This is a genomic window from Enterobacter cloacae complex sp. P6RS (assembly GCF_014982245.1).
GTDB lineage: Bacteria > Pseudomonadota > Gammaproteobacteria > Enterobacterales > Enterobacteriaceae > Enterobacter > Enterobacter bugandensis.
The window spans coordinates 115,344-229,164 of the sequence record NZ_JADCLB010000017.1 but is presented as its reverse complement, the minus strand read 5'-3'; the positions used below and the strand labels follow the sequence as shown (position 1 = coordinate 229,164).

The following is a 113,821-nucleotide window of genomic DNA, read 5'->3' as shown; positions in this document are numbered from 1 at the left end:
ACCGCTTTTAAAATCCAGTTGTTGACCGGCGAACTGCCGATCCAGATCCTGCCGTCCGCCCTGCAGCGCTCGCAGACCGGCCAGGTCTCTTTGCCATCCGTCAGCACAACGATCCTCTGACGGTTTTCCCACCAGGCACCGAGGAGCTGAAGCGGTAGCGGCGGTGCGGTTGGTGTCGCCTCTTCAGGCCGATCGTTTTCCGGCGGCTTTTCTGCTGCGTCTTGCGCCCTGCTATGTGGCGTTGAAAAGAGATCGATGCGCGTTGCGTGAGCCGTCTCCGGCTTTGCTGGCGCGGGGCGCGGGCGTGAGACCGGCTGCGCCTCAAGCGGCGCTTGCGATATCTCGTCATCGGCAAACTGGCTCCAGAAAACAGCACCGGCGGTCAGCACCAGCGCCAGCTGTAAATAGCGCGGCAGTTTCATGGCGACTCCTTCAACAGGCGAAGCTGCACGGTGGCGCTGAGCTGGCTTTCCGATGGCCCGGCGCGCCGCAGGCTTAGCTGCTCAATGCGTAACGGCAAAGTGCGGCTTAGCGTTTCCAGGGCGTCCATCAGCGGCAGATATTCACCGCGCAGCGGAATATCCAGCCGTAGCGCGGTTTTGCCGTCGTCGTTTTCCAGCTGATAGCGGCTGGCGTCGACCTTCATCCCTCGGCTCCTGAACTGCTCAAAAATGAGCCTGACCTGCTGATATTCTCCGAGGCTGATGCGGCTTTGCAGTTCCGGCTGCTGTTTATCCAGCGGCAGCGCGGTTTGTAGCTGCGCCTGGATCCGGGCAAGGTTCTCCTGCAAATGGATGGTGTGCGGCCGCACGCCGCCAAGCCATAACAGCAGCAGTCCTGCGGGCAGCCCGGCGAGCACGAGCGGAACCGTTCCGATGCGCCCGGCAAATAACGCCGCCTGCCAGCGCAGCACGGCGGGTTTATTCTGAAGCCGCATGGTGCGCCTCCGTCGTCACCTTGACGTCGAGTACCGCGTTAATCGGCCAGGCAGGATCGCCCTGCGCCGACTGGCGATGGTTCTCAAGCACCACATGCGCCGGCAACTGCTGTAGCCGCTCGCTAAAGGCGAGCAGGGCGTCAAGATTGCCTGCATTCACCGTAAGCCGCGCATCGCCTTTACTGGCAATGACGTCAATGCTCAGGAGCGCAATATCAGGCGTCAGTACGCTGCCGATGTTGTCCAGCAGCTTGATGGCCGGCGGGACGGCCTGCAGTTGCTGAGCCTGGCGCAACCGGCGCTGCTCCGCTTCACGCAGCTGGCGCAGCACCTGCTGCCGTTGGGCGAGCTGCTGCTGTACCTGCGATGTCTCCAGCTCAAGGCGCTGGTGCTCAAACAGGCCATACATCACGGCACCGGTGAGCGGTAAACAGAGGAGTCCGGTTAACAGCAGGGTGCGTGCGGCCCACGGGGAACTACGCGTAAACAGCGGCGTCATGAGGACTCTCCTGTAGCGCGACTTCCTGGTGATGCTCACCGTCGGTATGAATGACGTAGCCAGGACAGTCCTGCATTCCGCTTAGCCGGGCGATAACCCGCAGCTGGGCATCTATCTCCTGCTGTGGCAGGGTGAGTGTCCAGACGTCGCGCCAGCTGTGGTGCTGACGGCTGGCAATCCGGCTATGGTGGGGGCTCATCGCCACAAACAGGCCGTTTTCCGGCAGTGCGGCGGCGAAGTGGCTAAACAGCTTTTGAAACGGCGTGACAACACCGCGAAAACGCAGCCGCTCCCGACGCGCCAGCGCGACAAGCAGGTGCCAGCAAGGTTGCTTCAGGCACGCGGCCAGCGCTGACTGCTGCCAGTTAAGGGTCTCGAAGCGCACCTGCCAGTCGACGGGCGGACTCGCGCGAAGAACCGCCTGCTGTCGGGCGAGCTGGAGCAGTTCCTGCGGTGTGGTCACGCCGTCATGCCAGGGCTGAATTAAAAACGTCAGATCGTCGGTATCGAGGTGAAACTCCACCGCGTCACGCCACGGTAAGACGGAAGGGCGCAGGCGCAGCAGCGTTTCGAGCGCGGCTTCAAGAGACTCATCTGGCCGGCGTTCATGGGTGGCGAGAACCACGTTGTTGCGGCGCAACCGCACGGCATGAGGCCAGATGTCGCACTGCCAGGTGTTAGTGAGTGATAACACGGTTTACCTCCTCCCAGGTGGTTTTGCCTTCGACAACGGCGCGCAGCGCGATGGTCGAGAGCGGAACAAAACCGTCATTCAGCGCCACTTCCTTTAGCTTGCGCCGGGGCGATCGCGCCAGCATTGCCTCTTTCATCGCATCGCTGAAATGCAGCACTTCCGCCAGCGCCAGCCTGCCGCGAAAACCGCTGTCGCGGCAGGTATCGCAGCCTCGCCCTCGACGCCAGCGGGGCGTGAGCTGCTGCAGCGGTCCGGATTGCCACGCCGCGAGAAGGTCATCTGTGGGTGTGGTGTCATCAATACAGTCCGGGCAAATCTGGCGCACCAGCCGTTGCGCCACGACGCCGTTAAGGGCGGTGATCAGGCTGGCGGGCTCCACCTGCATATATAAAAAACGTTCCAGTACGCTAAAGACGTCATTGGCGTGAACCGAGGAGAGCACCACGTGGCCGGTGAGCGCCGCCTGCACGGCAATGCCAGCGGTTTCACCGTCGCGGATCTCACCCACCAGGATGATGTCCGGGTCGTGACGCAAAATGGCGCGCAGGCCGCGGGCGAAGGTGAGCCCTTTTTTATCGTTGACCGGAATTTGCAGCACGCTGTTGAGCTGGTACTCCACGGGATCTTCAATGGTGATAATTTTGCATTCACCACTGTTGAGTTCGCTGAGTGCTGAATAGAGGGTGGTGGATTTCCCGCTCCCCGTTGGCCCGGTGACGAGCACCATACCGTGGGGCAGATGGGTTAACTGGCGAATCGCGCCCAGCGTGTGTTCATCAAAGCCGAGCGTCTCCAGGCGCAGGTTTTGATCGTGAGATTTATCCAGCACGCGCAGTACGGCATCCTCGCCATAGACGCCCGGCATGATGGACACGCGAAAATCGACGGGACGCTGGAGAATCAATGCCTTAAAGCGCCCGTCCTGAGGCGTGCGTCGTTCGGAAATGTCCATGCAGCTTAATACCTTGAGACGGGAGATCACCTGCTCCGCCTGCTGAAGTCCGGCGCAGTGGCGAATGCTGTGCAGGACGCCATCAATGCGGTACTTCACCATCAACCCATCCGCGACGGCGCAAAGATGAATATCGCTGGCGCGGCTCTGCAGGGCATCAAACAGCGTGGCGTTAACCAGCTTAATGACGGCGTGGGGTTCACTGGCGATGGCTGCTGGGGTGATCTCCAGCCACCGGGCCTCTTTATTCTCTTCACTCTGCTGCTGCTCCAGCTGATCGAGCGTGCGCTGCTGTTTTGCCAGTTCATCAAGGCGGGCATTAAGCTGAGAGAGCGGGGCGAGCGCGGGGAGCGCATTCACGTTATAGGCCCACTGGCGCAGCGCCAGTGAAAACGGATCGCCCAGCGCAACGTGGAGCTGACCGTTAACGCGCAGCGGCAATGCTCGCTGGCTGAGCGATTCGGTCAGCGGCACGGCTTCGAAATCCTCTTCGCTGTCGGCGAGCTGTGTGGGTGAGAGCGGCGTGAGCCCCAGGGAGCCGGCGGCTTCTTCTAACGCGCCGGGGAAACTGTCCAGCAGTTCCGCCAGCGCCTGACAGCGCTGCTCGTCTGGCAGGTCGAAAAGGGGTTCTACAGACGGTGAGTGAGACATTATTGCAATCCTCCTGCCAGTTCAAAAATGGGCATGTACAGTAAAAACACGACGAGCCCAACGATGCCGCCAACGACCATCATCAGAATCGGTTCAAAAATTTTGCTAAAGGTTTCAATCGCGCGTTCCAGCGATTCATCATAAAAAGCGGCGATCCGCTCGCACATGGCAGGCAGTTCGCCGCTGCGCTCGCCGACCTGCAGCAGACGGCTGGCGACAGGAGTGGTCATCTGCTGGGCTTCCAGCATGCGGGAGAGCGACTCGCCGGCGGCGACGTCGCGGATAACCTGTTCAACCTGCTGACGATGCGTGGCGGGCAGGATCTCCCGGCTCAGCTTTAACGCATCCGGCGCGGGAAGGCCGCCCTGTAACAGCAGGCCCAGCGTGCGGTAAAAACGTACCAGCACAGAAAGCTGATGCTGCTGGCGTAAGGCGGGAATGCGCAGCAACAAACCGAGCGCGCGCTGGCGCAGGCGCGGGCTACGCACCGCCATCACGACGCCTGCAACCGCTGCCGCGCAACCGGCCAGCAGCAGCGAGCCATGAGTTTGCGTCAGGCGTCCCCACCAGAGGATAAGCTGTGCGCTGGCGGACGGGTTCTTCATCCCGTCAAACACCACGGAAAAACGCGGAATAATAAAGCCGAGCAGAAAGAACAGAATTATCCCGCCGGCGGCAATGACAATCGTCGGATAGAGCAGGGTTGATTTAATCCGCTTGCGCAGAATTTCCATTCTTGATTCGTAAAACTGAAAACGCTTTAGCGCTTCGGGTAAGTGTCCGGTTTGCTCAGAAGAGGCAACGGTGTTAATCAGCAGAGGCGGAAACAGTGCTGGTAGCGCCATCATCGCCTGGGAGAGTTGCGCTCCTTCGTAGAGCTTTTTAACCAGCGTATCCAGAACCAGCGAGGTGCCACCGTCGCGGCTGCTTTCGCGCAGCGCTTCGACGGCCTCGACCACGACCAGCCCGGCTTCCAGCAGAGCGATAAGCTCCTGCAAGAACAGATTCAGTGGAAAGCGTTTCTCCTTGCGGGCGGGGCGTTCCTGTACCTGCAAAACGATGCCGCCGCCGGCAATAATGCGGGCGCTGGCATCATCAGGCGACGCGGCAAGTACGGTCTGATTGACGCGTTTCCCCCCCTGGAGGATGGTGACGGTATATGGTTTCATTTTGGCGACAGTGTATGGCTCTGCCTTTTAAGGCGGGCATAATGCGGAGCCACTTTTCTTATGTATTGTTGACGAAGCGCGCGGCGCTGGGGGGTATTTGCCGTTCCGGCGTTATACGCCCCCACCGCGTCCCAGGTATAACCAAAGCGCTGGATTTGACCTGCCAGGATCCAGGCGCCGGTCATGACACTTTGGCAAGGGTCGGTTAGCAGATCTTTTTGACTAATACGAAATTTACGCAGCGCATCGAAGTGAATGCTATTGATCTGCATCAGACCGACATCCATTGAGCCATCACGATTTTTGTTGATGGCCCGGGTATTACCGTTGGATTCCACTATCGCTATCGCCTGTAATAGCTCTGGCTCAATGCCGTAACGCTCTCCCGCCAGCTGCCAGCAATCGGCACGGCAGGAAAATACGCTGAAGATAAACAGCGAATATAAGGGCAGGCGCAGCATATTCAGAACCCGTAAGTGACAGGCTTACCGTCTTTACCGCCGGAGGTAATTTCGACTTCATTAATGGCGTCTTTTGTCCGGGCGGGGTTATGCCACTGGTACGGATTGCCCCACGGGTCTAACGGCACATGCTGGCTAAGATAAGGGCCATTCCAGTTTTGCGCGTTGGAAGGCTTTTCAGTCAGCGCTTTCAGACCTTGTGTTTCACTTGGATAACTGCCGGTGTCGAGGCGATATTGCCCTAGAGCCTCAGCAAGCGAGCGCATCTGGCGCATGGCGGTTTTCTCCTTAGCCGAGTCGACATTTGAGAAGACTTTTGGCCCGACAAATCCTGCCAGCAGCGCAATAATCATCAGCACGACCAGCAGTTCAAGCAGGGTGAAACCACCCTGTTTTCGCATCACGTTTGTTGCATATTTCATTGAGAGCGTCCCTAGTTGGATAATAGTTGTGATTAATTCCTGAATTTTCCCTGATAAAAGAGTGGGAACACAGGTATGCCATCTTTTTTAATTGGTGAAGATGGGAAAATTAAATAAAGAAGCGTCTTACAGGATGCGAGAATTCTCCCGTGCTGTCGTTGAAGTATTTATTATAAATGCGAGAGATATTTCTTATTTAACTCGGAGGGTTTCCTGATTCACCACTCTATTATCCCCAACGATCTCGGCGCTAAAAAAAAAGACAATTTACGAGGTAATCCACAGGACTATCATCACAAAGCAATAAGGAACTTTGATGAAAAAACTTACATTATCTCTGTTAATTGGTAGCGCATTAATGGCGCAGTCGGCTTTCGCGGCGCAGGCACCGCGAGCGGTCACCTATCTGACCTCCTGGGGCGTTCCGGTCGAGTCCGCTGAGGATATGAAAGAGGTGAAAGCGGATACGTTCCTGCTTTCATTTGGTGGCTGGGATGCAAGCGGTAAGCTGTCCAGTTCCGATAATATTGTTGCAGTACCACAATATGATCCCTGGTACATTAATGCGCCAGCCTATGTCGTGTGGAGTCAGCTGAAGCTGGCGCACCCGGAGAAAAAAATGATGCTGGCGCTCGGCGGCGAGACGTACTCCGCGATGTGGTCTTATCTGAATAACGCGCAAACGCGAGAAACGCTGGCGCAGAATCTGGTGAATCTGCTGAATACCAACTTCCCGGTATATAAAAAGAACCTGAAGCCGGAAGAGATGGTTGGCGAATGCCTGAGTGCCGACTGGCAAGGCAAATGTAACATGGCGAACTACCAGAAGGCGGGTACCGTTCAGCTTGACGGCATCGATTTTGACTTTGAAAAGCCCGATCGCGTCACGCCAGAGGAAAATGCAAACCTGCTGGATCTGGCTGAACGGGTTCGTAGCAAGCTCAATGCGTCCGGCAGCAAAAAGCTGCTGAGCCTGACCACCTATCACGTTGGTGCTGACCCGGAGAACTGCACCAACAGCGCGGTAACCGAGAATTGTTCCTTCGTTGAGGCGGCGCGCTCTTCACACCATGGCGAAGTTCTGCCGCTGTTGACGCAGGGGAAAAACGTTTTCGATTTCTTCAACGTCATGGCCTATGACGCCGGCCCACGCTTTAAGTATGACGTGGCGATGGCTAACTACGCCCGGGCGGTGGGAGATAAGAGCAAAATCGTTCTCGGTCAGACCATCAACTCCCAGTGGGGGCCAGAAGGTCGCTTTGTTGAAAACCGACAGAACAACGTAAACCGTGCGGGCTGGCAGGCGGAAAACGGCTATGGTGGGTTCTTTATCTGGACGTTGGGTTCAAACGATCAGCAGCTGTCCATCCCGCAGCAGGTTGACTATTTCAATGAAATGAAAGAGCGCGCGGACCTGATGTCGCCTGAACGCCCGCAGGACACCGTCGCGCCAACTGCGCCAGCAGGACTGAAGGTGCTGAACAATGGCTTGACTATCACCCTTGCCTGGCAGCCCTCCACCGATGACCGTGGCGTAGTGGGATATGACATCTACCGTAATGACATCAAAGTCGGGTCTTCAACGGACACCCAGTGGACCGATAATGCAGTAGAAGCCGGCGGTGTGGTGTACCACTACAGCGTGAAAGCACGTGATGCAGCGAACAATATCTCTGAAAGCAGCAACGTGGTTAAGGTAGAAACCGTACAGGTCGAAGAGGGACGTCCTGACGCGCCAGGCGGCCTGGCACTGGTTTCTTCGACGGAAAACAGCCTGACGGTGAAATGGAATGCGGTAGACAACGCGGTGAAATACCATGTACTACGCGATGGGGCGGAGTTACTCACCGTAAGCGGAACGCAGATCTTCGACAGCGGCCTGCGCGCGGGAACAACCTACAGCTACCAGGTGATCGCCGAAAATGCCAAAGGTCATCAGTCTCTCGCCAGTACACCGCTTAAAGCCACGACGAAAGAGGGGTCTGTGACGCCTGAGCCGGAAGGCGAGTGGAAAGTCGGTACGCGCTATAAGACTGGAGAAATTGTCACGTATAACGGCACACAGTATCGCTGCGTGCAGGGGCACACGTCTCAGTCCGACTGGGCGCCGACTGCGGCTGCGACGCTTTGGCAGCCTGTTCCTTAATCTTTCGCGGCCCTCGCAAGGGGGCCATTTTCAGGCGTAAGCACGCCTTATTTATTACTTTTTGTTAACTTGTTGTTATCATTTATAGTGCAAAAAATTAACAATGGCACTATTGTAGTGCAATATTTGCACTGTTTTTGTGCGTTTCATGTTCTTTTTCGGCCTTTATCGTCTCAGGATGCCGCTTGCATCTGTAACAATACGTTGCTGTAACCCCTTCATTTACTACCGCTTTTTTAAATCTCTTTTGAACCATTAAAAAATTGGTTCGTTTATTGCTTAATCATTAGCACGATAAGTAGCACGCCATATCAATAACTTATCGTTCATAAAAAGAAAATAACGATGATAGTGAGCGAACCAATATGGAAAAACCGTCACGGTTTCTGGCCAATTCCAGCACCGCGCTTGAGCAACTGCGCGGGCTAATCAGCCAGCATGAGTCAACACCAGGCACTCCGCTGCCCACGGAACGTGAGCTGTCGGAAACACTCGGCGTAGGACGACGCGAAGTGCGTCGCGCGCTGGACGTGCTGGAAGAAGAAGGGCGGATCTGGCGTAAACAGGGCAAAGGCACCTTTATTGGTCCGGCTGCCCCTGTTGAACCGCTGGCCCTTCAGGGATTGGTTCAGCAGACCAATCTGCTGGAAGTGATGGAAGCTCGTATACAGATCGAACCCGGCTTAGCCCGGCTTGCGGCACTGCGTGCCACCAGGGAAAACCTCGCGCTCATGCAGCGCATGCTGGAACGCATCGACAAGGTCAGCCCGGATGACCGCGATCTCAATGAACTCTGGGATAGCGCCTTTCACCGCGCCATTGCCGAGGCGGCGGGCAATCGCCTGATGCTCGGCCTGTTTGACGCCATTGACGCCGTGCGGCGCGAACCCGGCTGGCAGCATCTGCGTGAATTAGCCCGCACGCCCGAACGTGTCGACAGCTATAACGACCACCATCACAAGATCATGTCCGCGATTATCCATCGCCAGCCTAATGAAGCAGCGGCCGCCATGCGCGAACACCTGCTTAGCCTGCAAAACGCCCTGATTCAGGCGATCCACCTTGAGGACGATTTCACGCTATGACGACGATCCCGTTTAAGGACTCCACGCCTGTACTCCGGCTGAATAATCTCAACGTTAAGTTTTCCGGCTCGCCGGTCAGCGTCCTGGACGGCATTTCCCTGACGGTCAAAGCGGGCGAAACGCTGGCGCTGGTGGGGGAGTCCGGCTGCGGGAAAAGTATCACCTCACTGGCGCTAATGGGTTTACTGCCCGCCAGCGCGCAGATTGTCAGCGGCGAGATGCAGTTTCGCCGCCACGACCTGCGCAAGCTCTCGCCGCGGGAGTATGCCGACCTGCGCGGCAGCGAGCTGGCGATGATTTTCCAGGAACCGATGACCTCGCTCAATCCGGCCTTCACGTTAGGCGATCAGCTCAGTGAAGCGGTCATGCGTCACCAGAACGTTACTCGCCCGGAGGCGATGAAGGTCGCGCTGCAGATCCTTGAGAAGGTGCAGATCCCGGCGGCGGAGATGCGCCTCAAGGCGTATCCGCACCAGCTTTCCGGCGGCATGCGCCAGCGCGTGATGATTGCCATGGCGCTGATCAACCACCCTAAACTGCTGATTGCCGATGAACCGACCACCGCGCTCGACGTCACCATCCAGGCGCAAATCCTGACCCTGCTGAACACCCTAAAAGAGGAAACCGGCACGGCGGTGCTGATGATCACCCACGATTTAGGCGTGGTGGCTGAAGTGGCCCAGCAGGTGGCGGTGATGTATGCCGGACAGGTGGTAGAGCAGGGAAGCGTTGAGGCAATATTCGCTGACCCGCAGCACCCGTACACCATCGGCCTGATGGGCTCGATCCCTTCGCTGGGCGCACGCAAAGGCCAGCTCTCTACCATTCCCGGAACGGTCCCGCTCCCGGAATCCATGCCGCAAGGCTGCCGTTTCGCGACGCGCTGCCCGTTTGCGCAGTCGCGCTGTCATGATGAAAAACCGCAGCTCACCACGCTCGGCGCGGGCCATCAGGTCGCCTGCTTCCGCGTGCCGCTCGAACACCACATTGCCCTGGGAGAGACCGCATGACCACGCCCATACTAGAGGCTCGGGACCTCAGCAAGCTTTTCCCCGGTCCGAAAAAACTCTTTTCCCCGGCCCGGTTTGTCACGGCGGTCGATCGCGTTTCGCTTGCCGTGATGCCGGGCGAAACGCTGGCGATTGTCGGCGAGTCCGGTTCCGGGAAATCCACCCTTGGCCGACTGCTGCTGCGTCTGCTGGCCGCCAGCGAAGGACGCGTGTTTTATCAGGGGGAGGAGATTACCCACGCCACAGGTGCCCGTCTGAACCAGCTCCGGCGCGAGCTGCAGATTATTTTTCAGGATCCTTTTGCCTCGCTGAACCCGCGCATGACGGTGGAGCAGATCGTCGGTGAGCCGCTGTGGCTGCACCAGAACATGAAGAAAGCGGATCGTCAGTACCGCGTCGCGGAGCTGCTCAAGACCGTTGGCCTGCCTGCCGCCTGGGCCGGGCGCTATCCGCACGAGTTTTCCGGCGGGCAGCGCCAGCGTATTGGCATTGCGCGCGCGCTGGCTTCGGGGCCAAAGCTGCTGCTGGGCGACGAGCCGGTTTCCGCGCTGGATGTGTCGGTGCAGGCGCAGGTGGTTAATCTGCTGGAGAGCCTGAAGCACCAGCTGGGGCTGACGATGGTGATCGTCGCCCACGGTCTGGCGGTGATCCGCCACATGAGCGACCGCGTGGCGGTGATGTACCTTGGGCAGATCGTTGAGCTTGCCACCGTCGACGAGATCTTTGACGCACCGCTGCACCCTTACACCCAGGCGCTGATCGCCTCGGCGCCGCAGATGCAGCCGGGTGTTGAGCGCGACGCGCCGCTGCTGCAGGGGGATCTGCCGAACCCGGCGAACCCGCCGTCGGGCTGTCGCTTCCACACCCGCTGCCCGTACGTCACTGACGAATGCCGCCAGGTCGAGCCGATTAATCAGGTGTTCGACGGCGGGCGTCAGGTTGCCTGCCACCGCTGGCAGGAAATTAACCGCGATCGCAGCGTTATCCAGATCGCACCGCCATCCGCAGCCTTTCTGCGCCGCCGCGCGCTGTTTGAACACGCGGCCACTCACTCCTCCCTTCCTTCAAGGAACTCATGATAATGACAATGCGTAATTCTCTTTTGACCGTACTGGGAAGTGTTATGTTGCTTGGCGCGGCGCTGCCCGCCCATTCTGAAAGCGTGCTGCGAATCGGCTTGGGAGCAGACCCGGACATGCTCGACCCGCACCTGGCGCGCACCTACTATGGCCGCTTCGTGTTTGCCTCCCTGTGCGACAGGCTGGTGGACGTCGACGAGCATCTGAAGGTCGTGCCAGGTCTCGCGAAATCGTGGGCCTGGAGCGCCGACGGCAAAACGCTGACCATGGATCTGCGCGAAGGCGTGACTTTCCATGACGGAGAGAAATTCGATGCTGCCGCCGCGAAATACAACCTCGACCGCGCCCTGACCCTCAAAGGCTCCCTGCGGAAAAGCGAGATCTCCTCCGTGGAATCGGTAGAGGTCACCGGCCCGATGCAGATAGCGCTGCACCTGAAAACGCCGGACGCCGCGCTGCTGATGCAGCTTACCGACCGCGCGGGCGCGATGATGGCGCCCGAGGCTGCGAAAAAGCCTGACTTTGCCGCCCATCCGGTCTGTTCCGGCCCGTACAAGTTCGACAGCCGCGTGTCGCAGGACCGCATCGTTCTGACCCGCTTCGACAACTACTGGAACAAAGGCGCCTACCACTTCGACAAAATTATCTATCTGCCGATCCCGGATGCCTCCGTGCGTCTGGCGAACCTGCGCGCGGGAGATCTGGATCTGACCGAAGGCATCGCCGCCAGCGACGTCAAAACCGTCGAAGCCGACAGCAAGCTGGCGCTGGCGAAGGTCACCGGCCTGGGCTATCAGGGGATCACCTTCAATATTAACAACGGCAAGGTCCCGGCGAACGATCCGTTCAAAGATGCCCGCGTGCGCGAGGCGTTTTCTCAGGCCATCGACCGTGAAGCGTTAAACCAGGTGGTTTTCGAAGGCCTCTACACTCCGGCAAACCAGGCGTTTTCGACGGTGAGCCCGTATCACGTGAATCTGCCGGTTCCGCCGCGCGACGTTGATAAAGCCAAAGCGCTGCTCAAAGCGGCAGGCGTCACCGCGCCGCTGACCGTCAACCTGCTGGTGCCGAACAACCCAACCTCGCAGCAGGTGGGACAGGTATTGCAGGCGATGGTCGCCGAGGCCGGCTTCACGCTGAACCTGCAGATGACCGAATTTGCCACGCTGCTGGATCGCCAGCAGAGCGGTGATTATCAGCTGAGCTTCTCCGGCTGGTCGGGTCGCCCGGATCCGGACGGCAGCATCTACGGCTTTATCCACAGCAACGGCACGCTTAACGACGGCCGTTACAGCAACGCGCAGGTCGATGAGTGGCTGACGCAGGCGCGCCAGAGCACCGACCAGGCCGCACGCCAGCCGCTGTATGACAAGGTGGTGAAGCAGCTGCAAACCGACATGCCGATTGCCTACCTCTACTTCGAGCCGCGCATTTTTGGCCTGAACAAGCGCGTGCAGGGCTTTAAGCCTTACCCGGACGGCATCGTGCGTCTGGCGGGTTTGACGCTGGCGAAATAAACGTCCTGAGGAGAACCCATGCTGGAACTGATTTGCAAACGTCTGCTGCTGGCCGTCCCGACGCTATTGCTGGTAAGCATGATGGTGTTCGGGCTGCAAAAGCTGCTGCCCGGCGACCCACTGATTGCGATGGCCGGTGAGGAACGCGATCCGGCGGTGATCGCCCAGCTGCGCGCGGAGCTGAACCTGGATGCGCCGATCCCGGTTCAGTATTTCCACTGGCTGACGCGGGCGCTGCAGGGCGATCTTGGCGTCTCCTTGCGCACGCACGAGCCGGTGACAGAGCTTATCGCCAGCAAGCTACCGGTTACGCTGGAGCTGTCGCTGCTGGCGATGATTATTGCGCTGGTGTTTGGCATCAGCATGGGGATCCTTGCGGCGGTGAATAAAAACAGCTGGGTCGATCACGGGGCGAACTTCGTGGCGATCTCGGGGATCTCTATTCCCCACTTCTGGCTGGGGATCCTGCTGATTCTGGTCTTCTCGGTGAACCTGCAGTGGCTGCCCGCGTCCGGCTACGTGCCGTTCAGTGAAGATCCGCTTCAGAACCTGCGCACGCTGCTGCTGCCCGCGTCCGTGCTAGGAACCGGGCTGGCGGCGACGCTGATGCGCCATACCCGCGCCTCGATGATTGCGGTGCTGAAAGCGGATTATATCCGTACCGCACGCGCCAAGGGGCTGCTGCCGAAGGCGGTCATTCTAAAGCACGCGTTTCGCAACGCGCTGGTACCGGTGATCACCCTCACCACGCTGCTGTTCGGCGAGCTGCTGGGCGGCGCGGTGCTGACCGAGCAGGTGTTCACCATTCCGGGCTTCGGCAAGATGATCGTCGACTCGGTGTTCAACCGTGACTACGCGGTGGTGCAGGGCGTGGTGCTGATCGTGGCGATCGGCTTCCTGCTGCTCAACCTGCTGGCCGACGTGCTTTATGTCCTTATCAACCCGAAAATGCGAGGTTAACGATGGCGGAACTGACGACGCAAACCGTAGCCCCCGCGCTGCCGCGCGCGCAGAACCGGGTGCTGAAGAAATTCCTCGCCAATAAAAGCGCGGTGCTTGGCGCGCTTGTGGTGGGTTTCTTTGTGCTGGTGGCGCTGCTGGCGCCGTGGATCGCCCCGTTTGACCCGGTTAAAGCCAACTTCCTCGCGGTGCGCAAAGCGCCGTCAGCGATGTACTGGTTCGGCACCGACGAGCTGGGGCGCGACATTTTGTCCCGCATTATCTGGGGAGCGCGAACCTCGCTGATGGCGGGCTGTATGTCGGTGGTTATCGCGGTGGTCATCGGCGTGCCGCTGGGGCTGGTGGCGGGCTACTTCCAGAAGATGTGGGACGGCGTCATCTCGCGCTTTATCGAGGCGCTGCTGGCCTGTCCGTTCCTGATCATGGCGATCGCGCTGGGGGCATTTTTAGGCCCGAGCCTGACCAACGCGATGATCGCCATCGGTCTTTCGGCGATGCCGATCTTCGCCCGCCTGACGCGCGGGCAGGTGATCGCCATTCGCAACGAAGAGTACATCGACGGCGCGCGGGCGATTGGCCTGCCGGATCGCTGGATCATCATTAAATACGTTCTGCCAAACGTGATGTCGCCGATCCTGGTTCAGGCCACGCTGGCCATTGCCTCGGCGATTATTGCCGAAGCCAGCCTGTCGTTTTTAGGGCTGGGGCAGCAGCCGCCCAATCCGTCCTGGGGGTCCATGCTCAATACCGCGAAAGGTTTCCTTGAGCAGGCGCCGTGGATGTCCGTTTTCCCCGGCGTGGCGATTTTCCTTGCCGTGCAGGGCTTTAATTTACTTGGCGACGGGCTGCGCGATGCGCTCGATCCGCGCCACGACTAAGGAGTCATGATGACCAAAGCGCTTGATTTTACATCCGGTTACGCTTCACGCCGCCCGCCGATGATGGGCCACAACGCCGTTGCCACTTCGCAGCCGCTGGCGGCGCAGGCGGGAATGAAAATGCTGCAGCTGGGTGGTAATGCCGTCGATGCGGCCATTGCCACCGCCATGGCGCTGACCGTTGTCGAGCCGACCGGCAACGGCATCGGCAGCGATGCCTTTGCCATCGTCTGGGACGGAGAAAAACTTCACGGCCTGAACGCGTCCGGGCGCTCGCCGGCCAGCTGGCATGCGGATCTGTTTGCCGGTAAAACCGCAGTGCCGGAAATCGGCTGGGACGCGGTGACGGTGCCGGGTGCGGTGTCGGGCTGGGTGGCCCTGGCGGAACGCTTCGGCACGCTACCGCTGACCACCCTGGCGCAGCCTGCGATTGACTACGCGCGCAACGGCTTCCCGGTCTCACCGCTGATTGGTCATCTCTGGCAGCGCGGCTATAACAAGCTGAAAGATCAGCCGGGCTTTAGCGCCTGCTTTGCGCCGGAAGGCCGCGCCCCGCGCGTGGGGGAGATCTTCCGTAACCCGGCGCAGGCTCATTCGCTGGAGCTGATTGCCAAAACCAACGGTGAAGCCTTTTACCGCGGCGAGCTGGCGCAGAAAATTGCCGCCTTCGCCCAGGAGCACGGCGCGCACCTGTCAGCGGAAGATCTGGCAAACCATCGCGTGGACTGGGTTGACCTGCTGTCGCGCGACTTCGCGGGCGGCTCGGTACAGGAGCTGCCGCCCAACGGGCAGGGGATCGCCACGCTGATTGCACTCGGTATTCTGGAGCAGTGCGGCATTGAGAAACATCATCCGGACTCCGTGCAGTCTCTGCACTTATCCATTGAAGCCATGAAGCTGGCGCTGGCGGATCTCGACCGCTACGTGGCGGATGAAGAACATATGGAGTTCGCAGCAAAAGAGCTGCTGAGCGACCATTATCTGAAGTCGCGTGCGGCGCTTATCGATCGCGATAACGCCTCTGACTTTGTGTACGGTTCACCGAGGCAGAGCGGCACGGTCTACATCAGCACCGCGGACGCCAGCGGGATGATGGTTTCGTTTATCCAGTCCAACTTTATGGGCTTCGGTTCAGGCATTGTGGTGCCGGATACCGGAATCAGCCTGCAAAACCGCGGCTGCGGCTTTGTGCTCGATCCCAAACACCCGAACGCGCTGGCGGGCAGCAAGCGTCCTTTCCACACCATCATTCCGGGCTTTGCGATGGACGGCAACGGCCAGCCGCTGATGTCCTTCGGCGTGATGGGCGGCCCGATGCAGGCGCAGGGGCACATGCAGATGGCGCTGCGCATCATGCTGCACGGGCAAAACCCGCAGGCGGCCATCGACGCGCCGCGCTGGCGCGTGGTGCAGGGCAGGGAGGTGATTGTTGAATCGACGTTCGATCGCAACACCATTGCCTCGCTGCGCGAGCGCGGGCATCAGATCGTGGTGGAAGATCCGCTCCAGGATTACAACTTCGGCGGTGCGCAGGTGATCTATCGTATGCCGGAAGGGCACTACGTGGCCGCGACGGAAAGCCGAAAGGACGGGCAGGCGTTAGTGAGTTAAAAGAAGCAAGCAACATTGGTAGGCCGGGTAAGGCGTAGCCGCCACCCGGCATTTTTTCACCCGATGCTAAACGGATCCGCATCCTGCCACGCCGGGAACTTCTCGCGATACTCCTTCAGCGCCGTTAACGATAATTCAGCATCAATGCGCGTCGCCTGATGCGGTTCGGCGGTGGCAATAATCTCGCCCTGCGGGTTCACCACCCGGCTGTCGCCGCGGTAGTGGTGGCCGTTGCCGTCCGTCCCCACGCGGTTACAGCCCACCACGTACGCCTGGTTCTCAATCGCGCGAGCCACCAGCAGCGCCTGCCAGTGCAGCGAGCGCGGCGCGGGCCAGTTGGCGACGTACAGCGCCAGGTCGTAATCGTTGCGGTTGCGCGACCACACCGGGAAGCGCAGGTCGTAGCAGACCAGCGGCAGGATGCGCCAGCCGCGCCACTCGAACACCACGCGCTCGTTACCGGCTTCATAATGATGATGTTCATCGGCCATGCGGAACAGGTGGCGTTTATCGTAAAAATGCACCTTCCCTTCCGGCTCAACCAGCAGGAAGCGGTTCACCGGGCCGCGTTCCGTCTGCAGTGCGGCGCTCCCGGCGATCAGCGCGTTGGTTTGCTGCGCTTTGGCATGCATCCAGGCGACCACCTCTTCCTGGGGCATCGACTGTTTCGCCGCTTCCATCGCAAAGCCGGTGGTAAACATCTCCGGCAGGACAATCACATCTCGCCCGGTAATCTCTTCCAGTTGACGATCAAAGTGGCGCAGGTTGGCAGGGCCATCCATCCACACTAAAGGCTGCTGCAAAATCGAAATCTTCAAACCAGGCACGATACAGACTCCTCAAACGACCCCTTTTTGACACTGTAGCACGTCATTACGAGAAAATGTGGCAATAAAAAACCCCGCACCGGGCGGGGTTTGTCAGAGCGAAGCGGGTTATGCCGCTTCAGGTTTGCGATGCTTCTCCGGCAGCTTTACCGGCTGCGTCGCCAGCTCTTCCGGTTCGAAATCATCCACGTTAATACTGCGCAGACGGCTTTCTTCGGCTTTCACCAGCAGCGCAGCTTCGTCGTTATTGATAATGCCACCGGCCAGCGCCTGTTTCGCCAGTTCGTCCAGACGGGTAAACGGCAGGTTTTTACCCAGCTGTTTGCAGATTTTCTGGTGAATCGGGTCGGCGGCCATCACGTCCAGCAGCGCCTCTTCCAGCAGGCCCACCGGGTTATGCGGCGTTGGCGCCAGATACTGACCGCGGCCAATGCGGGAGCGGGTTGCGCTCGGAACCTGCAGGATCTTCGCCACCTTGTGGTCCAGCTTGTCGGACGGCGCCAGGTGATGACGACCGGTCGGGAAGATCACCACGCGCAGAGCGCCAGCCACGAAGCGGTTCGGGAAGTTCGCCAGCAGGTCGTCAATCGCCTGTTCCGCCTGATACATCGCATCCTGCACGCCCCAGTGCACCAGCGGCAGATCCGCTTCCTGACGGCCTTCGTCGTCGTAGCGTTTCAGCACCGCAGAGGCCAGGAAGATCTGGCTCAGCACGTCGCCCAGACGGGCGGAGATACGCTCGCGACGCTTCAGGCTACCGCCCAGCACCGCCATGGAAACGTCGGACAGCAGAGCCAGGTTGGCGCTCAGACGGTTCAGATGCTGGTAGTAACGTTTGGTCGCATCGCCGGTTGGCGTCGCACTGGTCAGGCCGCGCGTCAGGCCCAGCCAGAAGCTCCGCACCTTGTTGCTGCCCACGTGACCGATATGTTTGAACAGCAGCTTGTCGAAGGCGTCCACGTCGTTATTCTGCGCAGCGGCCATCTCTTCCAGCACGTACGGATGGCAGCGAATCGCACCCTGGCCGAAGATCATCATGCTGCGGGTCAGGATGTTGGCCCCTTCCACGGTGATGGCAATCGGTGCGCCCTGATAGCCGCGCGCCAGGAAGTTGCCTTCGCCGAGCATAATGCCTTTACCGCCCGCGATATCCATCGCGTCAATGATCGACTGCTGCGCGCGGTGGGTACAGTGGTACTTCACAATCGCGGACAGCACGGCCGGTTTTTCGCCCAGCATGATGCCGTAGGTAATCAGGGATGCAGCGGCGTCCATTACGTAAGCGTTGCCCGCGATGCGCGCCAGCGGCTCTTCGATACCTTCCATCTTGCCGATGGAGATTTTGAACTGACGGCGAATGTGGGCATAAGCGCCAATTCCCATCGCGACGGACTTCAGGCCGCCGGTTGAGTTCGACGGCAGGGTAATACCGCGACCCACCGACAGACATTCCACCAGCATTCGCCAGCCCTGACCGGCCATTTTCGGGCCGCCGATGATGTAGTCAATCGGCACGAAGATATCCTGGCCGCGGGTCGGGCCGTTCTGGAACGGCACGTTCAGCGGGAAGTGACGACGGCCAATTTCCACACCCGGCGTCGAGGTTGGGATCAGCGCACAGGTAATGCCCAGATCTTCTTCACCGCCCAGCAGTTTTTCCGGGTCGGAGAGCTTAAAGGCCAGGCCGAGCACGGTGGCGATAGGCGCCAGGGTGATATAGCGTTTGTTCCAGGTCAGGCGCATGCCCAGCACCTGCTGGCCCTGCCACTCTCCCATACAGACCACGCCGGTATCCGGGATTGCGCCTGCATCGGAGCCTGCTTCCGGGCTGGTCAGCGCGAAGCACGGGATTTCCTGACCGCGCGCCAGTCGCGGCAGATAGTGATCTTTCTGCTCTTCCGTACCATAGTGCTGCAGCAGTTCGCCCGGGCCTAAGGAGTTCGGTACGCCGACGGTAATCGCCAGGATCCCGGAGACGCCTGCCAGCTTTTGCAGCACACGAGCCTGCGCGTAAGCGGAGAACTCAAGACCGCCGTACTCTTTCTTGATGATCATCGCGAAGAAGCGATGCTCTTTCAGGTACGCCCACAGCTCCGGCGGCAGGTCGGCCATTTCGTGGGTAATAGCAAAGTCGTTCGCCATGCGGCACGCTTCTTCCACCGGGCCGTCAATAAAGGCCTGTTCTTCGGCGGTCAGGCGCGGCTGCGGATAGTTGTGCAGCTTTTTCCAGTCCGGGTTGCCCTGGAACAGATCGCCTTCCCACCAGGTGGTGCCCGCATCAATCGCTTCTTTCTCGGTGCGCGACATCGGCGGCATCACTTTGCGGAAGCCTTTAAATACCGGCGCGGAGATCATCGACTTACGCATCGGGGCCAGGTTAAACGGCAGCAGAATGATGGCAAGAGGGACCAAAATCCAGATATTCCAGAGACCTGCGACGCCAAGCGCAGCCGTCCAGGCCAGAAGAATCAGGCTGCTCAGGAATAAACTGACGCGGTGATAGAACAACACACCGAGCAGTACAACGGTTGCGAGAATGCTCAAAATCATCATAAAGAAAAGCTCCCTTGCTTGTAGGAGGTCTGACCACTTGTGATGATATGGTTGTAGTTGATGTGAATTCCTTTAGCAATGTGTTTACAAAATAATTACAACCTGGTTCACATTGTTCGCGTTTTCGCCGGCACAAAAAATCAAAACGCCGGACGATTCGCATGGCTTTAGCTTCTCGCTTTTCCCGCTATCCGGTACACTCCACTGTGTTATTTCATCAATACTGAAGGATTATCCTCATGTACCAGGATCTTATTCGTAACGAACTGAACGAAGCGGCGGAAACGCTGGCGAACTTTCTGAAAGATGATGCCAATATTCACGCTATTCAGCGCGCGGCGGTCCTGCTGGCCGACAGTTTTAAGGCCGGTGGCAAAGTGCTCTCCTGCGGTAACGGCGGTTCCCACTGTGACGCCATGCACTTCGCCGAAGAGCTGACCGGACGCTATCGCGAAAACCGTCCGGGCTACCCGGCGATTGCGATTTCCGACGTGAGCCACATCTCCTGCGTAGGCAACGACTTCGGTTACGACCACATCTTTTCCCGCTACGTTGAGGCAGTAGGCCGTGAAGGCGACGTGCTGCTGGGTATCTCTACCTCCGGTAACTCCGCGAACGTGATCAAAGCGATCGCCGCCGCGCGTGAAAAAGGGATGAAGGTCATCACCCTGACCGGGAAAGATGGCGGTAAGATGGACGGTACGGCGGATATCGAAATTCGCGTTCCGCACTTCGGCTATGCAGATCGCGTTCAGGAGATTCACATCAAAGTGATCCACATCCTGATCCAGCTGATCGAAAAAGAGATGGTTAAGTAAGACTTCGCTGGGGGGCGCCGGTGCCCCCCGCTGTTGTGGAGGTGATGTATGTGCGAACTGCTCGGGATGAGCGCCAATGTGCCAACCGATATCTGCTTTAGCTTCACCGGGCTGGTTCAGCGCGGTGGGGGAACCGGGCCGCATAAAGACGGCTGGGGCATCACCTTCTATGAAGGCAAAGGGTGTCGCACGTTCAAAGATCCACAGCCCAGCTTTAACTCACCGATTGCCAAACTGGTGCAGGACTATCCCATTAAATCCTGTTCGGTGATCGCGCATATTCGCCAGGCAAACCGCGGCGAAGTTGCCCTGGAAAATACCCATCCCTTTACCCGCGAGCTGTGGGGCCGTAACTGGACCTACGCGCACAACGGGCAGCTTACGGGCTATAAATCTCTGGAAACGGGCAACTTCCGTCCGGTGGGCGAAACGGACAGCGAGAAGGCCTTCTGCTGGCTGCTGCATAAGCTGACGGAACGTTATCCGCGCACGCCCGGCAATATGGCCGCCGTATTCAAATACATCGCGACGCTGGCAGCCGAATTGCGTGAAAAAGGCGTGTTTAACATGCTGTTGTCTGACGGGCGCTACGTGATGGCGTTCTGCTCGACGAATCTCTTCTGGATCACGCGCCGTGCGCCGTTTGGCGTTGCTACGCTGCTCGATCAGGATGTGGAGATAGATTTTCAGAAAGAGACCACACCGAACGATGTGGTCACAGTCATTGCAACGCAGCCGCTGACGGGCAACGAAACCTGGCAAAAGATTATGCCAGGCGAGTGGGTGCTATTTTGTCTCGGGGACCGTGTAATTTGACGCCAGCTGCGGGTGGACGACTTCGTGGCTCAGCGGTTTGCTGACCACGTAACGGCCATCGACGATAGAGACTACCGGCGGCTTGTGGGTCTGCTCAAAGTAGTCATAACCCGGCTTCAGCTGTTTCCAGAAATCGGCGTAGTAAGAGTACTTATGGCGCGCCATATTGGCATCGGTCATGCGGAACGGATAGATGCTGACCTGAACGTTAGGCTGCCCAAAGACCAGTGCGCCGGTTACGAACTGGAAAATCTCATCAATGCCGGAGTCGGTCATCGCGTAGCAGCCGACAGACACGCAGGCACCGTGGATCATCAGGTATTTCCCTTCATAACCGTGAGCACGGTCATAGGCGTTCGGGAAACCGATGTTGATCGCTTTATAGAAGCGGCTATCCGGCTTTAGCTGGTTACGCTGAACGTTGTAAAAACCTTCCGGACTTTTGAAATCGCCCTGACGCTGTTTCGGGCCCAGCCCGCCGGAATAGTTACAAATTTTGTAGCTATCAAGCAGCTGATATGTTTCGCCCATTTTTACAAACAGATCGAGCGTGCGCTCTTCCTTGAAAATTTGAATATAAACCGGGGATCCCATTAACTGCTGTTTATATTCTTTGCTGATCGGCGTGGTGGAGCTGTTGCTGCTGAGCAGCCCGGCAAACGACATGCACGGAATCAGAAGCATCGCAATGAACAATGCGATTTTACGCATACTACAAATTCCTTGATAAAACCTGGACTAACTTGCCAGGACGGCAAAAGAGACCCGAAATCAGATTATTCTGTTAGGTGCGCTCACATTAGCACCGCTATAGATTTTCGCAAGAGCCGGGCGGTGAGTTTACAAATTAGTTTTACTTTATAAACCATCCAAAACGCGCTGACTCCAGGAACTTTGCGTAATAGCTCGCAATTTGGCGCGCCCGACGGTGGATCTCCTGCCCGAGAGAAGGGGAAAATGTTACACTTTGCGCCCACTGGATTGTTGTTTATGGATACCTGCTAACCACATGTTTAAAATAAAAAAAGGACTTAATTTGCCGATTGCAGGCGTGCCTGAGCAGCACGTCTCGTGTGGCGCAAGCGTCCGTCATGTCGCAATTTTAGGTGACGATTATCTGGGCATGCGTCCTTCAATGCTGGTGCAGGAGGGCGATCGCGTGATCAAAGGGCAGGCGCTCTTTGAAGACAAAAAAAATCCCGGCGTCATGTTCACGGCCCCCGCCAGCGGCACCGTGGTAGCGATCAACCGCGGCGAGCGTCGCGTGCTGCAGTCGGTGGTAATCCGCATTGAAGGCGATGAACAGCGTGAGTTTGCTCGTTATGATGCGGCAGATCTCGCGACGCTTAGCCGCGAAGATGTGCAGGCTCAGCTGCTCGCGTCCGGCCTGTGGACGGCGCTGCGTACGCGTCCTTTCAGCAAATCACCCGTTCCTGATACCGCCCCGGCTGCCATTTTCGTGACGGCCATCGACACCAACCCGCTCAGCGCAGACCCGCAGCCCATTATCCTGGCGCAGCGTAAAGCCTTTGATGCCGGGCTGACCGTTCTGACTCGCCTGACGCCCGGAAAAGTGCACGTTTGCCAGGCCAGTGGCAGCAAGCTTGGCGGCCATCCGCAGGGACAGGTTACGTTTAATGAATTTTCCGGCCCGCATCCGGCGGGTCTGGTCGGGACCCATATCCACTTCCTTGAGCCGGTGAGCCTTAAAAAACAGGTCTGGCACCTTAATTATCAGGATGTCATTGCCATCGGCAAGCTCTTTACTACGGGTGAACTCTGCGCTGAACGGATTATCGCTATCGGCGGGCCGCAGGCCGCAAACCCGCGTCTGGTTAAGACGCTTCTGGGAGCAGACATTAATGAACTGCTGTCAAGGGAAACGAAAGAGGGTGAAAACCGCCTCATTTCCGGTTCGGTACTCAGCGGCCGCCGCGCTGTCAATGCGCACGCGTACCTGGGACGTTTCCATCTTCAGGTGAGCGTCGTTCTGGAAGGGCGTGAGAAAGAGCTGTTCGGCTGGGTTCTGCCTGGTGCAGAAAAATACTCTGTCACCCGCACCACGCTTGGCCACTTCCTGCGTCATAAGCTCTTTAACTTCTCTACCAGCACGAACGGCGGCGAGCGCGCGATGGTTCCGATTGGCAACTACGAACGTGTAATGCCGCTGGATATTCTGCCTACCGTGCTGCTGCGCGATCTTCTGGCAGGCGATACCGACGGCGCGCAGGCGCTCGGTTGTCTGGAACTGGATGAAGAAGATCTGGCGCTCTGTACCTATGTGTGTCCGGGTAAATACGAATATGGACCCGTATTGCGCGAGGTGTTAACCCGCATTGAGCAGGAAGGATAACCATGGGATTAAAGCACCTCTTTGAAAAAATTGAGCCGCACTTTACCGAAGGGAAGCTCAAAAAGTACTACCCGCTGTATGAAGCGACGACGACTATTTTCTACACTCCGGGTCTGGTGACGAAAGGGGCAGCGCACGTTCGCGATGCCATCGACCTGAAACGCATGATGATCCTGGTGTGGTTTGCGGTTTTCCCGGCCATGTTCTGGGGCATGTACAACGTTGGTCTGCAAACCATTCCGGCGCTGCATCATATGTACGACGCCCAGCAGCTGGCGCAGGTGATCCAGTCTGACTGGCACTATCGTCTGGCGCAGTCGCTGGGCGTCAGCTTTGCGGCTGATGCAGGCTGGGTCAGCATGATGACGCTGGGGGCCGTCTTCTTCCTGCCGATCTACATGACCGTCTTTATCGTGGGCGGCTTCTGGGAAGTGCTGTTCGCCATCATCCGCAAACACGAGATCAACGAAGGCTTCTTCGTGACCTCCATTCTGTTTGCGCTGATTGTTCCGCCCACGCTACCGCTCTGGCAGGCGGCAATGGGGATCAGCTTTGGCGTGGTGATTGCCAAAGAGATTTTCGGCGGCACCGGTCGTAACTTCCTCAACCCGGCGCTGGCGGGGCGTGCGTTCCTGTTCTTTGCTTACCCGGCGCAGATTTCGGGCGACCTGGTGTGGACGGCAGCAGACGGATTCTCCGGCGCGACGCCACTTTCACAGTGGGCGGCAGGCGGCGGCGAAACGCTGGTCAACAATGCTACCGGCCAGCCCGTGACCTGGTTTGACGCGTTTCTTGGCAACATTCCGGGCTCCATTGGCGAAGTATCTACCCTGATGATTTTGATCGGCGGGGCCATCATCCTCTTTGGCCGCGTGGCGTCCTGGCGCATCGTCGCGGGCGTTATGCTCGGCATGGTGCTTACCGCGACGCTGTTCAACCTTATTGGTTCAGACACGAACCCGATGTTCTCCATGCCGTGGTACTGGCACCTGGTGCTGGGAGGCTTTGCGTTTGGCATGATGTTCATGGCCACCGATCCCGTCTCGGCCTCCTTTACCGACAGGGGGAAATGGTGCTACGGCGCGCTCATTGGCGTGATGTGTGTACTGATTCGCGTGGTCAACCCGGCCTATCCGGAAGGGATGATGTTGGCCATTCTGTTTGCCAACCTGTTTGCGCCGCTGTTCGACTACCTGGTCGTGCGCGCCAACATTAAGCGGAGGAAGGCGCGTGGCTGAGGTTAAAAATAACGACAGCATCAGCAAAACGCTGCTGGTGGTTTTGGTACTGTGTCTGGTCTGTTCCATCGTGGTTGCCGGTTCCGCCGTAGGGTTAAAGCCGCTGCAGCAGGAACAGCGCGCGCTGGATAAACAGCGCAACATCCTGGCCGTTGCCGGGCTGATGCAGGAAGGCATGACGAAGGACGACGTCGCAGCGGTGTTTGCCGAACGTATTACCGCACGGCTGGTGGATTTAAAAACCGGCGAGCTGATGGATAAAGACCCGGCGAAATATAACCAGGCGCTGGCATTAAAGGATCCGCAGATGAGCACCGTGCTTGACGCCTCGCAGGATCCGGCTGGCATTAAGCGCCGCAGCAATGTCGCGGAGATTTACCTCGTTCGTGACGAGCAGAAGCGCATACAGGAAATCGTGTTGCCCATCTACGGCAACGGCTTATGGTCAATGATGTATGCGTTTGTGGCACTGGATACCGATGGCCGCACGGTCAAAGGTATTACTTATTACGATCAGGGCGAAACGCCGGGGCTGGGTGGCGAAGTGGAAAACCCTAACTGGCGTGCGCAGTTTATCGGTAAAAAAGTGCTCAATGATAACGGTCAGCCTGCGCTGAAGGTGGTGAAAGGAGGCGCGCGTCCTGGGGATGAATTCGCCGTGGACGGTCTTTCCGGCGCCACACTCACCTCTAACGGGGTGCAGCACAGCTTTGATTTCTGGATGGGTGAACTGGGCTTTGGTCCCTTCCTGAAGAACGTACGTGAAGGAGCGCTGAACAATGGCTGATACGGGTGAACTGAAAGAAGTTAAAAAGGTGCTGATTGGCCCACTTTTAGCCAATAACCCGATAACCCTGCAGGTGCTGGGTGTGTGCTCGGCTCTGGCGGTAACGACCAAGCTGGAAACGGCGGTGGTGATGACGCTGGCGGTAACGCTGGTGACGGCGTTTTCCAGCATGTTTATCTCGATGATCCGCCACCACATCCCCAACAGCGTGAGGATCATCGTGCAGATGGCGATCATCGCCTCGCTGGTGATCGTGGTCGATCAGCTACTGCGCGCTTTCGCCTACGAAACCTCCAAACAGCTTTCGGTGTTTGTCGGCCTGATTATCACCAACTGCATCGTGATGGGGCGCGCTGAAGCCTACGCCATGAAAATGCCGCCGCTGGCGAGCTTTATGGACGGTATCGGCAACGGCCTGGGCTACGGTGTGATCCTGCTGACGGTCGGTTTCCTGCGCGAGCTGATTGGCAGCGGCAAGCTGTTTGGCGTTCAGGTGCTGGATACGGTACAGAACGGCGGCTGGTATCTGCCGAACGGCCTGTTCCTGCTGGCCCCAAGCGCGTTTTTCATTATCGGTTTGCTGATCTGGCTGATTCGTACGCTGAAGCCTGAGCAGCAGGAAAAGGAGTAACCGACAATGGCTCATTACCTGAGTTTATTTGTGCGCGCGGTGTTTGTTGAAAACATGGCGCTCGCCTTCTTCCTGGGCATGTGTACGTTCCTTGCCGTCTCTAAAAAGGTCTCGACGGCATTTGGCCTGGGCGTGGCGGTCACCGTTGTGCTGGGGCTTTCAGTTCCGATTAACAACCTGGTGTTCAACTTCGTGCTGCGGGACGGCGCGCTGGTGGAAGGCGTCGATCTTAGCTTCCTGAACTTCATCACCTTCATCGGGGTGATTGCGGCGCTGGTACAAATCCTGGAGATGATCCTCGATAAGTATTTCCCGTCGCTGTACAACGCTCTGGGGATCTTCCTGCCGCTGATCGCGGTGAACTGCGCCATCTTCGGTGGCGTTTCGTTTATGGTTCAGCGCGATTACAACTTCAGTGAATCGGTGGTGTACGGCTTCGGTTCCGGTATCGGCTGGATGCTGGCGATTGTCACCATGGCGGGGATCCGTGAAAAAATGAAATATGCCAACGTGCCTGCGGGGCTGCGTGGCTTAGGGATCACCTTTATCACCACCGGCCTGATGGCGTTGGGCTTTATGTCCTTCTCCGGTGTGCAGCTATAAGGGCTAACAGATGGAAATTATTCTTGGCGTGGTGATGTTCACGCTGATAGTACTGGTGCTGTCAGGGCTGATTCTGGCGGCGCGCGCAAAGCTGGTTAATTCCGGGGATGTGATCATTGATATCAATGACGATCCGCAGAACCAGATCCGCACTCCGGCAGGGGACAAGTTGCTTAATACGCTCTCGGGCAACGGGATTTTTGTCTCGTCAGCCTGCGGTGGAGGCGGCTCATGCGGGCAGTGTCGTGTGACGGTGAAAGAGGGGGGCGGTGATATTCTGCCTACTGAACTGTCGCATATTACGAAGCGTGAAGCGAAAGAGGGGTGCCGCCTGGCGTGCCAGGTCGCGGTGCGTCAGAACATGAAGATTGAGCTGCCGGAAGAGATCTTCGGCGTGAAAAAATGGGAGTGCGAGGTTATCTCGAACGATAACAAAGCCACGTTCATTAAAGAGCTCAAGCTGCGTGTCCCTGAAGGGGAGAGCGTCCCGTTCCGTGCAGGTGGGTATATCCAGATTGATTGTCCGGCGCACACCGTGGCGTATGCGGACTTCGACGTGCCCGATGAGTACCGGGCCGACTGGGATAAATTTAATCTCTTCCGCTTTGTTTCCGAGGTAAAAGAGCCCGCGCTGCGCGCCTATTCCATGGCTAACTACCCGGAAGAGAAGGGCATTATCATGCTCAACGTGCGTATCGCCACGCCGCCGCCAAACGTGCCTGACGCGCCGCCTGGCGTGATGTCGTCGTATATCTGGTCCCTTAAGCCAGGCGACAAGGTGACGATCTCCGGTCCGTTCGGCGAGTTTTTTGCTAAAGATACCGACGCGGAAATGGTCTTTATTGGCGGCGGTGCGGGTATGGCCCCTATGCGCTCACACATCTTTGACCAGCTCAAGCGTCTCGGCAGCAAGCGTAAAATCAGCTTCTGGTACGGTGCGCGCTCGCTGCGCGAAATGTTCTACGACGATGAGTTTGAACAGCTAGCGCGTGAGAATCCGAACTTTACCTTCCACGTGGCGCTCTCCGATCCGCAGCCGGAAGATAACTGGACGGGCTATACGGGATTCATTCACAACGTGCTGTATGAAAACTACCTCAAACAGCACCCGGCACCGGAAGACTGCGAGTTCTATATGTGTGGTCCGCCAATGATGAACGCCGCCGTGATCAAGATGCTCAAAGATCTCGGCGTGGAAGATGAAAACATCCTCCTTGATGATTTCGGGGGCTAATAATGTTGACCTTTCTGGCAACCTTTGCGGTGTTTTTGTTGGTGGTGTTCGGTATGTCTTTAGGCTGGATAATCAAGCGTAAAAGCATTCAGGGCAGCTGTGGAGGTATCTCTTCCATCGGAATGGAAAAGGTGTGCGACTGCCCCGAACCGTGCGATGCGCGTAAAAAGCGCATGGCCCGGGACCAGCAGAGAATTATCTAGGAAAAGGCCGCTTCGTGCGGCCTTTATCATTTATTTTGCCCAGCTTTTGGCTTTGGCTGGTGAGTCTACAAGAACCCCTTCGGCACCCAGTGTTTTCGCCTTCTGGTAATCCTCTACTGAGTTCACGCCGATAAAAATCAGATGGGCATTGCCCTGAGAGCGGAAGCAGTCAACGGCCTCTTTGTCCCACGTTAATGTTGCAGGAGAGACACCTTCACCTAAGGTGAATTTCTCGACCACTTCTACTTTTCGGTTTAACTCAAGCCCATACCAGTAATCGTCCATTTTTTGTGAAGGAGGCAGACATTCATGGCTCAACGAAATCGTGGCCAGGCGCGTGCGGGTTTCGCTGCGCGTGACAAAGCGGGGGATTTCGACAGGCAATGCTTCCATATAGCGATCTTCGGTTGAATAAACGCGAACACGATTCAGGCTGTTGGTCTCTTTCAATACGTTAAGCAGCGCGTTGCCCATGGTCGCCGGATCGGCATCCGGCGATTTGATGTCAATGAAAAAACGCGTATCTGGCCAGGCGCTCAGCACCGACTTCAGCGTCGGTATCGGGGAATTAAGCAGGTTTTCCGGCAGGCCCTTATCTTTCCACTTCACGCTGGCATCCGCCTTTGCCAGTTCTTCAGCGGTATACTGTGACACCTTTCCCTTCAGATTGGTTAACGCTTTCAGATCGGCAGGTCGATAGAGAACCGGTACGCCATCCCGACTGAGCTGCACGGTTATCCAGACGATATCTGCTTTGTTTTCGAGGGCGAGCTTAATGGCTGGCAGGGTATTTTCAGGTGCATCCGCAGTCCCGCCCCGGTGGGCAACGATCGCAGGGCTAGCAGATGCAGCACTCGCCAGAAACAGTAACGAAATCGAGAGAATTTTCTTCATGAATAATTACGCTCCATTGATTTTCTAAATGTATGTATATAAAGGTTTTATTACGAATTTTTGTAACACGTTTATATGACAACCGTGAGTAAGGAAAATAGCTGACGCATTTTTTGCCTTTTGTTATACTGTATATAAATACATGTGTGGTATGACCGATGCGCAAAATAATCCATGTCGATATGGACTGCTTTTTTGCCGCAGTGGAGATGCGTGACAACCCGGCGCTGCGGGATATTCCCATCGCCATTGGCGGCAGCCGCGTTCAGCGCGGTGTGATCAGCACCGCCAACTATCCTGCACGCAAATTTGGCGTGCGCAGCGCCATGCCGACGGCGATGGCGCTGAAACTGTGTCCGCACCTTACTCTTTTGCCCGGGCGCTTTGACGCCTATAAAGAAGCGTCAAACCATATACGCGAAATCTTCTCCCGCTACACCTCACTGATTGAACCGCTTTCGCTGGACGAAGCCTATCTGGACGTCACCGACAGCCTGCACTGTCACGGCTCCGCTACCCTGATGGCGCAGGAGATCCGCCAGACCATTTTCAACGAGCTGAATCTCACCGCGTCGGCAGGCGTCGCGCCGGTAAAATTTCTCGCCAAAATTGCTTCCGATTTAAATAAACCCAACGGCCAGTACGTCATCACCCCTGAAGAGGTCCCGGCGTTTTTAAAAACGTTGCCGCTTGGCAAAATCCCCGGCGTAGGCAAAGTCTCCGCCGCGAAGCTGGAAAGTATGGGGTTACGCACCTGCGAAGACGTGCAGCGAAGCGACCTGGCTATGCTGCTCAAGCGCTTTGGGAAGTTTGGCCGCGTGCTGTGGGAGCGCAGTCAGGGCATTGACGACCGCGATGTAAACAACGAACGGCTTCGTAAATCGGTCGGGGTTGAGCGCACGCTGAGCGAAGACATCCATGACTGGTCAGAATGCGAAACCATTATTACGGAACAGCTCTATCCGGAGCTGGAGCGACGCCTGATCAAAGTAAAGCCTGATTTACTGATTGCCCGACAGGGCATCAAGCTGAAATTTAACGACTTTCAGCAGACGACGCAGGAGCACGTCTGGCCGCGCCTGAACAAAGAAGATCTTATCGCAACAGCGAAAAAGGCGTGGGAAGAACGACGAGGCGGACGAGGGGTGAGGCTGGTGGGACTGCACGTCACGCTGCTGGATCCGCAGCTGGAGCGTCAGCTGGTTTTGGGATTGTAGATTACACTCATCGTAGGCCCGGCAAGCGTAGCGCCGCCGGGCAACAGACGACAAATTACTTCGCAGGGATCGCCTTCAGCAGTTCCGTCAACAGCGTCCAGTAATGGCCGACGCTTTCAATATGAACCTGCTCATCCGGCGAGTGTGGACCGGTAATGGTTGGCCCGATGGAAACCATGTCCATGTCCGGATACGGCTTCTTAAACAGACCACATTCCAGACCCGCGTGGATCACCTGGATGTTCGGGGTGCTGTTGAACAGACGCTGATAAGTTTCACGCACCAGTGCCATCACCGGAGAGCTTGCATCCGGCTGCCAGCCAGGGTAGCTGCCTTTGGCGGAGGTTTTCGCGCCCGCCAGCGCACCCAGAGATTCCAGCATGCTTACTACATACTCTTTACCGCTGTCGATCAGGGAGCGGATCAGGCAGATAATTTCCGCGCTGTCGTCGCTCATGGTCACCACGCCCACGTTCAGAGAGGTTTCCACAACGCCTTTCGCCACGTCAGAGTTGCGAATCACGCCGTTTGGCGTCGCGTTCAGCAGCTGAACGAAGCTATCGCGAGACTGCGCGGTCAGGGCGGCTTTATCCGTAGACACGGATTCCAGCACCACGGTCAGGTTCTTCTCTTTCGCCGACAGTTCGTTTTTCAGGATATCCAGGTAGACGCTGGAGAGTTTTTTCAGCTCGTCCGCTTTCGCCGCTGGCACCGCCACGGTGGCAAAGGCTTCGCGTGGGATCGCGTTGCGCAGGGTGCCGCCGTTGAAGTCCACCAGACGCAGGTCCAGCTCGGCCGCGTGTCCCGCCAGGAAGCGTGCCAGCAGTTTGTTGGCGTTACCCAGGCCCAGGTGAATATCACCGCCGGAGTGACCGCCTTTCAGCCCTTTCAGCGTCAGCTTGAAGGTCTGGAAGCCCGCAGGAATCGCTTCGCGAGATAGCGGCAGGGTGGAGATGAAATCAATCCCGCCCGCGCAGCCCATGTAGATCTCGCCTTCTTCTTCGGAGTCGGTGTTGATCAGGATATCTGCCTGCAGCCAGTTCGCCTGCAGACCGAACGCGCCGTCCATGCCCGCTTCTTCGGTCATGGTCAGCAGCACTTCCAGCGGACCGTGTTCAACGCTGTCGTCAGCCAGCACCGCCAGCGCAGAGGCCATACCGATGCCGTTGTCCGCGCCCAGGGTGGTGCCGCGCGCTTTTACCCAGTCGCCGTCGATGTACGGCTGGATTGGGTCTTTAGTGAAGTCGTGAACGGTGTCGTTGTTTTTCTGTGGCACCATGTCCAGGTGCGCCTGCAGTACAACCGGTTTACGGTTTTCCATGCCTGCGGTAGCTGGTTTGCGGATCAGAATGTTGCCAACCTGGTCGCGCTCTGCGTGCAGACCTTTTTCCTTTGCCCAACCCATAATATGTTCGGCAAGCTGTTCTTCATGGTAGGAAGGGTGTGGAATGGAGCAAATTTTGGCAAAAATATCCCACAGCGGCTGCGGAGATAATTGAGACAGTTCAGACACGATAAGTCTCCTTGTCGAGGCGCTGCAAACAGGGTTGCAGGCCACAGGGTTAGCAGGTTAATAGTTACCACAAGACAGGCTTGCGAGATGCAACTGAGAATACCACTTTCTCTGCTGGCTGGTAGCATAAAGCATGTAAAAACTCAGGCAGGGAGCGCTAAACACTGGTTTTTAGTGCGCCAGATCTCTATAATCTCGCGCAACCTATTTCCCCCTCGAACACTTTTTAAGCCGTATAAAAACAGGCTGGGACACTTCACATGAGCGAAAAATACGTCGTCACCTGGGACATGTTGCAGATTCACGCACGCAAACTGGCTGCGCGTCTGATGCCTTCCGAACAGTGGAAAGGCATTATTGCCGTCAGCCGTGGCGGTCTGGTACCGGGGGCGCTGCTGGCACGTGAGCTGGGTATTCGTCATGTCGATACCGTCTGCATCTCCAGCTATGACCATGATAACCAGCGTGAGCTGAAAGTGCTGAAACGCGCTGAAGGCGACGGTGAAGGCTTCATCGTTATCGACGATCTGGTGGACACCGGCGGTACAGCGGTCGCTATTCGCGAAATGTACCCGAAAGCGCACTTCGTCACTATCTTTGCGAAGCCTGCTGGTCGTCCGCTGGTCGACGATTACGTGATTGATATCCCGCAGGATACCTGGATTGAACAGCCGTGGGATATGGGCGTGGTCTTCGTGCCGCCTATCTCAGGCCGTTAATACCAGTACGTAACTTTACACGCCCGGCTATGCCGGGCGTTGTTCTTTTTGGCCTGCCACGCGTTACAATGGGCACTATATGACGTATCCATGGAGGCAACGCAATGACGCAGGCAAATCTCACCGAGACGCTTTTCAAACCCCGTTTCAAACACCCTGAAACGTCGACGCTGGTCCGTCGGTTTAATCCGGGAACCATGCCTGCCGTCCAGTCTGCGTTAGACGGTAAAAACGTGCCCCACTGGTATCGCATGATTAACCGCCTGATGTGGATCTGGCGCGGTATCGATCCCCGTGAAATCCTCGACGTGCAGGCGCGTATCGTAATGAGCGAGTCGGAGCGTACCGACAGCGAGCTCTACGACACGGTGGTCGGCTACCGGGGCGGGAACTGGATCTACGAATGGTCTAAACAGGCGATGCTCTGGCAGCAAAAAGCCAGCCAGGAAGAGGATGCCACGCGAAGCGGCAAGCACTGGCTGCATGCGGCCAACCTCTACGCCATCGCCGCCTATCCGCATTTGAAAGGGGATGAGCTGGCCGAGCAGGCTCAGGCGCTGGCGAATCGTGCCTATGAGGAAGCTGCTCAACGTCTGCCGGGTCAGATGCGCGAGCTTGAGTTCGCCGTTCCGGGCGGTGCGCCCGTCACCGGGTTCCTGCACATGCCTGAAGGCGAAGGCCCGTTCCCGACCGTGCTAATGTGCGGCGGGCTGGATTCCCTGCAAATCGACTATTACAGCCTGTATGAGCGCTACTTCGCACCAAAAGGGATCGCGATGCTGACGCTCGATATGCCTTCTATTGGATTCTCATCGAAGTGGAAGTTAACGCAGGATTCTAGCCTGCTGCACCAGCATGCGCTTAAAGCGCTGGAAAATGTTCCATGGGTTGACCACACCCGCGTCGCGGCGTTCGGCTTCCGTTTTGGTGCCAACGTTGCGGTGCGTCTGGCTTACCTTGAATCTTCACGTCTGAAGGCCGTCGCCTGCCTGGGCCCGGTGGTTCACGCCCTGCTCAGCGATCCTGCCCGTCAGGGCAGCGTGCCGGAGATGTATCTGGACGTCCTTGCCAGTCGACTTGGCATGCATGATGCCTCAGACGAAGCGCTGCGCGTCGAACTCAATCGCTACTCGTTAAAAACGCAAGGGTTGCTTGGACGCCGCTGCCCGACGCCGATGCTGTCCGGTTTCTGGAAAAACGATCCGTTCAGCCCGGAAGAAGAGTCGCGCTTAATCACTTCGTCATCTGCGGATGGCAAATTGCTTGAGGTGCCGTTCAGCCCGGTGTATCAGAATTTTGACAAAGCCTTGAAAGAGATCACGCGCTGGATCGCCCAGAGAGTGTGTTAATAGATTGCTAAATTTCGCTGGTTTGGTAAAACAGTGGCTTCACAAAAGGAGATCGCAATGACGTTACCGAGTGGACACCCGAAAAGTAGGCTGATCAAGAAATTTATGGCTCTCGGCCCGTATATTCGAGAAGAGCAGTGTGAAGAGAATCGCTTTTTTTTCGACTGCCTGGCTGTATGCGTCAACGTGAAGCCTGCACCCGAAAAACGTGAATTCTGGGGCTGGTGGATGGAAATGGAAGCAGAGGAGAAACGTTTTACGTATAGCTATCAGTTTGGCCTGTTTAACAAAGACGGCAACTGGCAGGCTACTACCATCAAAGATCAGGAAGTGATCGATCGCCTGGAATACACCCTGAAAGAGTTCCACGACAAAGCGAGCGCGCTGCTGGCCACCCTGGACCTTAAGTTCGAGCCAGCGGATGACTTTTCCAGCGAAGCGGTGAAGCTGACCGCGTAATGGTTTCTCCCTCTTCCTGTGGAAGAGGTCCGGGGTGAGGGCAGCAGACCGCATTTACCCTGGGCAAAAAAATCCCGGCTTGTATGCCGGGATTTTCTTATTTGGATAATCTTAGAACTGATACGTCACACCCAGCGCAACGATATCATCGCTGCTCACGCCCAGCTTATTATCGTCGTCAATCTGGTTGATTTTATAATCAACAAACGCGGACATGTTTTTGTTGAAGTAATACGTGGCGCCCACGTCAATATATTTCACGATATCTTCGTCGCCAATGCCTTCGATATCTTTACCTTTGGACTGTACATAACCCACGGATGGGCGCAGACCAAAGTCAAACTGATATTGTGCAACCACTTCGAAGTTTTGCGCTTTATTTGCAAAACCACCGGAGATAGGGGCCATATTGCGGGTTTCAGAATAAATAGTGGCCAGGTAAATATCGTTCGCGTCGTATTTCAGACCGGTTGCCCAGCCCTCGGCTTTTTTACCTTCACCGCGCGCCTGCAGGTTCTGCGCGTTGGTGCGATCGGAGCTGGCATAAGCACCAATGACGGAGAAATCGCTGCCGCCGAAGTCATAGGCCAGAGACGTACCAAAGCCGTCACCGTTCTGCTTTTTCACGTCGCGGTTTTCGTTTTTGCCCTGGTACTGCAGGGTCATATCAAGACCGTCTACCATGCCAAAGAAGTCGGTATTGCGGTAGGTGGCCAGTCCGGAGGCACGTTTCGTCATGAAGTTGTCGGTCTGTGCCAGGCCGTCACCGCCGAACTCAGGGAACATATCGGTGTATGCCGCGACGTCATAAAGCGCGCCCAGGTTACGGCCGTAATCCAGTGAACCAAAGTCTTTCAGTTTAATACCGGCGAACGCCAGACGTGTTTTCTGCGAGGAGTCGCTTTCAGCTTTGTTACCTGCGAATTCAGCTTCCCAACGGCCGTAGCCCGTCAGCTGATCGTTAATCTGGGTTTCGCCTTTAAAACCGAAACGAACGTAAGTCTGGTCACCATCTTTGGTGTCATCATCACTGATATAGTGCATAGCTTTCACTTTGCCGTACACGTCCAGTTTATTACCGTTTTTATTATAAACTTCTGCTGCGTGAACAGATGCGGAAGCCACCACGCCCATAACCACTAATGCCAGAGTGCTCTTTTTCATTTTCGATCCTGTCTTATAAACGCGCTTTAAAAATTCGCTGGACGATAAGCTGATGCTTAAGTCCCGTGAAAAAACAGGAAGGGTTTTATCGTTCTGGAATGAAACTTTTATGACAAACTAAGAATAATTTTAAAAAACTGTGATTTATTATTACGGTAATAAATTTGTCAAATTCTGCCGCTACGCTTCCTGATCCCGCGCAACAAAGTGCCTGGTGATGCATTAAGGCAGTTGGCAACCGGGCTGACTCCTGTTAAAACGTTCGTTCGACATTACTTTCCCTTATCGTTGAACGGCAGAGAATCATGAGTGACAGCCAGACGCTGGTGGTAAAACTCGGTACCAGTGTGTTAACAGGCGGATCGCGCCGCCTAAATCGCGCCCACATTGTTGAGCTTGTACGCCAGTGCGCTCAGCTGCATGCCGCAGGGCACCGTATTGTGATTGTGACCTCCGGGGCGATTGCCGCCGGGCGTGAACACCTGGGTTACCCCGAACTCCCCGCGACGATCGCCTCTAAACAGCTGCTGGCCGCCGTGGGACAAAGCCGACTCATTCAACTCTGGGAACAGCTGTTCTCTATCTACGGTATTCACGTCGGGCAGATGCTGCTGACGCGTGCGGATATGGAAGACCGGGAGCGCTTCCTGAACGCCCGCGATACCCTGCGCGCGCTGCTGGACAACAATATTGTTCCCGTTATCAACGAAAACGATGCCGTTGCCACCGCTGAAATAAAAGTGGGCGATAACGATAACCTCTCTGCGCTGGCCGCCATCCTGGCCGGTGCCGATAAACTCCTGCTTCTGACCGATCAGCAGGGGCTGTTCACCGCCGACCCGCGCTCCAACCCGGAAGCCGAGCTGATTACCGATGTTCATGGTATCGACGATGCCCTGCGCGCCATCGCCGGTGACAGCGTGTCCGGCCTCGGAACGGGCGGGATGGGGACCAAGCTGCAGGCCGCCGACGTGGCGTGCCGCGCCGGTATCGACACCATCATTGCCGCGGGCAGCCGCCCTGGCGTGATTGGCGACGTGATGGAAGGCATTTCCGTCGGCACCCGCTTCCACGCCCAGGAATCCCCGCTGGAGAACCGCAAGCGCTGGATCTTTGGCGCGCCGCCTGCCGGTGAACTCACCGTTGATGAAGGGGCAACCGCGGCGATTCTGGAACGAGGGAGTTCATTGCTTCCTAAAGGAATTAAAAGCGTGACAGGCAACTTCTCCCGTGGTGAAGTGATCCGCATCCGTAACCTGGAAGGTCGCGACATCGCGCATGGCGTAAGCCGCTATAACAGCGATGCCCTGCGCCGCATTGCGGGCCACCACTCGCAGCAGATCGACGCTATTCTGGGCTATGAATATGGCCCGGTTGCCGTGCATCGCGATGACATGATTATTCGTTAAGGAGCCAGAACATGCTGGAACAAATGGGCGCAGCCGCGAAGGCCGCCTCTTACAAACTGGCGCTCCTTTCCAGCCGCGAGAAAAACCGCGTGCTGGAAAAAATCGCTGATTATCTGGAAGCACAGTCTCAGGACATTTTGCTTGCCAACGAGCAGGATCTGCTGGAAGCGCGTCGAAACGGCATGAGCGAAGCGATGCTCGACCGCCTGGCGCTGAACCCGGCGCGTCTTAAAAGTATCGCCGACGATGTCCGTCAGGTTTGTAATCTGGCCGACCCGGTAGGGCAGGTGATTGACGGTGGGCTGCTCGACAGCGGTTTGCGTCTGGAGCGTCGCCGCGTGCCGCTCGGCGTCATCGGCGTGATTTATGAAGCCCGTCCAAACGTGACGGTTGACGTCGCTTCCCTGTGCCTGAAAACAGGTAATGCCGCCATTCTGCGCGGTGGGAAAGAGACCTGGCGCACCAACGCCGCGACGGTGAAAGTCATCCAGCAGGCGCTGGAAGAGTGTGGCTTGCCGGCGGGTGCCGTGCAGGCGATTGAGAGCCCTGACCGCGCGCTGGTCAACGAGATGCTGCGCATGGACAAATACATCGACATGCTGATCCCACGCGGTGGCGCGGGCCTGCACAAGCTGTGCCGCGAGCAGTCGACCATTCCGGTCATCACGGGCGGCATCGGCGTATGCCATATCGTGGTGGACGACAGCGCCGAAATTGACCCAGCGCTGAAGATTATCGTCAACGCCAAAACCCAGCGTCCAAGCACCTGTAACACCGTGGAAACACTGCTGGTGCACCAGGGGATTGCGAGCGCTTTCCTGCCTGCTCTGAGCAAGCAGATGGCGGAGAGCGGGGTGACGCTGCACGCTGATACCAATGCCCTCGCGCTGCTCCAGGGTGGCCCGGCTAGCGTGGTTCCCGTAAAAGCGGAGCAGTACGACGACGAGTTCCTGTCGCTGGATCTGAACGTGAAGGTGGTTGCGGATCTCGACGACGCTATTGCGCACATTCGTGAACACGGCACGCAGCATTCTGACGCGATCCTGACGCGTACGCTGCGCAATGCCGATCGCTTTGTGAATGAAGTGGATTCCTCTGCGGTATATGTGAACGCCTCCACCCGCTTCACGGACGGCGGCCAGTTCGGACTTGGCGCAGAAGTGGCGGTCAGCACGCAGAAACTGCACGCGCGCGGTCCGATGGGCCTTGAAGCGCTGACCACCTATAAGTGGATCGGCTTCGGTGACGATACGATTCGTGCGTAAATAGTCACGGGTGATGCAAAAATAGCCGTTTGATTCAAAAGGGCATTGACGCATCACCCGGTTAGATCTAACCTTTTGCCCCGTGGTTACACTCGTAACCGGCCTCTCAGGGCCGATATAGCTCAGTTGGTAGAGCAGCGCATTCGTAATGCGAAGGTCGTAGGTTCGACTCCTATTATCGGCACTCACGCAGAAAAATCCTTCAAAAACAATAACTTAAGACGGTTGTCGCTCTCAAGGTACAATCTTTTTTTTTAAGGGATTCTATGACCAACAGTTTCCGCTATGGTTAACAGTGGCTACTCAGGGATGTTAGCACGTAGCGGCCTGTAGTTGTAAAGCTCGAGCAGGTACAAAGCGTGAACAGTCCCCACGAACCGCTATCATCTCGAAGCTGATGACGCTGCCAACGTATCTAAAATCCTCCCGAAACAGATTGATCACACGCATTTAAGCCTGATGTGTGGCCGTATGAGCCACGTAAACAGGTGAATAGTGGTAAACGTACCTGCACACGATATGCAGGCTCTGCCAGCGCTTCGCTCACGCTCCGAAAGGTACATGAGCACCCTGATAAGGTGTGATCCCTCTGACAATCTGATTTGGTCACTGGTGACTTTCGCAAAGCGAAACCAACCAGGTTGGCCAGATGAAGTCGCTACGCTCCGCTTGTCTTCTTACCACTAACGGGGCTTTATGGCTTCTATTGTCTGAAATCTGCTACATTGCACAAACATCATATGGATTACTGTAAAGTTCATCATTATGATTATGTGTGCCATTGCCAGTTAAGAAATGCGGAGAGGACAATATGGATGTTACTGATGAGGCTTTGTTGAGTTCTGGCTTTACACCATCGGATTTGAAGAAGATAAAGAACAACGTTGAAAGCTATGGTGGAACGTTGGGGAATGCAATCAGGGACCTGGCCAGGCGATTTATTCTAGCCGTGTGGGTTGTATCCGGTTGCCTTGCTGTATTCATTTTTCTTGTGATGTTCGCATCTGAGCAGAGTGTTTTCTCTGGTGCTATTGGCCTTTCTTGTGGCGCAGCGGTTGCAATTTTTATACAACCGCCTGTACTTGCTTATAAATCCTGGCGATTCTGTAGAGCGAACAAATCTTAATTAGTACTGTTATCAGTAGCCAGAAGATCAAAAATGACTTTCGCTTTGACACCATATCCAGCGATTTTCATCGTTAGCTTAGGCTTGCTCATTGTGTCAACTTTTCGGTAGTAATCACGCGGCAGCCAACGGAATAATCGCCAAGCTCCGGGTTTCCTTGCTAAGCCGAAGATACTATAGACACTCGCCCCTAGAGTCACCGTATTATAAAGAGCTAATCCACTTTTTGGGCTAAACCCCATAAATTGTGCGGTCTCCATTGCGCCATCAGCAAAAATCCCTTCCGATTTGGATTGTTCACCATAGCGAAGATGGCTTGCTTCTTTTGTTATACCGTTAATACCATCAACAAATAAAACGGCTCCTGCAAGAACTCCAACAGGGGTCATAGTGGACATCATAACCATCCCACCAAATAATGCTGCTCCAGATACCACTATATGGATTGCCGAAATAACATATCCGACAATTTTATTGTTTTCCCTGACAAACTCGACCTTTGCATAAAGTTGGGCGGCTCTGGTTCTTAACAGGCGTTCTTGTTCTTGCAGATTATCTGTTTCGGCACGCAGATTTTTGATGCATGCAATGCATTCTTCATCGGTTTTGGCCCGTCGTGCAGTTTCAAATTCTTTCTCTACGACCTGCCTTATCTCTTCGACAAACTTGATACGTGTTATCCCATCTTGCAAATAGAATGCTGATAGCCGATTTGCAGTTTCGACGAGTTTCCGGGCTTCCAGATTTACCATGGTATCTGACCATGTTCTGTTCCAGCCCCTGTTGAGCAGCGCAATATCCATTAAAGACTCCTTCCCAAAATGTGTCTGGTCATTTTACGTGCAATAAGGTCGAAGATAACAGGAAATACTTTCACAACCCGCCCCCGTGGGTGTCCCGTTGTTTTATCCTTCCAGTTTACATTCTCCTGCTGAAAATATCCCCGCCTCTGTTGGACCGCTGCTAGGCCGTCAGCCCAGGCCCTCGGTGAAAAGCGCTTTTCTTCGCCAAATTGGCTTTTTTGGTCAGGTATTGCTTTTCGGCGCGTTGGCGTGAAGCGGGGTATACAACAGCGATTTGATCAACAGAAGGATAGCATTCGGGAGGATTTGAGGTGAGTTTACTTGTTCAAGGATTTTGGATGAGTTTGTCTGGTCACCCCACAACTTCAGGTTTCAGGCCTTTGATCCTGCCAGAGCATTAAACGCCATAAAAGCATATTTTTCTATTCACCAGCAGATACAAAGCCACTACGGCGACGTTACCACAACGGGTAGAAGGTCTACCCTCACCTGGCGAAATTCTCCCGTCCTGGCGGTCATAGATGCATATCTTTTTCCACACCAGCGCATGCAGTCCCATCAATCCCTTCTACGCTTCACCAGAAGCCCTCAGCGGCGATTTCTAGCACCAGATATAACTGGCGTACCGATAATCCATGACTTCCCACAGCGCGATACAGGATTCACCAGAGGGCATCTGTCTTGATGACAGTACGTCGTCTTGCCCTTGAATAGCAAGAAGTGTCGCGGCATAAGCAACTTAATCCTCGTCATCACTCTGTAATACCCTACGCAGGATTCGGCTCGATTCCAGTATCGGCAGATCTTCCATTAATAACGCCGATCGCGATGGCAATTTATTAAACAAGCGCTCTGTTTGCGAGGCGAGATAGGCTACCAGAGGATGTGCGTCAGGGTCGCCTGAAATCAACTCCACGTTGTATTGCGTGACCGTGCCTTCACCAAAGACCCCCGAGCAGTAGTTGGTCCCTCCCAAGTATCTGAAGTCTTCAATAAAAAAGCTGAACATGCGCATTATTTTGTGAGCATCGCGTTGGTCAGTACGGTTGTCTGCTATCCGAAACAGTATGGTATTACCTTCAATGTCATATTGATAACGAAGGCGGTGCTGCTTAAATAGCAAGATAAGCAGTAAACGATTTATCCTGCTGAACTGTTCCGTCACCCTGACAACGTTGTTAATCATAGTATCTGACCGCTTTTTCATTTTCGCGTGGCGATGCGCCGCGCTTTTGCCGGGCCGAAGCTGTGGCTTTTCGATTCCCTGAAGGAGCTGAGCATCAATGACCCCATGCTCAATGACGTAATGAATATGCTTAATGGCGGGCTCCAGCGCCTCAATGGAAAACAGCTCGGTATAGCCGTCGCCGGCATCAATGCCCGTTTGATATTTGGCCAAAAGAAAATGCAGCATTTTTTCCAGCTTAAAGACCTCGGACTGCGGTAACGCAATGCGGTAAGAATGGGCATAATCCACATCGCCCCAGACCCGTTTTAGCGACTGAATGCGGTTATAGATATTATTGGCTTTACCCACTTTCATCATCTTTTTGGCCGGGAAAAGCAATAAATAGAGAAAAGAAGGGGTGTCCATAAAGCGCCTGTGATTGCGGTAACGAAAAAAACAATGATAGAAGTTTTTTTCATGCCAGGCGTAGCGCAGCGTTCATAATGCTGAGCGCTTCATGCTTAAGGCCGGTATAGCCCCAAAAGGCTATACCGCCACTCCCTCCTATCGTGCAATTAACGCAAACACGCCCCAGCCAACATATTCCCTTGTGTAAGCCACATGGCGCTTAGGGGCTGCCGTCAGCTCCGCGCGCACCTCCTGTGCAAAACCATCGTCGGGGTTTTGATCCAGCCAGCGGCGCAGGGTCATCCATTTCGCGGCTTCGTATCTGTCCCAGCCTTCCTGATCTGCCAGCACCATTTCGACCAGGTCATAGCCCTGGCGATCGAAAGACGCGACAAGGTCGGGCAGGGTGAGAAAGTCTGCGGTGGAGGAGACGCCGCAAGCCCGAGCCGTCTCCTCCGTTGCGGGAACCTGTCGCCAGTAAGGTTCACCGATGAGCATGATTCCCCCGGGCTTAAGGCTTTGTGCCAGCAGGTCCATTGTCCCGGCGACGCCGCCAGCAATCCATGTGGCGCCAACACAGGCCGCCACGTCGCATTGTTCATCAGCCACGTAGCCAGCCGCGTCGTTATGCACAAAATGGACGCGTTCGCTGACGCCGAGCGCCTCTGCGCGCCGCGTTGCCTGCGTGGTAAAGAGCGGGCTCATGTCGATGCCAATACCGGAAATCCCGTGATCGCGTGCCCAGGTGCAAAGCATCTCTCCCGAACCGCTGCCGAGATCGAGAAGGCGCGCGCCTGGCTTCATGCGTAACACGCGCCCGAGCGTGGCGTACTTTTCTGGTGTGAAGGGGTTATGAATGCGGTGTTCGCTTTCGCTAACAGTAAATATGCGTGGGATATCCATCGTCCTCTCCTTAACGATTATCAGGCTGGGCACGGACGTTGTTCAGCCCGGTAGTATTGATGCGGTAGGGCTGACCGTTAACGGATTTGATCAGCTTTTTGGTTTTGAGCTTTTTGAAGACGGCGAGCGTGCAGTCGCTGAGCAATAGCCCTTCGCGGGTGTAGCATTCAACGGCGGTGACGCGGCCGGACGTATCGCGGACGTGCACAATACGGCCACCTTTGGCGAGAACGTGTAAGGTACGCTGTTCCTGACGGGATAAATTCATACTGGAAAACCTGTTTAATCATCATGTGCAAAACGTGCAAACACACAGCGGTGTCCGCATTCGATTTCGGCGCATTGATAATCAGTCCGGCCTGAAAAGGTCGGGGAGCTGATTATCGGATGATTACATTCTCCAGCATCAAAGCCTCGGATTGAGTTGAAAGGTATTTACGGGGTGAATGATAACACCCGGTCATTGTATGTGTATACCCAGGGTTGAAAAGTGTGATCCCGGTAAGATCACACTGTACCGTTTTTTATATTTTTATCGATTTCAGCCTGTGGCTTTCCGAACAGATAGCCCTGCACGAGATCGCAGCCCAGCGCCTGAAGCCGTTCAAGCTGCGCTTCGGTTTCCACACCTTCTGCAATGACCCGCATATTGAGGCTCTTCGCCATGCCGGTTATCAGTTTTACGATATTAAGCGCATCGTCTTGGGTGGATATCGGATTCACAAAGGATTTATCAATTTTAATTTTATCAAAATTGAGTTCACTCAGCCTCGAGAGCGAGGAATAACCCGTTCCGAAATCATCAATGGAGATTTTTACCCCCAGCGATCTGAGTTTTTTGAGAATAGTGAGCGGCGTGTTGCTGTCACTGAAGAGCGAAGACTCCGTAACTTCCAGCTCAAGGCGGCTGGCCGGCAGGCCTGTCTCTTTCAGGATGGACTGAACCATTGCAGTAAATGATTTAGTCCCCAGCTGAACAGGTGAGACGTTTACCGAGATTCTGGCCGGAACCGCCCAGGAAACCGCCTCCCGGCAGGCAAGTTCAAGCACATTTTTGCCAATCTCATTGATCATCCCTGTTTTTTCAGCAACAGAAATAAAGTAATCAGGCGACAAAATCCCCTTTACCGGGTGTATCCAGCGAATAAGCGCTTCATAGCCGTAAATTTCATTGCTGAATGAATCGACAATAGGCTGGTAATAAACAACGAATTCATGGTTGCTGATCGCGAGAGCCATATCATGCTCAAGGGTTCTGCTTTCCTGCAGCTTCTGCAGCATCCACTGACGGAAGACTTTTATCTGCTGTGAGCCCTCTTTTTTGGCTTCGTAGAGGGCCAGATCGGCAAATTTATAGAGATAATCCGAGCGCCGCTCATTATCAGATAAAACGATACCTACACAGGTGGCAATTTTTATCAGCTGGTTATTGATCGTATAGGGCAGACTGATGTGAGCGCTGATCTCTTTGGCGCGCAAAACCGCTGCGTTCTCGGTCAGGCCGCTGGAGAGAAGTGCAAATTCGTCACCGCCCAGGCGGTAAAACGTATCCGTCGCGTTACTCATTGAGGTAAGCCGTCGGGATACCTGATTCAACAGTAAATCGCCGGCGTCATGGCCATAGGTATCGTTGACCTCTTTGAACCGGTCTAAATCAAATAACATCACCGTGACAGGGGTATGGTTTTTATCTGCCTGAAGGGTAATTTTATTGAGATCGTCCCAGAAGAATAGACGGTTTTTCATGCCGGTAAGGGAGTCATGATACACATCATATTCCAGCTTCGAATTCTGTATTTGCAGCGTTTCTTTTGACCGCTGTAGTTCGTCAGCGAGGGTTTTAACCTGCATGTGGGCTTTAAGAATATTTTTATTCTGATAGATCATTAAGAATCCCAGAATAAAGCTTAATATCACCAGAAGTAACGAAAGTACGGAGTAAATATAATATAGGATCTGTATTTTATGGTTAGATTCATTAATTGTGTTAATATCTTTGGTTAATGCGCTTGAAGACAGTTGACTGAGCGGCGCGTCGAGCAGGTGCATATTTGCCAGGTACTTTTTTAATTCTTCATGGCTCATTTTTTCCAGGTTACTGTCCAGATACGCCAGTATTTCTTTCAGGCGTGCAGCGATCTCTTGATGCGTTTTATCGCTCTCAATATAGCGGCCTAAGTCTCCCCCGTTCAGTAACTCGCCCTGGCTGAGCATAATTTCGAGACGCATGCGGGCCTGGTCTATCGTAACGTCATCGGTATCGGTTGCGTATAGACCAAGCCATGATTCAAATCGGTAATACTCTGATACCAGTTGAGCCACGGACCAGGACTCAGTGTAATGAGTCAGTTTTTGCAGCTCTTGCTGACGATCGTAAACAAGAAATGCAATATATCCCGTCGTGATAAAAAGAGAAAAAATGATACCAACCAGTATCCTGTTCATTATGTTCTCCTGAACTGCTATTCAATCTTCATTTTGCTAACCTGCCATGCTGAACGCGAGTAATAAATTTGATTATTCAACTCAGGAAGACTGTCATAAGGGTATACAATGAATGATGGGCCTTTATCGCGGATACGCATATATTCGCCATTAATCTTTAAGGCAAGAATAGCGTTATATTTCTTAAAATCGCTGAGAGGAATAGCGGTTGCGTAATCATTAAGGGCAATAACATTAACGACAGAACCCTTTGCTCCAACATAATCCATGAGTTTGTTCATTGGAACACCCTCAAACTTCGTCCTGCCCGTATACCAGGGAGATGTCGTCTTGAAACTCACCATCCCGAGTTTTTCAAGGCTTGCGAGATCAAACACTGCTTTCCCATCTTCGTTAGTATTTTCTATATTCCCGTAAATCGTCAAAATGGGTTTTCCGGCGGGTTTCGGCAGTTCACCCGCCCAGGCTAAACTCTGAACCAGACAGCATACCAGCATTAGGATTAATCGCATTATGGCCTCCACTTTTGCACAGAAGTATATGAATTATAATTTAGTTATCACAGTAGTTTATGTATTTTATTGCGTCGCTATAACTTCTGTACGCGAATGAGGGATAATTGCAATGTAATCAAGTGGTTATGAGGTTGCTGAAGAGTGATTTCAATCACATACAACACCTCTTTTTTTTGAGGCACGCTACGCTTACTTGAATAAACTCTCTTACGTTTAAAAAACGATCGCTTTAATTGAGCGTTATTTCCTCACCTCAAAGAATGTACCTGTGATGGACAGGTAAAAAAAACGCCACCCGATGGGCGGCGTTGTCATATTTAGCGATTGTTCAGCACATGCACCGTTACTTTTTTGCGCCCGGTGAAGCGCTGAGCGGTAAACGCCATAGCTCGTAGCGTTCATGACCGGGTTTGACCGCGCCAGCAAAGTGGTCATTGAGGCTGCTTGAGGTGAAGATCAGGTCACCGTCCGGACGAATAGCCGGCCTTTCTCGCTGATTTATGCACCTCACCGGCGTCAGTCGGCTGTCACCCGGGCCATGATCGATCTTCTGACCATGGAACAATGACGCGGGTGTCTCCGTCATGAAAAAAGCGTCTTATTCTTAACCCGCCTCCAGCATCCCAAAACTCACAATTCGCGAGCGTCCCAGCTCTTTCGCCCGGTACAGTGCCACGTCCGCGGCGCGCAGCAGGTTGTCACTTTGAGCATGCTCTGGATAGCTGGCGATACCAATCGACACATCCACCGGCCCAATCTCGGTCAGCCCGTAGCGAAGCGATAGCGCATGCACGCCGTTGTAAATCTTCTGCGCGCAGGCGTGCGCTTCTGCTTCACCGGCCCCGGGAAGCAGAACCAGAAACTCCTCGCCCCCGTAGCGGAATGCCAGCCCGCCGTCGTGCGCGGCCCGCTGAACAATCGTCGCCACGTTTTTGATTACCTGATCGCCGGCCTCGTGACCAAAGCGGTCGTTAATGCTCTTGAAGTGATCGATGTCGATCATCATGCAGCTTAACGGCTCGCCGTTGCGCATGGCCTGCGTCATTTGCGTGTGCAGGGTGTCTTCCAGATGATGACGATTACGCAGGTCGGTAAGCGGGTCAAACAAGGCTTTTTCCAGCAGCGCGTCGCGCAGGCGCTGATTCGCCAGCGCCAGTCCGAGCGCCTCGGCCATCAGTTCCAGATACGCGCGTGCAGGAGCATTTTCCGGGGTGATGTTCTGGAACGAGAGCAATCCAATGGCCTCGCCCTGGGCGATAAGCGGTACGCACAGTGCGCTTTCCGCCTGTGATTCCGGGAGATGATAGCAGGCGACATCCGGTTCACCGTTAACCGGCGGGTGGCTCTGACCGCGACGCACGGCCCAGCACGCATCGGGGTGGAACGTGGCCTCATCATCTGCCGGTGAAAGCCACTGGGCGACGCAGCGCATTTGCCACGGATCGCGGTCAAAAACGTAGAGCCGGCCCGCTATCCCCGGCGCGATATTGGGCGCAAACAGCTCCGCCACGTTGATCACATCGTCAAAGTTTTCACACCCCTGCAGCCGCTGCGTCATGCGCGCCAGCAGCTCGCGGATGGCCCAGTCGGCGTCACGCTCTTTTTCCAGACGCTGTCGCGCAAGGCCGTTTTCACGAAAGATGCGGATGGCCTGGGCCATATCGCCAATCTCATCAATCTGGTTAAAGTTGGGCGTTTCAACGGCGAAGTCCTGAGAGGCCAGACGGTGAACCACGTCGCTCAGGCGTACCACCGGGCGCAGCACGCGGCGTTTTAATATAAAGCCGAGCACAAACAAGAACAGCAGGGCGGTCAGGCCAACCATCACTTCAGAAGCCGTGCGCAGCGCTTTCGATTTTTTCGTCGCCTCCCGCACGGAGGCAATGACACGTTTGTCGAGTATCTGGCGAAAGCGATCGATTTGGGTTTGTGCGCGCTCAAGCTCCTGCTCGTAGGGCATGCCATAGAGCAGGGCAACGGCCTGCGCATCTTCACCCCGGGCCGCGCTCGTCAGTGCTGCCTGCTGCTCATCCTGCAGTGCATCAATGATTTTTAAACCATCATGTAGCAGGGCCAGCTCGTCATCTGAAGCGCCGGTGTCCTGCAGTTTCTCCAGCTTCAGCTCGATGCTCTTCAGTTTTTTCTCTGACGCATTGTACTCATCCAGGATTTGCGGATTTTTTTTGATGACATACAGGCGCGCTAAATCGGACTGTTTCCAGGCGTCGGTTTCAATATTTTCTGTAAGCTCATCAAAATTTTGACGTAGTTCAATGGCCTGACGTTCGGCAGTGTCAGCACCGGAGGCCATCAGCATGATAATGCCGGAGGCGATAGTCAGGCAGACCGTGGCACCGTAGGCCCAGTTGGTTATTGTCGCGATTCGCACCTGGAGATCCTTTTACTGCATAAAGAGGATGGCGTTCTTCAAATTATAGAAAACGTATGATTTAAGGCGAAAAAAAAGGCGGCACAGCGCCGCCTGATGTGGTCGTTATCGTCACGTCCCTACAAATCTGGAGAGTTTTTTCCCTCTTCGATGAACTCGGCGTCCAGCTCTTCGGCATTGCCCGCGTGATCGCGGCCGGAGAAGAGGTTCCAGCAGGCGATAAACAGCGCGGCGATGAGCGGCCCAATCACAAAGCCGTTAATGCCGTACAGCTCCATACCGCCGAGGGTAGTGATTAAAATCAGGTAGTCCGGCATTTTGGTGTCTTTCCCCACCAGCAGCGGGCGCAGGATATTGTCCACCAGCCCGACAATAATCACGAAGAAGCCAACAATAAACAGCCCCTGCCAGAGCTGGTGCGTGGCGAACAGGTAAATGGCGGCTGGCACCCAGACAATCGCCGAGCCGACGGCGGGAACCAGCGAGAGGAACGCCATCAGCGCGCCCCAGAGCACGCTGCCGTCGATGCCCACGATGGCAAACGCGATCCCGCCGAGCGTGCCCTGAACGACGGCCACCACTGCCGTCCCTTTCACCGTCGCCCGGGAGACGCCGACGAACTTGGCGAACAGGTGCTGTTTAACAAAATCAGACAGCGGCAGGGAGTCGAGGATCTGGCGTACCAGATACGGTCCATCCTTCAGCAGGAAGAACAGCAGATAAAGCATGATGCCGAAGCTAATCGCAAAGCCAAACGTGCCTTTGCCGATCAGGAACGCGCTGCCCGCCAGATACTGCCCGCCCTGCAGCGCAACGTCGGAGAGTTTTTTCTGGATCTGCGCCGCGTTGGTCAGGTTGTGATCCGCCAGGAAGCCGCTGGCCCAGTCCGGCAAGTGGTTGAAGATGCTCGCCACCACCTCCGGGAATTGGGTGTTGTTCTCCTGAAGCTTCGTGTAAACCACGTTCAGCTCAATGGCGAGCGAGGAGAGGATCACCATTAGCGGGATAAAGACGATCAGGCAGATAATGCCAATCGTCAGCAGCGAGGCCAGCCCGTTGCGATCCCCCAGCGCGGCGCGCAATTTGTTTTTTACCGGGTTGAAGATGACGGTCAGAATAGCGGCCCACAGTATCGCGGAGAAGTAGGGCGACAGCACGTCGAAGAAGGCCCAGGTCACAAGGGCGAGAATGAAAATAAAGAAACCTTTGGTCAGTCCGTTAAAGCGCATCAGTCAGTCCTGGTTACTAAGAAACTGTGACGACTATAGAACCGATTGCGAGAATTACCAACCCGGCGGTCAGTTCAGCAATATCGCAGTATGAATTTGCGCTTCACGGATAGCACTTTCGACTGACCGAAGATCGCACGTTCCCGCACCATGCTGTTAGTATCTGCTTGCGGAGGTGCTTATGGCCTGGCGTCCCATTCTTTATGTGATCCTCACAACCCACCCCAGACTCAGCGCGCGGCGTGCCCGTTTGCGTCTGGTCATCTAGCTTTTTATTAACAATCGCGGTATAACACTTTCTTTGGATGTTTAGATGTCCATACGTATAGAAGGTAATATGCAAACACAACAAGAAAATGGACAGCTTAAGCGCACCATGAAAACACGCCACCTGATAATGCTCTCGCTGGGCGGCGTGATTGGGACAGGGTTATTCTTCAATACCGGATACATCATTTCCACCACCGGTGCGGCGGGCACGCTGCTGGCGTACCTGATCGGCGCGCTGGTGGTCTGGCTGGTGATGCAGTGTCTGGGTGAGCTCTCCGTGGCGATGCCGGAAACCGGCGCGTTCCACGTCTATGCCGCCCGCTATCTCGGCCCGGCGACGGGCTATACCGTGGCGTGGCTCTACTGGCTCACCTGGACGGTGGCGCTCGGGTCGAGCTTTACCGCCGCGGGCTTCTGCATGCAGTACTGGTTCCCGCAGGTGCCCGTCTGGGCGTGGTGCGTAGTCTTTTGCGTGGTGATTTTCGGCCTTAACGTCATCTCCACGCGCTTCTTTGCCGAAGGGGAATTCTGGTTCTCGCTGGTGAAGGTCGTCACCATCATCGCCTTTATCATCCTCGGCGGGGCGGCGGTCTTTGGTTTCATCCCGATGCAGGACGGTTCACCCGCGCCGGGCTTAAGCAACATCACCGCCGAGGGCTGGTTCCCGCACGGCGGCCTGCCGATCCTGATGACCATGGTGGCGGTGAACTTTGCCTTCTCCGGGACCGAGCTTATCGGCATCGCAGCGGGTGAAACGGAAAATCCGCACAAGGTCATTCCGGTTGCGATCCGCACCACCATCGCGCGGCTGATCATCTTCTTTATCGGCACCGTGTTTGTGCTGGCGGCGCTGATCCCGATGCAGCAGGCGGGCGTGGAAAAAAGCCCGTTCGTGCTGGTGTTTGAAAAGGTCGGTATTCCTTATGCCGCTGATATCTTTAACTTCGTGATCCTGACGGCGATCCTCTCGGCGGCGAACTCTGGCTTATATGCGTCCGGGCGCATGCTGTGGTCGCTCTCGAATGAGAAAACGCTCCCGCGCTGCTTTGCCCGCGTAAATAAAAACGGCGTGCCGCTGACGGCGCTCTCGGTTTCCATGCTCGGCGGCGTGCTGGCGCTATTCTCAAGCGTGGTGGCCCCGGACACGGTGTTTGTCGCACTCTCGGCCATTTCTGGCTTTGCGGTGGTGGCGGTGTGGATCAGCATCTGCGCGTCGCACTTCGTTTTCCGTCGCCGTCATCTGCAGTCCGGCCAGCCGCTCTCTGCGCTGCAGTACCGCGCGCCGTGGTATCCGCTGGTGCCGGTGTTCGGTTTTATCCTCTGCGTGGTGGCCTGCGTCGGCCTGTGGTTTGACCCCAGCCAGCGCATTGCCCTTTATTGCGGGCTTCCGTTCGTCGCCCTGTGTTATGGTGCCTACTACCTGACCCGAAATATGACATCGCAGGAGCCTGAACATGTCGCAGAATAATCCGCTTACCGCCATCCTTGAAAAACAGCCGTTTGTGGTGCTGGATGGCGCAATGGCAACGGAGCTGGAAGCGCGCGGCTGTAACCTTGCTGACAGCCTCTGGTCGGCCAAAGTGCTAGTGGAAAACCCGGATCTTATCCGTGAAGTGCATCTTGATTACTACCGCGCAGGCGCGCAGGTGGCGATCACCGCCAGCTACCAGGCCACGCCTGCGGGCTTTGCGGCACGCGGTATGGATGAGGCGCAGTCCCGCGCGCTGATTGGCAAAAGCGTGGAGCTGGCGCGTAAGGCGCGCGAAGCGTACCTGGCCGAAAACCCGCACGCGGGCACGCTGCTGGTAGCGGGCTCCGTTGGGCCCTACGGCGCGTATCTGGCGGATGGCTCAGAGTATCGCGGCGACTACGTGCGCAGTGCCGAAGAATTCACAGAATTCCACCGCCCGCGCGTGGAAGCGCTGCTGGACGCGGGTGCAGACCTGCTGGCCTGCGAAACGCTGCCGTCGTTCACGGAAATAAAGGCGCTGGCCGCGTTGCTGACGGCGTATCCCCGCGCGCGGGCGTGGTTCTCCTTCACCCTGCGCGACAGCGAGCACCTGAGCGACGGCACGCCGCTGCGGGAGGTGGTTTCTTCTCTGGAGGACTATCCGCAGGTCGTCGCGCTGAGCATCAACTGTATCGCGCTGGAAAACACCACGGCGGCGCTGAAGCAGTTGCAAAGCCTGACGCCGCTGCCGCTGGTGGTCTACCCGAACTCGGGCGAGCATTATGATGCGGTAACCAAAACCTGGCACCACCACGGCGAAGCGTGCGAGACGCTGGCGGGGTATCTGCCGCAGTGGCTGGCGGCGGGAGCGAAGTTAATCGGCGGATGTTGTCGCACCACGCCGAAGGATATTGCAGAGCTGAACGCGCAGCGCTGAGTTTGTGCCGGGTAAGGCGCAGGCGCCACCCGGCACAAACCAACCGCACAAAATCAACTATCCTTTCCCGCTTTTTTTCTAAAAACGAATCGTCATTAGCGATTCTTTTTTATTCCTTTATCAAAATTCCCGCGCCGGAAATACTGCCCTCATAACAACAGGGGAGCAGGCATTATGGCAATTTCATCGCGAATCACACTTCTCGGCGCGCTGGCGCTGTGGGCATTTCAGGCGCAGGCGGTGGACGTTACCGTCGCATATCAAACCTCGGCTGAGCCGGCGAAAGTTGCGCAGGCGGACAATACCTTTGCGAAGGAGAGCGGCGCGAAAGTCGACTGGCGCAAGTTCGACAGCGGCGCGTCCGTCGTGCGTGCGTTAGCGTCCGGCGACGTGCAGATTGGCAATATCGGCTCCAGCCCGCTGGCGGTCGCGGCCAGCCAGCAGGTACCGATTGAGGTTTTCCTCCTCGCCTCGCAGCTCGGTAATTCCGAAGCGCTGGTGGTGAAGAAAAACATCACCAAACCGGAAGACCTGATCGGCAAACGCATCGCCGTGCCGTTTATCTCCACCACCCACTACAGCCTGCTGGCGGCGCTCAAACACTGGGGCATCAAGCCGGGGCAGGTGCAAATCATCAATCTTCAGCCGCCGGCGATTATCGCCGCCTGGCAGCGCGGGGATATTGACGGGGCTTACGTGTGGGCACCGGCAGTAAACGAGCTGGAAAAAGACGGCACCGTGCTGACCGACTCCGAGAAAGTGGGCCAGTGGGGCGCGCCGACCCTCGACGTGTGGGTGGTGCGCAAAGACTTTGCCGAGAAACATCCTGAGGTGGTGAAAGCCTTCGCCAAAAGCGCAATTGCCGCCCAGCAGCCGTACATCAGCAACCCGGAAGAGTGGCTGAAGCAGCCCGCCAATCTGGAAAAACTCTCCCGCCTGAGCGGCGTGCCGGAAGCGGACGTGCCGGGGCTGGTGAGAGGCAATACTTATCTGACCCCCGCGCAGCAGGTGCAGCAGCTAAACGGGCCGGTGAGCAAAGCGATTGTAGATACCGCAACCTTCCTGAAAGAGCAGGGCAAAGTGCCTGCGGTCGCGGCGGATTACAGTCAGTACGTCACCGACCGCTTTGTGAAATAAGGAGTCCGCCATGCTGAACATTACGAACCTGTATGCCGATTACGGTGGTAAACCCGCGCTGGAGGACATCAACCTGACGCTGGGCAGCGGTGAACTGCTGGTGGTGCTCGGCCCGTCCGGCTGCGGAAAAACCACGCTGCTGAATCTGATCGCCGGGTTTGTACCGTATCAGCACGGCACCATTCAGCTGGAAGGCAAAAAGGTGGATGGCCCTGGCGCCGAGCGCGGCGTGGTCTTTCAGAACGAAGGATTGCTTCCGTGGCGCAACGTGCAGGAGAACGTGGCGTTTGGGCTCCAGCTTGCGGGTGTGAACCGTGAACAGCGGCTGGCAACCGCGCGGGCGATGCTGAAAAAAGTGGGGCTGGAAGGGGCGGAAAAACGCTTTATCTGGCAGCTTTCCGGCGGCCAGCGTCAGCGCGTCGGGATCGCCCGCGCGCTGGCGGCGAATCCGCAGCTGTTGCTGCTGGACGAGCCGTTCGGGGCGCTGGACGCCTTTACCCGCGAGCAGATGCAAACCCTGCTGCTGCGCCTGTGGCATGAGACGGGCAAGCAGGTGCTGTTAATTACCCACGATATCGAAGAGGCGGTGTTTATGGCGACCGAGCTGGTGCTGCTGTCGCCGGGGCCGGGGCGCGTGCTGGAGCGGCTGCCGCTTGAATTTGCCCGTCGCTACGTCGCGGGGGAGCCGGTGCGCAGCATCAAATCCGATCCGCGGTTTATTGAGCAGCGTGAATATGTCTTAAGCCGCGTGTTCGAACAGCGGGAGGCCTTCTCATGAGCATCGTCTTTAGTGAAAAAACGCGCCGCACGCGTCCGGCGCTGCGCTGGCCTTTCTCACGTCAAATTACGCTGAGCGTCGGTACGCTGCTGGTGCTGCTCGCAGCGTGGTGGGCGGTTGCGGCCCAGCAGTGGGTCAGCCCGCTGTTTCTGCCGCCGCCGGGACAGGTGCTGGCGAAACTCATCTCCATCGCCGGGCCGCAGGGCTTTATGGACGCTACGCTCTGGCAGCATCTCGGCGCAAGCCTGACGCGCATTCTGGTGGCGCTGCTGGCGGCGGTGGTTATCGGTATCCCGGTCGGGATCGCGATGGGCCTAAGCCCGACGGTGCGCGGCATCCTTGACCCGCTGATTGAGCTTTACCGCCCGGTGCCGCCGCTGGCCTATTTGCCGCTGATGGTGATCTGGTTCGGCATCGGCGAAACGTCGAAAATTCTGCTGATTTATCTGGCGATTTTCGCGCCGGTTGCCATGTCGGCGCTGGCGGGCGTGAAGAGTGCCCAGCAGGTGCGCATTCGTGCGGCGCAGTCGCTGGGCGCCAGCCGCACGCAGGTGCTGCTATTCGTGATTCTACCCGGCGCGCTGCCGGAGATTTTAACCGGGCTGCGCATTGGCCTCGGCGTGGGCTGGTCCACGCTGGTGGCGGCAGAGCTGATTGCCGCCACGCGAGGATTAGGGTTTATGGTTCAGTCGGCGGGAGAGTTCCTGGCGACTGACGTGGTGCTGGCAGGGATCGCGGTGATTGCCGCGATCGCCTTCGGATTAGAACTGGGGCTGCGCGCGCTACAGCGCCGCCTGACGCCCTGGCATGGAGAAATACAATGAGTGAACGACTGACCATCACCCCGCTGGGGCCGTATATTGGCGCGCAGGTGTCGGGCCTGGATGTGTCCCGCCCGCTGAGCGATAACCAGTTTGAGCAGCTGTACCACGCGGTGCTGCGCCATCAGGTGGTGTTCCTTCGCGAGCAGGCGATCACCCCGCAGCAGCAGCGCGCGCTGGCGTTGCGTTTTGGCGACCTGCATATTCACCCGGTCTATCCGCATGCGGAAGGGGTGGAGGAGATTATCGTTCTGGATACCCACAACGATAATCCGCCGGACAACGACAACTGGCACACGGACGTCACCTTTATCGAGACGCCGCCCGCCGGGGCAATTCTGGCAGCAAAATTACTGCCAGAGACCGGCGGCGATACGCTGTGGGCGAGCGGGATTGCGGCGTTTGAGGCGCTCTCTGCGCCGTTCCGGACACTGCTGAGCGGCCTGCGGGCGGAGCACGACTTCAAAAAATCGTTCCCGGAATATAAGTACCGTAAAAGCGAAGAGGAGCATCAGCGCTGGCTGGAAGCGGTGGCGAAGCATCCGCCGCTGCTGCACCCGGTGGTGCGCACCCATCCGGTCACGGGCAAGCAGGCGCTGTTCGTGAACGAAGGATTCACGACGCGCATTGTGGACGTGACGGAAAAAGAGAGCGACGCGCTGTTAGGTTTCCTGTTCGCACATATCACTAAACCGGAGTTTCAGGTGCGCTGGCGCTGGCAGGAGAACGACCTGGCGATCTGGGATAACCGCGTGACGCAGCACTACGCCAACGCGGACTATCTGCCGCAGCGCCGGATTATGCAGCGGGCGACGATTTTGGGCGATAAGCCGTTTTACCGCCCCTGATCCTGTAGTACCCGTAGGCCGGGTAAGCGCAGCGCTACCCGGCGAAAACGGTGCACAATTGCCGGCCAATTAAAGGTGCGCCTCAATATACCGCTGATAGCGGTTCGCCTTCAGGTAGCACAAATCCACCAGCACCAGACCGTCTACGCAATTGTTGAACGCCGGGTCGCTGCCAAAATCAATAAACTGCACGCCGCCGGGCTCGCATAGCTCGGAATACTGTTTATACAGCGGCGGTATGCCGCAGCCCAGATTGCCGAGCAGGGATTTCAGCTTCGTCAGATCGTCCACGTAATCCACGCCGCCAAACTGTGCCAGCACGTCCGGTAAGGATGCCGGATACGGCTGACGTGACGCGGCTAGCGGATGCGTCGCCGGGAACCACAGGCGGTAAAAGGCGACCAGCAGATCCCGTGCCGCAGGCGGTAAGCCGCCGGAGATGGAGACGGGGCCAAACAGGTAGCGATAATGTGGGTAACGCGCCAGGTAAGCCCCGATGCCGGACCATAAATAGTCCAGACCTCGACGCCCCCAGTAGCGCGGCTGAATAAAGCTGCGCCCAAGCTCAATGCCGTGCTCAAGCACGTCATGCATTTTGTCGTCGTAGTGGAACAGGCTGTAGCTGTACAGACCTTCAACGCCGCGTTTTTCGATCTGCATGGCCGTCGGCATAAAGCGATACGCCCCGACGATCTCCAGATCCTCTTCATCCCAGAGGATCAGGTGCAGATAATCGTCATCGTAGCTGTCGGTGTCCCGGCGTTTACCGCTCCCTTCCTCCACCGCGCGAAACGCAATCTCGCGCAGGCGGCCCAGTTCGCGCAGAAGAGGCGCCTCTTCCTGCCCGTTGCGCTGCCACAGGTAGATGGTTTTACCGTCGCTGGTTTTACCCAGACACTCCGCCTGCGCCAGCTCGCGTTTCAGGGTGGCCCGGTCTTCCGGACGGGCAATGGCGCACTGGGTTTTGAAGACGCCAGGCAATCCCTTGCCAAGACGCATCACGTGCTGACGGCACTGCTCGGCCATCTCACGTGACGAAAGAGTGGCGCTATGCCAGTGATGCCAGGCGATTTGCTGGCCGATTTTAATCGGCAGCTGGCTGTGGCGGCGGCGGAACATCTGCTGCATTAGCAGCAGCATCGACAATGTCGGCGACACCAGCGTACTGGCATAAAAGAGCAGGCTGTTATGCGCCTGAATATGCACCGGCAGCAGCGGGGCGCGCAGCTTGCTGGCGAGTTTGATAAAGCCGGAGTGCCATTTTTTATCGCGAATGCCTTTGCGCGTGGGGCGTGAAACTTCACCCGCCGGGAAGAAGATCAGCACGCCCGCGTTTTGCAGATGCTGCTCCATCTGAACCAGAGACGATTTCGCCGTCCTGCCGCCCATATTGTCCACCGGAATAAACAGCGAACTGAGAGGCTCAAGGTGGGTCAGCATCCGGTTGGTCACGACTTTAACGTCGCGCCGCACGCGGGAGACGGCGTACATCAGCGCCAGCCCGTCCAGCGTGCCTGTCGGGTGGTTGGCAATAATAACCAGCGGGCCATGTTCGGGGATTTGTTCGAGATCGCGGGCGGAAACGGTGCAGAGAATATCAAGGTGCTCCAGAACTTGCTCCACCATATCCAGTCCTTTCAGGTGGCGGTGAGCGGCGGCAAACTGCTGGAATTCTTCTTCGTAAAACAGCCTTTTTAACAGACTTTTTTGCCAGGGTGCAGGCCTCGCCTGAGGCCAAAGATCGTCGAGAACGCTATCGAGGCTAAACATGATTACTCCTCCTGCCGTCTTGCGAAGACAGTAGAAGGAGCAGATGTCGGTTGTATTGCAGTTTGGTGAAGATTAGCGGAGGATTTTTTTCTCGGCCAGATCCAGCGCGAAGTAGCTGAAGATCAGATCCGCACCCGCGCGTTTGATCGCGCCCAGGCTTTCGAGGATCACTTTCTCTTCGTCGATGGCACCGGCCAGCGCGGCGAATTTGATCATCGCGTATTCACCACTCACCTGGTATGCCCCCAGCGGCAGTTCGGTGCGCTCGCGGATGTCGCGCAGAATATCAAGGTATGCTCCAGCCGGTTTCACCATCAGGCAGTCTGCGCCCTGGGCTTCATCAAGCAGGGATTCACGAATCGCTTCCCGGCGGTTCAGCGGATTCATCTGGTAGGTCTTACGATCGCCCTTCAGCGCCGTACCCGCCGCTTCACGGAACGGGCCGTAGAAGGAGGAGGCAAACTTGGTGGAGTAGGACATGATGGCGGTGTCGGTAAAGCCTGCCGCGTCCAGCGCCTGACGGATAGCCTGAACCTGTCCGTCCATCGCCGCAGACGGCGCGATGAAGTCCGCACCCGCAGCGGCAGCCACGACCGCCTGCTTGCCGAGGTTCAGCAGGGTGGCATCGTTGTCCACGCCGTGATCGCACAGTACGCCGCAGTGCCCGTGGGAGGTGTATTCGCAGAAGCAGGTGTCGGACATGACCACCATTTCTGGCACGGTATCTTTGCAGATGCGGGACATGCGGGCCACGAGGCCATCTTCTTTCCATGCATCGCTGCCGGTGGCGTCGGTATGGTGGGAGATGCCGAAGGTCATCACCGAGCGGATCCCCGCGTTGGCAATGCGTTCAATCTCGCGGGCCAGATGCTTCTCAGGAATGCGCATCACGCTCGGCATGGCTTCGATGGCTTTGTAGTCATCAATCTCTTCTTCAACAAAAATCGGCAACACCAGATCGTTTAAGGTCAGTGTTGTCTCTTCAAACATGGCGCGCAGTGCGGGTGACTTACGCAGGCGGCGGGGACGTGCAATTAAATCGGTCATGGTATGCCTGATGTTTGTGGAACAAAGAAGGTTAGTGTACCTCAAAGTGAAGTGAGGTGTTTTACTAAAGTGGGCATTTTGATACCGATTAATGCGGCCTGTCTATGATTGCCACTGAATTATATATAATTAACTAATCCTGCGGAATGTCGGTTCGAATTATTGATGTTAATTCTATTACGAAGGGAATGTATAAATAAAAATGATCTGTTTATAAAACTTATATCACCTTTGCTTGTTTAGTTTATTTTGACTTTTTCTTTATAGTATTTATATTTAGCGCTCTTTTTCTCTCGTTTTACATCTGCTGATTGTCTGGATACGGACTTAAATGAATCATTCATTGAACCTTTTCTGAATGAAACTGCATAATTCACTCCGCAATTAAACATTGCTAATTGATTTACGGACAAACATGCTTACGTCCCTGAGGAGGGATGACCCAATGCAAACATGGAAAAAGAAACTGGTTGTATCTCAACTTGCATTAGCTTGTACGCTGGCTATCGCTTCTCAGGCTAATGCGAAAGATATTTCCGGTACGACATATAATACTTTTGGATATGATAATACCGCATCTACGCCGTGGTATTATGGCTACGCAGATTGGGATTACTCGGATGCCACCCATGATGGTGACATTTATCCGGTCATCAATAAATCAACCGTAAACGGTGTTATTTCGACTTACTATCTGGATGATGGGGTCAATGGCCGTGCGAACGCGTTGAGTATTTCTAACAGCACCATTAACGGCATGATCACGTCAGAGTGTATGACCACGACGTGTGCAGATGGCGTGGATACTGACGGCACCAGTCATACCCAGTACGATCGTTTTAGTCTGACCGTTGATAACTCCACCATCAACGATGCCTACGAGCATTACGCGTATGATGTCGTCAATGGCGAGAATACTGAAACGCATTATCTGGACACCTATGGTCTGGGTAACGCAATTACCCTGGACGTTGAATCTGATATCGTAATTCAGAACAACTCCCACGTCGCGGGTATCACGCTGACGCAGGGTTATCAGGAACTGGATAACACACCATACGACGGTGTTGAAGGCGTTGCTAACAGCAGCAATGTCTTTACCGATACGCTGGTGGTGAAAGACTCCGTACTGACCTCTGGTGCGTACAGCGATCTGGGCACCAACGGGTTCTACGGTCAAACGGCGAAGCCGAGCGACTACGGTGAAACCAACGCCTCGGCTGCGGATGATGCGGCGCTGATCGTTGCGGCCGGCGCGTCTGATAACGCCATGCAGACCACCGCTACCTTCGATCACTCTACCGTAACGGGTGACATTCTTTTCTCCAGCACCTTTGATAACAACTTCTACGAGAATGGCGATCCGGCAACGGATACCACTGAAGATGGTGTCTATAACCCAACCACCAACGGCTGGGACGGTACCGATACACTGGATGTTACGCTGACTAACGGCAGCAAGTGGGTCGGTGCAGCGCAGTCCAGCGTTGAAGCTATCGGCACTGCGCAGATGTATGGCCAGGGCTACAGCAACGTTGACTGGCACGCTCTGTCCCCGAACAGCATCTGGCCTGATTCTACCTTCGACAGCAACGGTCACGTTGCCGGTGAAGAGGTGTACCAAAGCGGCCTGTTCAATGTGGCGCTGGATAACGGTTCCGAGTGGGATACCCGCAAGGTCTCCAACATTGATGCGCTGACGGTGAACAACCAGTCTCAGGTCAATGTTGAAAACTCCGGCCTGCTGGCGGATTCAATCACCCTGACCAATGCTTCAACCATGAATATTGGCGACAGCGGAGCCGTGGCAACCGACAGCCTGTATCTGGACAGCTATAGCCGTGCGGCACTGACTGAAGAGACAGCAGAGCTGTATGCCAACACCATTACCGTAGACAACGGTGCCGAGCTGGCGCTGGGTCTGGGTCAGGTTGATACGCACAATATGATACTGACCGATGGCGGCGTGCTCAACGTTGCCAGCCGCGATTATGTGCTGAACAGCGATCTGAACAACGCACGCTATATCACCAACGATCGCTACAACGCGGAGTATGACTACGGTGTTGTCGCGCTGAACTCCGACGGCCATCTGGCGGTGAACGGTGACGTTGCCGGTAACTACAAGGTGCGCATCGACGATGCAACCGGCGCTGGTTCAGTTGCCGACTACAAAAACAAAGAGATCGTTCGCGTCTACGACAATAACGCGGATACCGCAGCCAGCTTTACTGCTGCAAACAAAGCTGATTTAGGTGCTTACACCTATCAGGCGCAGCAGGAGGGTGACACCGTTGTTCTCCAGCAGAAAGAGCTGACTGACTACGCCAACATGGCGCTGAGCATTCCTTCTGCCAACACCAATATCTGGAATCTCCAGCAGGATACCGTGGGTACGCGTCTGACCAACAGCCGTCATGGCCTGGCAGACAACGGCGGAGCGTGGGTGAGCTATTTCGGCGGCAATTTTGACGCGGATAACGGCACCGTCAGCTACGATCAGGACGTAAGCGGCATTATGGTCGGTCTGGACACGCAGATTGACGGTAATAATGCGAAGTGGATCGTCGGTGGTGCAGCTGGTTTTGCGAAAGGCGATATCAGCGATCGTACGGGTCAGGTCGATCAGGACAGCCAGACTGCGATGATCTACGCGTCTGCGACGTTTGCGAACAACGTCTTCCTCGACAGCTCACTGAACTACACCCGCTTTAACAATGACCTCTCTGCAACCATGAGCAACGGTCAGTATGTTGACGGTGACACCACCTCTGACGCTGTTGGCTTCGGGATGAAGCTGGGCTATGACTGGAAACCAAACCTCTCAGGCTATATCACCCCTTATGCGGCGATTTCCGGCCTGTTCCAGTCAGGCGACGACTACCAGCTGAGCAACGACATGCGTATCGATGGTCAGTCTTACGACAGCATGCGTTATGAACTTGGCCTGGATGCGGGTTATACCTTCAACTACGGCGGCGAACAGGCTCTGACCCCGTACTTCAAGCTGGCTTACGTCTATGACGATGCTGACAATAATGCTGATATCAACTCTGACAGCATTGATAACGGCGTCGAAGGCTCTGCGGTTCGCGTGGGGCTGGGCACCCAGTTCAGCTTCACCAAAAACTTCAGTGCTTACACCGATGCGACTTATCTGGGCGGCGGCGACGTTGACCAGAACTGGGGAGCAAACCTGGGTGTGAAATATACCTGGTAAATAGAAAGCGCGGGGGATATTTTCCCCCGCTTTTTTATATGGTTTAAAAATAATAAAGAACCGACAGATACAGATGCTTTGAGGTATGCATGAACGTTAATGCGAAACCACTTTCTGAATTAAGCCGGCTCGCAAAATGTCTGGAAGTCGCCGGTACCCCCTTTAAGATCGAACCACAGCAATTAATAACAACCGGCAATAATGATGATGAGCCATTTACTTTTATAATACAGTCTGGTCTTACTGCTATCCATCGTAAATCTGATGAACTTCTGATGGGCATTGCGCAGGCACCTTTTATCTATGGTTTGAATGCATGGATAAATGATAGTTATCTGGAATATTCCATGATGACACACACAACCTGTTCTGGATTTTATTTACCGGCCTCTGCCACGCGTCAACTTATTCAGCAAAATCATCTCTGGCAGGATGCTTTCTGCTGGGTGTCATGGATTAACCATATTCTGGGCAAGCGTGACCTGCAGCTGGTGGGAAATAACTCTTATAGTCAGATCCGGGCGATGTTGATCAATATGGCCGAGTGGGATGACTCGCTGCGCTCAAAAATTGGCGTTATGAATCATATTCAGCGTAGCACACGTATTTCACGTTCGGTCGTTGCAGAAGTCCTGGCTGCGCTGCGTCAGGGGAACTACATCAATATGAGCCGGGGCAAGCTGGTCAGCATCAACCGCTTGCCCACGGAATATTAAGATCAGTTAGACGCAGTAAGCACCTGGGCTTTATTGGCGCTCAGTTCGGCCACCAGGTTATTGATGCCGTCACTCATATTAACGAAGCGCGTGTTCGGAGAACGGGTGACCACCACAAACGCGCCCACGTTGGACTGCGGAATCATTGCCATGTAGGTAATGAATCCGCCGCCGCCGCCGGTTTTCTGAATGATGCCCGGACGGCCATTTTTCGGCGCCATATAGACCCAGCCCAGGCCGAGCGCATCGGCTTTACCCGGCACGTCCATCCCGATGACGCGATGCAGCTGAGTACGCTGATAGATAAGGGTCTGCATACGATCGGCCTGGCTGCTGCGGGAGTAAAAATCCGAAGAAAGGAACTGCTGCATCCAGCGCATCATGTCGCCAGGGGTGGAATAGACCCCGCCGCTGCCCACGGCCGCCAGCGTGTTGTTACAGGGGCTTGCGCCTTTCTCTGCCACCATCAGGCGTTTGCACTGGTCCGGGGAAGGGGTAAAGGTGGTGTCTTTCATGCCCAGCGGACGCGTGATCTGCTCTTCAAAAAGCTGCGGGTAAGGTTTGCCCGCCGCCGTTGAAAGCGCATCCGCCAGCAGATCGAACGCCAGGTTCGAGTAAGAGGCCTGCGAGCCCGGGGCGGATTTCAGCGTGGCGGTGCTCAGGTAGTTCCAGCGCTGTTGGCGCGTTGGCCAGACAAAAACGTCGCGGTGCGCCGCGCCGCCCGGCTGCTCGCGCGGCAGAGCGCTGGTGTGCGTCGCGAGGTTCACCAGGCGAATTGGCGTGCCCTGATACGTCGGCACGCGGGCACCCGGCGGGGCGTATTTGCTGAGCGGATCGTCGAGCTTTACCACGCCCTGGTCGAGCAGCTTCACCAGCATTTCGCTGGTCATCAGCTTGGTTAAGGACGCGACGCGCACAACGGAATCCAGCTGCGGACGAACGTTATTACCTGGACGCGTTTCACCAAAGCTGCGGAAAACGCGCTGGTTGCCGTCGATGACCACCATTGCCATCCCTGTCGCGCCGCTGCCGTAATAGATAAGGTTCGCGTAGCGATCGGCAATATCGGAAGCCAAAACGGGCGCCGTCAGCGGCTGGGCTGCCTGGGCGGTGGAGAAGCTCACCGCACACAGCGCGGCAAATGAGAGCAGACAACGTTTCAACGAAAAGCATCCATGAAGTGAATGAGGAAAGTAATGGGTATTTATACTACTAATCGGCACCGTGCAATGCCCCGAATAGCATAACCATAGCGAGAAAAACGTAACCATGGGTAAATATGAAGAATTTCCCTGCGAGCGCTCTCCCATTTTGTGACATCGGGCTTATGATAGGCACCAGTGTTACTCAATCTTGCGGAGAACGGTATGTCTGAAAAGCGTGTGGTAATGGTGGTTGATATGCAGAACGGGGTGTTTGAAACCCCGCGTCATCAGCGCGAGACGTGTGTCTCTCTGATCAACCAGCTTACGCAGGCTGCCGACACGGTGATTTTTATTCAGCATGCCGAGGCCGGGGGGCTGGAAGAGGGAAGTGACGGGTTTGCGTTGCTGCCTGAACTCCATCAACCTGCCGGCGCGCTGTACGTGACCAAAACCGCCTGCGATGCCTTCTATAACACCGGGCTTGAGGCGCTGTTACGCGAGCAGGGCATTCGCGAGTTTGTCATCTGCGGCTGCGCCACCGATTACTGCGTTGACGCCACGGTCAAGAATGGCGTCAGCCGGGGTTACCACATTACCGTGGCGGAAGATGCCCACACCACCGCCAACCGCCCGGCTGCCGAAGCACAGATCCTGATTCACCACCACAACGACGTCTGGCGAAACTTCATTGCGCCAGCGAACCCTGTCGCGGTGAAACGCACCGAAACAATTCTCGAAAACTGGAAAGCGAACTAATAATCAACCCACGGGTCTGACCTTTTTGCCCGAGCCGGGGTCCGGCTCGGGCAAGGTATTCGTGTGGTAATGTGTTGAGCACAGCAACAACCATAACAACAAGAAGGAAGTATCATGTTTAAGTCTTTTTTCCCAAAGCCGGGGCCTTTTTTCCTGTCGGCATTTATTTGGGCACTGATCGCAGTCGTGTTCTGGCTGGCGGGCGGCGGTGCATGGCTGACGCGCATCGTGGGGGCGACAGGCGAGGTGCCGATTAGCGCGGCGCGCTTCTGGTCGTTCAGCTATCTGCTGTTTTATGCCTATTACGCGCTGTGCGTCGGGCTGTTTGCGCTGTTCTGGTTTAATTATTCCCCTCATCGCTGGCAGACGTGGTCCATTCTCGGAACGTCGCTGATTATTTTTGTCACCTGGTTTCTGGTCGAAGTGAGCGTAGCCATTAACGCGTGGTATGCCCCGTTCTACGATCTCATCCAGAAAGCGCTGAGCGCCCCTAACAGGGTGCCAATTGGCGAGCTTTATAATCAGTTAAAAATTTTTATGGGCATTGCCATGATCGCTGTCACCGTGGCGGTGCTGAATAATTTCTTCGTCAGCCATTACGTCTTCCGCTGGCGTACGGCGATGAACGAATTCTACATGACCCACTGGGAGCGTCTGCGCCATATTGAAGGTGCTGCTCAGCGTGTTCAGGAAGACACCATGCGTTTTGCGTCAACGCTTGAGGATATGGGCGTCAGCCTGCTTAATGCCATCCTGAAACTGTTTGCGTTCTTACCGATTCTGGTCGCGCTTTCTCCGCATATTTCAGCATTGCCGATTGTCGGACATTTACCGTACGGCCTGCTCATCCCGGCGCTGATTTGGTCGCTTATGGGCACAGGCCTGCTTGCCGTCGTCGGGATTAAGCTGCCGGGCTTAGAGTTTAAGAATCAGCGTGTGGAAGCGGCCTATCGTAAGGAGCTGGTCTACGGAGAGGACGACCCAACGCGCGCTGCGCCCCCGACGATAAAAGAGCTGTTCCGCAACGTCCGTTTCAACTATTTCCGGCTCTATTTCCACTACATGTATTTCAATATTGCCCGTATTTTCTATCTGCAGGTCGATACTGTTTTTGGACTATTCCTGTTGTTCCCGTCTATTGTTGCGGGAACAATCACGCTGGGCTTACTGACCCAGATTACCAACGTGTTCGATCAGGTCAGAAACTCGTTCCAGTATCTGATCAACTCCTGGACCACGCTGGTGGAGCTGATGTCCATCTACAAACGTCTGCGCAGCTTTGAACATGAGCTGGACGATCGGGACCTGCAGGAAGTCACCAACACATTTAGCTAATACAGGGAGTTGCTATGTCTTTTGCCGTACCGCGTGCGTTACCGCTGTCCTTGCTGGCTGCCCTCGTTCTGGCGGGCTGTGCCGAAAAAGGGGCTGCTCCGCTTAAAAAGGGCGAGAAGCCCGTGGATGTCGCAAGCGTTGTACGGCAAAAAATGCCCGCCAGCGTGAAGGATCGCAATGCGTGGGCGGATGCGCTGGCAAAAACCTTTGAAAGCCAGAAGATTGCCCCAACCGAGGAGAATATCTGCTCGGTGCTGGCGGTGGCGCAGCAGGAGTCGATGTACCAGTCAGACCCGGTGGTGCCGGGTCTCAACAAAATTGCCTGGAAAGAGATCGACCGCCGCGCGGAATCGATGCATATCCCGGTGTTCCTCGTGCATACCGCGCTGAAAATCACCTCGCCAAACGGCAAAAGCTACAGCGAGCGGCTGGACACGGTGAAAACCGAAAAACAGCTCAGCGCCATCTTTGATGATTTCATTAACATGGTGCCGATGGGGCAGAAACTGTTTGGCTCACTGAACCCGGTTCACACCGGCGGCCCGATGCAGGTGAGCATTGCGTTTGCCGAGAAGCATACCGACGGCTACCCGTGGGAAATTGACGGTACGGTGCGTCAGGAGGTCTTCTCCCTGCGCGGCGGGCTGTGGTTCGGCACGTATCATCTGCTGAACTATCCGGCGAACTACAGCGAGCCCTTGTACCGCTTTGCAGACTTTAACGCGGGCTGGTATGCCAGCCGTAACGCGGCGTTTCAGAGCGCGGTTAGCCGCGCAAGCGGCGTCAAGCTGGCGCTGGACGGCGATCTTATCGCCTACGGCAGCAGCGAGGCGGGAAGCACCGAGCGGGCGATCCGGAAATTATCGACAACGCTTGATATGAGCAACAGCGACATTCGCCGTCAGCTTGAGAAAGGCGACAGCCTGGCATTTGAGAAAACGGAACTCTACAAGAAAGTGTTTGCGCTTGCCGATAAGAAGAGTGGGAAAACGTTGCCGAGGGCAATTCTGCCGGGGATTCAGCTGGAAAGCCCGAAGATCACGCGTAACCTGACCACCGCCTGGTTCGCAAAACGCGTGGACGATCGCCGGGCTCGCTGTATGGGGCTTTAATGGCGACGACGAAAGCGCAGGACGAGCGCGACAACGCCTAAAATCATACACCCCGCGAGGAAGGGAACGAGGCCAAACAGCGTGCTCACGCCAAAGCCGATTTCAACCCGCGGGCGTCCGTTATCCTGCACCTGCATCAGGTGTTCATAAACGCCCGGCGCGTGCACCAGCATATTAAGCAGCTGGGAGCCAGCCCAGAAGCAGAACAGGACAAACAGGGCATACGCGATATTACCCGCCGTGGAGGTTTTTGGTTTGCCGCCAAAAATCGGTTTCGACAATGTAAAGTCAGCCATGTTGACCTCCCGAAATATCACTCTGTTTTAATACGCGTCTTACGGGGTGAGTTTGACAGGTCATCGCATTTGTCAATATCAGAATCGTGGTAATTTTCGCTCAGGATTTCTCCTGGATTGTTGATTTCTGCAGCATGTCACAATTTGTTAACTTAAATGAAACTGCACCGCATTTCAGAATTTCCGCATCTGCCACAGACCTGGCGGTGAAACTGTGAGAGGATGTCTTTTTTTCCTGCCGGAGTTGTTATGAAGCTCACGTCCAAACTTCGCCGTGACTGGCACTACTACGCCTTTGCTATCGGGCTGATCTTTATTCTTAACGGCGTCGTGGGGCTGTTGGGATTTGAAGCGAAAGGCTGGCAAACCTATGCCGTGGGCCTGGTGACCTGGGTAATCAGTTTCTGGCTGGCAGGGCTGATAATCCGCCGCCGTCCGGAAGAGACGACAGCGGAGGAGACGGCTAAGGGTGCCGATTAGCCGTTAACGGAACTTTTCAGGGCGCTGTCGGCGGCATGACGCTCCAGCGCCAGCTCGATCAGGCGGGTGATCAGCTCAGAGTAGCCAAGCCCGCTGGCCTGCCACAGTTTTGGATACATGCTGATATTGGTGAAACCCGGCAGCGTGTTGATTTCATTGATCACCACCTCGTTCTCCGGCGTCAGGAACACGTCCACGCGTGCCATGCCGCTGCAGCCGAGCGTCTGATAGGCCTCAATGGCGATCGCCCGGATCTTATCGTTAATGGCCGGATCGATATCCGCAGGAACAACAACCTGGGCGCCTTTATCATCAATATATTTGGTGTCGTACGAGTAGAAGTCGCTGTTTAAGACCACTTCACCGCAGGTGCTGGCCTGTGGGAAATCGTTGCCCAGCACCGCGCACTCAATTTCGCGACCTTTGATCCCCTGCTCAACCACCACTTTATGGTCGAACTCGAACGCCAGACGGACGGCTTGCGTGAACTCTGCTTCGGTGGTGACTTTGCTGACGCCCACGGAGGAGCCCTGGTTGGCTGGCTTCACAAACAGCGGCAGACCCAGTTCAGTGCTAATTTGCGCGAAGCTGTGCTTGTCGCGGTTGGCGCGGGTGAGCGTCACGAACGGCGCGATATTCAGCCCGGCATCGCGCAGCAGGCGTTTGGTGACGTCTTTGTCCATGCAGGCGGCGGAGCCCAGCACGTCCGAGCCCACGAACGGCAGGTTGGCCATGCGTAACATTCCCTGCAGGGAACCGTCTTCGCCGAGGGTGCCGTGCACGATGGGGAAGACCACGTCGATCTGGGCGAGAGCCTGCGCGTTGCCTGCGTCGATGAGCTGACCCTTCACGACGCCGGGTACGGTGGCGACGCTAATTTCCGAAGGATTAAGGGCGATGTGTGCTGGATCGTGGGCATTCAGCAGATACTGGCTGGCATCGTTAACATGCCACTGGCCCTGTTTATCAATGCCCAGCAGCACCACGTCGAAACGGCTTTTATCGATCGCATCAACGATATTTTTAGCCGATTGCAATGACACCTCGTGCTCCGCTGATTTTCCCCCAAAGACAATACCTACGCGCTGCTTTGCCATCTCACTCTCTTCCAGTCTGACGAAAAGCCAATAACATACCACGATGCCCTGCGGGTTTCGCGGCCTTCTGCCATAATGTTTTGGGGAACAGTGAGGGGGGAGAGTGAAAGGAAAAACGCTGCTGACCATTTTCATCCTTGGGGCAATCGCAACGGCGGGCTATCGCTGGCTGCCGTCTTACTACAACCCTTTCACGCCGCTGAACCTGGACGACCCGCCTGGCCGCATTACCCAGTATAAGCTGCGGCACTTAACGCCCGAAGCCTGCGCGAGCCTGTTAGCGCAGGCTAATCAAAAAAAACTGATCCGCACCCAGGCGGTCGCTGACAGCGGCGGGGAATGCCCGCTGAACAACGTCGTGCGCGTGCGTGACTTTGGCCCGGTGAGCCTGAACGGCAGTTTTCTTGCCAGCTGTCCGCTGGCGCTCAGCTCAGCCCTGTTTGTCAGCCAGCAGGCCCGGCCCCTGACTAAACGCTTTACCGGCAGTGAACTGACGCGCATTGAGCACCTCGGCAGCTTTGCCTGCCGCAATATCTACCACCGGCCCGATGCGCGGCGCAGCGAGCATGCCACGGCAGAGGCGCTGGATATCGCCGCTTTTCGGCTGGCGAACGGAGAGCGCGTTACGGTACTTAACGGCTGGAAATCGGCAAAAACGCAGCCCTGGCTGAAGGCTCTGCTGGCGGCAAGCTGCGGTTACTACGGAAACGGTCTTGGGCCGGAATATAACGCGGCGCACGCCAGCCATTTTCATCTGGGAATGCGCGGCTTTGGTCTCTGCCGCTGAAGCATAATCTTCCGCCAGAAAATGGATGAATTGTGACTTATTTCACAAATATGATGACTGGGAAGATAAAACACCAAAGTCAGCGAGGCCGCATCTCTGGTGCGACGTTAAGGCGCGTAACTTGCTAATCTGACGGCGAATTCGCCTAAAAATGAAGACTATTTCTGTATGGAATCCTGGAAAGTTAATCTCATCTCGGTCTGGTTCGGCTGCTTCTTCACCGGGCTTGCCATCAGCCAGATCCTGCCGTTCCTGCCGCTGTACGTGTCACAGCTGGGGGTCAGCTCCCACGAAGCGCTGTCCATGTGGTCCGGGCTGACGTTCAGCGTCACGTTTCTGGTCTCCGCCATTGTGTCACCGATGTGGGGCAGCCTGGCGGATCGGAAAGGGCGTAAGCTGATGCTTCTGCGCGCCTCCCTCGGGATGGCGATTGCTATTCTGCTCCAGGCCTTCGCCACCAACGTCTGGCAGCTGTTTTTCCTGCGGGCGGTGATGGGGCTGACGTCCGGGTATATTCCCAACGCCATGGCGCTGGTTGCCTCTCAGGTGCCGCGCGAGCGCAGCGGCTGGGCGCTGAGTACGCTCTCTACCGCCCAGATCAGCGGCGTTATCGGCGGCCCGCTGCTGGGAGGCTTTCTGGCTGACCATGTCGGTCTGCGCGCGGTATTCATCATCACCGCAATCCTGCTGGTGATCAGCTTTCTGGTTACGCTCTTTCTTATCAAAGAGGGGGGCCGCCCCGTTATCAGTAAATCTGAGCGCCTGAACGGCAAGGCCGTCTTCGCCTCGCTGCCATACCCGGGACTCGTGATTAGCCTGTTTGTCACCACCATGGTGATCCAGCTCTGCAACGGTTCGGTCGGCCCGATTCTGGCGCTGTTTATCAAGTCGATGGAGCCGGACAGCAACAATATCGCCTTTCTCAGCGGCATGATTGCCGCTGTGCCGGGCGTCTCCGCGCTGATCTCTGCCCCGCGTCTGGGAAAACTGGGCGACAGGATCGGCACGGCGCGCATCCTGATGGCGACGCTGATTTTTGCGGTGGTGCTCTTTTTCGCCATGTCGTTTGTTACCTCTCCGCTTCAGCTGGGCGTGCTGCGGTTTTTACTCGGCTTTGCGGATGGCGCTATGTTGCCCGCCGTACAGACATTGCTGGTCAAATATTCCAGCGACCAGGTCACGGGGCGTATTTTTGGCTATAACCAGTCGTTTATGTATTTAGGCAACGTCGCCGGTCCGCTTATTGGTGCGTCCGTTTCTGCAATGGCGGGTTTTCGCTGGGTATTTGCCGCGACGGCGATTGTCGTTTTAATCAATATTATCCAGCTGGCAATTGCCCTGCGTCGCCGCAGACAATTAGCGGAGGCGAAATCAGCGAAATAATCTTTTCGCAGATGTATTATATATTCTTATGGTAGCCGCATTTTTATATAACAAAATGCGGCGTTTTTTATAGAAAAACGTTTCGCTGAAAAGATCGCTGCGCTAATTTGGCGGCAATGTCACTTTTGCATAAGATAATACTTTTCTCCGCTTTGCATATTTCATTCCTGGTGTTAATTTCAGAGAAAATCCCATAAGGAAATAGCACGATGAAGAATCTCATTGCTGAGTTGCTGGTTAAGCTTGCACAAAAGGAAGAGGAGTCGAAAGAGCTGGTCGCCCAGGTCGAAGCGCTGGAAATAGTTGTCACCGCGCTGCTGCGGCAGATGGCAACATCGGATCAGCAGGCGTTAATTGAAAGCATTGAAGGAGCGCTGGATAAGGCGCGGCCCGATACGCAGGTTCCGCCAGAAGATGCCGAGTTGCTGCAGCAATACGTAAAGAAGCTGTTGAGGCATCCGCGCAGTTAAGCCGTTACTGACATGTCATAGGATTGTCATGCAGGATGCCTGGAGTCGCTCTGTTTTATTTTTGTATTTGTACATGAAGAAAATAAATTGAAACAGAGCGCGCTTTTTAGCGCGTTACATTCCCTGTTAATTACCCCTGCCATTGATGCTGATACCGTCAATTCATGCGCGCTGGAACTGAAATGATAAATTCCCGGCGGAAATCACATCTGCCGGGTGGTTTTTTTCCGGTCACGAACCAGACTTACAGGGAACGTTCACAAAAGGATGGTGCAATGAAAACAACATTACTGGTTACTCTGCTCTCCGGCCTGTTCCTGATCTCCTCGGCGAACGCGGAAGAAAAAACATTAACGCCGCAACAGCAACGCATGACCACCTGTAATCAACAGGCGACGTCCCAGAGTCTGAAGGGGGATGCACGTAAAACCTACATGAGCGACTGCCTGAAAAACGGCGCCGCGAAACCCGGCGAAAAAAGCCTGACGCCGCAGCAGCAAAAAATGCGCGAGTGTAATGCGAAAGCAACCGAACAGTCCCTCAAGGGCGACGATCGCAGCAAGTTCATGAGTGCCTGCCTGAAGAAAAAAGTGTAGTTCTAACGGGTGAGCGGCTCCGGCGGCTCACCCGAAATTTCATACTTTCCCCTCAGACCCCCTCTCTATAATTTGGGAAAATGTTTCAGAATATTCCCAAAAATGATGAATGATGACATTTATTACTACAAAAAGCGCATTCGGGAAGAGTGGAGTTTAACCCTTTCTCAGGATGACCCTCACCGTACCGGCATCCAGTTTGCCAGGCGAGCCCGGCTGGCGCGCGTTGTCGGGCTGGCGGCGATGTTTGTCCCGGTGGCGGAAATTCTGGTCAGCCATTTTTTACCCGGCGGCTGGTGGTTGTTGCTGGTGGGGTGGGCATTCATCTGGCCGCACTTTGCCTGGCAGTTATCCTGCCGCGCCGCTTCACCTCATCAGCAGGAAATTTTTAACCTCAAGATGGATGCCGTTATAGCCGGGGTCTGGATCGGCGTGATGGGGATGTATGAATTACCCACTGCGGCGCTGGTGATGATGGTGGGGATGAACATGATGGGCTCTGGCGGCTGCCGCCTTTTTATCGCGGGGATCGTGCTCACCCTGCTTACTGCGCTGCTTACGTTACCGCTTGCTGGCAGAGCGCTGCCCTTTAATCCGGGGGCGCTGGAGTGGGGCTTAACGCTTCCTGTCCTTATGCTTTATCCCATGCTGTTTGCCTGGCTTAGCCATCGAACGGCCGTCAGGCTGGCGGAACATAAGCGACGGCTGGAAATGATGAGCACCCGTGACGGTATGACCGGGGTGTTTAACCGCCGACATTGGGAAATGCTGCTGCGCAATGAATTTGAGCACTGTCGCCGGAGCCACTGCACCGCCACGATATTGCTGATTGATATCGACCACTTTAAAAACATCAACGATACCTGGGGGCACGACGCAGGCGACAAGGCCATCGTGGCCATTACCCGCCAGCTTCAGATGTCGGTACGGTCAGGCGATGCGATAGGCCGGTTTGGCGGGGATGAGTTCGCGGTGATTATGTCCCAGACGGCCGCTGAAAGCGCCATCGCCGTCATGTCGCGGGTTCACGCGCGGCTGGAAACGCTGTCGTTACCGTGCGCGCCGAAGGAGCCTCTGCGCATCAGCGTGGGCGTGGCCCCCTGGGGGCCGCAGTTTGTACACTATCGGGAATGGTTGAAGGCGGCAGATGTGGCGCTGTATAAGGCGAAAAATGCCGGGCGCGGCCGCACCGAAGTGGCCGCCTGACGCCCGGCCAGACATCAGGATTTACTCAGCTTCTCTGACTTTTCCATGCATTTTGCCATCGCTTCGATAACCGCAGAACGGAACCCGCGTTCTTCCAGCACCCGCACCGCTTCGATGGTGGTACCGGCCGGGGAGCAGACCATATCCTTCAGTTCACCCGGGTGTTTACCGGTCTCCAGCACCATTTTGGCGGAGCCCATCACTGCCTGCGCGGCGAATTTATACGCCTGCGCGCGCGGCATCCCGCCGAGCACGGCGGCGTCCGCCATCGCTTCTAAAAACATGAAAACGTACGCGGGGGCTGAACCGCTCACGCCGACCACCGGATGGATCATGGATTCGGCAATCACTTCCGCCTCGCCGAAGCAGCGGAAAATGTTCAGCACGTCCGCCACCTCTTCTGAAGTCACCAGCGCGTTAGGGGTGACGGAGGTCATACCGGCGTTGACCAGTGAGGGGGTATTCGGCATCGCGCGGACGATTTTACGATCGTGGCCCAGCGCGCGCGCCAGCTGATCGAGCGTCACGCCTGCGGCAATCGACACGACCAGCGTCTCTTTATTCAGGCTGGAGGTGATGTCGCTTAACACTTTGATCATGATGTTCGGCTTAACGGCACCAAAGACGATATCGGCAACCTGGGCCACCTCCTGCGCGCTTTCGGCGGCGTTGATCCCGTATTGATCGCGCAACGCGGCGACGTTATCCGGTGACGGGGTATAAACCCAAATCTGACCCGGCAGAACCTGCCCGCTGGCGATCAGGCCGCCCAGGATGGCTTTGCCCATGTTACCGCAGCCGATAAACCCGATTTTCTTGTCCATCATGATTCTCCGTCATTATGCGTTGTTTTCTCTGATTGATAGCTTAACAACGAAATGCAGGCGACAATAGTCGGCAGAGTCATTATGGGGAGACAACATGGCGATTTGGGTTGATGCGGACGCGTGTCCGAATGTGATTAAAGAGATTTTATTCCGCGCCGCCGAGCGCGTTCAGATGCCGCTGACGCTGGTGGCGAACCAGAATATTCGCGTCCCGCCTTCGCGGTTCATTCGCTCCCTCCGCGTGCCGGCCGGGTTCGACGTGGCAGATAATGAAATTGTTCGTCTGTGCAGCGCGGAAGATCTGGTCATCACCGCCGATATTCCGCTGGCGGCGGAAGTGCTGGAGAAAGGGGCGGCGGCGCTCAATCCGCGCGGCGAGCGTTATTCGCCTTCAACCATTCGGGAAAAACTCACTATGCGTGATTTTATGGATACGATGCGGGCCAGCGGCGTGCAGACCGGTGGACCGGACAGCCTGTCCCAGCGCGATCGCCAGCAGTTTGCTGCCGAACTGGATAAATGGCTGCTGGAAGTGAAGCGCCGTACGGCGTAATGATAATTATTGTCAATATGTGGTACAGTGTGGCCTCCACAGGGTTGTCATCCCGTACCGCTTTGCAGTAAAGTAATCGACACATCTTCTGCAATTATTTCTTTACACTCTTCAGCCATTCGGCATCAAGGGGAACACCTGGCTATGACCCAACCCATCTTTTTAGTTGGCCCCCGCGGCTGTGGGAAAACCACCGTTGGCGTGGAACTGGCACGCGCATGTCATCGTCAGTTTGTTGATACCGACCACTGGCTGCAAACCGAGGCCGGCAAAACCATCGCAGACATCGTGGAGCAAGAGGGATGGGAAAGCTTTCGCGCCCGCGAAACGGCCGCGCTGAAAGCGGTCACCACGCCGTCAGCCGTCATTGCGACGGGAGGCGGTATTGTTCTGGCCGAATGTAATCGTCACTTTATGCGCGAAAAAGGCATTGTGATCTATCTCTGCGCGCCGGTGGCGGCTCTGGTAGGGCGACTTGAAGCATTTCCTGAAGAGGGACAACGCCCGGCGCTGACGTCACGACCGCTCAGCGAAGAGGTGAGCGAAGTGCTGGCCGAGCGTGATGCCCTCTACCGTGAAGCGGCACACCATGTCGTGGATGCCTCTGCGGCCCCGGAAGATGTGGTAATTCAGATTATTACTGCCCTGCGTCTGGCGTGTGCCAGCTAACCGCCGTCTATACTGATAGCTCAGACATAAAAAAAGGATGAGCTATGCCAACCAGACCTCCCTATCCGCGCGAAGCACGTATTGTTACCGTTGAAAAAGGCAATGGCGACCAGACCGTCACCTGGTACCAGCTGCGTGCCGATCACCCCAAACCGGACTCGCTGATCAGTGAACATGAGACTGAACAGGAAGCGCTGGATGCCAAACGGCGCTACGAAGATCCCGAAAAGTCGTGAATGTTTTCCTAAACGCTCCAATACCGTGCCTGAATCACACTTTTTACTCATCGCAAATGTTAAGCAGGAGTTAATATTTAGTTATTACAGGTAGCTCCGTTATCGGCAGGCGATCTTTACATTTCGGGGCAGAGATCGCCTGCTACGCTTGGTGCTGTTTTGTTGAAAAAACGAACTGTACAGCGTAGAGAGCCTGTACCTGTGTACACGTTTTTGTAGTGATGGAAGGCGAAGAAGATGAAGGCAACGTTGGCGATCCTCACCATTGGTGTGGTCCCTGTAAGCGAAGTGTTACCGCTCTTAACCGAGCATGTATCTGAACAACAGATCACGCATCTCAGCCTGCTGGGTAAGATGAGCCGGGAAGAGGTCATGGAAGACTACGCTGTAGAGGCGGGGGAGGATCCCCTGGCGACGTTATTAAGCGACGGTAAACTGGCGCATGTTTCTCGGCAGAAAATTGAGCGTTCGCTGCAGGCAGTAATAGAAGTACTCGATAATCAGCAATATGACGTTATTTTGCTGATGAGCACCGCCCCGATTAAGGGGCTCATCGCGCGCAATGCGATTTTGCTTGAGCCGATGCGCATTATTCCTCCGCTGGTAGCCTCCATTGTTGACGGGCATCAGGTGGGGGTCATTGTGCCCATCGAGGAGCTTATGGACAACCAGGAAGCAAAGTGGCACGTGCTCGAAAAAACGCCCCTATATGCGCTGGCAAACCCCTTCTGGGACAGCGAGGCTAAACTCATTGCTGCCGGGAAGGAGCTGCTGGAGAGAGGGGCGGATGTATTGATTCTCGACTGTCTTGGTTTTCACCAGCATCACCGGGATTTACTGCAAAAGGCGCTGGACGTGCCGGTGCTGTTATCCAACGTTCTGATGGCTCGCCTGGCCTCAGAACTTCTGACGTAATGATTTTGCGTGACAGGTGATGAGCATGGCCCCTATAGTGAATTTTTATCTCTGAATATAAGGGCCAGTTCATGCTTCAAAGTAACGAATACTTTTCCGGTAAAGTGAAATCCATCGGTTTTACCAGCAGCAGCACTGGCCGCGCCAGTGTGGGCGTTATGGCTGAAGGGGAATACACCTTTGGCACGGCGGAAGCGGAAGAGATGACGGTGGTCAGCGGCGCGCTGAACGTCTTACTGCCGGGTGAAACGGAATGGAAAGTTTACGCTGCCGGGCAAGTTTTCAACGTCCCTGGCCACAGCGAATTTCATTTGCAGGTCGCTGAACCGACCTCTTATCTGTGCCGCTACCTGAAATAAAAATAAGCCGGGTGGCGCTAACGCTTACCCGGCCTACGTTTTGCCTGTTATCTCTGCGCTTCGCCGCCGAGACCTTCCACCAGATTCTGAATTAACGCGGCCAGTTCGCCGGTCATCAGGATAAAGTCCGCGTCAAAGCGCTGGGCGTAATCTTCCCGGTCGATATCTTCGTTTTGATCGCGCAGCTCGTCGCAGAACTTCAGACGCTTCACGGAACCGTCGTCGCACATCACGAACTGAATGCGCTGCTGCCAGTCGAGCGCCAGCTTGGTGACCACTTTGCCCGCTTCAATGTGTACGGCGATCTCGTCGCTCACCAGATCCTGCTTTTTCGCGCGGATCACGCCGCCATCTTCCAGCAGGGCTTTCAGCTCGGCTTCGTCCAGAATCTGGAAACCTTGCGCCGCGGTACCGCTGCGAACCCACTCGGTCAGGGTCAGCTCAATCGGCGTTTCCAGCGCCAGCGGTACGACCGGTAAAGAGCCGATGCTTTTACGCAGCAGGGCCAGCGTATCTTCCGCTTTTTTGGCGCTGGCGCAGTCCACCATGATCAGCCCGTTAACGGTATCGATCCACATCATCGTCTGGCTGAAGCGGCTGAAGGCACGCGGCAGCAGAGAGTGCAGCACTTCATCTTTCAGCGAGTCTTTTTCGGTTTTTTTCAGCTTGCGGCCCTGCTCGGCTTCCAGCTTGAAAATTTTTGCTTCAAGCGCCTGCTTAACCACCGGCGTGGGCAGAATTTTCTCTTCTTTGCGGGCGCAGACGATGATTTGACCCGTGCTGCTGGCGTGGGTCAGTGCATCGCTTTGTGAACCCATTGGCGGAACCCAACCGGTTTTCGCCATATCCTGGCTACCGCAAGGGGAAAAGCTATAAGCGGCTAACTGTTTTTCCATCTCTTCTGCGCGCAGCGAAACGTCGCGGCTGAGACGGTAAACCATCAAATTTTTGAACCACAGCATGATAATTTCCACGGCCTTGTCGTTAAATCAGCGGGCATGATAACGAATTGTCGCATCGCTTGCATTGCTAATCGGGAAGCGTGCTTCTACTCTGTTGATAATCAAAATAATGAGGAGAGTCTTGTGCGTATTGGGATTGATTTGGGCGGCACCAAAACAGAAGTCATCGCATTAAGCGAGCAGGGGGAACAGCTGTTCCGCCACCGTCTGCCGACGCCGCGCGATGATTATCACCAGACGATCGAGACGATTGCCCGGCTGGTTGATATGGCCGAGCAGGCGACGGGCGAGAGGGGCACGGTCGGGATGGGGATCCCCGGCTCCATTTCACCTTATACGGGTGTGGTGAAAAATGCCAACTCTACCTGGCTCAACGGTCAGCCGTTTGATAAGGATTTGAGCCAGCGTCTGAACCGGGAAGTGCGCCTGGCGAATGACGCTAACTGCCTGGCGGTCTCAGAGGCCGTTGATGGTGCAGCCGCAGGAGCGCAGACCGTGTTTGCGGTGATTATCGGTACCGGCTGCGGCGCGGGCGTGGCGTTTGGCGGACGTTCACATATCGGCGGCAACGGCACGGCGGGTGAGTGGGGGCACAACCCGCTGCCGTGGATGGATGAAGACGAGCTTAAATACCGCGCCGAGGTGCCGTGCTACTGCGGCAAGCAGGGCTGTATTGAGACCTTTATCTCCGGCACCGGTTTTGCAACCGACTACCACCGCCTGAGCGGCCAGCCGCTCAAGGGGAACGAGATTATGCGTTTGGTGGAAGAACAGGATCCGGTGGCCGAACTGGCGCTTAGCCGATACGAAATGCGTCTGGCGAAATCGCTGGCCCACGTAGTGAACATTCTCGATCCGGATGTGATTGTGCTCGGCGGTGGCATGAGCAACGTTGACCGGCTGTACGCCACGGTCCCAAATCTGGTGAAACAGTGGGTCTTCGGCGGCGAGTGCGAAACCCCGATCCGCAAAGCCGTCCACGGCGACTCCAGCGGCGTGCGCGGCGCGGCGTGGTTATGGCCGGAGTAAACGCAAAACGGCAACTTGCGTTGCCGTTTTTGATGTTTAGAGGGCCAGGGTGAGGGCACCAGACCGAATCGACCCAACACTCACCCCACCGCAAACTCCCTGTCCAGCCTGCTATACCCCAGTCCGTTGATCTTCTTCACCTTGATCTGCACCGGTATGCGCTCTTTCATCGCCTCGACGTGGCTAATCACCCCGATGGTTTTCCCGGTGGCGTTCAGCGCGTCGAGCGCATCCAGCGCGGTATCCAGCGTTTCACTGTCGAGCGTGCCGAACCCTTCATCCAGGAACAGGGAATCAATCCGCGTTTTGTGACTGACCAGGTCAGAAAGCGCTAACGCCAGCGCAAGGCTGACCAGGAAGCTCTCGCCGCCGGAGAGCGTGCGCGTATCGCGCACCGCATCGGCCTGCCAGGTGTCGACCACTTCCAGCTCCAGCGCTTCGCTGGCCTTACGCTGTAGGAGATAACGGCCGTGCAGGCGGTTAAGCTGCTGGTTAGCAAGCCAGACAAGATTGTCCAACGTCAGCCCCTGCGCGAACTTACGGAACTTGTCGCCGGTGCTGGAGCCGATCAATGCGTTGAGATAACCCCAGTCGTCGGCCTGGCGCGCGGCCTCTTCAATTTGCTGCATCAACGCCAGCTGGTGCTGACGGTTATCGCTGTCCTGCTTAAGCTGCTGGCGGATCTCGCCCTGATGCGTCGTGTTCTCGCGAAGCCGTTGCGCCAGCTGCTGCAGCTGGCTTTGCAGGGTAGACGCATCCGCGTCAAGTTCTTCCGGGCGCAGCGCAAGGTGCGCCTGCAGCTGCTGATTAGCCTGGCCGGAAAGGGCCGCGGCCTGCTGTATCTGGTTTTCCAGCGACTGTTTCAACTGTTCGAGGCGGCGAATAGCATCGTCATCCAGCAGCGCGGCAAGGAACGCGTCCCGATCGGCAAAATAGCTTGCGGAGAGCGCCGCGGTGAACTGCGTCTGCGATTGCTGCAGGCGCTCGCGCTCCAGCGCCTCCTGCTGCTGCAGGGCGGCGAGCTGGCTTTGCAGCGACACGCATTCATTATGGATGTCGCGCCAGTCATCAGGAATGGCCGGCTCAGCCTCTTCGCCGTGTGTTGCCGGAAGCGTGTCGAGCAGCGGCTTCAGCGCGCTCACGCGTTCCTGAAGCACGCCGTGCTGCGTTTGCTTCTCCTGCCAGTGGGCAAATTCCGCTTCGCGGGCGTGCAGCCAGTCGGCTTCATTGCCCTCTTCGGGAACGCTAAGCGAGAGCGCGAGAAGAGTATGTTCCAGCGCCTGGCGGGTTGCGGTGCGCTGCTGCTGATACTGGCGTTCCTGCGCTTCCTGCTCGTTCAGCTGGTTTTGCAGGTTCAGACGCTGGCTGAGCTGGTAAAGCTGGCGCTCGTAGTGTTCCTGCTCGTTCAGCCATGGCGCGATATCCTCCTGAATATTCAAAGCGATATTCAAAGACGCGCACGCCTCCAGCCACGCTTTAGTGAGTGCTTGCTCTTCCTGAGAAAGCGTCTGCGCTTCGTCTGTCTCACGCTGGATCTGCTGAGCCAGGGCATTAACCTGTCCCAGTACCAGCAGGCCTTCCTCTTTAAGCGCGGCGACCTCTTTTTCGAGCGCATCACGGCGACGCTGGTTATCCGTCAGCTCAAGCGACCGGTAGGTCTCCACGGCAGGATGCTCGTGGGAGCCGCACAGCGGGCAGGGTTTGCCTGCCTCAAGCTGTGAGCGATAGCTTTCCAGATTTTTAATCGTCGCTTCGCGTTCGCACAGGGCTTTCAGGTCCAGATAGTGCTGGTGTTTCTCTTTGTACTGCTGGCGGCGCAGCGCCAGGGTTTCATTGAGCTTGCTCTGCTCCGCCTGGGCTTTCTGCACGCTTTCACCGTTCTGGCTCAGGCGCTTTTGCATCGGCTGATAGCGGGCATGCAGCGACGTCAGCTGCTGGCGCAGCGTGCGGGACCGGGACTGCTGCTCCATGGCCGCGCTGACCTCATCCGCCGTCAGCGTCAGCGTATTTTCCGGCATCTCAGCCAGCTTCTGACGTAGCTCAGTCATCCGCGCAGCAAGCGCGACGAGCTGACTTTTGTCACGGTTTAGCTGTAAGAACTGGGCGCGCCAGCCGGCGATTTCCTGGCCCAGCAGGCGATAACGCTCATTCTCCGCCAGCCACTGTCCCAGCGCCGTCAGTTCGGCCTGTAGCCGCTCATGGGTACGCAGGGCGGTATTGCGGATCCGCGCGCGCAGTGCGGTTTTGGTCTGTAAGCGAGTATTTACTTCGTTAATTCGCTGCTGGGTTTGCGTCAGACGTGCGGTTTGCTCCTGCTGATGCTCCCAGAGCGGACGAAGCTGGGCAGCGGGCTGGGCAAGCTGGAGTTTTGCCAGTTCCGGCGCCGCGTTCGCCTGCGCCTGTTGCGCCTGCTGCTGCAGGGCGGTAACGCGCTGCTGCTCCCGCACGAGCTCGTCATGACGCGTAAGCCACTGAAAATCTTTCTGTTGGCTTTGCTGCTGGGCCAGCAGGGTTTTCTCTTCGTCAGTAAGTGCCTGCAAACTTTGCTGCAACTGCTGCTGTTGTTCTTCGCTGAGCAGCACGACGCCCGCCGCCTGCGCCTCGCATTTTTCCAGCACGCTGCGGGCGGCTTTGTGTTTCTCAAACACCATCGCGGAAATCTGGCCGTAGATTTCGGTGCCGGTGAGTTCTTCCAGCAGTTCTGCGCGGTCGGCAGGTTTGGCATTCAGGAAGGCGGCAAATTGCCCCTGCGAGAGCAGCATTGAGCGGGTAAAACGGCCGTAGTCCAGCCCGGTGAGCGCCGCGGTTTGCTCCAGTTTATCCGACACCTTATCGGCCAGAATCTTGCCATCCTCGCAGCGGGCCAGCTCCACGCGCGGTGCCTGCAGGTTCCCGTCCGGCTGGTTGCGCGCCCGGTTCTGGCTCCAGAAGGCGCGATAGGCAACGCCTTTCACCTCAAACTCCACTTCCGCCAGGCACTCGGCGGTATCGCGCGTCATCAGATCGTTTTGCGCCTGAGAGACCTTATTCAGGCGCGGGGTTTCGTGGTAGAGCGCCAGGCAGATGGCATCGAGCAGGGTGGTTTTACCCGCGCCGGTTGCGCCAGTGATGGCAAACAGGCCGTTGCTGGCAAAAGGCTCCGCTGTGAAGTCAATTTTCCACTCGCCCTTGAGGGAGTTGAGATTTTTCAGGCGCAGGCTCAGAATTTTCATGCGTTTTCTTCCTCGTCATTGAGGGCGTGCAGAGTATGGCTGAACAGCTCGTTGAGCCTGACGCGCTTCGCATCATCGATCTCTTCCTGCGACAGTCGGCGCTCGAATACCTCTTCTACGCGCAGTTCGCTAAGCGTTTCGCGCTGGGCGCCGAGCAGAATTTTCTCGCGCTGCTCGCGGCTGCGGCGCACCAGCAGCACCTCAACCGGCAACTCTTCGGTTAGCGCCTGAATTTTCCGCTGCATATCGTGCAGGTAGTCATCGGTGGTGATTTCAATATCCAGCCAGACGGGCGGGTTAAGCTCAGCGCCGCGCCACTGCTCAAGCTGGGCGGTGATGGCAGCCAGATCGCCCTTCAGCACCGCCAGCGGCTGGGTGACCGGCACTTCCAGCGTCTCGACGGCGCTGAGTTTGCCCTCATCAAAGCTCACCAGATGCACGGATTTGGCTTTTCCGGTTTCATCGAAGCTGAGCGAAATAGGGGAGCCACAGTAGCGGATATGCTCGCAGCCGCCGATGACCTGGGCGCGGTGAATGTGCCCGAGCGCGATGTAGTCCGCGGGAGGGAAGTTTTGCGCGGGAAAGGCGTCCAGCGTACCGATATAGATCTCGCGGACCGCGTCACTTTTGCTGGCCCCGACGGTGGTGAGGTGCCCGGTGGCAATGACCGGAATGGCCTGTTCACCGCGCAGGGCACAGGCTTCCGCGTGCTGCTGGTGATAGTAGTCGGTGATGGCCTGCAATAAATGCTGCTGCTTTTCCGCGCCCGACAGTCCCGCCTGGCTTTGCACGATGTCGCGCGGACGTAAAAAGGGAATCGGGCACAGTACCGCGCCCGGCGACCCGTCGCGTTTTTTCAGGATCTGCGGCGCGTGCCCGGCGCTGGCGACCACGGTGGTATTGAGAAACGCCAGGATGTCGCGGGATTCATTGAGCGTGGCGACGGAGTCATGGTTACCGGCGACAATCACCAGATGACAGCCGGTCTGCTGCAGGTTCACCACGAAGCGGTTATACAGTTCACGCGCATAGCTCGGCGGCGAACCGGTATCAAAGATGTCACCCGCCACAATAATGGCATCCACCTCGTGCGCCTGGGCCGTTTCCAGAAGCCAGTTCAGGAACGCTTCATGTTCAGCCGCACGGCTTTTGCTGTAAAAATTTTGACCCAGATGCCAGTCCGAGGTGTGAAGTATGCGCATAGGAGATCCGTGGCGAAAAACGATGCGGGCGATTATAAACTGTCAGGGAGAGGAAAATAACCGCTGTAATAAAACAACAGTTTGCCATTTATAGTGGTACTGTTTTTCATAAATCTGTCATAAATCTGACGCATAATGGCGCCGCATTACAAACTTGTAACTTAAATAAGATAAGACAGGGCAAAGTATGGCGAGACGTATTCTGGTCGTAGAAGATGAAGCTCCAATTCGTGAAATGGTGTGCTTCGTGCTCGAACAAAATGGCTTCCAGCCGGTTGAAGCGGAAGATTATGACAGCGCGGTGAACCAGCTGAATGAACCCTGGCCCGATCTGATTCTGCTTGACTGGATGTTGCCCGGCGGCTCCGGACTGCAGTTTATCAAACATCTGAAGCGTGAAGCGCTGACCCGCGACATCCCGGTGGTGATGCTCACGGCGCGCGGAGAGGAAGAGGATCGCGTGCGCGGTCTGGAGACCGGCGCGGACGATTACATTACCAAGCCTTTCTCCCCGAAAGAGCTTGTTGCCCGCATTAAGGCCGTCATGCGCCGTATTTCCCCGATGGCGGTGGAAGAGGTGATCGAGATGCAGGGCCTCAGCCTTGACCCAACGTCACACCGCGTGATGACCGGCGAAAATCCCCTCGACATGGGGCCTACCGAATTTAAACTCCTGCACTTCTTTATGACCCATCCGGAACGCGTGTACAGCCGCGAGCAGTTGCTGAATAACGTCTGGGGAACTAACGTGTATGTCGAAGACCGGACGGTTGACGTACATATCCGCCGCCTGCGAAAAGCGCTGGAACTGAGCGGCCACGATCGCATGGTACAGACGGTCCGCGGTACGGGTTATCGTTTCTCGACCCGTTTCTGAATAATGACAGGAGTGTGACGCGTGCTGGAACGTCTGTCATGGAAAAGGCTCGTCTTTGAACTGATCTTATGCTGTATTCCGGCCCTTCTTCTGGGGGCCTTACTTGGGCATCTGCCGTGGTTTCTGCTGGCGGCGGTCACCGGGCTGTTAGCCTGGCATTTCTGGAACCTGCTGCGCCTCTCCTGGTGGCTGTGGGTGGACCGCAGTATGACCCCGCCGCCGGGAAGCGGCAGCTGGGAGCCGCTGCTGTACGGCCTGCACCAGATGCAGATGCGTAATAAAAAGCGTCGCCGCGAGCTGGGAAGCCTGATCAAACGCTTTCGCAGCGGCGCAGAGTCGCTGCCGGATGCGGTGATCCTGACGACAGAAGAAGGAACTATTTTCTGGTGTAACGGGCTTGCGCAACAGCTGCTGGGCCTGCGCTGGCCGGACGACAATGGTCAGAACATCCTCAACCTTCTGCGTTATCCCGAGTTCACGCTGTATCTGAAAAAGCGTGATTTCACCCGTCCCCACAATCTGAAGCTGAATAACGGTCGCCATCTGGAAATCCGCGTAATGCCCTACAGCGATCGCCAGTGGCTGATGGTGGCGCGCGACGTCACCCAGATGCACCAGCTGGAAGGGGCGCGTCGTAACTTCTTCGCCAACGTCAGCCACGAACTACGCACCCCGTTGACCGTGCTGCAGGGCTACCTGGAGATGATGCAGGAGCAAACCCTGGAAGGTGCGCCGCGTGAAAAAGCGCTGCACACCATGCGCGAGCAAACGCACCGAATGGAAGGGCTGGTGAAGCAGCTGCTGACGCTGTCAAAGATTGAAGCGGCGCCTTCTCTTGCGCTGAATGACACCATTGATGTGCCGATGATGCTGCGGGTCGTGGAGCGTGAAGCGCAGACGTTAAGCCATAAAAAACATCAGCTGACCTTTGACGTCGACAACGCGCTGAAGGTGCTGGGCAGCGAGGATGAACTGCGTAGCGCCATCTCCAACCTGGTGTACAACGCGGTAAACCATACGCCGGAAGGAACGGATATCGTAGTGCGCTGGCAGCATACGCCGGCAGGCGCCGAGTTTAGCGTTGAGGATAACGGGCCGGGGATCGCCCCGGAGCATATTCCGCGCCTGACCGAGCGCTTCTACCGGGTGGATAAAGCGCGATCGCGGCAGACGGGGGGGAGCGGCCTGGGGCTGGCGATTGTGAAACACGCGGTGAATCACCATGACAGCCGTCTTGATATCCAGAGTACCCTGGGTAAGGGAACCCGCTTTAGTTTCGTTATCCCGGAACGATTAATTGCCAAAAAGAGCGCCTGACGGCAGGCGTGTCATTTTACCTTTCCACGGGTCAGCCATCGCTGGCCCGTTTGCTTTGCAGTCAAGCGAAACGCGTGTGAATTTTATACGGTTGGCTGTTTTTTGTTCGCATGATTAGCCATGGGTTTTTCCTATAATTAGCGCATTGTTCTGGTGTGCGTTTTCATACTGGCATATTGTTCTGGTTTTGCGATCCCTCCTTGCCTTTAAACGTTATAAGCGTTTAAATTGCCCCCCAGATACTGTCAGACCGACTGTATTTGCGTGGTAAATCGAAAAACTATTCTTCTCCACGCCAGGACGGGAGCATTTCCCGCTGAAATTGAGCAATTTTTCGGCTGTATCGTCCCGTCAGGGAAATCGAAAAATCTCAACGTTTTCAACACCACATCCACAGGCAGTAAGGTTTTATGACCCATCACTTAAAATCGCGTGACATTATCGCGCTGGGCTTTATGACATTTGCGCTGTTCGTTGGCGCAGGCAACATCATTTTCCCTCCAATGGTTGGCTTACAGGCGGGTGAACACGTCTGGACCGCCGCGTTCGGTTTCCTGATTACTGCCGTGGGTCTGCCGGTACTGACCGTTATCGCGCTGGCGAAAGTCGGTGGCGGCGTGGATAGCCTCAGCACCCCGATTGGCAAAGTGGCTGGCGTTCTGCTGGCTACCGTCTGCTATCTGGCCGTTGGTCCGCTGTTTGCCACCCCGCGTACCGCGACCGTTTCCTTCGAAGTGGGCATCGCCCCGCTGACCGGCGACGGCGCGATGCCGCTGTTCATCTACAGCCTGATTTATTTCGCCATCGTGATTTTGGTTTCCCTCTATCCGGGCAAGCTGCTGGACACGGTAGGTAACTTCCTGGCGCCGCTGAAAATTGTAGCGCTGATCGTGCTGGCCGTGGCGGCCATCATCTGGCCAGCCGGCCCGATTAGCGACGCGATGGATGCCTATAAAAACGCCGCGTTCTCTAACGGCTTTGTGAACGGCTACCTGACGATGGATACGCTGGGCGCGATGGTGTTTGGTATCGTTATCGTTAACGCCGCGCGTTCCCGCGGCGTGACCGAAGCGCGTTTGCTGACCCGTTATACCATTTGGGCTGGCCTGATGGCCGGTGTGGGCCTGACGCTGCTGTATCTGGCGCTGTTCCGCCTGGGCTCTGACAGCGCGATGCTGGTTGATCAGAACGCGAACGGTGCGGCTATCCTGCACGCTTACGTTCAGCACACCTTCGGTGGGGCGGGCAGCATGCTGCTGGCGGCGCTGATCTTCCTGGCGTGTCTGGTAACCGCGGTTGGCCTGACCTGCGCCTGCGCAGAGTTCTTTGCGCAGTATCTGCCGCTCTCTTACCGTACCCTGGTGTTTATTCTCGGTATCTTCTCCATGGCGGTGTCTAACCTCGGTCTGAGCCACCTGATTCAGGTCTCTATTCCGGTGCTGACGGCGATCTATCCGCCGTGCATCGTGCTGGTGGTGCTGAGCTTCACCCGTCCGTGGTGGCATAACTCCTCACGAATTATTGCGCCAGCCATGTTTATCAGCCTGATTTTTGGTATCCTTGACGGGATTAAAGCATCAGCGTTCGCTGAAATTCTGCCAGCCTGGACACAGCGTCTGCCGCTGTCCGAGCAGGGCCTGGCCTGGCTGATGCCTACCGTTGTTGCACTGGTTCTGGCGGTTATCTGGGACCGTGCTGCAGGGCGTCAGGTCACATCGAACGCTCATTAATCAACGGCAACAAACTGTTTAACCACGGGGCTTAAGGCCCCGTGGTTTTTTGTTTTTTTCGTGTTGAATGGCAAGATTTAAATGGAAAGCACTAACAAACTTAAACGTGGATTGAGCACGCGCCACATCCGCTTTATGGCGCTGGGCTCTGCTATCGGCACCGGTCTTTTTTATGGCTCGGCAGATGCCATCAAAATGGCCGGTCCAAGCGTGCTGCTGGCGTACATCATCGGCGGCGTGGCGGCGTATATCATCATGCGCGCCCTCGGCGAAATGTCGGTTCACAACCCGTCTGCCAGCTCCTTCTCCCGCTACGCGCAGGAAAACCTCGGCCCGCTGGCCGGGTTTATCACCGGCTGGACCTACTGCTTCGAAATTTTGATTGTGGCGATTGCCGACGTAACCGCATTCGGCATCTACATGGGCGTCTGGTTCCCGGCGGTGCCGCACTGGATCTGGGTGCTGAGCGTGGTGTTGCTCATTTGCGCCGTCAATCTGATGAGCGTGAAGGTGTTCGGCGAGCTGGAGTTCTGGTTCTCCTTCTTCAAGGTCGCGACCATCATCATCATGATTGTGGCGGGTTTCGGGATCATCATCTGGGGGATTGGCAACGGCGGCCAGCCGACCGGCATCCATAACCTCTGGAGCAACGGCGGCTTCTTCAGCAACGGCTGGCTCGGGATGGTGATGTCGCTACAGATGGTAATGTTCGCCTACGGCGGCATCGAGATTATCGGCATCACCGCCGGGGAAGCGAAAGATCCGGAGAAATCCATTCCGCGCGCCATCAACTCGGTGCCGATGCGTATTCTGGTGTTCTACGTGGGTACGCTGTTCGTGATTATGTCCATCTACCCGTGGAACCAGGTGGGCACTATCGGTAGCCCGTTTGTCCTGACCTTCCAGCATATGGGCATTGCCTTTGCTGCCAGCATTCTGAACTTTGTGGTGTTGACCGCGTCGCTTTCGGCCATCAACAGTGACGTCTTTGGCGTGGGCCGCATGCTGCACGGCATGGCGGAGCAGGGCAGCGCGCCGAAGGTGTTCGCCAAAACTTCACGCCGCGGCACGCCGTGGGTGACGGTGGTGGTGATGACCGTAGCGCTGCTGTTCTCGGTTTACCTGAACTACATCATGCCGGAGAACGTCTTCCTGGTGATTGCGTCCCTGGCGACCTTCGCGACCGTGTGGGTGTGGATCATGATCCTGCTGTCGCAGATTGCCTTCCGCCGCCGTCTGTCGCCGGATGAGGCGAAAGCGCTGAAGTTTAAGGTGCCGGGCGGGGTGGCGACGACCGTGGTCGGGCTGATCTTCCTGGTGTTTATCATTGGCCTGATTGGCTACCATCCGGATACCCGCATTTCCCTGTACGTGGGCTGTGCGTGGATCGTTCTGCTGCTGATCGGCTGGGTGTTTAAGTGCCGCCGTGACCGTCAATTGGCAGAAGCACAGTAATATTTTTATCCCCCCTCCCTCGCGGGAGAGGGGATTTTTGCCTCCTCCCCCGTCCTCCTCCCCCAATAAATCTCGTCATGGTGAGCTATCCTTAACCACCCTGTGGCAAGGTGACGTCAATTTCATCAGAGGGGATTCGTGATGTTAAACGCCTGGCACCTTCCGGTTGCCCCATTTGTTAAGCAAAACAAAGACAACCTTGTGATTACGCTCTGGCTGGCGGGGGAAAATCAGCCGGAACGCGTGACGCTCCGCGCCGAAATTGATAACGAAGAGACCGGGCTGAAAATGCACAAGCTGCGCAGCCAGCCGCAGCCGGGGATTACGGCGTGGCGGGCGAATATCGATTTGCGCACCGGGCAGCCGCGCCGTCGCTATAGCTTTAAGCTTTTATGGAACAACCGCCAGTTGTGGTTTACCCCGCAGGGGTTTAGCCGTTTCCCACCGGCCCGGCTGGAGCAGTTCGCCGTCGATTACCCGGATAACGGCCCGCAGTGGGTTAACGATCAGGTCTTTTATCAGATTTTCCCGGACCGCTTTGCGCGCAGCGAAAAACGCACCGCAGGCCAGGACAAGGTCTATTACCATCATGCCGCGGGTCACGACATCATCCTGAAAAAATGGGATGAACCGGTGACGGCGCAGGCGGGCGGCTCGACGTTCTACGGCGGCGATCTCGACGGCATCAGCGAAAAGCTGCCGTACCTGAAAAAACTCGGCGTGACGGCACTGTACCTCAACCCGGTGTTTAAAGCCCCGAGCGTACACAAATACGATACCGAAGATTATCGCCACGTTGATGCGCAGTTTGGCGGCGACGAGGCGCTGCTGCGCCTGCGTAAGAACACCCAAAAAGAAGGCATGCGCCTCATTCTGGACGGTGTCTTCAACCACAGCGGCGATTCGCACGCGTGGTTTGACCGTCATAACCAGTCGATGGGCGGAGCATGTCATAACCCGGATTCGCCGCAACGTGACTGGTACAGCTTTAACGAGGAGGGGCGCGCGCTGGACTGGCTGGGCTACCCGAGCCTGCCGAAGCTGGATTTCCAGTCGCCGTCACTGGTGAACGAGATTTACGGCGGGGAAGACAGCATCGTGCGTTACTGGCTGAAGGCGCCGTGGAATATGGACGGCTGGCGTCTGGACGTGGTGCATATGCTCGGTGAAGCGGGCGGGGCGCGAAATAACCTTCAGCACGTGGCCGGGATCGCGCGTTCGGCGAAAGCGGCTCAGCCGGAGGCGTTTGTCTTTGGCGAACACTTTGGCGACGCGCGCCAGTGGCTGCAAAACGATGCCGAAGATGCGGCGATGAACTATCGCGGCTTTACCTTCCCGCTGTGGGGATTCCTGGCTAACACCGATATCTCCTACGATCCGAACCATATCGACGCCGAAACCTGCGCCGCGTGGATGGATAACTATCGCGCTGGCCTGTCGCATCAGCAGCAGCTGCGGATGTTTAACCAGCTCGATAGCCACGACACCGCGCGCTTTAAATCCCTGCTCGGCAAGGATGTGGCGCGTCTGCCGCTGGCGGTCACCTGGCTCTTCACCTGGCCGGGCGTACCGTGCATTTACTACGGAGATGAAGTGGGGCTGGACGGCAACAACGATCCGTTCTGCCGCAAAACCTTCCCGTGGGAGGCAGAGAAACAGGATAAGGTGCTGTTCAGCCTGTATCAGCGGCTGGCGAAGCTGCGCAAACAGAGTCTCGCCCTGCGCTACGGCGGCTGTCAGGTGGCGTACGCCCACGATAATGTGGTGGTCTTTGTCCGCGTCTATAATCAGCAGCGCGTGCTGGTGGCGATTAACCGGGGCGAGGCCTGCGAGGTGGTGCTGGATGATTCGCCGCTGCTTAAGGTGGCGACGTGGACGAACAAAGAGGGTAAGGCGACGATACAGGATGGCGTGCTGGCGCTGCCTGCGGTATCCGCGACGGTCTGGCTCGGCAGCTAATGCGCTAAAGTTTCCCCTTTTAAGATGGCGCAAATGCAACGATTTGTGTCAATCTTAACGGATCGTTTACGGTGAAGGTGGAAACATGGACGAGCTTTACATCCTTGGCTGTTTATTCCTGGTTTTTGCGCTGCTGGTTGCGCCCGTGCTTGCGGTTATCGGGTTTAATCGAAGCACGGCGGCGCAGCAGGAGATCGCCCGGCTACGCCAGCGCATTGAGGTGCTTGAGCAGCGCGGCGCAGCTCAGGTAGCGCCGGAGACAGAACAGGTGCAAGCGGTCACTCCGGCTGTCGTGACCGCGCCGGTGGCTGAGGACGCGCCCGCGCCTGTCGATCCCTGGCGTCCCAACATTCCTACAGCCGAGGCAAAACCCGCTCCGGCCCCTGCGCCTGCGGCTAAACAGCCATCTGCCTTTGGCGGCATTGTGACGTCGCTGACGCGCTGGTTTATGCAGGGTAATCCCCTGGCGAAGCTTGGCATTCTGTTGCTCTTCCTCGGCCTCTCTTTCCTGCTGCGCTATACCGTTGAACACTCCCTGTTCCCGCTTGAGCTACGCCTGGTGGCGACGGCGCTGTTTGCCATCGTGCTGCTGGCGGTTGGGTGGCGGCTGCGGCACAAGCAGCCGATCTACGCGCTTATCTTACAGGGCGGGGCGACGGGCATTCTCTACCTGACGGTCTTCGGCGCCTTCCGGCTCTGGCAGATGCTGCCGATGACGCTGGCCTTTGCGCTACTGGTGGTGATTTGCGCCGCGAGCGTTGGGCTGGCCGTGCTGCAGAAAGCGCTGAGCCTTGCTATGCTGGCGAGCCTCGGCGGGTATCTTGCGCCGCTGCTGCTATCTACCGGGGGCGGCAGCTTTGTGGCGCTGTTTTCCTTCTATCTCCTGCTTTCCATCGGCATTCTCGCCATCAGCATCTGGCAGCACTGGCGCGAGCTCAACCTGCTCGGGCTGCTCTTCACCTTTGGCGTGGGCGGCCTGTGGGGGCTGAGTGAGTACCAGCCTGAAGACTATTGGATCTGCCAGCTGTTCCTGATTGCCAATACGCTGATATTCGGCGTGCTGAGCGTGGCGCTGTCGCTGCGGGCGCAGGAGAAAGGAAAGCAGATTATTGACGGCGTGCTGCTGTTTGCCCCGCCGCTGATAGGCTTTGGGATGCAGTACGGTATGACCCGGCACTGGGAATATGGTCCGGCCCTGAGCGCTTTGGGATACGGCGCATTTTATCTGGCCCTCGCTTTCCTTGCGCTGCGCCGCTATCCGTCCATCGGGCGACCGCTGGTGATGGCGGCGCTGGCGATCGGCGGCGGGTTTGCCACGCTTGCGATTCCGCTCGCGCTCTCCGCGCGGTGGACGGCGATGGCCTGGGCGCTGGAGGGGCTGGGCATCCTCTGGCTGGGCGTGCAGCAGCACCAGCGGCGCATGAGCTATAGCGGGACGGCGCTGCTGGTGCTGGCGCTCGGCAGCGCGCTGTGGGCGCAGATGAACGGCGTTACTCCGCTGAGCCTGCTGCTTATCTTCGCCATCCTCAGCCTTTGCTGGCTGGCTGCGGCCTGGCTGTGGCGGAACCTCTTTCTGCCGGTTAGCTGGGCGCTGCTGGCAGGCGGGCTGCTGTTCTGGCTCGTGGCGCTATTTGGCGCGTCGCGGCTGGTGTTGAAGCAGGAACTGCCTGTTCTGGCGGGCGTGCTGGCGCTGACGGCGGCGTCGGTCTGGGGCTGGCGGCAGGCTGCCGTTCGTCTGGCGTGGCGGGAGCTGGATGCCAGCAAATGGCTGCTGTGGCCGCTGATGCTGGTGATGGTGGGCTATCAGCTCTCGCACCAGCAGATGTTTGCCGCCGGCTGGTCAAATCTGGCCTGGGGTATTGCGCTTCCCGCCGCGCTGATGCTGCTGAGGCGCGACGGCGCCCGTTTAGCGCCGCGCATCTCTATGGGGCTGCATCTGGCGCTGTTCTGGATGATATTACTGGCGCTGGCGGCGGAGCTTTACTGGTTTGCCCGGTCGCTGCCGTGGGGCATGGCGGCCTGGGGCAGCGGGCTGGCGATGGCCGCAGGCGGCGGGGTGATTATGGCGCTCTCTGCGGCGGTGCGCCGTCGCGGGTGGCCGTTCCGGGAGTGGCCCGCGCTCTACGCGTGCATAGCACCGATCCCCGTGCTCGCGGCGCTGCTGGTATTGCTGGTGGTGACCAATTTCCAGGACGGCGTGGTTTATCGTCAGACCTGGCTGCCGCTGGTGAACCCGCTTGAAGAAGGCGCGGCATTCGCGCTGCTGGGGCTGGTGGTCTTTTACCGGGCGGTGGATCGTTACTACCCGACGCAGCTCTCGCAGGCCCGTCCGTGGCCTGCCGTCGCGATTATGGCGTTTGGCTTCTGGTGGCTTAACGGTGCGTTGATGCGCGCCCTGGCCTGGTACGGCGACGTGGCCTGGAATATGGCGTCGCTGTGGGATTCGCGGCTGATCCAGACCACGTTTGCCCTGTTCTGGATGCTGAGCGCGCTGGTGATCATGGTCCACGCCACCCATAGGGCTTCCCGTCAGGAGTGGCTTGGCGGTGCCGCGCTGCTGGGCGTGGTGATGGTTAAACTGATGCTGGTGGACAGCGCGGGTGGAGGCGGTCTGTCGCGTGCGGTGGCGTTTATCGGCGTGGCAATACTGGTGCTGATCGTGGGGTATTTCTCGCCGCTACCGCCCAAAACAGGAGATGAAAAATGAAATGGATGAAAGCGGTAGCTTGTACCGCTCTGCTGGCGCTTGCAGGCCCGGCGTTCTGCGACGAGGTACAAACGGAATCGCCCCGGGACTATGCCTTTGGCCGCTCGCTGGATACGTCTGCTCCTTCCCAGTGGTATCGGGTGACGCTGCCGCTCGCCGTCTATACGCAGAGCACGTCGCCGGATCTGCATGACGTTCGCGTCTTTAACCAGTCGGGCGAGCCGGTTCCTTTCAGCCTGGTCACCGCGACGCGTCCGCAGGCGGCAGCACAATCCACGGCGCTGCGCCTCTTTCCTCTGGACGCCTCACCGCTTGCGCCTGCGCGTGGGGATGAGGGCAGCGATAAGATCCTGCTCCGTTCCGGAAACGGCGTAGAGATTGTGCTGGAGGGGCAAAAAGCCGCCGCAGCCGGGCAGCATTATCTGCTGACCCTGCCGGAGCAGGCTACGGGTGAGATTGCCCTGTCCCAGCTGCAGCTGCTCTGGAATACCCCTCAGGCGCCGTGGCAGGGAACGGCGTCGGTCTATTACAGCGAGGATCTTAAGCGCTGGTATACCCTGCGCGAGGATATGCCGCTGCTGGACGTGATGAGCGGGCAGGATCGTCTTAAGCTCGATCGGATCGATACCGATATCGTTTTGTCTCCCGATACGAATCGCTATCTCCTGGTCGTACTGAATGCTCAGAGCCAGGGGGTGACCTTAACCGGCGTTAACGCGATTAGCGCTCCTGTGCGGGCGACGCCGGACGCGATCGCTCTTGAGGGGGTAGGGGAGCAGCTATCGACAAGCGAAGCGCAGTGGCACTGGGCGCAGCCGCAGCCGCTGAGTGCTATCAGCATTTTACTGAATGGCGACGGCGTCCTTCCCGTCGAGATAGCGTGGCGGAGTACGGAAAAAGACACATGGCACCCCCTGAAAAAAGAGGTGCTTTACCGTCTGGAGGGCAAAACGTCTCCACCGGTTTCGCTTAGCGGAGGCCTGGTGCAGGCGGTGAAAATCACGACGCTGAATGCGCGCCTGCCGGAATACCTGCCGGGCGTCACCGGGCATCGTGACCGCTATGATCTGGTGTTCAACGCGCAGGGAAAAGCGCCGTACGTGCTTGCCTGGGGCAATGGCGCTGCAAAGCCTGCCAGCGTGGAACCTGACATGCTGATCCCCGCCGACCTGCGCAAAACCTATGATATGGAGCACCTGCCGCAGGCCGACATTCTGGATGATGTCGCGTTAGGCGGCGAGGGGCGTCTGACCGCTACCTCTGCGTCCGAGCGGGAGAGCCGGATGAACGCGCTGCTGGTGTGGGGCGTGCTAATTGCGGGCGTAATTCTGCTGGCGGGAATGGCCTGGCGCATCTGGCGAGAGACGCAGCGTAAGGCATAAAAAAAGGCCCGCATAAGCGGGCCTTCTTCGTAAACCGTGCCGATTACAGGCTGGATACGTTCTCTGACAGGTATTTAGCAACGCCGTCTGGGGACGCAGCCATACCTTCTTTACCTTTTTCCCACTGAGCCGGGCACACTTCGCCGTGCTCTTCGTGGAACTGCAGCGCGTCAACCATGCGCAGCATTTCGTCGATGTTACGACCCAGCGGCAGATCGTTCACAACCTGGTGACGAACGATGCCGTTTGCGTCGATCAGGAAGGAACCGCGCAGCGCAACGCCAGCGTCCGGATGTTCGATACCGTAAGCCTGCTGGATTTCGCGTTTGATGTCCGCAACCATCGCGTATTTCACCGCACCGATGCCGCCTTTGTCGACAGGGGTGTTACGCCATGCGTTGTGTACAAATTCAGAGTCGAAGGAGACGCCAACCACTTCCACGCCACGCTTCTGGAATTCTTCATAACGTTTGTCGAACGCGATCAGCTCAGACGGGCAAACGAAAGTGAAGTCCATTGGCCAGAAGAACAGAACGGTCGCTTTACCGTTGGTGTGCTGTTTGAAGTTGAAGTTTTCAACGATTTCACCGTTGCCCAGAACTGCTGCAGCTGTAAAATCCGGAGCCGGACGAGTTACCAGAACCATATGATTCTCCTGTAGATACTAAGGTTATTTGGAACGCAACGCGAGCCAGTATAGAGAGTGTTCGTGGATAAGACAAAGAGGTGGTGACAATCGTTCCGCCAGCTTTTACCTATCAATGATCGTGCTGTCAGAGCTGCTTGTTTTTCGCCTGCGCCATCATGCGCGGGTAGAACTGCCAGAATTGGCTCTCCAGCGCATCGTAATGCTCATCCAGGTCGTACCAGGAGTCGCGCAGCGCATCCAGCCGCGGGCGACGGCTCGCCATGCCATTCAAGACATTCTGGATAAAGTCCATCTCGCGATAGCGCTCCAGCCAGCGTTCCGACCACAGGTAGTTATTCAGATTCACAAAGCGCGGCGGCGAATCGGGCAGAATGATCGACACCTGCTGGTGGGCGTAGCGCACAAACGCCGGCAACGGCATCTCCGGCGAGAGCTGTTCCCAGTGGCGAGACAGGAAGTGGTCCCACATCACGTCGAGCGTGATCGGCGCAACGCGGCGCGTTTCAGGGCGAAACCACGCTTTCGCTTCCGTCACCTCGGGCAGATTATCAGTGATGACATCAATGCGGCGGTGCATAAAAATCCCGTCGACAACCTCGGGAGAATACGCTTCAGCGGGGTTGCCGCGCACGAAATCGGCCAGCAAATTGCCGGAAAGGGAGCTGTCAGCGAGGTGAGCGAGATGCAGGTGAGCGAGAAAATTCATGCGTTTTATTTGTCCAGTGGCGGCTAGTTGTTGCAGCAAAAGGGTGTGAGCACTAGACTATGCCGCCTGTTTTTAAGTCACGAGTATACGTCATGCGCGTCGCCGATTTCTCCTTTGAACTACCTGAATCCCTGATTGCTCACTATCCCATGCCTGAGCGCAGCAGCTGTCGCTTACTGTCACTGGATGGGCCAACGGGCGAGCTGACGCACGGTACTTTCACCGATTTGCTCGACAAGCTCAACCCTGGCGATCTGCTGGTCTTTAACAATACCCGCGTGATCCCGGCGCGCCTGTTTGGCCGTAAGGCCAGCGGCGGCAAGATTGAAGTGCTGGTCGAACGTATGCTCGATGATAAACGTATTCTGGCACATATTCGCGCTTCCAAAGCGCCGAAGCCGGGCGCGGAGCTGCTGCTGGGTGATGACGAAAGCATCAAGGCGACCATGACCGCGCGCCACGACGCGCTGTTCGAGGTGGCGTTCGACGACGAGCGCACGGTGCTCGATATCCTGAACGCCATCGGCCATATGCCGCTGCCGCCGTACATTGAGCGCCCGGACGAAGAGGCCGACCGCGAGCTGTACCAGACCGTCTACAGCCAGAAGCCTGGCGCGGTCGCGGCGCCAACCGCAGGTCTGCACTTTGATGAACCGCTGCTGGAAAAGCTGCGCGCGAAGGGCGTTGAGATGGCGTTTGTGACGCTGCACGTCGGCGCGGGCACCTTCCAGCCGGTACGGGTGGACAGCATTGAAGACCACATCATGCACTCCGAGTATGCCGAAGTGCCGCAGGATGTGGTGGACGCGGTGCTGGCGGCGAAAGCGCGCGGTAGCCGCGTCGTGGCCGTCGGTACGACGTCCGTGCGTTCACTGGAGAGCGCTGCGCAGGCAGCTAAAAACGGTCTTATCGAGCCGTTCTTTGGCGATACGCAGATCTTCATCTACCCGGGCTATCAGTACAAAGTGATTGACGCGCTGGTGACCAACTTCCATCTGCCTGAATCGACGCTGATTATGCTGGTCTCTGCGTTTGCGGGTTATCAGCATACGATGAATGCGTACAAGTCTGCGGTAGAACAAAAATATCGCTTTTTTAGCTACGGGGACGCGATGTTTATCACGTACAATCCGCTGGCTTTGAATGAGCGTGTCGGGGAATAAGTCCGCGGCACCGTATGACAACGTTGGACTGTTTTTCTGACGTCGGAGAAAAAATGAAATTTGAACTCGATACCACCGATGGCCGCGCGCGTCGCGGTCGCCTGGTGTTTGATCGCGGCGTGGTGGAAACCCCCGCGTTTATGCCTGTGGGCACGTACGGCACCGTAAAAGGGATGACGCCGGAAGAAGTTGAAGCCACGGGCGCACAGATTATCCTCGGCAATACCTTCCACCTGTGGCTGCGTCCAGGTCAGGAGATCATGAAGCTCCACGGCGATCTGCACGATTTTATGCAGTGGAAAGGCCCGATCCTGACCGACTCCGGCGGCTTCCAGGTCTTCAGCCTGGGCGATATCCGCAAGATCACCGAGCAGGGCGTACACTTCCGTAACCCGATCAACGGCGACCCGATTTTCCTCGATCCGGAAAAGTCGATGGAGATTCAGTACGATCTCGGCTCCGACATCGTGATGATCTTCGACGAATGTACGCCGTACCCGGCAGACTGGGACTACGCGAAACGCTCTATGGAGATGTCTCTGCGCTGGGCGAAGCGCAGCCGCGACCGTTTTGACTCCCTGCAGAACAAAAATGCGCTGTTCGGCATCATTCAGGGCAGCGTTTACGAAGATTTACGCGATATCTCTGTTAAAGGTCTGGTAGAGATAGGTTTTGATGGCTACGCTGTCGGCGGTTTGGCTGTGGGTGAGCCGAAGGAAGACATGCACCGCATTCTGGAGCACGTCTGCCCGCAAATCCCGGCGGATAAACCACGATACCTGATGGGTGTGGGTAAACCCGAAGATCTGGTGGAAGGCGTACGTCGCGGCATTGATATGTTCGACTGCGTGATGCCAACCCGCAACGCGCGTAACGGTCATCTGTTCGTTACCGATGGCGTGGTGAAAATCCGTAACGCGAAGCATAAGAGTGACACCAGCCCGCTCGATTCCGAGTGCGATTGCTATACCTGTCGCAATTATTCTCGCGCGTATCTGCATCATCTCGATCGTTGTAATGAGATTTTGGGCGCGCGTCTCAATACGATTCATAATCTTCGCTACTATCAGCGCTTAATGTCTGGTTTACGCAAGGCTATCGAAGAGGGTAAATTAGAGAGCTTCGTGACCGATTTTTACCAACGTCAGGGGCGGGATGTTCCACCGTTGAACGTTGATTAATATTAATAATGAGGGAATTTGAATGAGCTTTTTTATTTCTGATGCGGTAGCGGCAACAGGTGCTCCGGCGCAGGGCAGCCCGATGTCTCTGATCCTGATGCTGGTTGTGTTCGGTCTGATCTTCTACTTCATGATCCTGCGCCCACAGCAGAAGCGTACCAAAGAGCACAAAAAGCTGATGGACTCCATCGCGAAAGGCGATGAAGTGCTGACCAACGGTGGTCTGGTCGGCCGCGTAACCAAAGTGGCTGAAAGCGGCTACATTGCTATCGCCCTGAACGACACCACTGAAGTGGTTATCAAACGTGACTTCGTAGCTGCCGTTCTGCCGAAAGGCACCATGAAGGCGCTGTAATCCCAACTTTTCCCAAAGGGAACTGCCGTGTTAAACCGTTATCCTTTGTGGAAGTACATCATGCTGGTCGTCGTGATTATCGTCGGCCTGCTGTACGCGCTTCCCAACCTGTATGGTGAGGATCCGGCCGTTCAAATCACTGGCGCGCGCGGTGTCGCCGCCAGTGAGCAAACGCTGATCCAGGTCCAGAAAACGTTACAAGAAGAAAAAATTACCGCTAAGTCTGTGGCTCTGGAAGAGGGTGCAATTCTTGCTCGCTTCGACACCACCGACACGCAGCTCCGCGCTCGCGAAGCGCTGATGGGCGTGCTGGGTGACAAATATGTCGTGGCGCTTAACCTTGCTCCTGCAACCCCTCGCTGGCTGGCTGCGCTGAACGCAGAGCCAATGAAGCTGGGTCTTGACCTGCGTGGCGGCGTTCACTTCCTGATGGAAGTGGATATGGATACCGCGCTCGGCAAGCTGCAGGAACAGAATATCGACAGCCTGCGCAGCGATCTGCGCGACAAAGGCATCCCATACACTACCGTGCGTAAGGAAGATAACTACGGCATGAGCATCACGTTCCGCGACAGCGCGGCGCGCGATCAGGCTGTAGATTACCTGACCCAACGTCACCGTGACCTGGTGATCACCTCTCAGGGCAGCAACCAGCTGCGCGCGGTGATGACCGATGCGCGTCTGAAAGAAGCGCGTGAATATGCCGTTCAGCAGAACATCAACATTCTGCGTAACCGTGTAAACCAGCTGGGCGTGGCTGAGCCGCTGGTACAGCGTCAGGGTGCTGACCGTATCGTGGTTGAACTGCCGGGTATCCAGGATACCGCGCGTGCGAAAGAGATCCTCGGTGCGACCGCGACGCTGGAATTCCGTCTGGTGAACTCCAATGTCGATCAGTCTGCCGCGGCGTCTGGCCGTATTCCGGGTGACTCCGAAGTGAAACAGACCCGCGAAGGTCAGCCGGTTGTGCTGTACAAGCGCGTGATCCTGACCGGTGACCACATCACCGACTCCACTTCAAGCCAGGATGAGTACAACCAGCCGCAGGTTAACATCTCGCTGGATAGCGCGGGTGGTAACATCATGTCTAACTTCACCAAGGACAACATCGGCAAACCGATGGCGACCCTGTTCGTGGAGTACAAAGACAGCGGTAAGAAAGATGCAAACGGTCGTGCGGTGCTGGTGAAAGAGGAAGAGGTGATTAACATCGCCAACATCCAGTCTCGTCTGGGTAACAGCTTCCGTATTACCGGTATTAGTAACCCGAACGAAGCGCGTCAGCTCTCGCTGCTGCTGCGTGCCGGTGCGCTGATTGCGCCAATTCAGATTGTTGAAGAACGTACCATTGGTCCAACCCTGGGTATGCAAAACATCCAGCAGGGTCTGGAAGCGTGTCTGGCCGGTCTGGCGGTCTCTATCCTCTTCATGATCTTCTTCTATAAGAAGTTCGGTCTGATTGCGACCTCCGCGCTGATCGCAAACCTGGTGCTGATCATCGGCATTATGTCCCTGCTGCCGGGGGCGACGCTGACCATGCCGGGTATTGCGGGTATCGTTCTGACCCTTGCGGTGGCGGTCGACGCCAACGTACTGATTAACGAACGTATCAAAGAAGAGTTGAGCAATGGTCGCTCTGTTCAGCAGGCGATTGATGAAGGTTACAAAGGCGCGTTCAGCTCTATCTTCGATGCGAACGTAACAACACTGATTAAGGTTCTTATCCTGTATGCAGTGGGTACTGGCGCGATCAAAGGCTTTGCGATTACAACCGGTATCGGTGTCGCAACGTCAATGTTTACCGCTATTGTCGGCACCCGTGCCATCGTGAACCTGCTGTACGGCGGCAAGCGCGTCAAAAAGCTGTCTATCTGAGGAGTGCGTTGTGGCACAGGAATATACTGTTGAACAATTGAACCACGGCCGTAAAGTCTGGGACTTTATGCGCTGGGACTACTGGGCCTTCGGCATTTCAGGTTTCCTGCTGATTCTGTCCATCGTCATTATGGGCGTGAAAGGCTTTAACTGGGGTCTCGATTTCACCGGTGGTACGGTCATCGAGATCTCCCTGGAAAAACCGGTCGATATGGACCAGATGCGCCTGTCTCTGCAGAAAGCGGGCTTTGAAGAGCCGCTGCTGCAGAACTTCGGCAGCAGCCGCGACATCATGGTGCGTATGCCGCCGGTGCACGATGCCAACGGCAGCCAGGAGCTGGGCAGCAAGGTCGTACAGGTCATTAACGAAACCACCAGCCAGAGCGCGGCGGTGAAGCGTATTGAGTTCGTCGGCCCGAGCGTGGGTGCGGACCTGGCGCAAACCGGCGCCATGGCGCTGCTGGTGGCGCTGATCTCCATCCTGGTGTACGTCGGTTTCCGCTTCGAGTGGCGACTGGCGGCCGGTGTGGTTATCGCCCTGGCGCACGACGTGGTGATCACCATGGGCATACTGTCTCTGTTCCACATTGAGATTGACCTGACCATCGTGGCATCCCTGATGTCCGTAATCGGTTACTCACTGAACGACAGTATCGTGGTATCTGACCGTATCCGTGAAAACTTCCGTAAGATCCGTCGCGGCACGCCGTACGAAATCTTTAACGTGTCGTTGACCCAGACGCTGCATCGTACCTTGATCACCTCCGGTACTACCCTGATGGTGATCCTGATGCTGTTCCTCTTCGGTGGCCCGGTGCTGGAAGGCTTCTCGCTGACCATGCTGATCGGTGTCTCCATCGGTACGGCGTCGTCTATCTACGTGGCGTCCGCCCTGGCACTGAAGCTTGGCATGAAGCGCGAGCACCTGCTCCAGCAGAAGGTCGAGAAAGAAGGGGCGGATCAGCCGTCCATTCTGCCGTAAGGCGACGTTTAGCGCGTTATCGGAATCCCGGTCTGTTGACCGGGATTTTTTTTATCTGCTCCTGACAAACACTCCTGACAGTATGCTGTCAGGAGCCCTGCCGTAGACTCCTTCTGAACCCAAACAACAGGCAGGAGGATGTATGAAAAGCGTAATTAACTGGTTTGAAATTCCGGTTTCGGATATGGATCGCGCCATCAAATTTTATGAGCCGGTGATGCAGCTCGCGCTGCGTCGCGAGAAAATGGACATTGCCGAGCTGGCGGTTTTCCCGCATGAGGATCCCACCACCGGAGGAGCGCTGGCAAAATTTGACGGCGTTACGCCCTCTTTGCAGGGCGCTATTATTTACCTGCATACTGACAATCTGGCGGCCACGCTCGATCGCATCGCCTCTGCGGGCGGCGAGTGCGTGTTTGGCCCGCTGGAGCTGCCGCATGGTATCGGCACTATCGCACTGTTTACCGACAGCGAGGGTAACCGCGTCGGCCTTCATCAACCTGCCTGAGAGCGAATGACGTTATGACCCGACGCGCTGACCGTTTGTTTCAGATTGTGCAGATCCTGCGGGGCAGGCGTCTGACAACGGCAGCGCATCTGGCGGACCGGCTTGGCGTGTCCGAGCGCACGGTCTACCGCGATATCCGCGACCTGTCGCTTTCCGGCGTGCCGGTGGAAGGCGAGGCGGGAAGCGGATATCGGCTGATGTCGGGTTTTGACCTGCCGCCGCTGATGCTGACAAATAAGGAATCCGAAGCGCTGATGGTCGCGATTCGCCTGCTCAAAACCTGGGGAGGTGAATCGCTGTCGCGCGAGCTGGAGTCGGCCCAGGAGAAGGTGCTGGCTATTCTGCCCGAGGAGAGCCGCAGAAAGGCGGAGCAGACGCGGATCTACGCCCCGGATTTTTGCATGCAAAGCCACTCCCGCAGCGATTTTGACATGATTCACCAGGCGATTTCCGCTCAGCGCGTATTGGCGCTGCATTATCGTGATGAAGCCGGGCTGCTCTCAAAACGTGAGGTACAGCCGCTGGGGTTGTTCTTCTGGGGGGAGCGCTGGCTGCTGGCGGCATGGTGTGAACGGCGCGATGACTACCGCTGTTTCCGGCTCGACCGGTGTCTCAAAGTTGTAATGACGGAGAGGCGGTTCAGTGAGAGTGCGGACAGGTCTTTGGCGGATTTTTTGCGCAAGGTGAAGCAGTAAAAAGCCGGGTGGCGAGGTAAAAGCAAAACGGCAACGATGTTGCCGTTTTTTGTGTTTGCGCCCTCTCCCGTGGGAGAGGGAAGGGGTGAGGGCACCAGCCCGCACAATCCCGCACTGATTAGAAGTTGTAACCCACGACCAGGTAACCACCCCAGCCGGTAGAGCGGACGCTAAAGTCGCCGTTACCGAAGTTCAGGCTCGCGTCGTCGTTCCACTGGCCACCGTTGTGCCAGTAACGCGCAACAACAGAGTAGTGCCAGTGATCGTAGTTCAGCGCCAGGATGTGGCTGGAGGCGATGGAATCGTTGGTACGCGCTTTCTTGCCGTTCAGGTCACGGAAATCGTCGTCGCCCAGGTCTGAGCCCCAGTCAAAGTTAGTGAAACCGATGTAGCTCAGATTACCGCCCCACAGCTGGGTAATTGGCACGAAGTATTTCACTTTGAAACGGTAGCCGTCCCACTCGTTTTCATTCGCTGCGCCGTAGTTCTGCCACTGGTATTTTGCATACACGTTCAGGGACAGGCTCATTGGCAGGCCGGTGTCAATGTCAGTACCCAGACCCATATACCAGGTGCTCTGACGACCGGACTTATTGCGGCCCATGTCGTAGATGTAGTTGTTCGCGAAGTACCACTCTTTGAACGGACCAAACGCCAGGCTGGTACCGGTCAGTTTGTCGATGGAGAAGCGCGGTTCAATCTCCATGAACAGTGGGGAACCGTGGTTCCAGATACCTTTCGCATCGGTGTTACCACCGAAGAACACAGGCGCATCCATATAGCCGTAGAAATCAAACCAGTCTTTCTTGGCGAACGCTTCATATTCCAGGTAGGTATCGTTGCGGATCTGCGGTCCGAAACGGGTGTGGTAGCTGCCTACCACGTTAACGCTCTGGTGCCACCAGTCGGAGAGGTATTGTGGTTTCTCGTTTTCCGCTGCGTTAACAGTGAAAGAGGAGGACAGTGCCAGAACTGCACCGGCTGCGAGTAATGTTTTTTTCATAATCATGCCACTGATTGAAATTCCCTTCCGGGAGTGAAAAATGCGCGAATTGCGTTTCTAAATATTTCGTGTTTCTGCGGTGCCTATTATAGGAATCCCTGCTCACAAAAATATGTGTTGTTTCACATATCTCTCACACGCGTAATCGATTGCGTTCACGTTTGCGTACTTTAAACGGCCGGGATTGTAGCGGCAATCATTTCTGTTGCCAATCCATACGAAATGTAAATGTTAGCGGAGTGACATTTCACTCCGCTCAAAAGGAAGGGATTACTGCGCGGCAGGTTGGATGTCGTGAATGCGGATAAAGCCTAACTGCTCAGGCGTAAGTCCGCTTAGCTGAAGTGGAATATCCACATCGCTGGGCGCTAACACGCTGGCCGGAGCGGTGAACAGCTGGTTCTTCACGTTCACCTCCTGGTAGCTCTCCGTGGTGCCCTGGATCTGGCCCCACTCTACGGTGCCGCTGAAGGCGGGCAGCGGATCGTTGGACTCACCGTGAATACGTAATGTTGCGCGCGTACCATCGGCATTCGCCGCCACATTCACCAGAGACATCTTCAGCGTGCCAATCTGGCTATTAAGCAGGGCAGGCGTATTCGCTCCTGGCAGCAGATATACCCCGCTGGTGGATTTAGCGTTCAGCGCGTTTTGCTGGGTGATCTTCACCGTTTCTTTGTTCAGTTTGTCCATCGCCGTGTTGAGCGTATTCACGCTTTGTTTCATCTGGCGGACTTCGGTTTGCTGTGCACAGGCACTAAGGGTGAAGAGGCTCCCCACCAGTAAAATTTTCAGGTAACGTCTTGTCATAGCGTTTATTCCTTGAAATGACGGATCCCCATAATGGTAGCCAGCAACGTACCGCCGGACATAGATCCTTTATCTCAAAAAAGCTCCTCCTTTGTTGTCAGGCCAGATCAGGGTAAAATGAAAATCAGTTAACCAGATAACAGGGATACCGTATGCATTGCCCATTCTGCTCCGCTGTGGATACCAAAGTCATCGACTCTCGCCTTGTGGGCGAAGGGTCTTCTGTGCGCCGTCGTCGGCAGTGTCTGGTGTGCAACGAGCGTTTCACGACCTTTGAGGTTGCAGAGCTGGTAATGCCGCGCGTGGTAAAAAGTAACGACGTGCGCGAGCCGTTTAACGAAGAGAAACTGCGCAGCGGAATGCTGAAGGCCCTCGAAAAACGGCCCGTCAGCGCTGATGATGTCGAAATGGCGTTAAACCACATTAAATCTTACCTGCGTGGCCTGGGCGAGCGTGAAGTCCCGAGCAAAATGATCGGTAACCTGGTGATGGAGCAGCTGAAAAAGCTCGATAAGGTCGCCTATATCCGCTTCGCCTCTGTCTACCGCAGTTTCGAAGATATCAAAGAGTTTGGCGAAGAGATCGCCCGCTTACAGGATTAAGCCCATGCAGGATGAGAAGTACATGGCACGAGCCATGAAGCTGGCGCAGCGCGGTCGTTTTACCACTCACCCTAACCCCAACGTCGGGTGCGTTATCGTGAAAGATGGCGAGATCGTGGGGGAAGGGTTTCACTATCGCGCAGGCGAGCCGCATGCTGAAGTGCATGCCCTGCGTATGGCGGGGGAGAAAGCGCGAGGCGCGACGGCCTACGTGACGCTGGAGCCATGCAGCCACCACGGGCGCACGCCGCCGTGCTGTGAAGCGCTGATTGCGGCAGGGGTTTCGCGCGTGGTCGCCGCTATGCAGGATCCTAACCCGCAGGTGGCGGGCCGCGGCCTGTATCGTCTGCAACAGGAAGGGATCGACGTCAGCCACGGCCTGATGATGCAAGATGCGGAAGCCATCAACAAAGGCTTCCTGAAGCGCATGCGCACCGGTTTTCCGTATATCCAGCTTAAGCTGGGCGCCTCGCTGGACGGCCGTACGGCAATGGCGAACGGTGAAAGCCAGTGGATCACCTCGCCGCAGGCAAGGCGCGATGTGCAACGTCTGCGTGCGCAAAGCCATGCTATCCTCACCAGCAGTGAAACCGTTCTGGCTGACGATCCGGCCGTGACCGTGCGCTGGGATGAGCTGAATGCCGATACCCAGGCGCTTTATCCGCAGGAGAACCTGCGCCAGCCGCTGCGTATTATTATTGATAGCCAGAACCGCGTGACCCCGGAGCACCGCATCGTGCATCAGCCGGGTGAAACCTGGATTGCGCGCACCAAAGAAGATACGCGCGAATGGCCGGAAGGCGTGCGCAGCATTATGGTGCCGGAGCATAACGGACATCTGGATCTCGTGGTGCTGATGATGTTGCTCGGCAAGCAGCAGGTGAACAGCATCTGGGTCGAAGCTGGTCCGACGCTCGCCGGCGCGCTGCTCCAGGCGGGGCTGGTGGATGAACTGCTCGTCTACGTTGCGCCTAAACTGTTAGGTCACGACGCGCGCGGCCTGTTTGTGCTGCCTGGCCTTGAAAAACTGGCCGACGCACCGCAACTCACATTCAGCGAGATTCGTCCGGTGGGTCCGGATGTCTGCCTCCATTTAACGACAGCGTAATTGCTCCCGAAATAGGGAAGCAGTGCGCAAAGTATTATGATAAAATCCGCCCCCCTGCGGGGCCAAATGAACCCGTAAAGGAAGAGTATGAACATTATTGAAGCTGCTGTAGCTACCCCGGACGCTCGCGTCGCCATCACCATTGCGCGTTTCAACAACTTCATCAACGATAGCCTGCTGGAAGGTGCGATTGACGCCCTGAAACGTATCGGCCAGGTTAAAGATGACAACATTACCGTTGTTTGGGTTCCAGGCGCTTATGAACTGCCACTGGCGGCGGGCGCGCTGGCGAAAACCGGTAAATACGACGCGGTGATTGCGCTGGGTACCGTTATTCGTGGCGGCACTGCGCACTTCGAATACGTTGCGGGCGGTGCAAGCAACGGTCTGGCACACGTTGCGCAGGATGCTGAAATTCCTGTCGCGTTCGGCGTGCTGACCACCGAAAGTATTGAACAAGCCATCGAACGTGCTGGCACCAAAGCCGGTAACAAAGGTGCAGAAGCTGCACTGACCGCGCTTGAAATGATCAATGTATTGAAAGCCATTAAGGCCTGATTTTTTTGTAAGGGGAATTCCGTGAAACCTGCTGCTCGTCGCCGCGCCCGTGAATGTGCCGTCCAGGCACTTTACTCCTGGCAGTTGTCCCAGAACGACATCGCTGATGTTGAATACCAGTTCCTGTCAGAACAGGACGTGAAAGACGTTGACGTTCTGTACTTCCGTGAACTGCTGTCGGGAGTGGCGACTAATAGCGCGTATCTCGATGGCCTGATGAAGCCATACCTGTCCCGTCTGCTCGAAGAGCTGGGCCAGGTGGAAAAAGCAGTGTTGCGTATCGCGCTGTTTGAGCTGTCTAAACGTGATGATGTGCCGTACAAAGTGGCCATCAACGAAGCGATCGAACTGGCGAAAACCTTCGGCGCTGAAGACAGCCACAAGTTCGTTAACGGCGTACTTGATAAAGCCGCACCTGCGATCCGTCCCCACAAAAAGTGATCCGCAAACCGGAGTTCTGCATTGCCTGACGGGCAGTGCGGCTCCGGTTTTTTCTTTTATTTGCTGAGGCATAACGTATGGCATGCGGCGAATTCTCCCTGATTGCCCGTTATTTCGACCGTGTCAGAACCTCTCGTCTTGATGTTGAAACCGGCATTGGCGATGACTGTGCACTTCTCAATATTCCTGAAAAGCAGACGCTGGCAATCAGCACCGACACCTTAGTGTGCGGACGTCATTTCTTACCTGATATCGATCCTGCCGATCTGGCGTATAAAGCGCTGGCGGTCAACGTCAGCGATCTGGCGGCAATGGGTGCCGACCCGGCCTGGCTGACGCTGGCCCTGACGCTGCCGGAGGTGGATGAAGCCTGGCTTGAAGCGTTCAGCGATGCGCTGTTTGAACAGCTGAACTACTACGATATGCAGCTGATTGGCGGCGATACGACTGCCGGGCCGCTATCGATGACGCTGGCGATCCACGGTTATGTGCCGCTCGGTCGCGCGCTGAAGCGCTCGGGCGCTAAACCGGGCGACTGGATCTACGTGACCGGGACGCCGGGAGACAGCGCGGCAGGGCTGGCGATCCTTCAGGATCGCTTAAACGTGACGGACGCTGACGATGCGGCGTATCTGGTGAAGCGCCACCTGCGCCCGACACCGCGTATTCTGCACGGTCAGGCGCTGCGCGAGCGGGCCAGTTCGGCTATCGATCTCTCTGACGGTCTCATCTCGGACCTCGGCCATATCCTGAAGGCCAGCGGGGTGGGCGCGCGCGTTGAACTGGATCTGTTCCCGCTGTCGGAGCAACTGCTTCGCCATGTGGAGCCTGAGCAGGCGCTGCGCTGGGCGCTCTCCGGTGGGGAAGACTACGAGTTGTGCTTCACGGTGCCAGAGCTGAACCGTGGAACGCTGGACGTGGCATTGGCCCATCTTGGCGCAAAGTTTACCTGCATCGGTCAGATCATGCCGGAGAGTGAAGGGCTGAAGTTTGTGAAAGACGGTGCGCCCGTTACGCTGGACTGGAAAGGGTACGATCACTTCGGGTAAGTTTGTGCGCTCAGTATTGCCGGGTAAGCGTACGCCACCCGGCAAGTGTTTACTTAAACCCCACCACCGGATGCTGCTGATACGGCGTCTCCAGCTCGGCAACCTGCTCCGGCGTCAGCGATAAATCCACCGCGCTTAACAACTCGTCCAGCTGTTCTTCCCGCGATGTACCAATAATCGGTGCGGCGACACCCCGCTTGCCCAGCAGCCACGCCAGCGCCACCTGCGCGCGCGTTGCGCCGATATCGTCGGCGATCCCGGCTAAACGTTCGGCAATCAGCGCATCGCTGGCTTCGGTACCGGAATAAAGATTTTTACCCACTTCATCCGATACCAGCCGCGCCGTGGTTTCTCCCCACGGACGGGTTAAGCGTCCGCGCGCCAGCGGGCTCCACGGGATCACCGCCACGCCTTCCTGATAGCAGAGCGGCAGCATCTCGCGTTCTTCTTCCCGGTAAATCAGGTTGTAGTGATCCTGCATGGTGACAAAGCGTGCCCAGCCGTGCTGCGCCTGGAGATCGAGCGCCTGAGCAAACTGAGATGCGTGCATTGACGACGCGCCGATATAGCGCGCTTTACCTGCTTTCACGACATCGTTCAGCGCTTCAAGGGTTTCTTCAATTGGCGTGTTGTAATCCCAGCGGTGAATTTGCAGCAGGTCGACGTAATCCATGTTCAGGCGTCTGAGACTGTCATCAATGGAGCGCAGGACCTGCGCGCGAGAGAGGCCTTCAGCCAGATCGCCTGACGGGTAATACACCTTGGTGGCGACCACAATCTCATCCCGACGAGCAAAATCACGCAGAGCGCGGCCCACAATCTCTTCGCTGCTGCCGTCAGAGTAGCTGTTGGCGGTATCGAAGAAGTTGATGCCGCCGTCTATGGCGCGCTTGATGATAGGGCGGCTGCTCTCTTCCGGCAGCGTCCAGGCGTGATTTCCCCGGTCAGGCTCGCCAAAGGTCATGCAGCCCAGGCAAAGCCGGGACACCCTGAGGTCCGTTTTTCCTAATGTCGTGTATTGCATGGTTCCGCTCCTGCTGTTTAAACAATACGTTTAAGCATAGCAGGAGCGGAAAAGGGGAGGGATCAGGCCAGCCAGCTGCGGATTCTGGCTTCGATACCGGCGGCGTCCAGGCCGATGTCGGCACGCGCCTCGTCCTGTGTGCCTTGCGGGATGAAGTGGTCCGGCAGGCCGAGGTTCAGCACCGGAACCAATTTACGGTTCGCCATCAGTACCTCGTTAACGCCGCTGCCCGCACCGCCCATGATGGCGTTCTCTTCCAGCGTGACCAGCACGTCGTGGCTTTCCGCCATGCTCAGAATCAGAGATTCATCGAGCGGCTTCACAAAGCGCATATCCACCAGCGTCGCGTTCAGGGTTTCAGCGACTTTTGCCGCTTCCGGCATCAGCGTACCAAAGTTCAGGATCGCCACTTTTTCGCCGCGACGTTTCACCAGACCTTTACCGATCTCCAGTTTTTCCAGCGGCTGAAGTTCAACGCCAAGGGCATTGCCGCGTGGATAACGTACCGCGCAGGGGCCGTCCTGATAGTGGTAGCCGGTATACAGCATCTGACGACACTCGTTTTCGTCGCTTGGCGTCATGATGACCATGTCCGGGATGCAGCGCAGGAAGGAGAGATCAAACGCCCCCTGGTGCGTCTGGCCGTCGGCCCCCACGATGCCCGCGCGATCGATAGCAAACAGCACCGGCAGCTTCTGGATGGCAACGTCATGGATCACCTGGTCGTAGGCGCGCTGCAGGAAGGTGGAGTAAATCGCCACCACCGGCTTGTAGCCGCCAATCGCCAGGCCCGCCGCGAAGGTGACCGCGTGCTGCTCGGCAATGGCGACGTCGAAATACTGGTCCGGGTATTTTTTGGAGAACTCGACCATGCCGGAGCCTTCACGCATGGCAGGCGTAACCGCCATCAGCTTGTGATCTTTTGCCGCCGTCTCGCACAGCCAGTCGCCAAAGATTTTTGAGTAGCTCGGCATTCCGCCGCTGCTTTTCGGCAGGCAGCCGCTGGTATGGTCGAACTTTGGCACCGCGTGGAAGGTGATCGGATCTTTCTCCGCCGGTTCGTAGCCACGCCCTTTTTTAGTCATGATGTGCAGGAACTGCGGGCCTTTCAGGTCGCGCATGTTTTTAAGCGTGGTCACCAGACCCAGCACATCGTGCCCGTCCACCGGGCCGATATAGTTAAAGCCCAGCTCTTCGAACAGCGTGCCCGGTACGACCATGCCTTTGATGTGTTCTTCGGTACGCTTGAGCAGCTCTTTGATCGGCGGCACGCCGGAGAAAACTTTTTTCCCGCCTTCCCGCAGGGAGGAGTAAAGCTTGCCGGAAAGCAGCTGCGCCAGATGGTTGTTCAGCGCGCCGACGTTCTCGGAGATCGACATTTCGTTATCGTTGAGGATAACCAGCATGTCCGGCTTGATATCGCCCGCGTGGTTCATGGCTTCAAAAGCCATCCCGGCGGTGATCGCCCCGTCGCCAATCACGCAGACGGTGCGGCGCTGCTTATTCTCTTTTTCGGCGGCAACGGCAATACCGATGCCCGCAGAAATGGAGGTCGATGAGTGGCCGACGCTCAGCACGTCATACTCGCTCTCACCGCGCCACGGGAACGGGTGCAGGCCGCCTTTCTGACGAATGGTGCCAATTTTATCGCGACGTCCGGTCAGAATTTTGTGCGGATAAGCCTGGTGGCCCACGTCCCAGATAAGCTGATCGAACGGCGTGTTATAGACGTAATGCAACGCCACGGTCAGCTCAACCGTGCCAAGCCCGGAGGCGAAGTGGCCGCTGGAGCGGCTAACGCTGTCGAGCAGGTAACGACGCAGCTCGTCACACAGCTTCGGCAGACTCTCTTTCGGCAACAGACGTAACTCCTGGGTGGAGTCAACTAACGCCAGTGTCGGGTATTTGGCAATATCAAAACTCATCAAAGGCTCATCGAGATATATAGTTTATTTATCACGCTGGATTATATAGTCCGCTAGCGCTTCCAGTGCCGAGGTATCCAGCGATTGCGCGGCCAGCTCATTCAGCGACTGGCGGGCATCGTCAATCAGATCCCGGGCTTTACGTTGGGCTTGCTCAAGACCCAGCAGGGCGGGATAGGTACTTTTGCCAAGCTGCTGGTCCGCACCCTGACGTTTACCCAATGTTGCAGTATCGCCCACCACATCCAGAATGTCATCCTGAACCTGGAATGCCAGACCGATACTTTCTGCGTATCTGTCCAGAATCGGCAGGGCTTTGCGCCCTTGCTCACCCGCGCTCAGCGCGCCCAGGCGAACGGCGGAACGAATAAGCGCGCCCGTCTTATGGCGATGAATACGCTCCAGCTGTTCCAGATTAACCTGACGTCCTTCCGCTTCAAGATCCAGCGCCTGACCGCCGCACATGCCAGCCACGCCGCTGGCCATTGCCAGTTCGGAGATCATCGCCAGGCGGTCGCGGTCGGCCACTTCCGCCATCGGCGCATCACTGAGAATCGAGAACGCCAGCGTCTGCAAGGCATCGCCCGCCAGAATGGCATTCGCCTCGCCAAACTTAATGTGGCAGGTTGGCTGACCCCGGCGCAGATCGTCGTCGTCCATCGCCGGGAGATCGTCGTGGATCAGCGAGTAGGCATGGATGCACTCCACGGCGGCTGCCGGGGCGTCCAGCGTATTATCGCTGATGCCAAACATATTGCCCGTGGCATACACCAGGAACGGACGCAGGCGTTTACCCCCTAAGAGTGCGCCATAGTGCATGGCTTCAACCAGTGGAGTGTTCTGAAAAGGCTGCGGCTCAATAAAACGGCGCAGGGCGTCGTTGGCGCGAACGACGCGCGCCTGAAGCGCGTTGGTAAAATCCATTTACTCGGCGTCCGGTGTGAATGGCGTGGTTTTAGCGTCTTCGCTGTCGGAAAGCAGGATCTGCACACGCTGCTCGGCCTGCTGGAGTTTTACCTGCCCCTGGCGCGCAAGCTGCACACCGCGCTCAAATTCGTTGAGGGCGTCTTCCAGCGGTAAATCGCCGCTCTCGAGGCGGGTAACAATCTGCTCAAGCTCACTCAGCGCAGTTTCAAAACTGGCCGGTGCGTCGTTCTTCTTCGGCATAGTGAATTAACTCTTATATTCTTCGCCCCAACATGGTAACGGACTCGGGGCAATTATCAAATAACGCGAGTGGCGCGATGGTGGTATACTTGCGCGCCTGGATGCAGCCACGGGTGTGGGCTGCTGTATCATTTTCCACTACAAGCCTTTATAAGCTTGCCTAAGAAACATTGCCGCCATGAAGTTTATCATTAAATTGTTCCCTGAAATCACCATCAAAAGCCAATCTGTGCGTTTGCGCTTTATTAAAATTCTCACCGGGAACATTCGTAACGTATTAAAACACTACGACGAAACGCTCGCCGTGGTGCGTCACTGGGACCACGTTGAAGTCCGCGCGAAAGACGAAAGCAAACGCCTTGATATTCGCGACGCGCTGACCCGTATTCCAGGTATTCACCATATTCTGGAAGTGGAAGACGTTCCGTTCAGCGATATGCACGATATCTTCGAAAAGGCGCTGGTACAGTACCGCGACCAGATCGAAGGCAAAACCTTCTGCGTGCGCGTGAAGCGTCGCGGTAAGCACGAGTTTAGCTCGATTGAAGTTGAGCGCTACGTCGGCGGTGGTCTGAACCAGCACGTTGAGACGGCGCGCGTGCGCCTGACTAACCCGGACGTCACCGTTAACCTTGAGATCGAGAACGATCGTCTGCTGCTGGTTAAGGGCCGTTATGAAGGTATTGGCGGTTTCCCGATCGGCACGCAGGAAGATGTGCTGTCGCTGATCTCGGGCGGCTTCGACTCCGGCGTCTCCAGCTACATGCTGATGCGTCGCGGTTGCCGCGTGCACTACTGCTTCTTCAACCTGGGCGGCGCGGCGCATGAAATTGGCGTTCGTCAGGTGGCGCATTACCTGTGGAACCGCTTCGGCAGTTCTCACCGCGTGCGTTTTGTGGCGATCAACTTTGAGCCGGTAGTAGGCGAAATCCTTGAAAAAGTGGATGACGGACAGATGGGCGTGATCCTCAAACGTATGATGATGCGCGCGGCGTCCAAAGTCGCCGAGCGCTATGGCGTGCAGGCGCTGGTCACCGGCGAAGCGCTGGGCCAGGTCTCCAGCCAGACGCTGACCAACCTGCGTCTGATCGACAACGTATCAGATACGCTGATCCTGCGCCCGCTGATCTCCCACGATAAAGAGCACATCATCGACCTGGCGCGCGAAATCGGCACCGAAGACTTTGCCCGCACCATGCCGGAATACTGCGGCGTGATCTCAAAAAGCCCGACCGTCAAGGCAGTGAAGGCGAAGATCGAAGCGGAAGAAGAGAACTTCGATTTCAGCATCCTGGAAAGAGTGGTGGCAGAAGCGTCCAACATCGACATCCGCGAGATTGCCCAGCAGACCGAGCAGGAAGTGGTTGAAGTGGAAACCGTGAGCGGTTTCGGTGCGAACGATGCGATTCTGGATATCCGCTCCATTGACGAGCAGGATGACAAGCCGCTTAAGGTGGAAGGCGTAGAGGTGGTTTCTCTGCCGTTCTACAAGCTGAGCACTAAGTTTGGCGACCTCGATCAGAGCAAAACGTATCTGCTGTGGTGTGAGCGCGGGGTGATGAGCCGCCTGCAGGCGCTGTACCTGCGCGAGCAGGGATTCGCGAACGTGAAGGTGTATCGTCCGTAGCGTGCGGCCTGGCGCCCTCACATTAAAAACGGCAACCAAAGGTTGCCGTTTTGCTTTTACCTCGCGCCACCCGGCTTTTTTTATGCACTACTCTTCATAGTAATTATAAATCCCCGCCGGCATCACCAGCGACGACGCCACTTCGTAGGCCTTCTCCCGCCCGACCAGCAGATCAATAATCTTTAAGCCAAAATCAATCGCGGTGCCGGGTCCCTGGCTGGTCAGCAGGTTGACGC

General features: G+C 56.5%; 108 protein-coding genes and 1 tRNA gene (2 of these 109 only partly in view). 68 read left to right on the top strand and 41 right to left on the bottom strand.

Features of this window, described 5'->3' with window-relative positions:
* The 8 genes in view from INF73_RS11230 to gspG are tightly spaced (at most 2 nt apart) and all read right to left on the bottom strand, a layout consistent with a single transcriptional unit that may run on beyond the window.
* Positions 1–422 carry the 5' portion of a hypothetical protein gene (locus INF73_RS11230; protein WP_028012055.1) on the bottom strand. The gene continues 91 nt to the left of window position 1, outside the view, so the window shows 422 of its 513 coding nt (coding positions 1–422); the start codon lies at positions 420–422; the stop codon falls past the left edge of the window.
* Positions 419–937: a hypothetical protein gene (locus INF73_RS11225; RefSeq protein ID WP_028012056.1), complete on the bottom strand. Its 519-nt coding sequence runs from the start codon at positions 935–937 to the stop codon at positions 419–421. The genes INF73_RS11230 and INF73_RS11225 overlap by 4 nt, the downstream gene beginning before the upstream one ends.
* Positions 921–1,436 carry a hypothetical protein gene (locus tag INF73_RS11220; RefSeq protein WP_047363890.1) on the bottom strand — a complete coding sequence of 172 codons (516 nt, stop codon included), beginning with the start codon at positions 1,434–1,436 and terminating at the stop codon, positions 921–923. The genes INF73_RS11225 and INF73_RS11220 overlap by 17 nt, the downstream gene beginning before the upstream one ends.
* Positions 1,414–2,130 (bottom strand): hypothetical protein, encoded by a 717-nt coding sequence (locus tag INF73_RS11215; protein ID WP_193541153.1) that lies wholly within the window; start codon positions 2,128–2,130, stop codon positions 1,414–1,416. The genes INF73_RS11220 and INF73_RS11215 overlap by 23 nt, the downstream gene beginning before the upstream one ends.
* Complete coding sequence (locus INF73_RS11210; RefSeq protein ID WP_028012059.1) at positions 2,114–3,733, bottom strand: GspE/PulE family protein; 1,620 nt, start codon at positions 3,731–3,733, stop codon at positions 2,114–2,116. The genes INF73_RS11215 and INF73_RS11210 overlap by 17 nt, the downstream gene beginning before the upstream one ends.
* A complete protein-coding gene (locus tag INF73_RS11205) occupies positions 3,733–4,902 on the bottom strand; it encodes a type II secretion system F family protein (protein WP_193541155.1) in 1,170 nt (389 codons plus the stop codon). Before INF73_RS11205 ends, INF73_RS11210 begins: the two co-directional genes overlap by 1 nt.
* Positions 4,899–5,363 carry a lytic transglycosylase domain-containing protein gene (locus tag INF73_RS11200; protein ID WP_193541157.1) on the bottom strand — a complete coding sequence of 155 codons (465 nt, stop codon included), beginning with the start codon at positions 5,361–5,363 and terminating at the stop codon, positions 4,899–4,901. Before INF73_RS11200 ends, INF73_RS11205 begins: the two co-directional genes overlap by 4 nt.
* A gap of 2 nt (positions 5,364–5,365) precedes the next feature.
* On the bottom strand, positions 5,366–5,785 hold the full coding sequence (gspG, locus tag INF73_RS11195) for a type II secretion system major pseudopilin GspG (RefSeq protein ID WP_045259779.1): 420 nt from the start codon (positions 5,783–5,785) through the stop codon (positions 5,366–5,368).
* A 316-nt stretch (positions 5,786–6,101) separates the two neighbouring features.
* Between gspG and INF73_RS11190 the strand changes: the two genes are divergently transcribed.
* The 8 genes from INF73_RS11190 to INF73_RS11155 all read left to right on the top strand — a co-directional run bounded on the left by INF73_RS11190 (position 6,102) and on the right by INF73_RS11155 (position 16,071).
* The gene (locus INF73_RS11190; RefSeq protein WP_193541159.1) at positions 6,102–7,931 is read left to right on the top strand and encodes a glycosyl hydrolase family 18 protein; all 1,830 of its coding nucleotides are present in this window, start codon (positions 6,102–6,104) and stop codon (positions 7,929–7,931) included.
* A gap of 365 nt (positions 7,932–8,296) precedes the next feature.
* On the top strand, positions 8,297–9,016 hold the full coding sequence (locus tag INF73_RS11185; protein ID WP_193541161.1) for a FadR/GntR family transcriptional regulator: 720 nt from the start codon (positions 8,297–8,299) through the stop codon (positions 9,014–9,016).
* A complete protein-coding gene (locus INF73_RS11180; protein WP_045630680.1) occupies positions 9,013–10,026 on the top strand; it encodes an ABC transporter ATP-binding protein in 1,014 nt (337 codons plus the stop codon). The genes INF73_RS11185 and INF73_RS11180 overlap by 4 nt, the downstream gene beginning before the upstream one ends.
* Positions 10,023–11,105: an ABC transporter ATP-binding protein gene (locus tag INF73_RS11175; RefSeq protein ID WP_088205260.1), complete on the top strand. Its 1,083-nt coding sequence runs from the start codon at positions 10,023–10,025 to the stop codon at positions 11,103–11,105. Before INF73_RS11180 ends, INF73_RS11175 begins: the two co-directional genes overlap by 4 nt.
* Positions 11,106–11,107: 2 nt before the next feature.
* On the top strand, positions 11,108–12,622 hold the full coding sequence (locus INF73_RS11170; RefSeq protein WP_074171829.1) for an ABC transporter substrate-binding protein: 1,515 nt from the start codon (positions 11,108–11,110) through the stop codon (positions 12,620–12,622).
* Positions 12,623–12,640: 18 nt separating this feature from the next.
* Entirely contained in the window at positions 12,641–13,582 is a 942-nt protein-coding gene (locus tag INF73_RS11165; protein WP_028012068.1) for an ABC transporter permease, read from the top strand.
* A 2-nt stretch (positions 13,583–13,584) separates the two neighbouring features.
* Entirely contained in the window at positions 13,585–14,460 is an 876-nt protein-coding gene (locus INF73_RS11160; RefSeq protein ID WP_193541163.1) for an ABC transporter permease, read from the top strand.
* Between the two features lie 9 nt (positions 14,461–14,469).
* Positions 14,470–16,071: a gamma-glutamyltransferase family protein gene (locus INF73_RS11155; protein ID WP_193541268.1), complete on the top strand. Its 1,602-nt coding sequence runs from the start codon at positions 14,470–14,472 to the stop codon at positions 16,069–16,071.
* A gap of 56 nt (positions 16,072–16,127) precedes the next feature.
* Here the strand turns inward: INF73_RS11155 and INF73_RS11150 are convergent, their stop codons facing one another.
* Positions 16,128–16,898, bottom strand: coding sequence for an amidohydrolase (locus INF73_RS11150; protein ID WP_041911141.1), 771 nt, complete (start codon positions 16,896–16,898; stop codon positions 16,128–16,130).
* A 108-nt stretch (positions 16,899–17,006) separates the two neighbouring features.
* Positions 17,007–19,451, bottom strand: a complete 2,445-nt coding sequence (gene fadE, locus INF73_RS11145; RefSeq protein ID WP_028012072.1) for an acyl-CoA dehydrogenase FadE — start codon at positions 19,449–19,451, stop codon at positions 17,007–17,009.
* A 239-nt stretch (positions 19,452–19,690) separates the two neighbouring features.
* Here fadE and lpcA point away from each other — a divergent pair, with 239 nt between their 5' ends.
* Both lpcA and INF73_RS11135 read left to right on the top strand, forming a co-directional pair.
* Positions 19,691–20,269 carry a D-sedoheptulose 7-phosphate isomerase gene (gene lpcA, locus INF73_RS11140; RefSeq protein ID WP_003863232.1) on the top strand — a complete coding sequence of 193 codons (579 nt, stop codon included), beginning with the start codon at positions 19,691–19,693 and terminating at the stop codon, positions 20,267–20,269.
* A gap of 48 nt (positions 20,270–20,317) precedes the next feature.
* The gene (locus INF73_RS11135) at positions 20,318–21,085 is read left to right on the top strand and encodes a class II glutamine amidotransferase (protein WP_028012073.1); all 768 of its coding nucleotides are present in this window, start codon (positions 20,318–20,320) and stop codon (positions 21,083–21,085) included.
* On the opposite strand, the gene dpaA is transcribed toward INF73_RS11135, so the two are convergent.
* Positions 21,056–21,796, bottom strand: coding sequence for a peptidoglycan meso-diaminopimelic acid protein amidase (gene dpaA, locus INF73_RS11130; RefSeq protein WP_041911140.1), 741 nt, complete (start codon positions 21,794–21,796; stop codon positions 21,056–21,058). The two genes, INF73_RS11135 and dpaA, sit on opposite strands and share 30 nt — an antisense overlap.
* A 298-nt stretch (positions 21,797–22,094) precedes the next feature.
* On the opposite strand from dpaA, the gene INF73_RS11125 reads away from it, so the two are divergent.
* Genes INF73_RS11125 through nqrM form a run of 7 tightly spaced genes read left to right on the top strand, consistent with a single transcriptional unit; the run spans position 22,095 to position 28,134 of the window.
* Positions 22,095–23,438, top strand: a complete 1,344-nt coding sequence (locus INF73_RS11125; protein ID WP_193541166.1) for a Na(+)-translocating NADH-quinone reductase subunit A — start codon at positions 22,095–22,097, stop codon at positions 23,436–23,438.
* 2 nt (positions 23,439–23,440) lie between these two features.
* Complete coding sequence (locus INF73_RS11120; RefSeq protein WP_028012076.1) at positions 23,441–24,676, top strand: NADH:ubiquinone reductase (Na(+)-transporting) subunit B; 1,236 nt, start codon at positions 23,441–23,443, stop codon at positions 24,674–24,676.
* Entirely contained in the window at positions 24,669–25,463 is a 795-nt protein-coding gene (locus tag INF73_RS11115; RefSeq protein ID WP_041911137.1) for a Na(+)-translocating NADH-quinone reductase subunit C, read from the top strand. The genes INF73_RS11120 and INF73_RS11115 overlap by 8 nt, the downstream gene beginning before the upstream one ends.
* Entirely contained in the window at positions 25,456–26,094 is a 639-nt protein-coding gene (locus tag INF73_RS11110) for an NADH:ubiquinone reductase (Na(+)-transporting) subunit D (RefSeq protein ID WP_028012078.1), read from the top strand. The genes INF73_RS11115 and INF73_RS11110 overlap by 8 nt, the downstream gene beginning before the upstream one ends.
* 6 nt (positions 26,095–26,100) lie before the next feature.
* Entirely contained in the window at positions 26,101–26,697 is a 597-nt protein-coding gene (gene nqrE, locus INF73_RS11105; protein ID WP_003863217.1) for an NADH:ubiquinone reductase (Na(+)-transporting) subunit E, read from the top strand.
* Between the two features lie 10 nt (positions 26,698–26,707).
* Positions 26,708–27,931, top strand: a complete 1,224-nt coding sequence (nqrF, locus tag INF73_RS11100; RefSeq protein ID WP_045630674.1) for an NADH:ubiquinone reductase (Na(+)-transporting) subunit F — start codon at positions 26,708–26,710, stop codon at positions 27,929–27,931.
* Between the two features lie 2 nt (positions 27,932–27,933).
* Positions 27,934–28,134, top strand: coding sequence for a (Na+)-NQR maturation NqrM (gene nqrM, locus INF73_RS11095; RefSeq protein ID WP_041911135.1), 201 nt, complete (start codon positions 27,934–27,936; stop codon positions 28,132–28,134).
* Positions 28,135–28,164: 30 nt separating this feature from the next.
* Here nqrM and INF73_RS11090 read toward each other — a convergent pair whose 3' ends face one another.
* Positions 28,165–29,028, bottom strand: coding sequence for a glycerophosphodiester phosphodiesterase family protein (locus INF73_RS11090; protein ID WP_193541168.1), 864 nt, complete (start codon positions 29,026–29,028; stop codon positions 28,165–28,167).
* Between the two features lie 158 nt (positions 29,029–29,186).
* Here INF73_RS11090 and dinB point away from each other — a divergent pair, with 158 nt between their 5' ends.
* A complete protein-coding gene (gene dinB / locus INF73_RS11085; protein WP_041911133.1) occupies positions 29,187–30,245 on the top strand; it encodes a DNA polymerase IV in 1,059 nt (352 codons plus the stop codon).
* A 55-nt stretch (positions 30,246–30,300) separates the two neighbouring features.
* Here the strand turns inward: dinB and pepD are convergent, their stop codons facing one another.
* Positions 30,301–31,758 carry a cytosol nonspecific dipeptidase gene (gene pepD, locus INF73_RS11080; RefSeq protein WP_045630671.1) on the bottom strand — a complete coding sequence of 486 codons (1,458 nt, stop codon included), beginning with the start codon at positions 31,756–31,758 and terminating at the stop codon, positions 30,301–30,303.
* Positions 31,759–32,018: 260 nt separating this feature from the next.
* On the opposite strand from pepD, the gene gpt reads away from it, so the two are divergent.
* From gpt to crl, 3 genes are all read left to right on the top strand, one after another.
* Complete coding sequence (gene gpt / locus INF73_RS11075) at positions 32,019–32,477, top strand: xanthine phosphoribosyltransferase (protein WP_003863205.1); 459 nt, start codon at positions 32,019–32,021, stop codon at positions 32,475–32,477.
* Between the two features lie 104 nt (positions 32,478–32,581).
* A complete protein-coding gene (gene frsA, locus INF73_RS11070; protein ID WP_193541170.1) occupies positions 32,582–33,826 on the top strand; it encodes an esterase FrsA in 1,245 nt (414 codons plus the stop codon).
* A 57-nt stretch (positions 33,827–33,883) separates the two neighbouring features.
* Positions 33,884–34,285 (top strand): sigma factor-binding protein Crl, encoded by a 402-nt coding sequence (crl, locus tag INF73_RS11065; RefSeq protein WP_008500249.1) that lies wholly within the window; start codon positions 33,884–33,886, stop codon positions 34,283–34,285.
* Between the two features lie 111 nt (positions 34,286–34,396).
* On the opposite strand, the gene phoE is transcribed toward crl, so the two are convergent.
* On the bottom strand, positions 34,397–35,449 hold the full coding sequence (phoE, locus tag INF73_RS11060) for a phosphoporin PhoE (protein ID WP_028012086.1): 1,053 nt from the start codon (positions 35,447–35,449) through the stop codon (positions 34,397–34,399).
* 305 nt (positions 35,450–35,754) lie between these two features.
* Between phoE and proB the strand changes: the two genes are divergently transcribed.
* The 4 genes from proB to INF73_RS11040 all read left to right on the top strand — a co-directional run bounded on the left by proB (position 35,755) and on the right by INF73_RS11040 (position 39,249).
* A complete protein-coding gene (gene proB / locus INF73_RS11055; RefSeq protein WP_014882684.1) occupies positions 35,755–36,858 on the top strand; it encodes a glutamate 5-kinase in 1,104 nt (367 codons plus the stop codon).
* A gap of 11 nt (positions 36,859–36,869) precedes the next feature.
* Entirely contained in the window at positions 36,870–38,123 is a 1,254-nt protein-coding gene (gene proA, locus INF73_RS11050; protein ID WP_193541172.1) for a glutamate-5-semialdehyde dehydrogenase, read from the top strand.
* A 111-nt stretch (positions 38,124–38,234) separates the two neighbouring features.
* A tRNA-Thr gene (locus INF73_RS11045) sits at positions 38,235–38,307 on the top strand.
* A 627-nt stretch (positions 38,308–38,934) separates the two neighbouring features.
* Positions 38,935–39,249, top strand: a complete 315-nt coding sequence (locus tag INF73_RS11040) for a hypothetical protein (RefSeq protein WP_015673660.1) — start codon at positions 38,935–38,937, stop codon at positions 39,247–39,249.
* On the opposite strand, the gene INF73_RS11035 is transcribed toward INF73_RS11040, so the two are convergent.
* From INF73_RS11035 to INF73_RS10995, 9 genes are all read right to left on the bottom strand, one after another.
* Positions 39,246–40,052, bottom strand: coding sequence for a DUF4225 domain-containing protein (locus INF73_RS11035; protein WP_023306876.1), 807 nt, complete (start codon positions 40,050–40,052; stop codon positions 39,246–39,248). The two genes, INF73_RS11040 and INF73_RS11035, sit on opposite strands and share 4 nt — an antisense overlap.
* A gap of 739 nt (positions 40,053–40,791) precedes the next feature.
* Entirely contained in the window at positions 40,792–41,646 is an 855-nt protein-coding gene (locus tag INF73_RS11030; protein ID WP_193050748.1) for a GIY-YIG nuclease family protein, read from the bottom strand.
* Positions 41,647–41,784: 138 nt separating this feature from the next.
* On the bottom strand, positions 41,785–42,531 hold the full coding sequence (locus tag INF73_RS11025) for a cyclopropane-fatty-acyl-phospholipid synthase family protein (RefSeq protein WP_193541174.1): 747 nt from the start codon (positions 42,529–42,531) through the stop codon (positions 41,785–41,787).
* A 10-nt stretch (positions 42,532–42,541) separates the two neighbouring features.
* The gene (locus INF73_RS11020; protein WP_193050744.1) at positions 42,542–42,799 is read right to left on the bottom strand and encodes a YjhX family toxin; all 258 of its coding nucleotides are present in this window, start codon (positions 42,797–42,799) and stop codon (positions 42,542–42,544) included.
* Between the two features lie 239 nt (positions 42,800–43,038).
* Positions 43,039–44,976: a bifunctional diguanylate cyclase/phosphodiesterase gene (locus INF73_RS11015; RefSeq protein WP_048959116.1), complete on the bottom strand. Its 1,938-nt coding sequence runs from the start codon at positions 44,974–44,976 to the stop codon at positions 43,039–43,041.
* Positions 44,977–44,993: 17 nt separating this feature from the next.
* On the bottom strand, positions 44,994–45,488 hold the full coding sequence (locus INF73_RS11010) for a molybdopterin-dependent oxidoreductase (protein WP_193541176.1): 495 nt from the start codon (positions 45,486–45,488) through the stop codon (positions 44,994–44,996).
* 346 nt (positions 45,489–45,834) lie between these two features.
* Positions 45,835–46,077, bottom strand: a complete 243-nt coding sequence (locus INF73_RS22270) for a hypothetical protein (RefSeq protein WP_186434915.1) — start codon at positions 46,075–46,077, stop codon at positions 45,835–45,837.
* Between the two features lie 18 nt (positions 46,078–46,095).
* Positions 46,096–47,880, bottom strand: coding sequence for a diguanylate cyclase (locus tag INF73_RS11000; protein ID WP_193541178.1), 1,785 nt, complete (start codon positions 47,878–47,880; stop codon positions 46,096–46,098).
* A gap of 119 nt (positions 47,881–47,999) precedes the next feature.
* Complete coding sequence (locus INF73_RS10995; RefSeq protein ID WP_047367583.1) at positions 48,000–49,109, bottom strand: AI-2E family transporter; 1,110 nt, start codon at positions 49,107–49,109, stop codon at positions 48,000–48,002.
* Between the two features lie 337 nt (positions 49,110–49,446).
* Here INF73_RS10995 and mmuP point away from each other — a divergent pair, with 337 nt between their 5' ends.
* The 6 genes from mmuP (at position 49,447) to tauD (ending at position 55,350) form a co-directional block, all read left to right on the top strand.
* Positions 49,447–50,847 (top strand): S-methylmethionine permease, encoded by a 1,401-nt coding sequence (gene mmuP, locus INF73_RS10990; protein ID WP_193541180.1) that lies wholly within the window; start codon positions 49,447–49,449, stop codon positions 50,845–50,847.
* Complete coding sequence (mmuM, locus tag INF73_RS10985; protein ID WP_193541182.1) at positions 50,834–51,766, top strand: homocysteine S-methyltransferase; 933 nt, start codon at positions 50,834–50,836, stop codon at positions 51,764–51,766. Before mmuP ends, mmuM begins: the two co-directional genes overlap by 14 nt.
* 174 nt (positions 51,767–51,940) lie before the next feature.
* Positions 51,941–52,903 carry a taurine ABC transporter substrate-binding protein gene (tauA, locus tag INF73_RS10980; RefSeq protein ID WP_193541184.1) on the top strand — a complete coding sequence of 321 codons (963 nt, stop codon included), beginning with the start codon at positions 51,941–51,943 and terminating at the stop codon, positions 52,901–52,903.
* Positions 52,904–52,913: 10 nt separating this feature from the next.
* The gene (gene tauB / locus INF73_RS10975) at positions 52,914–53,681 is read left to right on the top strand and encodes a taurine ABC transporter ATP-binding subunit (RefSeq protein ID WP_045259872.1); all 768 of its coding nucleotides are present in this window, start codon (positions 52,914–52,916) and stop codon (positions 53,679–53,681) included.
* On the top strand, positions 53,678–54,505 hold the full coding sequence (gene tauC, locus INF73_RS10970; RefSeq protein WP_048957569.1) for a taurine ABC transporter permease TauC: 828 nt from the start codon (positions 53,678–53,680) through the stop codon (positions 54,503–54,505). The genes tauB and tauC overlap by 4 nt, the downstream gene beginning before the upstream one ends.
* Complete coding sequence (tauD, locus tag INF73_RS10965; RefSeq protein ID WP_041911116.1) at positions 54,502–55,350, top strand: taurine dioxygenase; 849 nt, start codon at positions 54,502–54,504, stop codon at positions 55,348–55,350. Before tauC ends, tauD begins: the two co-directional genes overlap by 4 nt.
* A gap of 69 nt (positions 55,351–55,419) precedes the next feature.
* Here tauD and INF73_RS10960 read toward each other — a convergent pair whose 3' ends face one another.
* Together INF73_RS10960 and hemB are read right to left on the bottom strand one after the other, a co-directional pair.
* Positions 55,420–57,120: a lysophospholipid acyltransferase family protein gene (locus INF73_RS10960; RefSeq protein ID WP_049001837.1), complete on the bottom strand. Its 1,701-nt coding sequence runs from the start codon at positions 57,118–57,120 to the stop codon at positions 55,420–55,422.
* 72 nt (positions 57,121–57,192) lie between these two features.
* Entirely contained in the window at positions 57,193–58,167 is a 975-nt protein-coding gene (gene hemB / locus INF73_RS10955; RefSeq protein ID WP_193541186.1) for a porphobilinogen synthase, read from the bottom strand.
* 445 nt (positions 58,168–58,612) lie between these two features.
* Between hemB and INF73_RS10950 the strand changes: the two genes are divergently transcribed.
* Positions 58,613–61,387 carry an autotransporter outer membrane beta-barrel domain-containing protein gene (locus INF73_RS10950; protein WP_193541187.1) on the top strand — a complete coding sequence of 925 codons (2,775 nt, stop codon included), beginning with the start codon at positions 58,613–58,615 and terminating at the stop codon, positions 61,385–61,387.
* An 89-nt stretch (positions 61,388–61,476) separates the two neighbouring features.
* Positions 61,477–62,103 carry a helix-turn-helix domain-containing protein gene (locus INF73_RS10945; protein WP_049001841.1) on the top strand — a complete coding sequence of 209 codons (627 nt, stop codon included), beginning with the start codon at positions 61,477–61,479 and terminating at the stop codon, positions 62,101–62,103.
* 2 nt (positions 62,104–62,105) lie between these two features.
* Here INF73_RS10945 and ampH read toward each other — a convergent pair whose 3' ends face one another.
* Positions 62,106–63,266 carry a D-alanyl-D-alanine-carboxypeptidase/endopeptidase AmpH gene (ampH, locus tag INF73_RS10940; protein WP_041911111.1) on the bottom strand — a complete coding sequence of 387 codons (1,161 nt, stop codon included), beginning with the start codon at positions 63,264–63,266 and terminating at the stop codon, positions 62,106–62,108.
* 204 nt (positions 63,267–63,470) lie between these two features.
* On the opposite strand from ampH, the gene INF73_RS10935 reads away from it, so the two are divergent.
* The 3 genes from INF73_RS10935 (at position 63,471) to INF73_RS10925 (ending at position 66,451) form a co-directional block, all read left to right on the top strand.
* Positions 63,471–64,004 carry an isochorismatase family protein gene (locus INF73_RS10935; RefSeq protein ID WP_041911110.1) on the top strand — a complete coding sequence of 178 codons (534 nt, stop codon included), beginning with the start codon at positions 63,471–63,473 and terminating at the stop codon, positions 64,002–64,004.
* Between the two features lie 114 nt (positions 64,005–64,118).
* Entirely contained in the window at positions 64,119–65,339 is a 1,221-nt protein-coding gene (sbmA, locus tag INF73_RS10930; RefSeq protein WP_028012117.1) for a peptide antibiotic transporter SbmA, read from the top strand.
* A 14-nt stretch (positions 65,340–65,353) separates the two neighbouring features.
* On the top strand, positions 65,354–66,451 hold the full coding sequence (locus tag INF73_RS10925) for a DUF1615 domain-containing protein (RefSeq protein ID WP_049001844.1): 1,098 nt from the start codon (positions 65,354–65,356) through the stop codon (positions 66,449–66,451).
* Here INF73_RS10925 and INF73_RS10920 read toward each other — a convergent pair.
* Positions 66,448–66,747 (bottom strand): DUF2755 family protein, encoded by a 300-nt coding sequence (locus tag INF73_RS10920; RefSeq protein WP_014882725.1) that lies wholly within the window; start codon positions 66,745–66,747, stop codon positions 66,448–66,450. The two genes, INF73_RS10925 and INF73_RS10920, sit on opposite strands and share 4 nt — an antisense overlap.
* 249 nt (positions 66,748–66,996) lie before the next feature.
* Here INF73_RS10920 and INF73_RS10915 point away from each other — a divergent pair, with 249 nt between their 5' ends.
* On the top strand, positions 66,997–67,227 hold the full coding sequence (locus INF73_RS10915; protein WP_028012119.1) for a DUF2754 domain-containing protein: 231 nt from the start codon (positions 66,997–66,999) through the stop codon (positions 67,225–67,227).
* Here INF73_RS10915 and ddlA read toward each other — a convergent pair.
* Positions 67,224–68,324 carry a D-alanine--D-alanine ligase gene (gene ddlA / locus INF73_RS10910; protein ID WP_193541189.1) on the bottom strand — a complete coding sequence of 367 codons (1,101 nt, stop codon included), beginning with the start codon at positions 68,322–68,324 and terminating at the stop codon, positions 67,224–67,226. The two genes, INF73_RS10915 and ddlA, sit on opposite strands and share 4 nt — an antisense overlap.
* 103 nt (positions 68,325–68,427) lie before the next feature.
* Here ddlA and INF73_RS10905 point away from each other — a divergent pair, with 103 nt between their 5' ends.
* The 5 genes from INF73_RS10905 to adrA all read left to right on the top strand — a co-directional run bounded on the left by INF73_RS10905 (position 68,428) and on the right by adrA (position 72,766).
* Positions 68,428–69,111, top strand: coding sequence for an extensin family protein (locus INF73_RS10905; RefSeq protein WP_028012121.1), 684 nt, complete (start codon positions 68,428–68,430; stop codon positions 69,109–69,111).
* A gap of 168 nt (positions 69,112–69,279) precedes the next feature.
* Complete coding sequence (locus INF73_RS10900; protein ID WP_193541191.1) at positions 69,280–70,494, top strand: multidrug efflux MFS transporter; 1,215 nt, start codon at positions 69,280–69,282, stop codon at positions 70,492–70,494.
* A gap of 209 nt (positions 70,495–70,703) precedes the next feature.
* The gene (gene iraP / locus INF73_RS10895; protein WP_028012123.1) at positions 70,704–70,964 is read left to right on the top strand and encodes an anti-adapter protein IraP; all 261 of its coding nucleotides are present in this window, start codon (positions 70,704–70,706) and stop codon (positions 70,962–70,964) included.
* Between the two features lie 275 nt (positions 70,965–71,239).
* The gene (gene psiF, locus INF73_RS10890; RefSeq protein ID WP_041911105.1) at positions 71,240–71,560 is read left to right on the top strand and encodes a phosphate starvation-inducible protein PsiF; all 321 of its coding nucleotides are present in this window, start codon (positions 71,240–71,242) and stop codon (positions 71,558–71,560) included.
* Between the two features lie 102 nt (positions 71,561–71,662).
* Positions 71,663–72,766 (top strand): diguanylate cyclase AdrA, encoded by a 1,104-nt coding sequence (gene adrA, locus INF73_RS10885; protein WP_193541193.1) that lies wholly within the window; start codon positions 71,663–71,665, stop codon positions 72,764–72,766.
* Between the two features lie 14 nt (positions 72,767–72,780).
* Here adrA and proC read toward each other — a convergent pair whose 3' ends face one another.
* On the bottom strand, positions 72,781–73,590 hold the full coding sequence (gene proC, locus INF73_RS10880) for a pyrroline-5-carboxylate reductase (RefSeq protein ID WP_041911103.1): 810 nt from the start codon (positions 73,588–73,590) through the stop codon (positions 72,781–72,783).
* A 97-nt stretch (positions 73,591–73,687) separates the two neighbouring features.
* Between proC and INF73_RS10875 the strand changes: the two genes are divergently transcribed.
* From INF73_RS10875 to ppnP, 5 genes are all read left to right on the top strand, one after another.
* Positions 73,688–74,146: a YaiI/YqxD family protein gene (locus INF73_RS10875; protein ID WP_010428006.1), complete on the top strand. Its 459-nt coding sequence runs from the start codon at positions 73,688–73,690 to the stop codon at positions 74,144–74,146.
* Between the two features lie 144 nt (positions 74,147–74,290).
* Positions 74,291–74,815 carry a shikimate kinase AroL gene (aroL, locus tag INF73_RS10870; protein ID WP_028012127.1) on the top strand — a complete coding sequence of 175 codons (525 nt, stop codon included), beginning with the start codon at positions 74,291–74,293 and terminating at the stop codon, positions 74,813–74,815.
* Between the two features lie 44 nt (positions 74,816–74,859).
* Positions 74,860–75,051 carry a protein YaiA gene (gene yaiA, locus INF73_RS10865; protein ID WP_003859135.1) on the top strand — a complete coding sequence of 64 codons (192 nt, stop codon included), beginning with the start codon at positions 74,860–74,862 and terminating at the stop codon, positions 75,049–75,051.
* A gap of 237 nt (positions 75,052–75,288) precedes the next feature.
* Positions 75,289–75,966, top strand: a complete 678-nt coding sequence (locus INF73_RS10860) for an AroM family protein (protein WP_028012129.1) — start codon at positions 75,289–75,291, stop codon at positions 75,964–75,966.
* Between the two features lie 71 nt (positions 75,967–76,037).
* Positions 76,038–76,325 (top strand): pyrimidine/purine nucleoside phosphorylase, encoded by a 288-nt coding sequence (gene ppnP / locus INF73_RS10855; protein ID WP_008503270.1) that lies wholly within the window; start codon positions 76,038–76,040, stop codon positions 76,323–76,325.
* A gap of 47 nt (positions 76,326–76,372) precedes the next feature.
* Here the strand turns inward: ppnP and rdgC are convergent, their stop codons facing one another.
* A complete protein-coding gene (gene rdgC / locus INF73_RS10850) occupies positions 76,373–77,287 on the bottom strand; it encodes a recombination-associated protein RdgC (protein WP_014882739.1) in 915 nt (304 codons plus the stop codon).
* Between the two features lie 123 nt (positions 77,288–77,410).
* Between rdgC and mak the strand changes: the two genes are divergently transcribed.
* The gene (gene mak / locus INF73_RS10845; protein WP_045259882.1) at positions 77,411–78,316 is read left to right on the top strand and encodes a fructokinase; all 906 of its coding nucleotides are present in this window, start codon (positions 77,411–77,413) and stop codon (positions 78,314–78,316) included.
* Positions 78,317–78,396: 80 nt separating this feature from the next.
* On the opposite strand, the gene sbcC is transcribed toward mak, so the two are convergent.
* Positions 78,397–81,528, bottom strand: a complete 3,132-nt coding sequence (gene sbcC, locus INF73_RS10840; protein WP_193541195.1) for an exonuclease subunit SbcC — start codon at positions 81,526–81,528, stop codon at positions 78,397–78,399.
* Positions 81,525–82,730: an exonuclease subunit SbcD gene (gene sbcD, locus INF73_RS10835; RefSeq protein ID WP_048957502.1), complete on the bottom strand. Its 1,206-nt coding sequence runs from the start codon at positions 82,728–82,730 to the stop codon at positions 81,525–81,527. The genes sbcC and sbcD overlap by 4 nt, the downstream gene beginning before the upstream one ends.
* Positions 82,731–82,917: 187 nt before the next feature.
* Here sbcD and phoB point away from each other — a divergent pair, with 187 nt between their 5' ends.
* From phoB to INF73_RS10800, 7 genes are all read left to right on the top strand, one after another.
* Positions 82,918–83,607 (top strand): phosphate response regulator transcription factor PhoB, encoded by a 690-nt coding sequence (gene phoB / locus INF73_RS10830; protein ID WP_008503265.1) that lies wholly within the window; start codon positions 82,918–82,920, stop codon positions 83,605–83,607.
* A 21-nt stretch (positions 83,608–83,628) separates the two neighbouring features.
* The gene (gene phoR / locus INF73_RS10825) at positions 83,629–84,924 is read left to right on the top strand and encodes a phosphate regulon sensor histidine kinase PhoR (RefSeq protein WP_193541197.1); all 1,296 of its coding nucleotides are present in this window, start codon (positions 83,629–83,631) and stop codon (positions 84,922–84,924) included.
* Positions 84,925–85,334: 410 nt separating this feature from the next.
* Positions 85,335–86,654, top strand: coding sequence for a branched-chain amino acid transporter carrier protein BrnQ (gene brnQ / locus INF73_RS10820; RefSeq protein ID WP_028012134.1), 1,320 nt, complete (start codon positions 85,335–85,337; stop codon positions 86,652–86,654).
* Between the two features lie 81 nt (positions 86,655–86,735).
* Entirely contained in the window at positions 86,736–88,109 is a 1,374-nt protein-coding gene (gene proY / locus INF73_RS10815) for a proline-specific permease ProY (RefSeq protein ID WP_193541199.1), read from the top strand.
* Positions 88,110–88,250: 141 nt separating this feature from the next.
* A complete protein-coding gene (malZ, locus tag INF73_RS10810) occupies positions 88,251–90,068 on the top strand; it encodes a maltodextrin glucosidase (RefSeq protein WP_049001870.1) in 1,818 nt (605 codons plus the stop codon).
* Positions 90,069–90,153: 85 nt separating this feature from the next.
* Entirely contained in the window at positions 90,154–92,775 is a 2,622-nt protein-coding gene (locus INF73_RS10805) for a DUF2339 domain-containing protein (RefSeq protein WP_193541201.1), read from the top strand.
* Complete coding sequence (locus INF73_RS10800; protein WP_193541203.1) at positions 92,772–94,157, top strand: DUF3999 domain-containing protein; 1,386 nt, start codon at positions 92,772–92,774, stop codon at positions 94,155–94,157. The genes INF73_RS10805 and INF73_RS10800 overlap by 4 nt, the downstream gene beginning before the upstream one ends.
* Before the next feature lie 43 nt (positions 94,158–94,200).
* On the opposite strand, the gene INF73_RS10795 is transcribed toward INF73_RS10800, so the two are convergent.
* Positions 94,201–94,803 carry a peroxiredoxin gene (locus INF73_RS10795; RefSeq protein WP_008503347.1) on the bottom strand — a complete coding sequence of 201 codons (603 nt, stop codon included), beginning with the start codon at positions 94,801–94,803 and terminating at the stop codon, positions 94,201–94,203.
* 127 nt (positions 94,804–94,930) lie between these two features.
* Positions 94,931–95,512, bottom strand: a complete 582-nt coding sequence (acpH, locus tag INF73_RS10790) for an ACP phosphodiesterase (RefSeq protein ID WP_041911095.1) — start codon at positions 95,510–95,512, stop codon at positions 94,931–94,933.
* A gap of 92 nt (positions 95,513–95,604) precedes the next feature.
* On the opposite strand from acpH, the gene queA reads away from it, so the two are divergent.
* From queA to INF73_RS10755, 7 genes are all read left to right on the top strand, one after another.
* Positions 95,605–96,675 (top strand): tRNA preQ1(34) S-adenosylmethionine ribosyltransferase-isomerase QueA, encoded by a 1,071-nt coding sequence (gene queA / locus INF73_RS10785; RefSeq protein WP_028012140.1) that lies wholly within the window; start codon positions 95,605–95,607, stop codon positions 96,673–96,675.
* A gap of 53 nt (positions 96,676–96,728) precedes the next feature.
* On the top strand, positions 96,729–97,856 hold the full coding sequence (tgt, locus tag INF73_RS10780; RefSeq protein WP_045259930.1) for a tRNA guanosine(34) transglycosylase Tgt: 1,128 nt from the start codon (positions 96,729–96,731) through the stop codon (positions 97,854–97,856).
* 22 nt (positions 97,857–97,878) lie between these two features.
* Entirely contained in the window at positions 97,879–98,211 is a 333-nt protein-coding gene (yajC, locus tag INF73_RS10775) for a preprotein translocase subunit YajC (RefSeq protein WP_000007630.1), read from the top strand.
* Positions 98,212–98,238: 27 nt separating this feature from the next.
* Positions 98,239–100,086 (top strand): protein translocase subunit SecD, encoded by a 1,848-nt coding sequence (gene secD, locus INF73_RS10770; protein WP_072031998.1) that lies wholly within the window; start codon positions 98,239–98,241, stop codon positions 100,084–100,086.
* A gap of 10 nt (positions 100,087–100,096) precedes the next feature.
* On the top strand, positions 100,097–101,068 hold the full coding sequence (secF, locus tag INF73_RS10765; RefSeq protein WP_045259890.1) for a protein translocase subunit SecF: 972 nt from the start codon (positions 100,097–100,099) through the stop codon (positions 101,066–101,068).
* 142 nt (positions 101,069–101,210) lie between these two features.
* On the top strand, positions 101,211–101,576 hold the full coding sequence (locus INF73_RS10760; protein WP_193541205.1) for a VOC family protein: 366 nt from the start codon (positions 101,211–101,213) through the stop codon (positions 101,574–101,576).
* Between the two features lie 14 nt (positions 101,577–101,590).
* Entirely contained in the window at positions 101,591–102,271 is a 681-nt protein-coding gene (locus INF73_RS10755) for a YafY family protein (RefSeq protein ID WP_049001886.1), read from the top strand.
* 118 nt (positions 102,272–102,389) lie between these two features.
* Here the strand turns inward: INF73_RS10755 and INF73_RS10750 are convergent, their stop codons facing one another.
* Both INF73_RS10750 and INF73_RS10745 read right to left on the bottom strand, forming a co-directional pair.
* Positions 102,390–103,274 (bottom strand): nucleoside-specific channel-forming protein Tsx, encoded by an 885-nt coding sequence (locus INF73_RS10750; RefSeq protein WP_028012146.1) that lies wholly within the window; start codon positions 103,272–103,274, stop codon positions 102,390–102,392.
* Between the two features lie 270 nt (positions 103,275–103,544).
* Positions 103,545–104,084 carry a DUF3251 domain-containing protein gene (locus tag INF73_RS10745; RefSeq protein ID WP_028012147.1) on the bottom strand — a complete coding sequence of 180 codons (540 nt, stop codon included), beginning with the start codon at positions 104,082–104,084 and terminating at the stop codon, positions 103,545–103,547.
* Between the two features lie 152 nt (positions 104,085–104,236).
* Here INF73_RS10745 and nrdR point away from each other — a divergent pair, with 152 nt between their 5' ends.
* From nrdR to thiL, 5 genes are all read left to right on the top strand, one after another.
* A complete protein-coding gene (gene nrdR, locus INF73_RS10740; protein ID WP_008503337.1) occupies positions 104,237–104,686 on the top strand; it encodes a transcriptional regulator NrdR in 450 nt (149 codons plus the stop codon).
* 4 nt (positions 104,687–104,690) lie between these two features.
* On the top strand, positions 104,691–105,794 hold the full coding sequence (gene ribD / locus INF73_RS10735; RefSeq protein ID WP_193541207.1) for a bifunctional diaminohydroxyphosphoribosylaminopyrimidine deaminase/5-amino-6-(5-phosphoribosylamino)uracil reductase RibD: 1,104 nt from the start codon (positions 104,691–104,693) through the stop codon (positions 105,792–105,794).
* A gap of 87 nt (positions 105,795–105,881) precedes the next feature.
* Positions 105,882–106,352 (top strand): 6,7-dimethyl-8-ribityllumazine synthase, encoded by a 471-nt coding sequence (gene ribE / locus INF73_RS10730; RefSeq protein ID WP_006176874.1) that lies wholly within the window; start codon positions 105,882–105,884, stop codon positions 106,350–106,352.
* 21 nt (positions 106,353–106,373) lie between these two features.
* Positions 106,374–106,793, top strand: coding sequence for a transcription antitermination factor NusB (nusB, locus tag INF73_RS10725; RefSeq protein ID WP_006809908.1), 420 nt, complete (start codon positions 106,374–106,376; stop codon positions 106,791–106,793).
* Positions 106,794–106,870: 77 nt separating this feature from the next.
* Positions 106,871–107,842 (top strand): thiamine-phosphate kinase, encoded by a 972-nt coding sequence (gene thiL, locus INF73_RS10720; protein WP_193541209.1) that lies wholly within the window; start codon positions 106,871–106,873, stop codon positions 107,840–107,842.
* Positions 107,843–107,891: 49 nt separating this feature from the next.
* On the opposite strand, the gene INF73_RS10715 is transcribed toward thiL, so the two are convergent.
* The 4 genes from INF73_RS10715 to xseB form a co-directional block, all read right to left on the bottom strand.
* Positions 107,892–108,866, bottom strand: coding sequence for an aldo/keto reductase (locus INF73_RS10715; RefSeq protein ID WP_193541211.1), 975 nt, complete (start codon positions 108,864–108,866; stop codon positions 107,892–107,894).
* A gap of 62 nt (positions 108,867–108,928) precedes the next feature.
* Positions 108,929–110,791: a 1-deoxy-D-xylulose-5-phosphate synthase gene (dxs, locus tag INF73_RS10710; protein ID WP_126345114.1), complete on the bottom strand. Its 1,863-nt coding sequence runs from the start codon at positions 110,789–110,791 to the stop codon at positions 108,929–108,931.
* A gap of 24 nt (positions 110,792–110,815) precedes the next feature.
* A complete protein-coding gene (ispA, locus tag INF73_RS10705) occupies positions 110,816–111,715 on the bottom strand; it encodes a (2E,6E)-farnesyl diphosphate synthase (RefSeq protein WP_028012152.1) in 900 nt (299 codons plus the stop codon).
* Positions 111,716–111,958: an exodeoxyribonuclease VII small subunit gene (gene xseB, locus INF73_RS10700; protein WP_003859094.1), complete on the bottom strand. Its 243-nt coding sequence runs from the start codon at positions 111,956–111,958 to the stop codon at positions 111,716–111,718.
* Positions 111,959–112,136: 178 nt separating this feature from the next.
* Here xseB and thiI point away from each other — a divergent pair, with 178 nt between their 5' ends.
* Positions 112,137–113,585, top strand: coding sequence for a tRNA uracil 4-sulfurtransferase ThiI (gene thiI / locus INF73_RS10695; protein WP_193541213.1), 1,449 nt, complete (start codon positions 112,137–112,139; stop codon positions 113,583–113,585).
* Positions 113,586–113,672: 87 nt separating this feature from the next.
* Here the strand turns inward: thiI and yajL are convergent, their stop codons facing one another.
* A protein-coding gene (gene yajL, locus INF73_RS10690) for a protein deglycase YajL (RefSeq protein ID WP_045259897.1) crosses the window boundary here: on the bottom strand, positions 113,673–113,821 show its final stretch. 445 nt of this gene lie beyond the right edge of the window; the window shows 149 of its 594 coding nt (coding positions 446–594); the start codon falls outside the window, past its right edge; the stop codon is at positions 113,673–113,675.

What these genes read in the sequence shown, in the direction of transcription:
- INF73_RS10900 (WP_193541191.1), top strand. Translation starts at nt 69,280, where the DNA reads ATGGAATCCTGGAAAGTTAATCTCATCTCGGTCTGGTTCGGCTGCTTC.
- INF73_RS11110 (WP_028012078.1), top strand. Translation starts at nt 25,456, where the DNA reads ATGGCTGATACGGGTGAACTGAAAGAAGTTAAAAAGGTGCTGATTGGC.
- sbcC (WP_193541195.1), bottom strand. Translation starts at nt 81,528, where the DNA reads ATGAAAATTCTGAGCCTGCGCCTGAAAAATCTCAACTCCCTCAAGGGC.
- aroL (WP_028012127.1), top strand. Translation starts at nt 74,291, where the DNA reads ATGACCCAACCCATCTTTTTAGTTGGCCCCCGCGGCTGTGGGAAAACC.
- mmuP (WP_193541180.1), top strand. Translation starts at nt 49,447, where the DNA reads ATGCAAACACAACAAGAAAATGGACAGCTTAAGCGCACCATGAAAACA.
- INF73_RS10715 (WP_193541211.1), bottom strand. Translation starts at nt 108,866, where the DNA reads ATGCAATACACGACATTAGGAAAAACGGACCTCAGGGTGTCCCGGCTT.
- INF73_RS10945 (WP_049001841.1), top strand. Translation starts at nt 61,477, where the DNA reads ATGAACGTTAATGCGAAACCACTTTCTGAATTAAGCCGGCTCGCAAAA.
- INF73_RS10960 (WP_049001837.1), bottom strand. Translation starts at nt 57,120, where the DNA reads ATGTTTAGCCTCGATAGCGTTCTCGACGATCTTTGGCCTCAGGCGAGG.
- INF73_RS10750 (WP_028012146.1), bottom strand. Translation starts at nt 103,274, where the DNA reads ATGAAAAAAACATTACTCGCAGCCGGTGCAGTTCTGGCACTGTCCTCC.
- thiL (WP_193541209.1), top strand. Translation starts at nt 106,871, where the DNA reads ATGGCATGCGGCGAATTCTCCCTGATTGCCCGTTATTTCGACCGTGTC.
- INF73_RS11170 (WP_074171829.1), top strand. Translation starts at nt 11,108, where the DNA reads ATGACAATGCGTAATTCTCTTTTGACCGTACTGGGAAGTGTTATGTTG.
- iraP (WP_028012123.1), top strand. Translation starts at nt 70,704, where the DNA reads ATGAAGAATCTCATTGCTGAGTTGCTGGTTAAGCTTGCACAAAAGGAA.
- frsA (WP_193541170.1), top strand. Translation starts at nt 32,582, where the DNA reads ATGACGCAGGCAAATCTCACCGAGACGCTTTTCAAACCCCGTTTCAAA.
- dxs (WP_126345114.1), bottom strand. Translation starts at nt 110,791, where the DNA reads ATGAGTTTTGATATTGCCAAATACCCGACACTGGCGTTAGTTGACTCC.
- INF73_RS10925 (WP_049001844.1), top strand. Translation starts at nt 65,354, where the DNA reads ATGTCTTTTGCCGTACCGCGTGCGTTACCGCTGTCCTTGCTGGCTGCC.
- brnQ (WP_028012134.1), top strand. Translation starts at nt 85,335, where the DNA reads ATGACCCATCACTTAAAATCGCGTGACATTATCGCGCTGGGCTTTATG.
- malZ (WP_049001870.1), top strand. Translation starts at nt 88,251, where the DNA reads ATGTTAAACGCCTGGCACCTTCCGGTTGCCCCATTTGTTAAGCAAAAC.
- INF73_RS10805 (WP_193541201.1), top strand. Translation starts at nt 90,154, where the DNA reads ATGGACGAGCTTTACATCCTTGGCTGTTTATTCCTGGTTTTTGCGCTG.
- INF73_RS22270 (WP_186434915.1), bottom strand. Translation starts at nt 46,077, where the DNA reads ATGACGGAGACACCCGCGTCATTGTTCCATGGTCAGAAGATCGATCAT.
- nqrF (WP_045630674.1), top strand. Translation starts at nt 26,708, where the DNA reads ATGGAAATTATTCTTGGCGTGGTGATGTTCACGCTGATAGTACTGGTG.
- ribD (WP_193541207.1), top strand. Translation starts at nt 104,691, where the DNA reads ATGCAGGATGAGAAGTACATGGCACGAGCCATGAAGCTGGCGCAGCGC.
- INF73_RS10755 (WP_049001886.1), top strand. Translation starts at nt 101,591, where the DNA reads ATGACCCGACGCGCTGACCGTTTGTTTCAGATTGTGCAGATCCTGCGG.
- INF73_RS11120 (WP_028012076.1), top strand. Translation starts at nt 23,441, where the DNA reads ATGGGATTAAAGCACCTCTTTGAAAAAATTGAGCCGCACTTTACCGAA.
- INF73_RS11020 (WP_193050744.1), bottom strand. Translation starts at nt 42,799, where the DNA reads ATGAATTTATCCCGTCAGGAACAGCGTACCTTACACGTTCTCGCCAAA.
- fadE (WP_028012072.1), bottom strand. Translation starts at nt 19,451, where the DNA reads ATGATGATTTTGAGCATTCTCGCAACCGTTGTACTGCTCGGTGTGTTG.
- dinB (WP_041911133.1), top strand. Translation starts at nt 29,187, where the DNA reads ATGCGCAAAATAATCCATGTCGATATGGACTGCTTTTTTGCCGCAGTG.
- INF73_RS11135 (WP_028012073.1), top strand. Translation starts at nt 20,318, where the DNA reads ATGTGCGAACTGCTCGGGATGAGCGCCAATGTGCCAACCGATATCTGC.
- INF73_RS10995 (WP_047367583.1), bottom strand. Translation starts at nt 49,109, where the DNA reads ATGCGCTTTAACGGACTGACCAAAGGTTTCTTTATTTTCATTCTCGCC.
- INF73_RS11090 (WP_193541168.1), bottom strand. Translation starts at nt 29,028, where the DNA reads ATGAAGAAAATTCTCTCGATTTCGTTACTGTTTCTGGCGAGTGCTGCA.
- rdgC (WP_014882739.1), bottom strand. Translation starts at nt 77,287, where the DNA reads ATGCTGTGGTTCAAAAATTTGATGGTTTACCGTCTCAGCCGCGACGTT.
- INF73_RS11180 (WP_045630680.1), top strand. Translation starts at nt 9,013, where the DNA reads ATGACGACGATCCCGTTTAAGGACTCCACGCCTGTACTCCGGCTGAAT.
- ddlA (WP_193541189.1), bottom strand. Translation starts at nt 68,324, where the DNA reads ATGGCAAAGCAGCGCGTAGGTATTGTCTTTGGGGGAAAATCAGCGGAG.
- INF73_RS11220 (WP_047363890.1), bottom strand. Translation starts at nt 1,436, where the DNA reads ATGACGCCGCTGTTTACGCGTAGTTCCCCGTGGGCCGCACGCACCCTG.
- hemB (WP_193541186.1), bottom strand. Translation starts at nt 58,167, where the DNA reads ATGACCGATTTAATTGCACGTCCCCGCCGCCTGCGTAAGTCACCCGCA.
- INF73_RS10800 (WP_193541203.1), top strand. Translation starts at nt 92,772, where the DNA reads ATGAAATGGATGAAAGCGGTAGCTTGTACCGCTCTGCTGGCGCTTGCA.
- sbmA (WP_028012117.1), top strand. Translation starts at nt 64,119, where the DNA reads ATGTTTAAGTCTTTTTTCCCAAAGCCGGGGCCTTTTTTCCTGTCGGCA.
- proA (WP_193541172.1), top strand. Translation starts at nt 36,870, where the DNA reads ATGCTGGAACAAATGGGCGCAGCCGCGAAGGCCGCCTCTTACAAACTG.
- INF73_RS10860 (WP_028012129.1), top strand. Translation starts at nt 75,289, where the DNA reads ATGAAGGCAACGTTGGCGATCCTCACCATTGGTGTGGTCCCTGTAAGC.
- INF73_RS10760 (WP_193541205.1), top strand. Translation starts at nt 101,211, where the DNA reads ATGAAAAGCGTAATTAACTGGTTTGAAATTCCGGTTTCGGATATGGAT.
- INF73_RS11035 (WP_023306876.1), bottom strand. Translation starts at nt 40,052, where the DNA reads ATGGATATTGCGCTGCTCAACAGGGGCTGGAACAGAACATGGTCAGAT.
- tauB (WP_045259872.1), top strand. Translation starts at nt 52,914, where the DNA reads ATGCTGAACATTACGAACCTGTATGCCGATTACGGTGGTAAACCCGCG.
- INF73_RS11125 (WP_193541166.1), top strand. Translation starts at nt 22,095, where the DNA reads ATGTTTAAAATAAAAAAAGGACTTAATTTGCCGATTGCAGGCGTGCCT.
- INF73_RS11190 (WP_193541159.1), top strand. Translation starts at nt 6,102, where the DNA reads ATGAAAAAACTTACATTATCTCTGTTAATTGGTAGCGCATTAATGGCG.
- INF73_RS11225 (WP_028012056.1), bottom strand. Translation starts at nt 937, where the DNA reads ATGCGGCTTCAGAATAAACCCGCCGTGCTGCGCTGGCAGGCGGCGTTA.
- INF73_RS11160 (WP_193541163.1), top strand. Translation starts at nt 13,585, where the DNA reads ATGGCGGAACTGACGACGCAAACCGTAGCCCCCGCGCTGCCGCGCGCG.
- adrA (WP_193541193.1), top strand. Translation starts at nt 71,663, where the DNA reads ATGATGAATGATGACATTTATTACTACAAAAAGCGCATTCGGGAAGAG.
- INF73_RS10875 (WP_010428006.1), top strand. Translation starts at nt 73,688, where the DNA reads ATGGCGATTTGGGTTGATGCGGACGCGTGTCCGAATGTGATTAAAGAG.
- yaiA (WP_003859135.1), top strand. Translation starts at nt 74,860, where the DNA reads ATGCCAACCAGACCTCCCTATCCGCGCGAAGCACGTATTGTTACCGTT.
- nqrE (WP_003863217.1), top strand. Translation starts at nt 26,101, where the DNA reads ATGGCTCATTACCTGAGTTTATTTGTGCGCGCGGTGTTTGTTGAAAAC.
- ispA (WP_028012152.1), bottom strand. Translation starts at nt 111,715, where the DNA reads ATGGATTTTACCAACGCGCTTCAGGCGCGCGTCGTTCGCGCCAACGAC.
- INF73_RS11015 (WP_048959116.1), bottom strand. Translation starts at nt 44,976, where the DNA reads ATGAACAGGATACTGGTTGGTATCATTTTTTCTCTTTTTATCACGACG.
- INF73_RS11010 (WP_193541176.1), bottom strand. Translation starts at nt 45,488, where the DNA reads ATGCGATTAATCCTAATGCTGGTATGCTGTCTGGTTCAGAGTTTAGCC.
- INF73_RS10920 (WP_014882725.1), bottom strand. Translation starts at nt 66,747, where the DNA reads ATGGCTGACTTTACATTGTCGAAACCGATTTTTGGCGGCAAACCAAAA.
- INF73_RS10950 (WP_193541187.1), top strand. Translation starts at nt 58,613, where the DNA reads ATGCAAACATGGAAAAAGAAACTGGTTGTATCTCAACTTGCATTAGCT.
- tgt (WP_045259930.1), top strand. Translation starts at nt 96,729, where the DNA reads ATGAAATTTGAACTCGATACCACCGATGGCCGCGCGCGTCGCGGTCGC.
- dpaA (WP_041911140.1), bottom strand. Translation starts at nt 21,796, where the DNA reads ATGCGTAAAATCGCATTGTTCATTGCGATGCTTCTGATTCCGTGCATG.
- nqrM (WP_041911135.1), top strand. Translation starts at nt 27,934, where the DNA reads ATGTTGACCTTTCTGGCAACCTTTGCGGTGTTTTTGTTGGTGGTGTTC.
- INF73_RS11210 (WP_028012059.1), bottom strand. Translation starts at nt 3,733, where the DNA reads ATGTCTCACTCACCGTCTGTAGAACCCCTTTTCGACCTGCCAGACGAG.
- phoB (WP_008503265.1), top strand. Translation starts at nt 82,918, where the DNA reads ATGGCGAGACGTATTCTGGTCGTAGAAGATGAAGCTCCAATTCGTGAA.
- INF73_RS11205 (WP_193541155.1), bottom strand. Translation starts at nt 4,902, where the DNA reads ATGAAACCATATACCGTCACCATCCTCCAGGGGGGGAAACGCGTCAAT.
- proY (WP_193541199.1), top strand. Translation starts at nt 86,736, where the DNA reads ATGGAAAGCACTAACAAACTTAAACGTGGATTGAGCACGCGCCACATC.
- INF73_RS11185 (WP_193541161.1), top strand. Translation starts at nt 8,297, where the DNA reads ATGGAAAAACCGTCACGGTTTCTGGCCAATTCCAGCACCGCGCTTGAG.
- INF73_RS11025 (WP_193541174.1), bottom strand. Translation starts at nt 42,531, where the DNA reads ATGGATATCCCACGCATATTTACTGTTAGCGAAAGCGAACACCGCATT.
- INF73_RS11030 (WP_193050748.1), bottom strand. Translation starts at nt 41,646, where the DNA reads ATGGACACCCCTTCTTTTCTCTATTTATTGCTTTTCCCGGCCAAAAAG.
- yajC (WP_000007630.1), top strand. Translation starts at nt 97,879, where the DNA reads ATGAGCTTTTTTATTTCTGATGCGGTAGCGGCAACAGGTGCTCCGGCG.
- lpcA (WP_003863232.1), top strand. Translation starts at nt 19,691, where the DNA reads ATGTACCAGGATCTTATTCGTAACGAACTGAACGAAGCGGCGGAAACG.
- INF73_RS11155 (WP_193541268.1), top strand. Translation starts at nt 14,470, where the DNA reads ATGACCAAAGCGCTTGATTTTACATCCGGTTACGCTTCACGCCGCCCG.
- ribE (WP_006176874.1), top strand. Translation starts at nt 105,882, where the DNA reads ATGAACATTATTGAAGCTGCTGTAGCTACCCCGGACGCTCGCGTCGCC.
- ppnP (WP_008503270.1), top strand. Translation starts at nt 76,038, where the DNA reads ATGCTTCAAAGTAACGAATACTTTTCCGGTAAAGTGAAATCCATCGGT.
- nrdR (WP_008503337.1), top strand. Translation starts at nt 104,237, where the DNA reads ATGCATTGCCCATTCTGCTCCGCTGTGGATACCAAAGTCATCGACTCT.
- mmuM (WP_193541182.1), top strand. Translation starts at nt 50,834, where the DNA reads ATGTCGCAGAATAATCCGCTTACCGCCATCCTTGAAAAACAGCCGTTT.
- psiF (WP_041911105.1), top strand. Translation starts at nt 71,240, where the DNA reads ATGAAAACAACATTACTGGTTACTCTGCTCTCCGGCCTGTTCCTGATC.
- tauA (WP_193541184.1), top strand. Translation starts at nt 51,941, where the DNA reads ATGGCAATTTCATCGCGAATCACACTTCTCGGCGCGCTGGCGCTGTGG.
- sbcD (WP_048957502.1), bottom strand. Translation starts at nt 82,730, where the DNA reads ATGCGCATACTTCACACCTCGGACTGGCATCTGGGTCAAAATTTTTAC.
- INF73_RS10915 (WP_028012119.1), top strand. Translation starts at nt 66,997, where the DNA reads ATGAAGCTCACGTCCAAACTTCGCCGTGACTGGCACTACTACGCCTTT.
- INF73_RS11040 (WP_015673660.1), top strand. Translation starts at nt 38,935, where the DNA reads ATGGATGTTACTGATGAGGCTTTGTTGAGTTCTGGCTTTACACCATCG.
- crl (WP_008500249.1), top strand. Translation starts at nt 33,884, where the DNA reads ATGACGTTACCGAGTGGACACCCGAAAAGTAGGCTGATCAAGAAATTT.
- proC (WP_041911103.1), bottom strand. Translation starts at nt 73,590, where the DNA reads ATGGACAAGAAAATCGGGTTTATCGGCTGCGGTAACATGGGCAAAGCC.
- INF73_RS11165 (WP_028012068.1), top strand. Translation starts at nt 12,641, where the DNA reads ATGCTGGAACTGATTTGCAAACGTCTGCTGCTGGCCGTCCCGACGCTA.
- gspG (WP_045259779.1), bottom strand. Translation starts at nt 5,785, where the DNA reads ATGAAATATGCAACAAACGTGATGCGAAAACAGGGTGGTTTCACCCTG.
- gpt (WP_003863205.1), top strand. Translation starts at nt 32,019, where the DNA reads ATGAGCGAAAAATACGTCGTCACCTGGGACATGTTGCAGATTCACGCA.
- thiI (WP_193541213.1), top strand. Translation starts at nt 112,137, where the DNA reads ATGAAGTTTATCATTAAATTGTTCCCTGAAATCACCATCAAAAGCCAA.
- phoE (WP_028012086.1), bottom strand. Translation starts at nt 35,449, where the DNA reads ATGAAAAAGAGCACTCTGGCATTAGTGGTTATGGGCGTGGTGGCTTCC.
- INF73_RS11200 (WP_193541157.1), bottom strand. Translation starts at nt 5,363, where the DNA reads ATGCTGCGCCTGCCCTTATATTCGCTGTTTATCTTCAGCGTATTTTCC.
- acpH (WP_041911095.1), bottom strand. Translation starts at nt 95,512, where the DNA reads ATGAATTTTCTCGCTCACCTGCATCTCGCTCACCTCGCTGACAGCTCC.
- tauD (WP_041911116.1), top strand. Translation starts at nt 54,502, where the DNA reads ATGAGTGAACGACTGACCATCACCCCGCTGGGGCCGTATATTGGCGCG.
- INF73_RS11175 (WP_088205260.1), top strand. Translation starts at nt 10,023, where the DNA reads ATGACCACGCCCATACTAGAGGCTCGGGACCTCAGCAAGCTTTTCCCC.
- xseB (WP_003859094.1), bottom strand. Translation starts at nt 111,958, where the DNA reads ATGCCGAAGAAGAACGACGCACCGGCCAGTTTTGAAACTGCGCTGAGT.
- queA (WP_028012140.1), top strand. Translation starts at nt 95,605, where the DNA reads ATGCGCGTCGCCGATTTCTCCTTTGAACTACCTGAATCCCTGATTGCT.
- INF73_RS10745 (WP_028012147.1), bottom strand. Translation starts at nt 104,084, where the DNA reads ATGACAAGACGTTACCTGAAAATTTTACTGGTGGGGAGCCTCTTCACC.
- proB (WP_014882684.1), top strand. Translation starts at nt 35,755, where the DNA reads ATGAGTGACAGCCAGACGCTGGTGGTAAAACTCGGTACCAGTGTGTTA.
- INF73_RS10935 (WP_041911110.1), top strand. Translation starts at nt 63,471, where the DNA reads ATGTCTGAAAAGCGTGTGGTAATGGTGGTTGATATGCAGAACGGGGTG.
- tauC (WP_048957569.1), top strand. Translation starts at nt 53,678, where the DNA reads ATGAGCATCGTCTTTAGTGAAAAAACGCGCCGCACGCGTCCGGCGCTG.
- INF73_RS10795 (WP_008503347.1), bottom strand. Translation starts at nt 94,803, where the DNA reads ATGGTTCTGGTAACTCGTCCGGCTCCGGATTTTACAGCTGCAGCAGTT.